The organism is Jatrophihabitans sp. YIM 134969 (assembly GCF_054456675.1).
On the sequence record NZ_JBTJEQ010000011.1, the window covers coordinates 1 to 107,052 of the forward strand.

108 protein-coding genes are annotated in these 107,052 nt (G+C 72.8%); 55 read left to right on the plus strand and 53 right to left on the minus strand.

Annotated elements, in window-relative coordinates:
• Both ACXR2U_RS07930 and ACXR2U_RS07935 read left to right on the plus strand, forming a co-directional pair.
• Positions 1–526, plus strand: a 526-nt coding sequence (locus ACXR2U_RS07930; protein ID WP_458824428.1) for a 2-phosphosulfolactate phosphatase, incomplete at its 5' end; no start/stop codon positions are given.
• Positions 527–566: 40 nt separating this feature from the next.
• The gene (locus ACXR2U_RS07935; RefSeq protein ID WP_458824429.1) at positions 567–1,175 is read left to right on the plus strand and encodes an N-acetyltransferase family protein; all 609 of its coding nucleotides are present in this window, start codon (positions 567–569) and stop codon (positions 1,173–1,175) included.
• Between the two features lie 6 nt (positions 1,176–1,181).
• On the opposite strand, the gene ACXR2U_RS07940 is transcribed toward ACXR2U_RS07935, so the two are convergent.
• Genes ACXR2U_RS07940 through ACXR2U_RS07960 form a run of 5 tightly spaced genes read right to left on the minus strand, consistent with a single transcriptional unit; the run spans position 1,182 to position 4,067 of the window.
• Positions 1,182–1,613 carry a PRC-barrel domain-containing protein gene (locus ACXR2U_RS07940; RefSeq protein ID WP_458824430.1) on the minus strand — a complete coding sequence of 144 codons (432 nt, stop codon included), beginning with the start codon at positions 1,611–1,613 and terminating at the stop codon, positions 1,182–1,184.
• Positions 1,610–2,194: a PRC-barrel domain-containing protein gene (locus ACXR2U_RS07945; protein ID WP_458824431.1), complete on the minus strand. Its 585-nt coding sequence runs from the start codon at positions 2,192–2,194 to the stop codon at positions 1,610–1,612. The genes ACXR2U_RS07940 and ACXR2U_RS07945 overlap by 4 nt, the downstream gene beginning before the upstream one ends.
• Positions 2,191–2,325: a hypothetical protein gene (locus ACXR2U_RS07950; RefSeq protein WP_458824432.1), complete on the minus strand. Its 135-nt coding sequence runs from the start codon at positions 2,323–2,325 to the stop codon at positions 2,191–2,193. Before ACXR2U_RS07950 ends, ACXR2U_RS07945 begins: the two co-directional genes overlap by 4 nt.
• 52 nt (positions 2,326–2,377) lie before the next feature.
• Entirely contained in the window at positions 2,378–2,845 is a 468-nt protein-coding gene (locus ACXR2U_RS07955) for an N-acetyltransferase family protein (protein WP_458824433.1), read from the minus strand.
• 22 nt (positions 2,846–2,867) lie between these two features.
• The gene (locus tag ACXR2U_RS07960; protein ID WP_458824434.1) at positions 2,868–4,067 is read right to left on the minus strand and encodes a multidrug effflux MFS transporter; all 1,200 of its coding nucleotides are present in this window, start codon (positions 4,065–4,067) and stop codon (positions 2,868–2,870) included.
• A gap of 111 nt (positions 4,068–4,178) precedes the next feature.
• Between ACXR2U_RS07960 and ACXR2U_RS07965 the strand changes: the two genes are divergently transcribed.
• Both ACXR2U_RS07965 and ACXR2U_RS07970 read left to right on the plus strand, forming a co-directional pair.
• Positions 4,179–5,732: an AMP-binding protein gene (locus tag ACXR2U_RS07965; protein WP_458824532.1), complete on the plus strand. Its 1,554-nt coding sequence runs from the start codon at positions 4,179–4,181 to the stop codon at positions 5,730–5,732.
• Positions 5,732–6,010, plus strand: coding sequence for a hypothetical protein (locus ACXR2U_RS07970; RefSeq protein ID WP_458824435.1), 279 nt, complete (start codon positions 5,732–5,734; stop codon positions 6,008–6,010). The genes ACXR2U_RS07965 and ACXR2U_RS07970 overlap by 1 nt, the downstream gene beginning before the upstream one ends.
• A gap of 46 nt (positions 6,011–6,056) precedes the next feature.
• On the opposite strand, the gene ACXR2U_RS07975 is transcribed toward ACXR2U_RS07970, so the two are convergent.
• Positions 6,057–6,716, minus strand: coding sequence for a Type 1 glutamine amidotransferase-like domain-containing protein (locus ACXR2U_RS07975; protein ID WP_458824436.1), 660 nt, complete (start codon positions 6,714–6,716; stop codon positions 6,057–6,059).
• 97 nt (positions 6,717–6,813) lie between these two features.
• On the opposite strand from ACXR2U_RS07975, the gene ACXR2U_RS07980 reads away from it, so the two are divergent.
• On the plus strand, positions 6,814–7,332 hold the full coding sequence (locus ACXR2U_RS07980) for a GNAT family N-acetyltransferase (protein ID WP_458824437.1): 519 nt from the start codon (positions 6,814–6,816) through the stop codon (positions 7,330–7,332).
• 17 nt (positions 7,333–7,349) lie between these two features.
• On the opposite strand, the gene ACXR2U_RS07985 is transcribed toward ACXR2U_RS07980, so the two are convergent.
• From ACXR2U_RS07985 to ACXR2U_RS08005, 5 genes are all read right to left on the minus strand, one after another.
• A complete protein-coding gene (locus tag ACXR2U_RS07985) occupies positions 7,350–7,577 on the minus strand; it encodes a hypothetical protein (RefSeq protein WP_458824438.1) in 228 nt (75 codons plus the stop codon).
• A gap of 165 nt (positions 7,578–7,742) precedes the next feature.
• Positions 7,743–8,510 carry a hypothetical protein gene (locus ACXR2U_RS07990; RefSeq protein WP_458824439.1) on the minus strand — a complete coding sequence of 256 codons (768 nt, stop codon included), beginning with the start codon at positions 8,508–8,510 and terminating at the stop codon, positions 7,743–7,745.
• Between the two features lie 67 nt (positions 8,511–8,577).
• Positions 8,578–9,990 carry an adenylate/guanylate cyclase domain-containing protein gene (locus ACXR2U_RS07995; protein ID WP_458824440.1) on the minus strand — a complete coding sequence of 471 codons (1,413 nt, stop codon included), beginning with the start codon at positions 9,988–9,990 and terminating at the stop codon, positions 8,578–8,580.
• Between the two features lie 95 nt (positions 9,991–10,085).
• Positions 10,086–11,006 carry an AurF N-oxygenase family protein gene (locus ACXR2U_RS08000; protein WP_458824441.1) on the minus strand — a complete coding sequence of 307 codons (921 nt, stop codon included), beginning with the start codon at positions 11,004–11,006 and terminating at the stop codon, positions 10,086–10,088.
• A 93-nt stretch (positions 11,007–11,099) separates the two neighbouring features.
• On the minus strand, positions 11,100–11,792 hold the full coding sequence (locus tag ACXR2U_RS08005; protein ID WP_458824442.1) for an SIMPL domain-containing protein: 693 nt from the start codon (positions 11,790–11,792) through the stop codon (positions 11,100–11,102).
• 36 nt (positions 11,793–11,828) lie between these two features.
• On the opposite strand from ACXR2U_RS08005, the gene ACXR2U_RS08010 reads away from it, so the two are divergent.
• From ACXR2U_RS08010 to ACXR2U_RS08030, 5 genes are read left to right on the plus strand one after another with little or no spacing between them, the layout of a single operon-like run.
• Positions 11,829–12,530: a TetR/AcrR family transcriptional regulator gene (locus tag ACXR2U_RS08010; protein ID WP_458824443.1), complete on the plus strand. Its 702-nt coding sequence runs from the start codon at positions 11,829–11,831 to the stop codon at positions 12,528–12,530.
• Positions 12,531–12,532: 2 nt separating this feature from the next.
• Positions 12,533–12,877 (plus strand): DUF4873 domain-containing protein, encoded by a 345-nt coding sequence (locus tag ACXR2U_RS08015; RefSeq protein ID WP_458824444.1) that lies wholly within the window; start codon positions 12,533–12,535, stop codon positions 12,875–12,877.
• On the plus strand, positions 12,874–13,503 hold the full coding sequence (locus ACXR2U_RS08020) for a class I SAM-dependent DNA methyltransferase (protein WP_458824445.1): 630 nt from the start codon (positions 12,874–12,876) through the stop codon (positions 13,501–13,503). The genes ACXR2U_RS08015 and ACXR2U_RS08020 overlap by 4 nt, the downstream gene beginning before the upstream one ends.
• A gap of 33 nt (positions 13,504–13,536) precedes the next feature.
• Complete coding sequence (locus tag ACXR2U_RS08025) at positions 13,537–14,961, plus strand: NAD(P)/FAD-dependent oxidoreductase (RefSeq protein WP_458824446.1); 1,425 nt, start codon at positions 13,537–13,539, stop codon at positions 14,959–14,961.
• Positions 14,962–14,979: 18 nt separating this feature from the next.
• The gene (locus ACXR2U_RS08030; RefSeq protein ID WP_458824447.1) at positions 14,980–15,387 is read left to right on the plus strand and encodes an ester cyclase; all 408 of its coding nucleotides are present in this window, start codon (positions 14,980–14,982) and stop codon (positions 15,385–15,387) included.
• Between the two features lie 12 nt (positions 15,388–15,399).
• Here ACXR2U_RS08030 and ACXR2U_RS08035 read toward each other — a convergent pair whose 3' ends face one another.
• From ACXR2U_RS08035 to ACXR2U_RS08045, 3 genes are all read right to left on the minus strand, one after another.
• Positions 15,400–16,146 (minus strand): dienelactone hydrolase family protein, encoded by a 747-nt coding sequence (locus ACXR2U_RS08035; protein ID WP_458824448.1) that lies wholly within the window; start codon positions 16,144–16,146, stop codon positions 15,400–15,402.
• An 88-nt stretch (positions 16,147–16,234) separates the two neighbouring features.
• A complete protein-coding gene (locus ACXR2U_RS08040; protein ID WP_458824449.1) occupies positions 16,235–17,380 on the minus strand; it encodes a glycosyltransferase in 1,146 nt (381 codons plus the stop codon).
• A 23-nt stretch (positions 17,381–17,403) separates the two neighbouring features.
• Positions 17,404–18,204: an SGNH/GDSL hydrolase family protein gene (locus tag ACXR2U_RS08045; RefSeq protein ID WP_458824450.1), complete on the minus strand. Its 801-nt coding sequence runs from the start codon at positions 18,202–18,204 to the stop codon at positions 17,404–17,406.
• Between the two features lie 203 nt (positions 18,205–18,407).
• Here ACXR2U_RS08045 and nhaA point away from each other — a divergent pair, with 203 nt between their 5' ends.
• Together nhaA and ACXR2U_RS08055 are read left to right on the plus strand one after the other, a co-directional pair.
• Positions 18,408–19,709: a Na+/H+ antiporter NhaA gene (nhaA, locus tag ACXR2U_RS08050; RefSeq protein WP_458824451.1), complete on the plus strand. Its 1,302-nt coding sequence runs from the start codon at positions 18,408–18,410 to the stop codon at positions 19,707–19,709.
• A gap of 47 nt (positions 19,710–19,756) precedes the next feature.
• Positions 19,757–20,296 (plus strand): DUF1203 domain-containing protein, encoded by a 540-nt coding sequence (locus ACXR2U_RS08055; RefSeq protein WP_458824452.1) that lies wholly within the window; start codon positions 19,757–19,759, stop codon positions 20,294–20,296.
• A gap of 37 nt (positions 20,297–20,333) precedes the next feature.
• On the opposite strand, the gene ACXR2U_RS08060 is transcribed toward ACXR2U_RS08055, so the two are convergent.
• Positions 20,334–20,942, minus strand: coding sequence for a TetR/AcrR family transcriptional regulator (locus ACXR2U_RS08060; RefSeq protein WP_458824453.1), 609 nt, complete (start codon positions 20,940–20,942; stop codon positions 20,334–20,336).
• A 56-nt stretch (positions 20,943–20,998) separates the two neighbouring features.
• On the opposite strand from ACXR2U_RS08060, the gene ACXR2U_RS08065 reads away from it, so the two are divergent.
• Together ACXR2U_RS08065 and ACXR2U_RS08070 are read left to right on the plus strand one after the other, a co-directional pair.
• Entirely contained in the window at positions 20,999–22,177 is a 1,179-nt protein-coding gene (locus tag ACXR2U_RS08065; protein WP_458824454.1) for an acyl-CoA dehydrogenase family protein, read from the plus strand.
• A 90-nt stretch (positions 22,178–22,267) separates the two neighbouring features.
• Positions 22,268–23,527, plus strand: coding sequence for a hypothetical protein (locus tag ACXR2U_RS08070; protein ID WP_458824455.1), 1,260 nt, complete (start codon positions 22,268–22,270; stop codon positions 23,525–23,527).
• A gap of 12 nt (positions 23,528–23,539) precedes the next feature.
• On the opposite strand, the gene ACXR2U_RS08075 is transcribed toward ACXR2U_RS08070, so the two are convergent.
• Positions 23,540–25,207 (minus strand): glycoside hydrolase family 13 protein, encoded by a 1,668-nt coding sequence (locus ACXR2U_RS08075; RefSeq protein WP_458824456.1) that lies wholly within the window; start codon positions 25,205–25,207, stop codon positions 23,540–23,542.
• A 33-nt stretch (positions 25,208–25,240) separates the two neighbouring features.
• Between ACXR2U_RS08075 and ACXR2U_RS08080 the strand changes: the two genes are divergently transcribed.
• Positions 25,241–26,200, plus strand: a complete 960-nt coding sequence (locus tag ACXR2U_RS08080) for a small ribosomal subunit Rsm22 family protein (protein ID WP_458824457.1) — start codon at positions 25,241–25,243, stop codon at positions 26,198–26,200.
• 1 nt (position 26,201) lies between these two features.
• Here ACXR2U_RS08080 and ACXR2U_RS08085 read toward each other — a convergent pair whose 3' ends face one another.
• The gene (locus ACXR2U_RS08085) at positions 26,202–26,654 is read right to left on the minus strand and encodes a winged helix-turn-helix transcriptional regulator (RefSeq protein WP_458824458.1); all 453 of its coding nucleotides are present in this window, start codon (positions 26,652–26,654) and stop codon (positions 26,202–26,204) included.
• Positions 26,655–26,746: 92 nt separating this feature from the next.
• Between ACXR2U_RS08085 and ACXR2U_RS08090 the strand changes: the two genes are divergently transcribed.
• From ACXR2U_RS08090 to ACXR2U_RS08115, 6 genes are all read left to right on the plus strand, one after another.
• Entirely contained in the window at positions 26,747–27,340 is a 594-nt protein-coding gene (locus ACXR2U_RS08090; protein WP_458824459.1) for a dihydrofolate reductase family protein, read from the plus strand.
• Complete coding sequence (locus ACXR2U_RS08095; RefSeq protein WP_458824460.1) at positions 27,337–27,723, plus strand: TIGR03618 family F420-dependent PPOX class oxidoreductase; 387 nt, start codon at positions 27,337–27,339, stop codon at positions 27,721–27,723. Before ACXR2U_RS08090 ends, ACXR2U_RS08095 begins: the two co-directional genes overlap by 4 nt.
• A 52-nt stretch (positions 27,724–27,775) precedes the next feature.
• On the plus strand, positions 27,776–28,615 hold the full coding sequence (locus ACXR2U_RS08100) for a PhzF family phenazine biosynthesis protein (RefSeq protein ID WP_458824461.1): 840 nt from the start codon (positions 27,776–27,778) through the stop codon (positions 28,613–28,615).
• 9 nt (positions 28,616–28,624) lie between these two features.
• Complete coding sequence (locus tag ACXR2U_RS08105) at positions 28,625–29,149, plus strand: VOC family protein (protein WP_458824462.1); 525 nt, start codon at positions 28,625–28,627, stop codon at positions 29,147–29,149.
• On the plus strand, positions 29,149–30,105 hold the full coding sequence (locus ACXR2U_RS08110) for a pirin family protein (protein ID WP_458824463.1): 957 nt from the start codon (positions 29,149–29,151) through the stop codon (positions 30,103–30,105). Before ACXR2U_RS08105 ends, ACXR2U_RS08110 begins: the two co-directional genes overlap by 1 nt.
• A 64-nt stretch (positions 30,106–30,169) precedes the next feature.
• Complete coding sequence (locus tag ACXR2U_RS08115) at positions 30,170–30,838, plus strand: phosphotransferase (protein WP_458824464.1); 669 nt, start codon at positions 30,170–30,172, stop codon at positions 30,836–30,838.
• A 1-nt stretch (position 30,839) separates the two neighbouring features.
• On the opposite strand, the gene ACXR2U_RS08120 is transcribed toward ACXR2U_RS08115, so the two are convergent.
• Entirely contained in the window at positions 30,840–31,637 is a 798-nt protein-coding gene (locus ACXR2U_RS08120) for a thioesterase family protein (RefSeq protein ID WP_458824465.1), read from the minus strand.
• Between the two features lie 54 nt (positions 31,638–31,691).
• Here ACXR2U_RS08120 and ACXR2U_RS08125 point away from each other — a divergent pair, with 54 nt between their 5' ends.
• Both ACXR2U_RS08125 and ACXR2U_RS08130 read left to right on the plus strand, forming a co-directional pair.
• Positions 31,692–32,390 (plus strand): protein kinase family protein, encoded by a 699-nt coding sequence (locus tag ACXR2U_RS08125; protein WP_458824466.1) that lies wholly within the window; start codon positions 31,692–31,694, stop codon positions 32,388–32,390.
• Positions 32,383–33,018 carry a VOC family protein gene (locus tag ACXR2U_RS08130; RefSeq protein ID WP_458824467.1) on the plus strand — a complete coding sequence of 212 codons (636 nt, stop codon included), beginning with the start codon at positions 32,383–32,385 and terminating at the stop codon, positions 33,016–33,018. Before ACXR2U_RS08125 ends, ACXR2U_RS08130 begins: the two co-directional genes overlap by 8 nt.
• Here ACXR2U_RS08130 and ACXR2U_RS08135 read toward each other — a convergent pair.
• Positions 33,015–34,388, minus strand: coding sequence for an HNH endonuclease signature motif containing protein (locus ACXR2U_RS08135; RefSeq protein ID WP_458824468.1), 1,374 nt, complete (start codon positions 34,386–34,388; stop codon positions 33,015–33,017). The two genes, ACXR2U_RS08130 and ACXR2U_RS08135, sit on opposite strands and share 4 nt — an antisense overlap.
• Before the next feature lie 479 nt (positions 34,389–34,867).
• Here ACXR2U_RS08135 and ACXR2U_RS08140 point away from each other — a divergent pair, with 479 nt between their 5' ends.
• Positions 34,868–35,626, plus strand: a complete 759-nt coding sequence (locus ACXR2U_RS08140) for an enoyl-CoA hydratase-related protein (RefSeq protein WP_458824533.1) — start codon at positions 34,868–34,870, stop codon at positions 35,624–35,626.
• On the plus strand, positions 35,623–37,410 hold the full coding sequence (locus tag ACXR2U_RS08145; RefSeq protein ID WP_458824469.1) for a gamma-glutamyltransferase family protein: 1,788 nt from the start codon (positions 35,623–35,625) through the stop codon (positions 37,408–37,410). The genes ACXR2U_RS08140 and ACXR2U_RS08145 overlap by 4 nt, the downstream gene beginning before the upstream one ends.
• 7 nt (positions 37,411–37,417) lie before the next feature.
• Here the strand turns inward: ACXR2U_RS08145 and moeA are convergent, their stop codons facing one another.
• The 3 genes from moeA to ACXR2U_RS08160 form a co-directional block, all read right to left on the minus strand.
• Entirely contained in the window at positions 37,418–38,620 is a 1,203-nt protein-coding gene (moeA, locus tag ACXR2U_RS08150; RefSeq protein ID WP_458824470.1) for a molybdopterin molybdotransferase MoeA, read from the minus strand.
• Positions 38,621–38,669: 49 nt separating this feature from the next.
• On the minus strand, positions 38,670–38,906 hold the full coding sequence (locus tag ACXR2U_RS08155; RefSeq protein WP_458824471.1) for a hypothetical protein: 237 nt from the start codon (positions 38,904–38,906) through the stop codon (positions 38,670–38,672).
• A gap of 93 nt (positions 38,907–38,999) precedes the next feature.
• Positions 39,000–40,274 (minus strand): class I adenylate-forming enzyme family protein, encoded by a 1,275-nt coding sequence (locus ACXR2U_RS08160; RefSeq protein ID WP_458824472.1) that lies wholly within the window; start codon positions 40,272–40,274, stop codon positions 39,000–39,002.
• 24 nt (positions 40,275–40,298) lie between these two features.
• Between ACXR2U_RS08160 and ACXR2U_RS08165 the strand changes: the two genes are divergently transcribed.
• The 7 genes from ACXR2U_RS08165 (at position 40,299) to ACXR2U_RS08195 (ending at position 47,028) form a co-directional block, all read left to right on the plus strand.
• Entirely contained in the window at positions 40,299–40,703 is a 405-nt protein-coding gene (locus tag ACXR2U_RS08165; RefSeq protein ID WP_458824473.1) for a PaaI family thioesterase, read from the plus strand.
• The gene (locus ACXR2U_RS08170) at positions 40,700–41,899 is read left to right on the plus strand and encodes a CaiB/BaiF CoA transferase family protein (RefSeq protein ID WP_458824474.1); all 1,200 of its coding nucleotides are present in this window, start codon (positions 40,700–40,702) and stop codon (positions 41,897–41,899) included. Before ACXR2U_RS08165 ends, ACXR2U_RS08170 begins: the two co-directional genes overlap by 4 nt.
• Before the next feature lie 92 nt (positions 41,900–41,991).
• On the plus strand, positions 41,992–42,828 hold the full coding sequence (locus ACXR2U_RS08175) for an alpha/beta fold hydrolase (protein WP_458824475.1): 837 nt from the start codon (positions 41,992–41,994) through the stop codon (positions 42,826–42,828).
• 22 nt (positions 42,829–42,850) lie between these two features.
• Positions 42,851–43,384 (plus strand): TetR/AcrR family transcriptional regulator, encoded by a 534-nt coding sequence (locus ACXR2U_RS08180; RefSeq protein ID WP_458824534.1) that lies wholly within the window; start codon positions 42,851–42,853, stop codon positions 43,382–43,384.
• A gap of 35 nt (positions 43,385–43,419) precedes the next feature.
• Positions 43,420–44,241: an exodeoxyribonuclease III gene (locus ACXR2U_RS08185; RefSeq protein WP_458824477.1), complete on the plus strand. Its 822-nt coding sequence runs from the start codon at positions 43,420–43,422 to the stop codon at positions 44,239–44,241.
• Positions 44,242–44,373: 132 nt separating this feature from the next.
• Positions 44,374–46,581 (plus strand): SpoIIE family protein phosphatase, encoded by a 2,208-nt coding sequence (locus ACXR2U_RS08190; protein ID WP_458824478.1) that lies wholly within the window; start codon positions 44,374–44,376, stop codon positions 46,579–46,581.
• Between the two features lie 9 nt (positions 46,582–46,590).
• Positions 46,591–47,028 (plus strand): hypothetical protein, encoded by a 438-nt coding sequence (locus ACXR2U_RS08195; protein ID WP_458824479.1) that lies wholly within the window; start codon positions 46,591–46,593, stop codon positions 47,026–47,028.
• A 12-nt stretch (positions 47,029–47,040) separates the two neighbouring features.
• On the opposite strand, the gene mgrA is transcribed toward ACXR2U_RS08195, so the two are convergent.
• The 3 genes from mgrA to ACXR2U_RS08210 all read right to left on the minus strand — a co-directional run bounded on the left by mgrA (position 47,041) and on the right by ACXR2U_RS08210 (position 49,498).
• Positions 47,041–48,081, minus strand: coding sequence for an L-glyceraldehyde 3-phosphate reductase (mgrA, locus tag ACXR2U_RS08200; RefSeq protein ID WP_458824480.1), 1,041 nt, complete (start codon positions 48,079–48,081; stop codon positions 47,041–47,043).
• A gap of 73 nt (positions 48,082–48,154) precedes the next feature.
• Positions 48,155–48,535: a nitroreductase family deazaflavin-dependent oxidoreductase gene (locus ACXR2U_RS08205; RefSeq protein WP_458824481.1), complete on the minus strand. Its 381-nt coding sequence runs from the start codon at positions 48,533–48,535 to the stop codon at positions 48,155–48,157.
• A gap of 21 nt (positions 48,536–48,556) precedes the next feature.
• Positions 48,557–49,498 carry an acyl-ACP desaturase gene (locus ACXR2U_RS08210; protein ID WP_458824482.1) on the minus strand — a complete coding sequence of 314 codons (942 nt, stop codon included), beginning with the start codon at positions 49,496–49,498 and terminating at the stop codon, positions 48,557–48,559.
• A 61-nt stretch (positions 49,499–49,559) separates the two neighbouring features.
• Between ACXR2U_RS08210 and ACXR2U_RS08215 the strand changes: the two genes are divergently transcribed.
• Genes ACXR2U_RS08215 through ACXR2U_RS08225 form a run of 3 tightly spaced genes read left to right on the plus strand, consistent with a single transcriptional unit; the run spans position 49,560 to position 52,131 of the window.
• Complete coding sequence (locus ACXR2U_RS08215) at positions 49,560–50,411, plus strand: NAD-dependent epimerase/dehydratase family protein (protein WP_458824483.1); 852 nt, start codon at positions 49,560–49,562, stop codon at positions 50,409–50,411.
• Positions 50,408–51,367, plus strand: a complete 960-nt coding sequence (locus ACXR2U_RS08220) for an NAD-dependent epimerase/dehydratase family protein (RefSeq protein ID WP_458824484.1) — start codon at positions 50,408–50,410, stop codon at positions 51,365–51,367. The genes ACXR2U_RS08215 and ACXR2U_RS08220 overlap by 4 nt, the downstream gene beginning before the upstream one ends.
• Positions 51,364–52,131: an SDR family NAD(P)-dependent oxidoreductase gene (locus tag ACXR2U_RS08225; protein WP_458824485.1), complete on the plus strand. Its 768-nt coding sequence runs from the start codon at positions 51,364–51,366 to the stop codon at positions 52,129–52,131. Before ACXR2U_RS08220 ends, ACXR2U_RS08225 begins: the two co-directional genes overlap by 4 nt.
• On the opposite strand, the gene ACXR2U_RS08230 is transcribed toward ACXR2U_RS08225, so the two are convergent.
• The 9 genes from ACXR2U_RS08230 to ACXR2U_RS08270 form a co-directional block, all read right to left on the minus strand.
• Complete coding sequence (locus ACXR2U_RS08230; protein ID WP_458824486.1) at positions 52,120–53,019, minus strand: NAD-dependent epimerase/dehydratase family protein; 900 nt, start codon at positions 53,017–53,019, stop codon at positions 52,120–52,122. The genes ACXR2U_RS08225 and ACXR2U_RS08230 overlap by 12 nt on opposite strands.
• Positions 53,020–53,031: 12 nt before the next feature.
• Positions 53,032–53,460 carry a DUF1810 domain-containing protein gene (locus tag ACXR2U_RS08235; RefSeq protein ID WP_458824487.1) on the minus strand — a complete coding sequence of 143 codons (429 nt, stop codon included), beginning with the start codon at positions 53,458–53,460 and terminating at the stop codon, positions 53,032–53,034.
• Between the two features lie 11 nt (positions 53,461–53,471).
• Entirely contained in the window at positions 53,472–56,024 is a 2,553-nt protein-coding gene (locus ACXR2U_RS08240; RefSeq protein ID WP_458824488.1) for a glycosyl hydrolase, read from the minus strand.
• 118 nt (positions 56,025–56,142) lie between these two features.
• Positions 56,143–56,757 (minus strand): TetR/AcrR family transcriptional regulator, encoded by a 615-nt coding sequence (locus ACXR2U_RS08245; RefSeq protein WP_458824489.1) that lies wholly within the window; start codon positions 56,755–56,757, stop codon positions 56,143–56,145.
• A gap of 34 nt (positions 56,758–56,791) precedes the next feature.
• Complete coding sequence (locus ACXR2U_RS08250; RefSeq protein ID WP_458824490.1) at positions 56,792–57,178, minus strand: hypothetical protein; 387 nt, start codon at positions 57,176–57,178, stop codon at positions 56,792–56,794.
• Positions 57,179–57,263: 85 nt separating this feature from the next.
• Positions 57,264–58,136, minus strand: a complete 873-nt coding sequence (locus ACXR2U_RS08255; RefSeq protein WP_458824491.1) for an endo alpha-1,4 polygalactosaminidase — start codon at positions 58,134–58,136, stop codon at positions 57,264–57,266.
• On the minus strand, positions 58,133–60,055 hold the full coding sequence (locus ACXR2U_RS08260; RefSeq protein ID WP_458824492.1) for an alpha-amylase family protein: 1,923 nt from the start codon (positions 60,053–60,055) through the stop codon (positions 58,133–58,135). The genes ACXR2U_RS08255 and ACXR2U_RS08260 overlap by 4 nt, the downstream gene beginning before the upstream one ends.
• A complete protein-coding gene (locus ACXR2U_RS08265; RefSeq protein WP_458824493.1) occupies positions 60,052–60,864 on the minus strand; it encodes a hypothetical protein in 813 nt (270 codons plus the stop codon). Before ACXR2U_RS08265 ends, ACXR2U_RS08260 begins: the two co-directional genes overlap by 4 nt.
• A gap of 4 nt (positions 60,865–60,868) precedes the next feature.
• Positions 60,869–61,375, minus strand: a complete 507-nt coding sequence (locus ACXR2U_RS08270; RefSeq protein WP_458824494.1) for a DUF6328 family protein — start codon at positions 61,373–61,375, stop codon at positions 60,869–60,871.
• Positions 61,376–61,416: 41 nt separating this feature from the next.
• Here ACXR2U_RS08270 and ligD point away from each other — a divergent pair, with 41 nt between their 5' ends.
• Positions 61,417–62,832, plus strand: coding sequence for a non-homologous end-joining DNA ligase (gene ligD / locus ACXR2U_RS08275; RefSeq protein ID WP_458824495.1), 1,416 nt, complete (start codon positions 61,417–61,419; stop codon positions 62,830–62,832).
• Here ligD and ACXR2U_RS08280 read toward each other — a convergent pair.
• Positions 62,819–66,019 (minus strand): BTAD domain-containing putative transcriptional regulator, encoded by a 3,201-nt coding sequence (locus ACXR2U_RS08280; protein ID WP_458824496.1) that lies wholly within the window; start codon positions 66,017–66,019, stop codon positions 62,819–62,821. The two genes, ligD and ACXR2U_RS08280, sit on opposite strands and share 14 nt — an antisense overlap.
• 55 nt (positions 66,020–66,074) lie before the next feature.
• Positions 66,075–67,259 carry a sensor histidine kinase gene (locus tag ACXR2U_RS08285; RefSeq protein WP_458824497.1) on the minus strand — a complete coding sequence of 395 codons (1,185 nt, stop codon included), beginning with the start codon at positions 67,257–67,259 and terminating at the stop codon, positions 66,075–66,077.
• A gap of 147 nt (positions 67,260–67,406) precedes the next feature.
• On the opposite strand from ACXR2U_RS08285, the gene ACXR2U_RS08290 reads away from it, so the two are divergent.
• On the plus strand, positions 67,407–69,584 hold the full coding sequence (locus ACXR2U_RS08290) for an MMPL family transporter (protein ID WP_458824498.1): 2,178 nt from the start codon (positions 67,407–67,409) through the stop codon (positions 69,582–69,584).
• A gap of 7 nt (positions 69,585–69,591) precedes the next feature.
• On the opposite strand, the gene ACXR2U_RS08295 is transcribed toward ACXR2U_RS08290, so the two are convergent.
• The gene (locus ACXR2U_RS08295) at positions 69,592–70,236 is read right to left on the minus strand and encodes a response regulator transcription factor (protein ID WP_458824499.1); all 645 of its coding nucleotides are present in this window, start codon (positions 70,234–70,236) and stop codon (positions 69,592–69,594) included.
• 111 nt (positions 70,237–70,347) lie between these two features.
• Between ACXR2U_RS08295 and ACXR2U_RS08300 the strand changes: the two genes are divergently transcribed.
• From ACXR2U_RS08300 to ACXR2U_RS08310, 3 genes are all read left to right on the plus strand, one after another.
• Positions 70,348–71,904 carry a Re/Si-specific NAD(P)(+) transhydrogenase subunit alpha gene (locus tag ACXR2U_RS08300; protein WP_458824500.1) on the plus strand — a complete coding sequence of 519 codons (1,557 nt, stop codon included), beginning with the start codon at positions 70,348–70,350 and terminating at the stop codon, positions 71,902–71,904.
• Positions 71,901–73,304: a Re/Si-specific NAD(P)(+) transhydrogenase subunit beta gene (pntB, locus tag ACXR2U_RS08305; protein ID WP_458824501.1), complete on the plus strand. Its 1,404-nt coding sequence runs from the start codon at positions 71,901–71,903 to the stop codon at positions 73,302–73,304. Before ACXR2U_RS08300 ends, pntB begins: the two co-directional genes overlap by 4 nt.
• A gap of 800 nt (positions 73,305–74,104) precedes the next feature.
• A complete protein-coding gene (locus ACXR2U_RS08310) occupies positions 74,105–75,454 on the plus strand; it encodes an HNH endonuclease signature motif containing protein (protein WP_458824502.1) in 1,350 nt (449 codons plus the stop codon).
• Between the two features lie 318 nt (positions 75,455–75,772).
• On the opposite strand, the gene ACXR2U_RS08315 is transcribed toward ACXR2U_RS08310, so the two are convergent.
• Positions 75,773–77,866 carry a SpoIIE family protein phosphatase gene (locus ACXR2U_RS08315; RefSeq protein ID WP_458824503.1) on the minus strand — a complete coding sequence of 698 codons (2,094 nt, stop codon included), beginning with the start codon at positions 77,864–77,866 and terminating at the stop codon, positions 75,773–75,775.
• A 144-nt stretch (positions 77,867–78,010) separates the two neighbouring features.
• Here ACXR2U_RS08315 and ACXR2U_RS08320 point away from each other — a divergent pair, with 144 nt between their 5' ends.
• The 6 genes from ACXR2U_RS08320 to folP are packed head-to-tail and all read left to right on the plus strand — an operon-like array spanning position 78,011 to position 83,843.
• Entirely contained in the window at positions 78,011–79,417 is a 1,407-nt protein-coding gene (locus tag ACXR2U_RS08320; protein ID WP_458824504.1) for an APC family permease, read from the plus strand.
• Between the two features lie 29 nt (positions 79,418–79,446).
• On the plus strand, positions 79,447–80,055 hold the full coding sequence (gene mftR / locus ACXR2U_RS08325) for a mycofactocin system transcriptional regulator (protein ID WP_458824505.1): 609 nt from the start codon (positions 79,447–79,449) through the stop codon (positions 80,053–80,055).
• The gene (locus ACXR2U_RS08330) at positions 80,052–80,861 is read left to right on the plus strand and encodes an SDR family oxidoreductase (RefSeq protein WP_458824506.1); all 810 of its coding nucleotides are present in this window, start codon (positions 80,052–80,054) and stop codon (positions 80,859–80,861) included. The genes mftR and ACXR2U_RS08330 overlap by 4 nt, the downstream gene beginning before the upstream one ends.
• Positions 80,858–82,288 (plus strand): mycofactocin biosynthesis glycosyltransferase MftF, encoded by a 1,431-nt coding sequence (mftF, locus tag ACXR2U_RS08335; RefSeq protein ID WP_458824507.1) that lies wholly within the window; start codon positions 80,858–80,860, stop codon positions 82,286–82,288. The genes ACXR2U_RS08330 and mftF overlap by 4 nt, the downstream gene beginning before the upstream one ends.
• The gene (mftE, locus tag ACXR2U_RS08340) at positions 82,285–82,980 is read left to right on the plus strand and encodes a mycofactocin biosynthesis peptidyl-dipeptidase MftE (protein WP_458824508.1); all 696 of its coding nucleotides are present in this window, start codon (positions 82,285–82,287) and stop codon (positions 82,978–82,980) included. The genes mftF and mftE overlap by 4 nt, the downstream gene beginning before the upstream one ends.
• A gap of 50 nt (positions 82,981–83,030) precedes the next feature.
• Positions 83,031–83,843, plus strand: coding sequence for a dihydropteroate synthase (gene folP, locus ACXR2U_RS08345; RefSeq protein WP_458824535.1), 813 nt, complete (start codon positions 83,031–83,033; stop codon positions 83,841–83,843).
• A gap of 60 nt (positions 83,844–83,903) precedes the next feature.
• On the opposite strand, the gene fgd is transcribed toward folP, so the two are convergent.
• From fgd to ACXR2U_RS08365, 4 genes are read right to left on the minus strand one after another with little or no spacing between them, the layout of a single operon-like run.
• Positions 83,904–84,929 (minus strand): glucose-6-phosphate dehydrogenase (coenzyme-F420), encoded by a 1,026-nt coding sequence (gene fgd / locus ACXR2U_RS08350; RefSeq protein ID WP_458824509.1) that lies wholly within the window; start codon positions 84,927–84,929, stop codon positions 83,904–83,906.
• Positions 84,930–84,938: 9 nt separating this feature from the next.
• Positions 84,939–85,418 carry an SRPBCC family protein gene (locus tag ACXR2U_RS08355; RefSeq protein WP_458824510.1) on the minus strand — a complete coding sequence of 160 codons (480 nt, stop codon included), beginning with the start codon at positions 85,416–85,418 and terminating at the stop codon, positions 84,939–84,941.
• The gene (locus ACXR2U_RS08360) at positions 85,415–85,771 is read right to left on the minus strand and encodes an ArsR/SmtB family transcription factor (protein WP_458824511.1); all 357 of its coding nucleotides are present in this window, start codon (positions 85,769–85,771) and stop codon (positions 85,415–85,417) included. The genes ACXR2U_RS08355 and ACXR2U_RS08360 overlap by 4 nt, the downstream gene beginning before the upstream one ends.
• A gap of 50 nt (positions 85,772–85,821) precedes the next feature.
• Complete coding sequence (locus ACXR2U_RS08365; RefSeq protein ID WP_458824512.1) at positions 85,822–86,775, minus strand: Dyp-type peroxidase; 954 nt, start codon at positions 86,773–86,775, stop codon at positions 85,822–85,824.
• Between the two features lie 205 nt (positions 86,776–86,980).
• Here ACXR2U_RS08365 and ACXR2U_RS08370 point away from each other — a divergent pair, with 205 nt between their 5' ends.
• On the plus strand, positions 86,981–87,514 hold the full coding sequence (locus ACXR2U_RS08370; RefSeq protein ID WP_458824513.1) for a mycothiol transferase: 534 nt from the start codon (positions 86,981–86,983) through the stop codon (positions 87,512–87,514).
• A gap of 12 nt (positions 87,515–87,526) precedes the next feature.
• On the opposite strand, the gene ACXR2U_RS08375 is transcribed toward ACXR2U_RS08370, so the two are convergent.
• From ACXR2U_RS08375 to ACXR2U_RS08395, 5 genes are all read right to left on the minus strand, one after another.
• Positions 87,527–88,375 carry a glycosyltransferase family 8 protein gene (locus ACXR2U_RS08375; RefSeq protein WP_458824514.1) on the minus strand — a complete coding sequence of 283 codons (849 nt, stop codon included), beginning with the start codon at positions 88,373–88,375 and terminating at the stop codon, positions 87,527–87,529.
• A complete protein-coding gene (locus ACXR2U_RS08380; RefSeq protein WP_458824515.1) occupies positions 88,372–89,775 on the minus strand; it encodes a D-arabinono-1,4-lactone oxidase in 1,404 nt (467 codons plus the stop codon). The genes ACXR2U_RS08375 and ACXR2U_RS08380 overlap by 4 nt, the downstream gene beginning before the upstream one ends.
• A 141-nt stretch (positions 89,776–89,916) precedes the next feature.
• On the minus strand, positions 89,917–90,285 hold the full coding sequence (locus ACXR2U_RS08385) for a nuclear transport factor 2 family protein (protein WP_458824516.1): 369 nt from the start codon (positions 90,283–90,285) through the stop codon (positions 89,917–89,919).
• 66 nt (positions 90,286–90,351) lie between these two features.
• On the minus strand, positions 90,352–91,767 hold the full coding sequence (locus tag ACXR2U_RS08390; RefSeq protein WP_458824517.1) for an FAD-binding oxidoreductase: 1,416 nt from the start codon (positions 91,765–91,767) through the stop codon (positions 90,352–90,354).
• Positions 91,764–92,270, minus strand: a complete 507-nt coding sequence (locus tag ACXR2U_RS08395; protein ID WP_458824518.1) for a DinB family protein — start codon at positions 92,268–92,270, stop codon at positions 91,764–91,766. Before ACXR2U_RS08395 ends, ACXR2U_RS08390 begins: the two co-directional genes overlap by 4 nt.
• Positions 92,271–92,296: 26 nt before the next feature.
• Here ACXR2U_RS08395 and ACXR2U_RS08400 point away from each other — a divergent pair, with 26 nt between their 5' ends.
• The 4 genes from ACXR2U_RS08400 to ACXR2U_RS08415 all read left to right on the plus strand — a co-directional run bounded on the left by ACXR2U_RS08400 (position 92,297) and on the right by ACXR2U_RS08415 (position 97,162).
• Positions 92,297–95,392, plus strand: coding sequence for a glycoside hydrolase family 31 protein (locus tag ACXR2U_RS08400; RefSeq protein WP_458824519.1), 3,096 nt, complete (start codon positions 92,297–92,299; stop codon positions 95,390–95,392).
• 41 nt (positions 95,393–95,433) lie between these two features.
• Entirely contained in the window at positions 95,434–95,613 is a 180-nt protein-coding gene (locus tag ACXR2U_RS08405) for a hypothetical protein (RefSeq protein ID WP_458824520.1), read from the plus strand.
• A gap of 74 nt (positions 95,614–95,687) precedes the next feature.
• The gene (locus ACXR2U_RS08410) at positions 95,688–96,344 is read left to right on the plus strand and encodes an alpha/beta hydrolase (RefSeq protein WP_458824521.1); all 657 of its coding nucleotides are present in this window, start codon (positions 95,688–95,690) and stop codon (positions 96,342–96,344) included.
• A complete protein-coding gene (locus tag ACXR2U_RS08415) occupies positions 96,341–97,162 on the plus strand; it encodes a formate/nitrite transporter family protein (RefSeq protein WP_458824522.1) in 822 nt (273 codons plus the stop codon). The genes ACXR2U_RS08410 and ACXR2U_RS08415 overlap by 4 nt, the downstream gene beginning before the upstream one ends.
• Positions 97,163–97,168: 6 nt before the next feature.
• Here the strand turns inward: ACXR2U_RS08415 and paaE are convergent, their stop codons facing one another.
• Genes paaE through paaZ form a run of 6 tightly spaced genes read right to left on the minus strand, consistent with a single transcriptional unit; the run spans position 97,169 to position 103,072 of the window.
• Positions 97,169–98,239 (minus strand): 1,2-phenylacetyl-CoA epoxidase subunit PaaE, encoded by a 1,071-nt coding sequence (paaE, locus tag ACXR2U_RS08420; protein ID WP_458824523.1) that lies wholly within the window; start codon positions 98,237–98,239, stop codon positions 97,169–97,171.
• Complete coding sequence (gene paaD / locus ACXR2U_RS08425) at positions 98,239–98,745, minus strand: 1,2-phenylacetyl-CoA epoxidase subunit PaaD (protein ID WP_458824524.1); 507 nt, start codon at positions 98,743–98,745, stop codon at positions 98,239–98,241. The genes paaE and paaD overlap by 1 nt, the downstream gene beginning before the upstream one ends.
• Positions 98,739–99,635, minus strand: coding sequence for a 1,2-phenylacetyl-CoA epoxidase subunit PaaC (paaC, locus tag ACXR2U_RS08430; protein WP_458824525.1), 897 nt, complete (start codon positions 99,633–99,635; stop codon positions 98,739–98,741). Before paaC ends, paaD begins: the two co-directional genes overlap by 7 nt.
• Before the next feature lie 7 nt (positions 99,636–99,642).
• Entirely contained in the window at positions 99,643–100,029 is a 387-nt protein-coding gene (gene paaB / locus ACXR2U_RS08435; protein WP_458824526.1) for a 1,2-phenylacetyl-CoA epoxidase subunit PaaB, read from the minus strand.
• A complete protein-coding gene (gene paaA / locus ACXR2U_RS08440; protein ID WP_458824527.1) occupies positions 100,026–101,003 on the minus strand; it encodes a 1,2-phenylacetyl-CoA epoxidase subunit PaaA in 978 nt (325 codons plus the stop codon). The genes paaB and paaA overlap by 4 nt, the downstream gene beginning before the upstream one ends.
• Positions 101,000–103,072 (minus strand): phenylacetic acid degradation bifunctional protein PaaZ, encoded by a 2,073-nt coding sequence (gene paaZ / locus ACXR2U_RS08445; protein ID WP_458824528.1) that lies wholly within the window; start codon positions 103,070–103,072, stop codon positions 101,000–101,002. The genes paaA and paaZ overlap by 4 nt, the downstream gene beginning before the upstream one ends.
• Positions 103,073–103,169: 97 nt before the next feature.
• On the opposite strand from paaZ, the gene paaI reads away from it, so the two are divergent.
• From paaI to ACXR2U_RS08465, 4 genes are all read left to right on the plus strand, one after another.
• A complete protein-coding gene (gene paaI / locus ACXR2U_RS08450; RefSeq protein WP_458824536.1) occupies positions 103,170–103,550 on the plus strand; it encodes a hydroxyphenylacetyl-CoA thioesterase PaaI in 381 nt (126 codons plus the stop codon).
• A complete protein-coding gene (locus tag ACXR2U_RS08455) occupies positions 103,547–104,155 on the plus strand; it encodes a TetR/AcrR family transcriptional regulator (protein ID WP_458824529.1) in 609 nt (202 codons plus the stop codon). Before paaI ends, ACXR2U_RS08455 begins: the two co-directional genes overlap by 4 nt.
• On the plus strand, positions 104,152–105,837 hold the full coding sequence (locus ACXR2U_RS08460) for a RecQ family ATP-dependent DNA helicase (RefSeq protein WP_458824530.1): 1,686 nt from the start codon (positions 104,152–104,154) through the stop codon (positions 105,835–105,837). The genes ACXR2U_RS08455 and ACXR2U_RS08460 overlap by 4 nt, the downstream gene beginning before the upstream one ends.
• Before the next feature lie 247 nt (positions 105,838–106,084).
• The gene (locus tag ACXR2U_RS08465; protein ID WP_458824531.1) at positions 106,085–106,906 is read left to right on the plus strand and encodes a hypothetical protein; all 822 of its coding nucleotides are present in this window, start codon (positions 106,085–106,087) and stop codon (positions 106,904–106,906) included.
• The last annotated feature ends 146 nt before the right edge of the window (positions 106,907–107,052 follow it).

A 107,052-nucleotide genomic window follows, 5' to 3' on the forward strand; every position in this document is an offset into this window, starting at 1 on the left:
CGGCGCCGGCGCCGGCGCCGGCGCCGGCGCCGGCGACATCAGCCTGTCGCCGGCCACGGTGCTCCGCGCCGCGGCGGCGGGAACGCTGCCGCAGCGCCTCGTCCTGCCGTCCCCGAACGGCGCCACGGTCGCCCACGGCCTGGCCACCACCGGGGTCACGGTGGTGGCGGCGTCGCTGCGCAACGCGGCGGCGGTCGGCCGCTGGTTGCGGGACCGCCCGGGCGCGGTCGCGGTGGTCGCGGCCGGCGAACGCTGGCCGGACGGCTCGTTGCGCCCCGCGGCGGAGGACCTGTGGGGCGCCGGCGCGGTCCTGGCCGAGCTGGTCGGCGACCTGTCTCCCGAGGCCGAGCTGGCCGTGGCCGCCCACCGCGCGCTCGAGGGACGGGCGGGCGTGGCGCTGGCCGCGACGGCGAGCGGTCGGGAGCTGATCGCCGCGGGCTACGGCACGGACGTCCACGTCGCCGGACAGCTCGACGCCGACGACGTCGTGCCCGTGCTCACCGACGGCGCGTTCCGGCCGGCCTGAGCACGCCGCCGTTGTCGGCGGCCTCGGCGACACTGCGGCGATGGTGACCGACGACCTGCGGGTGGTACCGGCGAACCGCGTGCCGTGCGAGGACCTCGACGCCGTGTTCGGGGTCCGCGGCCCCGCCGCCCGGTGCCGCTGCCAGCGCTACCGGCTGGCTCCCCTCGAGGCGTTCTCGAAGCAACCGGTCGAGGAGCGCGTCCACCGTCTGCACGAGCAGACGGCCTGTGGTGACCCCGACGCGCCCGACACCACCGGCCTGGTCGCGTACGCAGGCGATGTCGCGGTCGGCTGGTGCGCGGTGGCACCGCGCGCCGGGCACGCCGGGCTGGTGCGGGTGCACCGCACACCGTGGGACGGCCGCGCGGAAGACCGCGGCGATCCCTCGGTGTGGGCGCTGACCTGCGTCCTGGCCCGGGCCGGGCACCGCCGCGCCGGGGTCAGCCGCGTGCTGGTCGAGGCAGCAGTGCCCCACGCCCGTGCACACGGCGTGGCCGCGCTGGAGGCCTACCCGATGATCACGGCCGAGGGGGCGTTGGCCGAGGAACTGCACGTCGGCCTGCTGTCGACGTTCCTCGCCGCCGGCTTCACCGAGGTCCACCGACCCTCGAAGCGTCGAGCGGTCGTGCGGGTGCAGTTCGCCCGCTGACGGCGCTCAGGCCTGGACGACCACCGCGTACGACCCGACGCCGGTCAACGCGCTCCCGTGAATCTCGTGGCCCTTGAGCGTCAGCATCGTCAGCGCGCCGGTCTGGGCGTCGAAGTCGACGTCCTTGACCTTGCCGAGGTCGACCCCGGTGACGGTCAGGACCCGCTTGCCCTTGAGCTCGTGGTCCTTGCCCTGCAACGCGTCGATCTCCGGCGGGGCGTCGATGATCGCTCCGGCGTCGGCGACGGTCACGGCGTCCTCGCCGAAGCCCGCGATGTCGCGCCACAGCAGGACGTCGCCGGACTCCGCCTTCTTGATCTCGAGCGCGACCACCGAGCGGGTCACGGGGTCGACGACGAAGCCGTCGACCTTGCCGACGGTTTCCGCGCTGCTGGTGCTGACGACCTTGCGGCCGTTCGCGTCGGAGAAGCTGGTCACTGCCGACCGCCCTTCAGCTGGGTGCGGAACGCGTCGACCGAAGCGCCGAAACCGGCGAGGTCGTGGCTGACGAAGTCCTGCGCCGTCGCGGGGACGACCAGGTGCTCGCCCGAGGCCGAGATGGTGTCGGGCAGCGGGATCAGGACCTTCTGGCCCTTCGTGCCCATCGCCTCCGACGACTCGATCTCGTACCCGACGACCTCGCAGGTGCGGGCGTCGGTCTCGACGATCACGTCGGTGACGGTGCCGAGCGACGTCCCGGCGTCGGTGAGCACCTCGGAACCGAGGACGTCGCCGCCGTTGCCACCGGTCCGGCTCGCCTCGTCCAGCAGGTCCTGGCGCGGCTCGAGCGCGGTGGCGTCGCGCACCATGACGGCGTCCGGCCCCAGCGCGGCGACCGATGCCCAAGGCAACGATTCCTTGAGCGGTCCGCTGAACAACCCGCGACCGGCGAGGGTGAAGCCCAGGATCTGACCGCCGTCGCCGCCGTAGACGATGTCCTTGATCTGGGCGATGTCGTCGCCCGCGAACGTCACGACCGGGCGCTTGGTGATCTCGCTGGCCCGCAGGAGCGTCGTCACTTCCGGCTCCCCCGACGCTTGCCACCGACGATGACCCCGCCGCTCCGCCGCCGGGCCTGCAGCGCGAGGAACCCGACGAACAGCACCACGATCACCGCCAGGACCAGGATGACCCAACCCCACCACTGCATGTGCCACACCTCTCGTCGTCCTCGACCGGAACCGGCCTCGGCCCCGCGTTACCTACCCAGCTTCCCAGTGGTTGCCCCGGACGTAGCGCACATCCGGAGCACCTTCTTCGTTGTCGCCGTCGGTGGTGCGCACCGCCCGCCACCCGCGCCGCTCGTAGAACGCCCGCGCCGGGGTGTTCGAGGCGAAGACCCAGAGCGCCAGGCCGTCCGGGCGCAGCTGCTCGGCGTGGGCCAGCAACGCCGTCCCGACCCCCTGCCCCTGGGCCTCGGGGACGACCCACAACCAGTCCAGGTCGTCGCCGTCGAGCACGAGCACCCCGAGCGCCTCGCCCGTGGGTCCACACGCGAGCCACGCCTCGCGCCTCGGCACGACGACGGTCGCCACGAAGTCACGGACCTCGTGGTCGGGGTGCACACCCGGCGGGATGGCGTCACCCGCGCCGGCCCGGGAGCGCAGGTAGACGTCGGCGACCGTGTCGGCGTCGGCTGGCCCCGCCCGTCGGATCGTCGGACCGTCCACGGGGTGCAGCCTGCCCGCCCCGTCAACCCGGGTCGCGGGTGAGCCACCGGCACAGCACCAGGCTGACGACGGCCACCACCGCCATGGTCAGGGCCATCGGGACGGCCGAACCGGTGCCCCCGACGCCGCCCAGCGGCGAGATCAGCCCGGCGAACAGGAACTGGGAGGCCCCGACGAGCGCACTGGCCGAGCCGGCGACGTCGGGGTGCGGGGCGAGCGCCAGGGCGGTGGAGTGCGGGCTGACCAGTCCGACGCACGCGACGACGACGAACAGAGGGACGAGCAGCGGCACCAGGGCGCGGGTCCCGGAGAGCGCGACGACCAGCAGCGTCACCGTCCCCGCCGCCTGCGCGACCTGACCGACGGTCAGCAGCCGGCCCGACCCGACCCGGCGCACCAGCCGTCCCCCGACCTGCCCCGCGACGACGATGCCGACGGAGTTGGTGGCGAACACGACGCTGAACACCGTGGTGGAGACCCCGTAGCCGGTCTGCAGCACGAACGGCGACGCCGCGATGTAGGTCAGCAGGCACGCCGTACCGAACCCCGCCGCCAGCGCGTACCCGACGAACGCCCGCGACCGGGCCAGATCCGCACCCACGGAGAGGGTCTGACGCAGGCCGTCGGACCGGCGTCGCTCCGCCGGCAGGCTCTCCCGCAACGTCAGCGCGCCCAGCGCCAGCAGCACCCCGATACCGGCGAGGACCACGAACAACCCCCGCCACGAGGTGACCCGCAGCAGCTGCGCGCCGAGCAGCGGCGCGACGATCGGCGCGAGGCCACTGACGATCGTGAGCTCGGCGAACACCCGCCCGGAGTCGACCGGTCCCCAGAGGTCCCGCACGATCGCCCGGGCGATCACGAGGCCGGCCGCGCCGCAGCCGCCCTGCAGCAACCGCGCCAGGATCAGCAGCCACACGTTCGGCGCGACCACGCACACCAGCGAGAGCACGACGAACCCCACCAGCCCGACGAGCAGGGGCCGCTTGCGGCCGAGGTTGTCCGAGAGCGGCCCGGCGACGAGCTGACCGAGGGCGAGACCGACCAGCGACGACGAGATCGTCAGTTGGACGACGCCTTGCCCGGCGCCCAGGTCGCGGCCGACCTCGGGCAGGGCGGGGAGGTACAGGTCGGTGGCCAGCGGACCGAACGCCGAGAGTCCGCCGAGGACGACGAACGTCAGTGCGCGGCGTCGTCCGGACGTCGACGACGCGATGGGCACGAGCGGTCACCCTGCCCGACCGTTGTCCAGGTCTCGGACACCGGGATGACGGCGCTCGCGGCGGCGGGGCAGGATCAGGGCGTCACCGCCGTCGACGCCGGAGGTCCGCCCGTGTACTACCCGCTGGTCGTGTCCGACTTCCTCGACCGTGCCGAGACCGTCTACCCCGACCGGGTCGGGGTGGTGGACGAGCCGCAGCAGCCGGCGCCGAGTTGGGGCGAGGTCACCTACCGCGAGATCGCGCAGCGGGCCCGGCACCAGGCCGCGTGGCTCGACTCGCTCGGTGTCGCCCGCGGCGGCCGGGTCGCGATCGTCAGCCACAACAGCGCCCGCATGCTGACCTCGTTCTACGGCGTCTCCGGGTTCGGGCGGGCGTACGTCCCGATCAACTTCCGGCTCTCGGCGGCGGAGGTCCGCTACATCGTCGAGCACTCCGGTTCCGAGGTGCTGCTCGTCGACCCCGAGTTGAAGCAGACCCTGCTCGACGACGGCGGGGTGACCGCGAAGACCGTCCGTGTCATCGGCGAGGACGACGAGGAGATCTGGGGCGTCGGCGGCACCGGCGACGCCACGCCGGAACCGTGGACCGAGGCCGACGAGCTGGCGACGGCCACCATCAACTACACGTCGGGCACCACCGCCCGACCCAAGGGCGTGCAGCAGACCCACCGCGCGACCTGGCTGAACGCCACCGTCTTCGCGCTGCACGCGGGGCTCACCGACCGTGACGTCTACCTCCACACCCTGCCGATGTTCCACGCGAACGGGTGGGGAATGCCCTTCGGGACGACGGGTGTCGGGGTGCGGCAGGTGGTCATCCGCAAGATCGACGGCGCCGAGATCCTGCGCCGGGTGCAGCAGTTCGGCGTCACGGTCATGTGCGCGGCTCCGGCCGTCGTCAACGCCGCCCTCGACGCCGCGAGCTCCTGGGAGGGCGACATCCCGGGCCGCGACCGCACCCGGGTCATCGTCGCCGGTGCCCCACCGCCGACCCGCACCATCGAGCGGGTCCGCGCCGAACTGGGCTGGGAGTTCATCCAGATCTACGGGCTCACGGAGACCTCGCCGCTGCTGACCGTCAACCGCCTCCGCGACGAGTGGGACGACCTCGGGCCGACCGAGCAGGCCCGGCTGCTGGGTCGCGCCGGGGCACCGGCGATCGGCGTGCGCATCGCGGTCTCCGAGGGCGGCGAGGTGCTGGCGCAGAGCAACCACAACCTCGACTCCTACTGGGACAACCCCGAGGCGACGGCCGAGGCGCAGGAGGGCAACTGGTTCCACACCGGCGACGGCGGGACCTTCGAGGACGGCTACCTCACGATCTCCGACCGCAAGAAGGACGTCATCATCACCGGCGGTGAGAACGTCAGCTCGATCGAGGTCGAGGACGCCCTCACCTCGCACGAGGCGGTGCGCGAGGTCGCGGTGATCGGCATCCCCGACGACAAGTGGGGCGAGCTGGTCACCGCGCTCGTGGTGAAGGACCCCGGGTCCGACGTCGACGAAGCCGCCCTGATCGCCCACTGCCGCACCCTGCTCGCGGGCTACAAGTGCCCGAAGAAGGTCGTGTTCGTCGACGAACTCGCCCGCACCGCCACGGGCAAGCTGCAGAAGTTCAAGCTCCGCGCGCCGTACTGGGCGGGCCAGACCAGGCAGGTGAACTGATGACCATCCCCCAGCGCGGCGCGGCCGGCGGGCACCCCTCGCCGTTGCCGGTGATGACCATCCTGCTGGTCGCGGCGCTGCTGGCCGCCCTCGGCATCATCGTGGTCGCCCGCAGTGCGGTGCCCGCCCTGGGGTGGGTGTTCCTCGCCGTCGGCGTGGTCGGCGCGGTCTACGGCGTGCTGCTGGCGCTGAAGAACGTGCAGACCTCGCGACGCATCCAGGCCCGGGAGGTCGCAGCCGAGCGCCGGGCCCGCGCCGACGACGACACCACCGACTGACAGCGAACCGGTCGACCACGCCCGGGGGCCGAGGCGGGCGGCGCCGTCACGACAGCTGGTGCCACTGCCCCTCGGACACGACCTCGACCCGGCCGTCGACGACCGCGATCGCGGACTCGTCGTCGAGGGCGTAGGTCGGACCGTCGAAGCCGGCCGCCCACCGCCTCGCCTCGGCCAGGGTGTTGTCCGGGAACACGTCCAGGTGCGGGAAGATCGAGAAGTCGACCACCCCGAGCGTGCGGTCGTCGGGAGCGCCCGACCACTCGACGAAGTCCGCGCCGATGCGCGGGGTCATCACCATGCTGCCGGCGCTCACGCCCACCCAGACGGTGTCGGGCAGCGACGGCAGCAGGTCGGCCAGCCCGGACTCCCACATCCAGTGGGCCAGGTAGGTCGCGTCCCCGCCGTCGACCAGCAGCACGTCGGCGGCGCGGACCCACGGCTCCCACCGGTCGGCCCCGATCGTGGGCAGGGCGGTCAGCTCGAGCAGCCCGATCGACTTCCACGGCAGGGCGGTCATCCCGCCGTGCGGTGGGGTGCCGCTGACGGAGTTGCGGGCCGACACCGGCCCGCACATCGGGTGCCCCCACTGCGCGGTGGGGATGCAGAGCGCGTCGGCCTCGGCCACCGGTTTGCCCAGGTGGTCGAGCAACGCGCGCTCGATGCCGGGGTTCCTGACTCCCCCGGACGTGAGCAGCAGCTTCACCCTTGCCTCCCGACCTCGCGCTGCGAACCGCTTCGGCGCCGACCGTAGCGGCCGGGTCGGACGTCAGCAGGCTCCTCGACGCTGCGACCATCGTCCGGTGGTCACGCCCGAGCTCCGCACCGCGCGGCTGCTCCTGCGGCCCCGGGTCGCCGAGGACGCCGTGGTCGTGCGACGACTCTGGTCGGAACGGGACCCGCGGGTACCCGCCCACCGGCGCCTCGACGCCGAGGGGCATCCGACGGTCGGCGAGCTCGCGACGGGGTTCGCATCCGAGCCCGGCTGGTTCTGGACGGTCGTCCAGGTCGCCGGCGGTGTGGCGATCGGGTACTGCGCGCTCGTCCCGCGCGGGCGGGGCACGCCCGAGGAACCGGAACTGGCCTACGAGTTCCTGCGCTCCCACCACGGACAGGGCTACGCGACCGAGTCCGCGCGGGCTGTGGTCGCCTGGGCGGCGGGGGCCGGCCACCGGCGACTCTTCGCCGGTATCAGCGACTGGAACGTTGCATCGAGCAACGTCGTGCGCAAGCTGGGGTTCGCCGACACGGGTCGACGCGAACCCGGGGCGAACGGCGAGAGCCTGGTGTACGCGCTGACGATCCACGCGCCGACGGTCTGAGCCGATCGGACCCGGGGTCAGCCGAAGAGGGCGACGAACCCGACGGTCAGGCCGATCAGGACCACGCCGGCCACGAAGCCTATGGCGATGACGGCACTGCGCATCTCGTGCTTGTCGTAGAGCGGCGAACGCGGGTCCAGTTCGAGCGGGACGTGCACGCGGCTCTCGCGCCGCACCTCGGAGGCGAAAGCCTTGATCTCGTCGCGGGTGGGAACTCGGAAACGCTGCTGATCGGTGGTGCTCACGACGAAGAAGACCTCACTGTCGAACTGCTGGGTGGTGGACGGACCTCGCCGTCCACTCCCACTGTGCCCGACCGCGCCCCGCGACCCACCATCGACCGGCCGAGCTCACAGCGCGTCCAGATCAACCCCCAGCGGCCGCTCACCGCCGGCGACCCTCCCGGCCGGTCAGCGCCGGCTGGGCGCCCGCTTGGAGGTGTCGACCGGGTGACCGACGATCTCGACCACCCGGGCGGGGAAGTCGTGCGGCGGCGGGCCGAACAGCTTGCGGCTGGCCGCGATCGCTCCCTTGGCGACGGCGTAGTTGCCCGCACCACCGATCACCGCGCCAATCCCGAAGGGTGCGGCCCGGCCGACGATCAGCGCGCTCTGCTTCGCGGCGAACCGGCCGAGGAAGTGCTTGAGGAGCGAGGAGTTGATCGACGACATGGACTGCTTGGGCACGCCCTCGCGCAGCGCCCCCAGCCAGGACGTCCCGGCCGCGGCGCCCGCCTCGCGCTGCAGGGCCTGCACCCCGCTCTCGCCCAGCAGCACCGCCAGCACCAGGGCCCGACGCGTGGCGGCGTCGGTCACGGTGATGCCCTGCACCTCGGCGCGGGCCAGGGTGAAGACGGCGGTGGCCTCGGCGAACGCGCCGATCTCGACGACGCTGGTGGCGAGCCCCGCGGCCGTGCCGAGGCCGGGAGCGGCGGCCGCGCCGCCGGAGACCGCGCCGATACCGATCACCGAGGAGCGGTAGCGCTTCTCGAGACGCTCGACGAGCTGGAAGGGCGTCATCGCCGGGTCCTTGTCCTGGGCCCGGGCGATGTACCTGACCACCGCGGAGTGCTGGACCGAGACCGCCTTGTCCAGTGCGTCCTCGACCGCCGTGGCCACGTTGTCGGGCACGGGCACCCGTTTCGCCACGGCCTTGCCCACACGTCCACCGATCGCCATGCGCACGTCCTACCCACCTGGGACCGTCCGCCGGACTGTGAGTCGCCGATCCGACAGCGCGCTGGCGCTACGCGGCCACGGTGAACACCGTCGTGGCCGCCGAGCGGCCCCGCAGCACCGTCGTCTCGCCCTCGTCCCACCGGGCGCGTTCGGCCTCCGACGCCGCCCCGACCGCGTCCCCGCTCGCGAGCACGCGTCCCGGGACGGCCTTGGCGCGCTCGGTCAGCCGGGCCGCCTCGTTCACGGCGTCGCCGATCACGGTGTACTCCAGGCGGCTGGTGGCACCGACCTGCCCGGCGACGACCCGGCCGTAGGCCACACCGAGACCGAGGTCGACCTCCCCCGCGGACCGCACGGCGGTGGCGATGTCCCGCGCGGCGGCGAGGGCGGATCCCGCGGCGTCGTCGAGGCCGACGGGCACGCCGAACACGCAGAGCGCGGCGTCGCCCTCGAACTTGTTGACGAAGCCACCGTGACGCTCCACGGCGTCGACCACGACCTGGAAGAACCGGTTCAGGATCGCGACGGTCTCCCCCGGCCCGCGCTCGACGGCGAGCGCCGTCGACCCGGCGATGTCGACGAACAGGGCGGCCGCGGTGCGTTCCTCACCACCGAGCGAGACCCCGGTGGCGAGCGCGCGGCGGGCGACGTCGGCGCCGACGTGGCGGCCGAACAGGTCGGCCAGCCGTTCCCGCTCGGCGAGGCCCTCGGTCATCGCGTTGACCCGGTCCTGGAGCAGGCCGATCTCGCCGGCGTCGTCGACCCGCACCCGGACGTCGTAGTCACCGTCACCGACCCGCTCGACCATCTCCCGCAGCTGCCGCAGCGGTTGGCCGACCGACCGGGCCGCGAGCAGCATCCCCAGACCTCCGACCACGAGCGAGGTCGTGACCAGCAGCACGACAGCCGCGGGCGTGGGGCCGCCCAGGTTGCTCGGATCGGCGTAGAGCAGCAGCACGCCGAGCGCGGGCACGCCGCTCGCGAGCAGCCAGCTCAGCATCAGCCGGGGTGTCACCCCGAGCACCAACCGCCGCCGGTCCGGGTGCGCGGCCAGCGCCATGGCGGTGACCGGACGCGCCACCCGGCCGGCCAGCAGGTACGAGACGAGCGAGGTGACCAGGCCGCCCAGCACGATGGTCAGCACGACCCGCAGGGCGATCCGTGAGTCGCTGGCCAGCGACGCCGTGACGATGCCGACCACCACCGCGCCGACCAGCCAGAGCACCGCGGAGATGACCGCGACGTCGACGGGCAGCCGGAGCGCGTGGTTCGCCTGGTCGCGGGTGGGGTCGGCACCGACCACGAGCCACTGCAGGGTGCGGCGGTTGCGGACCACGCCGACCACCACCCCGACCACGCAGGCCAGCACGAGGTAGCCACCCGCGGTGGCCAGCACGGCGACGCGCGCCGCCACCGTCTCGCTCACCGGCAGCGGGACGAAGAACGCCAGCAGCACGGCGACGACGGCGGCGCCCACCACGCTTGAGCCGACGGTGAAGGTGGCGATGCCGGAGACGACCCGGCCCGCGAGACCGACGCGGCCGGCGCGCGAGCGACCGCCGTCCGCGGCGGCGTTCAGAGCAGGTGGGCGCGTCGGTAGATCCGCCGAGCGGCCGGCGTCACCATTCCTGCGTCGTCGAGGAACGGCATGATCTTCTCGCCCATCCACCGGATGGTGTCATGCCAGACAGGGTTGCGCCGTGCAACGTTCACAGCCTCGTCGGGGTCCAGACCGGCCGCGGCGTAGACCTCGGGGTGGACCAGGCTGTCGACGATGTGCTTCGCGGCCAGCGCCGCGAGGACCGCGTGGGCCTGCAGGACCGGCTTCGGGGTCTCCGGGACGACCCGCAGGAGCTCCTCGCGGGCGAACCGGACGTGCCGGGCCTCCTCGATGACGTGGATGCGGGCGATCATCCGCGACGGCGGCTGCAGGGACTCGTCGTTCATCCCCTCGCGCTGCAACCGGTCCAGGAGTTCCTCGGCGACGAGCGTGCCCGCCCACATGGCCGGGCCGGTCGGGGCGACCGCGCGGAAGAACTTGCCGAGCTCGTGGACGTGGCGCGCCGGGCGGTACTGCTCGCCGCCGTGCCGGTGGGCGAAGCGGGCGAACATGACGCTGTGGCGGGTCTCGTCGCCGACCTCGGTGAGCGCGTACTGCGTGTGCAGCGCGGCCGGGTCGAGGTTGTAGGCGTGGTTCGTGAGCATCCCCATGAGCAGCACCTCGAACCAGAGGCCGACCCGCGCGGTGCTCACCATCTGGTGGGTCGAGAGCGCGAGCCGCTGCTCCTCGGTCATCCGGTCCCAGAGCTCGGTGCCGTACAGCGTGGTGCGGTGCAGCTGCATGTGCGGCACGCCGGGGAGGTCCGGGGCGTCCCAGTCGATGTCGAGCTCGGGGTCGAAGGAGTTCTTCGACGACGAAGCGAGCAGCCGCGCGGCGGTCTTCTCGCGGTCGGCGACGGGCTTGCTCGGTGTCGCGGGGGCGCTGAGCAGGGTCACCGGTACCTCCGGGTGGGTGTGACGGTCTGTCACAGACAGGTTGACGACACTCGTGTACCCGTGTCAAGCGGTAACAGCAACATCGGGTAACAGCTACGTGGCAGAGGCGGAGGCGACGAAGCGCGCGTCCACGCTCGCGGCGACGGTGACGTCCTCCGGCTGCAGGTCGAGCGACTCCGCGTCCCCGCCGGCCTTGGGCGACGCCGCGCGGGCGAAGGCCACCGCGCCCGGCCCACCGTGCGGCGCGCTCTGGTCGCCGAGCATGCCGGCGTCGGCCAGCGCCACGGGCACGACCGACCCCAGACCCGCCGCGGTGGCGTAGTCCTGAGCACGTCCGGTCGCGTCGACCACGGCCCGGCGGCGGGCGTCGCGCTCCAGCTCGCGGCGCCGGGCCTCGGTGAGCGCCCACTCGATGCCGTCGACGGCCACGCCCGGCCGGGTGCCGACGTCGTCGACGAAGCGGGCGAGCGCGTCGAAGTCGCGGAACTTGACCTGGATGCTCGCTGCGGCGTGGAACACCGGCGGCAACTGCTTCCCGTCCTGGTTCCAGGGCCGGTGCGACCAGGTGCGCAACCGCTCGCTCGCCCACCAGGTGGCGGGGCCGCGCTCGGGGTCGACCAGCGACCGCGCGAGCCCCGCGACCACGTTCGCCGCCTCGACGGTGCGGCCGTACACCTGGCCCTTGTCGGGCCCCTCGAACCCGACGGTGAGGCTGACGGTCGCGCGTTCGGGCGCGATCTTGGACTCGAAGGCGCCTCGCACGGTCACGACGGTCTCGTTCGGCATGCCGGCAGCCTCCCGCACCGCCGATACGATCGCGACGTGGCGGTGGAGGTGGACGACTCGGGTGGTGTCGTCGACGGCCGTCGCGAGCGCTGGGTGCAGCACCGCGCGAACCGCCGGGCGGCCCTCGTCGCCGCGACCATCGACGCGATCGACGCCACGGCCAGCGGCAGCCCGACCTTCGACGACGTCGCGGCGCACGCCGGGGTGAGCCGCACCGTCCTCTACCGGTACTTCGCCGACCTCGACGACCTGCAGCAGGCGGCGGCGGCCCAACTCGCCGACGACCTCATCGCCCGCGTGCTCGGCCCGCTGGGCGAGGGTCGCACCGCCCGCGACATCATCACCAGCGTCCTCGACGGCATCGCGGGCTGGGTCGAGCAGCACCCCCGTCGGTACGGCTTCCTGCGCCAGTTCGCCGCGGGCGCCGAGGTCGCGGCCGGGGTGTCGGGCCAACTCGAACGCGTCGAGGACACCGTCGCCGCGCGCCTCGCCGCCCTGCTCACGCTGTTCATGACCACGTTCGGCATGCCCGCCCACACCGCGGAACTCGGCGCTCGCGCCCTCATCGGCCTGGTCGAGTCCAGCATGGTCTGGTGGGGTCGCCAGCCGGTCGAGACCCGTCAGACCCGCGCCGAGATCGTCGCCGCCGTCAGCCTCTACGTGTGGGCGGCCATCGACGCCGAACTGCGTGAGAACGGCGTCGTGCTCGGCCTCGACGACCCGCTTCCCGAGGAGTGACGATGAACGAGGAACCCCCCGGCGAGGACGGTTTCGACCACGACGGATACGACGGGTCCGCGAGCCTGCGCCACGGCGAGACCGTCGTGCCGGTCGAGGTGACGCTCCGGGGCCAGGTCGACACCATCTCCGGCCGGTACCACTGGTACGGGCGACTCGCGGCCGACCCGGCCGTCACCACCCTCGCCGAGACCGTCGGCACCCGCGGCACCGTCGTGCTGCGAACGCCCCGGGGCGAGGCCGAGACCACGCTCGGCGATCCCGACCCGTGGGGCCGGTACCGGGTGGAGGGCCGCGGACACGCCCCGTTCGACGTGCTCACCGACGTCCCCCACGCCGACGCGTGACCCGCTGGGACGGCCTCGCCGACGCCCCGCGCGGTGCGGCGTACGCGCGGCACTGGGACCGACTGGCCGCCACCGGGGCCGACGTCCACGGCGAGGCGGCGTTCGTCGACTCCCTGCTCGCACCGGGGTCGAGCGTGCTCGACGCGGGGTGTGGCACCGGCCGGGTCGCGATCCGGCTGGCCGAACTGGGGCACGTCTGCACCGGGGTCGACGCCGACCCGACGATGCTCGAGCACGCCCGCCGGTCGGGGCCGGACGTCACGTGGGCGCTGGCCGACCTCGCCGGGAACGAGGTCCCCGCCGGTCCGTTCGACCTCGTGGTCGCCGCCGGCAACGTCATGATCCTGCTGACGCCGGGCACCGAGGCGGGGGTGGTCGCCGCCCTGGCGGCGCGGACCGGCGTGCTCGTCGCGGGGTTCGGCCTCGCCGCGCCCCACCTGCCCGTCCCCGAGGCCCCGTTCGACCTCGACACCTACGACGCCTGGTGCGCGGCCGCGGGCTTGCAGCTGACGGAGCGCTGGTCGACCTGGGCGCGCGACCCGTGGGACCGTGGGTCCGGGTACGCGGTGTCGGTCCACGTCACAGCCGGTGAGGGACTGGCCGGGGAACGGGAACCGTTGCACTGAGTGAACGCACCACCGATGACAGGAGGCCTGCTGATGGCCAGGAACGAAGTGTCCCGACGTCACCGCGTGGTGATCATCGGATCGGGGTTCGGCGGGCTGTTCGCCGCGAAGGAGCTGGCGGGCGCCGACGTCGACGTCACCATGATCAGCCGTACCACCCACCACCTGTTCCAGCCGCTGCTGTACCAGGTCGCCACCGGCATCCTCTCCGAGGGCGAGATCGCCCCGGCCACGCGCGAGATCCTGCGCAAGCAGAAGAACCTGCAGATCCTGCTGGGCGACGTCTACGCCATCGACCTCGAGGCCCAGACCGTCACCTCGCAGGTCCTCGACATCACGACCGTGACCTCGTACGACAGCCTCATCGTCGCGGCGGGCGCGAGCACCTCGTACTTCGGCAACGACCAGTACGCCCTCGACGCCCCCGGGTTGAAATCGATCGACGACGCCCTCGAACTGCGTGGGCGGATCTTCGGCGCGTTCGAGCTGGCCAACCTCGAGACCGATCCGCAGCGGCAGCAGGAACTGCTGACCTTCGTCGTCGTGGGAGCCGGAGCCACCGGCGTCGAGATGGCCGGGCAGATCTCCGAGCTCGCCCACAAGACGTTGCCCAGCGACTACGACAACGTCGACACCCGCACGGCCCGCATCCTGCTCGTCGACGCGCTGCCGGGCGTGCTCACCACCTACGGGCCGAAGGTGTCGGCCCACGCGGCCGAGCGGCTCAAGAGCCTGGGCATCGAGCTGTGGCTCAACAACCGGGTCACCGGCGTCGACGACGCCGGGCTCGACGTCACCGACGACCACGGCGCGAAGAGCCGGATCGACGCCCGCACCGTGATCTGGGCGGCGGGCGTCCGGGCCTCCACGCTCGGCGCCAAGATCGCGGCACAGGCGGGCCTCGAGGTCGACCGCGCCGGCCGCGTGCCGGTGAAGCCGGACGTGACCGTCGAGGGTCACCCCGAGGTGTTCGTCATCGGCGACATGATGAGCCTGGACAAGCTGCCCGGTGTCTCGCAGGTGGCGATGCAGCAGGGCAAGTACGCGTCGAAGACGATCCTGCGCCGCCTGAAGGGCAAGGCGCCGCTGCCGCCGTTCCACTACTTCGACAAGGGCTCGATGGCGACGATCTCGCGCTTCTCCGCGGTCGGCGACATCGGTCCGCTGCGGTTCGGCGGGGTGAAGTTCGCGGGGTTCGTGGCCTGGCTGCTGTGGCTCGGCGTCCACGTGTTCTACCTGGTCGGCTTCAAGAACCAGGTGACGACGATCCTGCACTGGGCGATCACGTTCATCGGTGGCAAGCGCTCGCAGCGGACGGTCACGCACCAGCAGCTGGTCGCCCGCGCCGCCCTGCACCACATGGACGTGCCGCACCTCGGCGCGCCCCCGCGGCGCAGCGAGGACCCCGAGGCCGGGCACGTCGCGCCGACCACCGCGGCCCGTCGCGCCACCCGCTGACCCGACGCGCGTCGTCCGGTGAGTGAGGACGCCGCCCCGGTGCGGGCGTTGTACGACCGCTACGTCGCGGCCCTCAACGCCCACGACGCCGAGGCGGCGTTCGCGTGTGTCGCGCCGGAGCTGACCCACAACGGCGTCCACATGACGGCCCAGCAGTGGTGGGACGACCACGTCGGGGGCAACATCGCGAAGCTCCCCGACTACCGCTGGAACCCCGACGAGGTCGTCGTCACGGGCGACCGGGTCCTCGTGCGCTACACCGACACCGGCACGCTCGCGGCGCCGTGGGTCGGCATCGAGGCCGTCGGCGAGAGGATCGAGTTCCGCGAGTACGTCTTCTACACCGTCCGTGACGACCGCATCGTCGAGGTGTGGAGCGTCTTCGACCACTGGAGCCTGGTGCAACGGTTCGGCCGGACCTCCTGATCCTCCCGTCGTTCAGGTCCGCAGCGCGCGGCGGAAGAAGCCGGTGTCGATGCGCGCGCCCGGCACGGTGCGGTGCGAGCCGGGGAACGCCAGCAACAGCTTGTCCTCCGAGCCGAACGCGTCGAACAGTGCGAGGCCGGACTCGCGGTCGATCTCGGGGTCGTCCCACGGCAGCAGGTACTGCACCGGCACGGTGATCGACCGGGCGGTGCCGAGCAACGTGGGCGAGGCGAACGCGCCGCCGAGCACGGCGGCCCCGATGCGGGGTTCGGCGGCGACCAGCGGGATCCCGATCATCGCGGCCAGGGTGGTGCCGGCGTAGCCGATGGGCGCGGCCGGGTCGATCTCCGGCAGCGTGTGCAGGGCGTCGATGGTCGCGCGCCACTCCGGGACGTGGCGCTCGGCGAGCGAGGCGTTGAACGCGACGACGACCGGCGCGAGCGACCGGCCGGCCCGGCGGGCCCGGCCGAGTTCCGCGACCCAGGCGGCGTCGCGGTCGGACCGCGGCCGTCCGCCGTGGCCTGGGGCGTTGACCGCCGCGACGTGGAAACCGTCGCGGCGCACGGCGGCGACGGCCCGCGCGACGACGCCCGGCGCGTGCACGTGCAGCCCGCCGCCGTGTCCGGTGAGCAGGAGGGGGGCACCGTCGACCGGGACGGCCGGCGACCAGAGGACGCCGGGGACGTCCCCGACGGTGAACGCGCGCTCGACGACGCCGTCGGCCGGGGTGGTGGGGTCAGTGCTGAGGTGGAAGTCCACGGGAGGAGCCCTTCGGGAACGGACGGACGGGAACCGGCACGGGGCTCACCTCCTCAAGGACTGGTCGCAGGATGCGACGTCGGTGACGCTATCCCGCCCGCCCAGCGAATTCGTCCAGGTGCGTGAGCACGTCCGGGGCCGTGCGCATCGCACGACCGATCTCCCCGGCGCGCGACCGGAACCCGGGATCGCCGAGCACCCGCTCGACCGCGGCGCGCAGCGCGGCGACCTCCGTCGCGGCGAGGGTGGTCGCCGATGCCGCCGAGGTCGACGGCCGGGTCAGGGCGAGGCCCGCACCGGCCGACAACACGCGGGTCGCGTTGACCGACTGATCGGCGAACAGCGGGACGGCCACCACGGGGACTCCGTGTGCGAGAGCACCGAGCACCGTGCCCGAGCCGCCGTGACAGACCACCAGTGCGGCCTCGGCGAGGACGACGTCCTGGTCGACCCACTCCTCGACCGTCACACCGGCCTCCACCTCGCCGAGGTCCGGGCGGTGGCCGCGACCGGTGGTGACCAGGACCCGGACGTGGAGGCCGGTCAGGGCCGACAAGGCCGCGCGGTGGAGGGTGCCCCGCTCGTCGACGGCCGACGCCACCGTGCCGAACGTGACGTACACCAGGGGCGGACCGCCCTCGGTGGGGCGCGCGGTCGGTTCCCGTACCGCGGCGCGGTAGCGGCGGGTCACCGGATACGGCGAGACGTCCAACGCCGCGGGGAACCGCGTCAGGTACGGGGAACCTGTGATCGCGTGCGATGTTCCCGGCGCGATGTGGTCGAGCTCAACCGCTGCATGACGCAACGATCCCGCCTCGGCGTCCGCGAAGGAGATCGCCACCTGGACGTACGGCACACCCTCTTCGACCGCGGCGATGACTCCGGCGTAGTGGGCGGCCTCGTGCACGACGAGGTCGGGACGCCGGTCGGCGACGACCCGGCGCACTGCCGGCAGCGCTGCGAGTGTGTCCAGCCGGCCGAAGATCTCGCCGTTGGCGATGCGGCTGGCCACCGCGGGTGCGGCGGTTCGGAGCCGCGCCCAGGCGTCGGCCAGTTCGTCGGCCGGCGGATCCGGTGCGACGACCAGTTCGGCGCCGGCCCGCTGCGCGGCGCCGGCCGCCGCCTGCGGCACCACGGCCACCACCTCGTCACCACGCCGCCGGAGCGCCGCGACGATCGGCACCAGCGGCCCGATGTGGCCCGCGCCGCCACTCGACGTCACGACGATGCGCACCAGGTGAGGCTACGTCGGTCCGCTCAGCCGGCGAGGGCGCTGAACACTGGGTAGTAACCGCCGGACTGGCCGTCGGCGAACGGGTGGTAGCTCACGCCGACGTCCACGAAGTTCAGCGAGTGCAGCCAGGGGTCGTCGTCGCAGATCTGGTGGCCGCGGAACGCGCTCGTCGGGTCGCCGTAGGCGAAACCGTGGGCCGCGGCGGTGTCGGCGATGATGCTGTCGGCCAGCGCGATGCCCTCGTCGATCTTGGCGCGCGAGGCGGCGGAGAGGCCCACACACCCGGTCTGGGAGAGGTCGTAGAACACCGGGTACCCGAGGACCACGACCCGCGCGGCGGGTGCGGCCGCGGAGATGGCGGAGTAGGTCGAGTCGAGCCAGCCGGCGAGGTTCGCGCGGGCCGTGGCCTCGGCGTCGTCCACGGCCGCGATGCAGTCGTCCTCGCCGTACAGCACGCAGGTGGTCATGATGTCGGCGAACCCGACGTCGTTGCCGCCGACCGTGATGGACACGAGCGTGGTCGACACCGAGAGGGCCTGGATCTGCGTCGCGTTGACCGACGCGGTCGTGGCACCGCTGCAGGCCACCGACACGTAGGACGCCGGCCCGACCGTGTCGGCGTACAGCTGCGAGTACGCGTTCGTGCTGCGGTCGCAGTCGCCGGAGTCGTCGGTGTAGTCGCCCGCTCCCACGCCCGACGAGTACGAGTCGCCGAGGGCGACGTAGTGGTCCGCGGCGGACGCGGCGGCGGGTGACGCGAGCGCGACGGCGAGGACGGCGATGAGCGCGAACGCTCCGGACACGAGGGGGACGGAGCGACGCACGGGGGCCTCCACGGCGTGGACGGTTCGGGGTGGGACCAGTGCAGCACTCCGGCAATGGGGGCGAAAGGGGCAAAAATGCCGTGCCGGTGCCCGGCGGAACGGCGTGGGTAGGCTCGTGACCGGAGCGCCGGGAAGTCTGGTCGGCACACCGGATCACCGGATCCGGTGGCGGAATCCAGTCGACGACCCGAGGAGATCCGCCCGTGAGCACGCCTCCCACCCGGCTGCGGGTGCTCGCCCGCGGTTCCCGGACCGAGGTCAGCCGGATCGCCGAGGTGCTGCGGCAGGAGACCATCGGCGGCGTCCTCCTGCTCGCCGCCACCGTCGCCGCCCTGGTGTGGGCCAACACGCCGCTCGCCGACAGCTACGCGCACGTGCGGGAGTTCGTCCTCGGCCCGAGCGTCCTGCACCTCGACCTGTCGCTCGCGACCTGGGCCGCCGACGGTCTGCTCGCGATCTTCTTCTTCGTGGCCGGCCTGGAACTCAAACGCGAGTTCGTCGCGGGCGATCTGCGTGACCCGTCGCGCGCGGCCGTTCCGGTCGCCGCCGCCCTGGGTGGCGTCGTCGTCCCCGCCGTCCTGTGCACCGTGGTCGTTGCGCTAGGCAACGGTTCGTCGTTGCGCGGGTGGGCCGTCCCCACCGCCACCGACATCGCGTTCGCGCTCGCGGCGCTGGCCGTCATCGGCACCCACCTGCCGTCGGCCCTGCGCACGTTCCTGCTGACCCTCGCGGTGGTCGACGACCTGGTGGCCATCGTCATCATCGCGGTCTTCTACACCGCGGACTTCGTGCTCTGGCCGCTGGCACTGGCGGTCGTGCCACTCGGTCTGTTCACCCTGCTGGTGCAACGGCGCGTGCGTTCCTGGTGGCTGCTGCTCCCGCTCGCCGTGATCACCTGGGCGCTGGTGCACGCATCGGGGGTGCACGCGACCGTCGCGGGCGTGCTGCTCGGCTTCGCCGTGCCGGTCATCCGCAGCCGCGCGGCCGGCGGACCCGACGCCGGCCCCGGCCTCGCCGAACACTTCGAGCACCGCTTCCGCCCGTTGTCCGCGGGCGTCGCCGTGCCGCTGTTCGCGCTGTTCTCGGCCGGGGTGACGGTCGGCGGCTTCGGCGGCCTGCGTGACGCCGTCAGCGACCCGATCGCCCTCGGCGTGGTCGTCGGTCTGGTGGTCGGCAAACCCGTCGGTGTCCTCGCCGCGACCTGGCTGGTGGCCCGGTTCACCCGCGCCGAACTCGCACCGGAACTGTCGTGGACCGACGTCGCCGGCCTCGCGATGCTCTGCGGGATCGGCTTCACGGTGTCGCTGCTCATCGGCGAACTCGCCTTCGGCGACGGCACCGCCACCGACGACCAGGTCAAGATCGGCGTGCTCGTCGGGTCGCTGGTGGCGGGACTGCTCGCGGCCGTCGTCCTGCGACTGCGCAACCGGACCTACGCGCGTCTGTGCGCCGAGGAGGACAGCGACGACGCCGACGGCGGCATCCCGAGAGTCGACCCGCGCTGACCGGAGCCCGCACCTCACAGGACGGCGACCCGGACCGTGGACCCGACGTGACCACCACACCGACCGGCACGCTCACCGTCCACGCCATCGACCCCGCCCGTCTGCAGCGCGTCCGTGAGAGAGGCACGGACGGGTACGACAACGACCTGGTGGCGTTCGCAGCGACCGGCGAGGGTGAACCGCTGCGCTGCTGCCTGCGCTACGCCGTCGCCGGCGAGACCGTCGCGCTGATCTCCCACGCGCCGTTCGACCACCCGTCCGTCTGGACGGAGGTCGGCCCGGTCTACGTCCACGTGGCGACGTGCGACGGTCCGGCTGCCACCGACCGCCTGCCGCCCCCGTTGATGCGCGGGCCGAGAGTCCTGCGGACCTACGACGCCGACGACGGCATGGACTACGAGCACAACACCGTGGTCCTCGAGGACGTCGACCTGACGCCGGTCGCCTCGGCCTGCTGTGGGACTCGGGCGTCAGCACCGTGCACGTCAGGACCCTCGGCCCCGGGTGCTTCCTCTACGCCGTCACCCGGTGACGCATGCTGGCTGATCGTCCCCCGGCGTCGTGGTCGTGCGACACGCCGACGGTAGCGACCACACCTCCTTGATCAACTCGTCAGAGGCGTGCTCAGGCCGTCCGCACGGCGGCGAGCACGAGCGCGGCCAGTTGCGCGTACGCCTCGGCGTGCGTGAGGCCGGTGCGGGAGGTGACACCGCCACGCTCGATGGCGTCCATGCCCGCCGCGACGACCTCGCCGAGGAACACCGGGTCGACGGCGCGGAAGTCGCCGCTCTCGACCCCGGCGGCCACCAGCGCGCGGATGCGGTCGGCGGCGATGGCGGTGTGCCGCTCGTAGCTGCCCCGGGTCAACGCGTTGGCCGCGACGTCGGCGAGGAACGTCGGGCTCGCGGCGGAGAGTTCGCCGGCGACGGCGAGCAGGTACTCGCGGACCCGGGCCGCGGGGCTGCGCCGCCGCGCGACCTGGGTCTCGACCCGGCGCGCGGCCCGGCGGAAGAAGTACTCGACGACCCGGGCCGCCAGCTGCTCCTTGCTCGGCGCCAGCGCGTAGAGCGTCGACTTCGAGCACGACAGCTCGGTGGCGAGGTCCTCGAGCGTGAACCCGCGGATGCCCCGCGCGAGGAACAGGTCGGTGAGCTGGTCCAGCAGCGCACCCCGTCGGCCGGTCAGCGCGGCGGGATCGTCGTCGTGCATCGGCGGGACGGTCACGGAGTGCATCACATCACCAGGTCGACGAGTAGTACCAGGGGACGTCCCACAGTACAGTTCCGCGTATGGCCGTCGATCGTCTGCTGCCCGCCCCCGAGCACGTCGAACTGCTCGACACCGTGCGGCGGTTGACCGCCGAGGAACTCGCGCCGATCGCGGCGAAGTACGAGGCGGCGGAAGAGTTCCCCCGCGCCCAGTTCCGCCAGCTCGGCCAACTCGGCCTGCTGGCACTGCCCTACCCGGAGCAGTTCGGCGGGGCGGACCTGCCGTACGAGGTGTACCTGCAGGTGCTCGAGGAGATCGCCGCCACCTGGGCGTCGGTGGCCGTCGGCGTCAGCGTGCACGTCATGTCCTGCTACCCGGTCAGCCGCTTCGGCAGCGACGCCCAGCGCGCGGCGTTGCTGCCGGCGATGCTCGGCGGCGACCTGCTCGGCGCGTACTGCCTGTCCGAACCGCACGCGGGCTCCGACCCCGCCGCGATGCGCACGAAGGCCACGCGGCGCGACGACGGCTCGTGGGTGCTGAACGGCACGAAGGCGTGGGTGACACACGGCGGGGTCGCCGACTACTACCTGGTCTTCGCCCGCACCGGCGACGCCGAGAGCGGCGCGCGCGGGATCTCGTGCTTCCACGTCGCGGCCTCGAGCGCCGGTCTCTCGTTCGGGCGCCCCGAGCACAAGATGGGCATGACCTCCTCCCCCACGGCCAACGTCATCTTCGACGACGTCGTGGTGCCGGCCGACGCGTTGATCGGCGGGGAGGGCCAGGGCCTGACCATCGCGCTGTCGGCCCTCGACTCCGGGCGACTCGGCATCGCGGCGTGCGCCGTCGGTCTCTCGCAGGGCGCGCTCGACGCCGCCGTCGCGTACGCCAAGGAACGCGAGACCTTCGGCAAGACGATCATCGACCACCAGGGCCTGGGTTTCCTGCTCGCCGACATGGCGGCGGCGGTCGACTCGGCGCGCGCCACCATGCTCGACGCCGCCCGCCGCCGCGACGCCGACCGCCCCTTCGGCCGGGCCGCGTCCATCGCCAAGCTGGTGGCCACCGACAACGCCATGAAGGTGACCACCGACGCCGTGCAGGTCTTCGGCGGCTACGGCTACACCCGCGAGGTCCCGGTCGAGCGGTACATGCGCGACGCCAAGATCATGCAGATCTTCGAGGGCACCAACCAGATCCAACGCCTGGTCATCAGCCGCTTCCTCGCGCGCTCACCCCTGCCGCGGACGTCGACCCCGTGACGGGGTGACGCCCGTCGGCGGGCGTCACCGGCCGAGCTTCTGCTCCCGGAACCGTGTCCGCGATGACATCTTCCGTGGTAAGAACTGCACATGTCCGTGACCGGTCGCGTCGCCCGCGTCCTCGCTCCGCTCGTCCTCGTGGGGGCCGCGCTCACCGCGGCGCCGCTCGGAGCACCGGCCGCCGCGGCGGCTCCCCACCCCGACGGCGTCGGCCGCTACGTGGCGCTCACCCCGTTCCGGGTCCTCGACACCCGCGGCGGCGGCGCCGTCGCGCAGGGCGGGACGGCCGTGGTCGACTTCTCCGGTCGGCTGCCCGACCGCGTGGTCTCGGCCGTCGTCGTCAACGTGACCGTCGTCAACGCCACCAAGGCCGGCTACATCACCGCCTACCCGGCCGGCGCGACCCGACCCCTGGCCTCCAGCCTCAGCCACCGGGCCGGCGAGACCCGCGCCAACTCGGTCACGGTCGCCCTGCCGGCGAGCGCCTCGAACCAGAAGGTTGCTCTGTACAACAGTGCGGGTTCCACCGATCTGATCGTCGACCTCTACGGCTACTACGTCGGTGACGCCGCCGACCCGGCCACGGCGTCGAGCTACTACCCGCTGAGCAACCCGGTGCGGGTGCTCGACAGCCGGTCGCTTGGAGCTGGTGGCGCGCTCGGACCGGGGGCCGTGCGTACGGTGCAGCGCGCGTTCGTTCGACCCGGCGGCGGGAACTACGCCGGCGTGCGCGCGGTCGCCGTCACGATCACGGCCGTCAACCCCCGCGGCTCGGGCTACCTACGCGCCTGGGACGGCGATCCGGACAACGTCCCGACCGTCTCGACCCTCAACTTCGCCCGCGGCCAGACCATCCCCAACTTCGCCATCGTGCCGACGCGGTGCGTCAACCCGCCGACCTGCAGCACGTTCTCCTTCGCGGTGAGCAACAACGTCTCACCGGCCACGGACGTGCTCGTCGACATCGTGGGGATCTACGGCCCGAACGGCCAACCGGGCGGGCTGTACTTCACGCCGATCACCCCGCGTCGCGTCGTGGACACCCGCATCCCGCAGGGCTTCGGTCGCCTCGGCCCCGGCGCGACGGGCGCCGCCGCGGTCACGGGCTTCTCGTCCCCGCAGGTGGCGAACGTCAACCTGACCTCGGTCAGCCCGACCGTCGCGACCTACCTGACCATTTACGCCGACGGCAAGCCGCGGCCGACGGCCAGCAACCTCAACCCCATCGCCAGCGAGACCGCGGCCGACGCCGCCCAACCGCTGCTGACGTCAGGCCGGTTCCGGGTCTACAACGCCAACGGATCCACGCAGGTGATCGTCGACGTCACCGGCGCCTTCCAGCTGGACTAGGACGCCCGAGGCTCACCGCCGCCAGACCGTGGCCTCCCAGCCGCGCAGCGTGGTGGGCTGTTCGGGCGGCTGGGGGTGGTTGCCCAGGACGTAGGTGGCGTCGGCCCAGCCGTCGAGGTCGATCTCGAGGTCGTCGCGGGTGAAGTTGGCGAGGACCAGCAGTTCGGTGCCCTCGTGGGCGCGGACGTAGCCGAACACCCGCTCGTCGTCGGGGAGCACGAGGGTGAAGTCGCCCTGTGCGACGACGGGCTCGGTGTGCCGGAGCTCGATCAGTCGACGGAAGTGCGAGAAGACCGAGGCGGGGTCGCCGACCTGCGCCTCGGCGTTGATCTCGTCGTGGTTCGGGTTCACCGCGATCCACGGCTCGCCCTCGGTGAACCCCGCCTGCGGGCCGGCGGTCCACTGCACCGGCGTGCGGGCGTTGTCGCGGGACTTGATCCGCAGCGAGCGCAGGACGTCCTCAGGATCGTTGCCCGCTGCAACGGCGGCGGCGTAGTGGTTCAGTGACTCGATGTCGCGGAAGTCGTCGATGGAGCCGAACGGCACGTTGGTCATGCCGAGTTCCTCGCCCTGGTAGACGTACGGGGTGCCCCGCTGCAGGTGCAGCACCGTCGCCAACGCCGTGGCGGAACGCTCGCGCCAGACGGGGGAATCGTCGCCGAAGCGGGACACCGCCCGGGGTTGGTCGTGGTTGTCGAGGTACAGGCTGTTCCAGCCGACGTCCCCGAGCGCCTCCTGCCACTTCGCCAGGTTGCGCTTGAGGTCGATCATGCGCATCGGCCGCAGGTCGTACTTGCCTCCCGGACCGGCGTCGAGCGCGACGTGCTCGAACTGGAACACCATGTCGACCTCGGCCCGCGCCGGGTCGGTGTACAGCCGCGCCTCCTCGGTGGTGACGCCGGGCGTCTCCCCGACGGTGAGGAACGCCCCCTCCCGGCCGCCGAACACCTGCTCGTGCATCTCGTGCAGGTACTCGTGCACGCGGGGACCGTTGAGGTAGTGCTCACCGCCGGTGTGGCCCTCGAAGCTGCCGCCGGTGCCGTCGGGTAGGCCGTCGGTCTTGCTGATCATGTTGATGACGTCCATGCGGAAGCCGTCGACCCCGCGGTCGAGCCACCACCGCATCATCGCGTACACGGCCTCGCGGACCTCGGGGTTCTCCCAGTTCAGGTCCGGCTGCTTGCGGCTGAACAGGTGCAGGTAGCACTGGTCGGTCAGCTCGTCGGGTTCCCAGGCGGGCCCGCCGAAGTAGGAGGACCAGTTGTTGGGCAACGAGCCGTCCTCGCGGCGGTCGCGCCAGAAGTACCAGTCCCGCTTGGGGTTGTCGAGGCTGCTGCGCGACTCGACGAACCACGCGTGCTCGTCGGAGGTGTGGTTGACGACCAGGTCCATGACGACCCTGATGCCGCGCTCGTGCAACGCCGCGAGGACCTCGTCGAACTGCTCGAGGGTCCCGAACGACGGGTCGATGTCCTGGTAGTCGCTGATGTCGTAGCCGTTGTCGTCCATTGGCGAGCGGTACAGCGGGGAGAACCAGACCACGTCGACCCCCAGGGTGGCCAGGTGGTCGACGTGCTGCAACACGCCGGCGAGGTCACCGATGCCGTCGCCGTCGCCGTCGGCGAAGCTGCGGGGGTAGATCTGGTACACGACGGCCGAGCGCCACCACGAGTCGTCCATGGCACCCAACCTGCCACACGTCATGATGGCCGCGTGCGCGCCGTCGACCTCCCCGCCCCGGTGTCCGCCGCGCTCGCGACCGTCGGCCGCGGGGGCAACCCCGCCGCGGCGCGGGCGCTCTCGGAGCGCTACCGGGCCCGCACCTCGTCGGCCTCCGGGCCGGTGCTCCGCTCCGGTGCCGAACTCGCCGCGTACGCGACGGTCCGGTTCCCGGCGACGTACGCGGCAGCGGTCGCCGCGTGTCGGGCGGTGGCGTCCAACGCCCCGGACCTGGCCCCCACCTCGCTGCTCGACGTCGGCTCGGGCCTGGGCGCCACGGCCTGCGCGGCGGTCGCGGTGTGGCCCTCGCTCACGACCCTCACCCTCGTCGAACCCGACGAACGTGCCGTCGCGGCCGGCCGGACGGTGCTCGCGGCGGCCGCACCCGACGCACGCGTCACGTGGGTGACCGGCGACTGGACCGCCGCCTCGGGGCCGGCCGACCTCGTGACCGCGGGCTACGTCGGCAACGAACTGGCTGATCCCGTCGGGTTCGCCCGGCGGTTGTGGGACGCCACCTCCGACGTCCTGCTGCTGCTCGAACCCGGTCGCCGCGAGGCGTACGCGGCGCTCCTGGACTCCCGCGACGCGCTGCTCGAGGCCGGTGCCCACACGCTCGCACCCTGCCCCCACGACGAACGTTGCCCACTGCCACGGTCTGACTGGTGCCACTTCGGGCAGCGACTGCCCCGCTCGTCCGCCCACCGGCACCTCAAGGGCGCCGAGGAGAACTACGAGGACGAGAAGTACTCGTACGTCGCGCTGGGTCGGCGCGCCGCCGCCCGACGACCGGACCGGGTGCTCCGGCGCCCGACCCGCCGCAAGGGCCTGGTCGAGCTCCAGGTCTGTGCCGCCGACGGCACCACCGGGCCGGTCCGGGTCGCCAAGTCCTCGTCGTCCTACCGCGAGGCCAAGGACGTCGAGTGGGGCGACACCTGGCCGACGTCCGGCTGAGTCAGGCCGCAGCGCCCGGGCCGGGCAGCACGTCGATGGTGTCGCCGTGCATCGGTTCGCCGCAGTGGGCGCACCGCAGCTCGGCCCGGCTGATCTGCCCGCACGTGTGGTGGCGGTAGAGCACGGGTGGGCCCGCCCCGCCCGCGAGCCACCGGTCACCCCACCCGACCATCACCATGAGCACGTCGAACAACTGCATGCCCTTCTCGGTCAACACGTACTCGTACCGCGGGCGCGCGTCGTACGGCCGCCGCTCCAGCACGCCGTGGTCGACGAGGTGGTGCAGGCGTTCGGTGAGGACCTTCCGGGAGATGCCGAGATCGGCCTGCAGCTGCTCGAAGCGGGTGAAGCCGACGTAGACGTCGCGCAGGATCAACGGCGACCACGGCTCGCCGATGACGTCGAGGGTCCGGGCGATCGAGCAGGCCATGTCACCGAAGTTCGTCCGCTGCACGACACGATCCTACGCTTCGGGGTTCCTTGAAGGAACTCAAGCTGCTACGGTCACGGCGTCTCTTGAAGGAACTCACCCACCAGGGGGAAGCGATGAGCAAGGTCTTCAGCGCCCACGCCGTCTCGGTCGACGGCTACCTGACCGGGCGTGACCCCGGCGCCGGTCGCGGGCTCGGCGACGCCACGATGCTGTTCGACTGGTACTTCGACGGCGACACACCCAGCTCCGTGTTCGACGGCTTCCACCTGAGCCCCGCCAGCGCCGAGGTGTTCGACGCCGAGGCGGGCCGCGTGGGCGCCACCCTCGCCGGCCGCACCACCTACGACGACTCGGGGTGGTCGACCGGCGGCGCTCCCCACCCGACCGCGCCGCTGGTCGTCCTCAGTCACCGGCCCGCGCCGCAGGTCCACCCCCGCCAGACCTTCGTGGCCACCGGGATCGCCGACGCGGTCGCCGTCGCCCGGGAGCAGGCGGGCAGCGGCGACGTCTCACTGATGGGAGGCGGCGTGACGACCGCCGCGCTCGCGGCCGGCCTCGTGGACGAGGTGGTCCTGCACCAGGTGCCGGTCCTGCTCGGCGGCGGTCGCCCGGTGTTCCAGGCGCTGCCGTCCCACGTCCACCTGAACCTGGTCGAGTCGGTGCCGGCACCGGGCGTCACCCACCTGCGCTACGAGGTCGCGCGATGAGCCTCGACCCCGGCGTGCGCCGCGCGGCCGAGAGCACCGCGCTCGCCCACCTCGCCACCGTCCTGCCCGACGGCGCTCCCCACTCGGTCCCGGTGTGGATCGACACCCTCGGCGACCGCCTCGCGTTCCTCACCGGCCCGGACTCGCAGAAGGCCCGCAACCTGCGCCGCGACCCCCGCGTCGCACTCTCACTGACCCCGCCCGACAACCCGTTCGAACCGGTCGTCGTCCGCGGCCGCGTCGTCGAGTGGCTCGACGGTGACGAGGCCTGGGAGGTCGCCGACCGGATCTCGACGGCCTACACCGGAGCCCCCTACCCGCGCGGACAGGCGCGGATCGTCGGCGTCATCGAGCCGGAACGGCAGCGGGTCGGCATCGGGTGACGCCCGGCCACCGCCGCCGGGTCGGTTCCACCCGCCCGGCACGATGGTGACCGTGGACCTCCCGCTGTTCCAACTCGACGCCTTCACCGACGGCCCGTTCACCGGCAACCCCGCCGCGGTGGTGCTGCTGCCCGCCGGCGACCCGTGGCCGTCCGACGCCCTCGCACAGGCGATCGCCGAGGAGAACAACCTCTCGGAGACCGCGTTCCTGCACCCCGTGGTGCCGGACGACGCGGGCCGGGCGCCGGTCGACGGTCCGGCCTACCACCTGCGCTGGTGGACCCCCGAGATCGAGGTCGACCTGTGCGGACACGCGACCCTCGCCTCGGCCGGGTTGCTGTTCGACGACGTCCACCCGGAGGCGTCGACCCTCGCGTTCTGGACCCGGTCGGGGTGGCTCGCCGCGCGCCGAGCGGGTGACGACGCCGTGACGCTCGACTTCCCCGCGGCACAGTTGCAGGAGGCAACAGTTCCGCAGGCGCTGGTCGACGCCGTCGGCGTCGAGCCGGTCGCCACCTATCGCGCGACCGACGTCGTCCTGGTGCTCGCCGACGAAGCGGAGGTCCGGGAAGCCGATCCCGACCTGTCGGCGCTGCGTGCGTTCGACGTGCGCGGCGTGGTCGTCACCGCGCCCGGCAGCGGCGCGGTGGACGTGGTCTCCCGGTTCTTCGGCGCGGGCGCCGGGGTCGGTGAGGACCCGGTCACCGGCTCGGCGCACTCGCAGTTCGCGCGGTACTGGTGCGAACGGCTGGGACGGACCTCGTTCCTCGCCCGCCAGCTGTCCGCGCGGGGCGGCACGGTCGCGGTCGTGCTCGACGGCGACCGCGCGTTGTTGACCGGCCGCTACCGCCGCTACCTGCAGGGGATCGCGACCGTGCCCGACACGTTCTAACCTCGTCCCATGCCGCAGCCCGAAGGTGCCGAACTGGAAGCCGTGCGCGCCCGTCGCGCCGAACTGCGCGAGAAGTACCTGCGCCCCGGCTCCGAGCGCCCCCGCACCCCCACGCGGGGCGTCCACCACGTGGCCTTCGTGTGCCGCGACGTCGAGGAGACGATCCGCTTCCACCAGGACACGCTGGGGTTCCCGCTCGTGGAACTGGTCGAGAACCGCGACTACGCCGGATCCAGTCACTTCTTCTTCGACCTCGGCCACGGAAACCTGTTGGGCTTCTTCGACTTCCCCGGCCACGAGCACCAGCCGTTCGAGGAGACCATCGGGGCGTTGCAGCACCTGGCGTTGTCGACCCCGGCCGAGGACTTCGCGAGGCTCAAGGACCGCTTCGACGCCAGCGGCAGCGAGTACCTCGGGCCCGACCGCGGGGTCGAGGACAGCCTCTACATCCAGGACCCGAACGGCCTGCGGATCGAGTTCTACCGCGAGGAACTGGGCCAGTTCGAGGGCACGCACCTGGTCGACCGCGACTGATGTCGAACCTCGAGCGTGCGCCGCGCGAGGTCGAACGCGGGGGTCGGACCGAGACGCCGACCGGTCCGGTCCTCGACCTGGTCGCCGGCCGCAAGGCCCCGCTGGGCGACGGCACCGACGTGCGCCGGGTCCTGCCGACCCTCGGGCGGCGGATGGTCGGCGCGTGGTGCTTCTTCGACCACTACGGCCCGGACGACATCTCCGCCTCGCCCGGCATGCAGGTCCCGCCGCACCCCCACACGGGGTTGCAGACGGTGTCGTGGCTGCTCGAGGGCACCGTGCACCACCGCGACAGCCTCGGCCACGACGTCGTCGTGACGCCGGGCCAGCTCGGTCTCATGACCGCGGGCCACGGCATCTCCCACAGCGAGCAGTCCCCCGTCCCGCACCCGGCGCTGCTGCACGGCGCGCAGCTGTGGGTGGCCCTGCCCGACCACGCCCGTGACACCGCCCCGGCGTTCGAGCACCACAGCGGGCTGCCCACGGTCAGCGTCGACGACGCCGAGGTCCGGGTCGTGCTCGGCGGTTTCGGCGGGGTCGCCTCGCCCGGGACGGTCCACTCCCCGCTGGTCGGCCTCGACGTCGTGCTCGGCGGGGCCGCGGTGCTCCCGCTCGAACCGGACTTCGAGTACGCCGCCGTGGCGGTCGACGCCGGGGTCACGGTCGACGGTGTCGACCTCCCCATCGGCTCGCTGCTCTACCTCGGGACCGGTCGGTCGACGCTGCGGATCGAGGGCACCGGACGGCTCATGCTGCTCGGCGGCGAGCCGTTCGCCGAACGGATCGTCATGTGGTGGAACCTCCTGGGCCGATCGCACGACGAGATCGCGGACTTCCGCGGCGAGTGGCAGGACGCCGACCGCCGCTTCGGCACCGTGCCGGGTTGGCACGGGGAACGCACGGCTGCGCCGCCACTGCCGGGCGGACGGCTGCGTCCCCGCGGCGCCACGGGGTGAGCCGACTGGCGGACGACCCGGTCGCGGCGGCGGGCGATGCGTTGCTGTGTGCAACGGAGCGACCGTGACCGGACCGGTCGCCGCCGGGCGCACCGCGGACGTGTACGCCGACGCCCCGGGCCGGATCCGCCGGGTCTACCGCGACGGGCGGGACGCCACCGCCGAGGCCGAACTCATGCGGCACGTCCGCGCGCACGGCTACCCGGCGCCGGAGGTGTTCGACGCCGAGGGCCCGACGATCGTCATGGCGGCAGTCGCGGGCCCGTCGCTCGGTGCCGACGCCCTCGAGCACCCCGAACGTCTGCCCGCCGCCACCCGTCTGCTGCGCGACCTGCTGGACCGGCTCGCCGACGTGCCCGCCCCGCCCGACCTGCCGCTGGCGTTCGGCGAGGGCGACGCGCTGCTCCACCTCGACCTGCACCCGTTCAACGTCCTGCTCGGCCCGGACGGTCCGGTGGTCATCGACTGGTGCACCGCGCGCCGCGGCCCGGGCGTGGCCGACCGCGCCTACGCGTACGTCGTGCTGCGCACCGCGGTCAAGCCGGACCCGGAGCTCTCCGATCAGGGGTTCCTCCGTGCCCGGCGGGCTTTCTGCGCCGCACTGCTCGACGACGGCAGCGACCCTGCCCGCGGCTGGGTGGCCGCCGCAGCGCGACGACGCCTGGACGACCCGTTCGTGCTGCCGGCCGAACGCCCGATGCTGACGCTGTTGGGCCGCACCGCGATCGCCTGAGTCAGCGGGCCGCGACCAGCAGCGGCTGACCGACCTCGCCGAACCACCCGGTGGCGTCGGCGAGATCGGCGCGGGCGAACCCCAGGCCGTCCGGGGAGAAGCGGGTCGAGCCCGCGAGGTTGACCCACTCCCCCTCGGGGTGACGCAGCAGCGTGGTCGACATGGTCGGCGGGATCGAGAACCACTGCGCCAGCGGCAGTTCCGCCGAGAGGCCGTTCGCCGAGTCCGCCACGATGAGGGCGCGGTGCAGACCGCGCAGCGGCTGGCCGTCGACCAGCGGCACCCGGACGCGGGTCCACACGTCGGCCGGGCCGAGGCTGTCGAAGTCGCCGGTGACGAACCGCCACTCCGTCGCCTGGCCGTAGCCCCAGTCGTCCTGCCCCGCGAAGTAACGCTGCTCGGCGGCCGGCGGCAACGCCGCGGTCTCCGGTGGCGTCGCACCGGGCACCGGGGGCTGCGGACCGGTCGCGATGTGCCAGGCCCGGGCCAGCACGACGGGGCGACCGTCGACGAGCATCCGCGCGTCGGTCAGGTGCACACGTCGTCCCGGCTTGACCGGGCTGACCTCGACCTCGGCCTCGCGCCGCGGGATGGGACCGAGGAAGTCCAGCGAGATACGGGCGAGGCGCAGGGTGCCGTCCGCCGCGCCGGGGACCGACGCGTCGATCGCCTCGGCGAGCAGCGCCGAGGGCGGCCCGCCGTGCTGCGCGGCGTGGTCCCACGGGCTCTCGGTGGCCCGCGTCGGCTCGTACCGGCCGGAGCCGCGGGGGAGGTAGAACGCGGGGGCGACGTCGCTCACGGGGTCATCCCTACACGACGTTCGTTCGAGGGGCGTACGGGGAACGATGCGCCCGTGACGCGACACGTGGCGGCGGCGGGTTTCACCCTGGCCGACCGGCTCGCGCACCCGGCCCCGATGACCCCGGTCGAGGTCGCGCTCGTCGGCACCCAGGTCGCCTCCGAACTCGACGCGTGGCACCGGGCGGGCAGCTGCCACCTCGCCCTCGACCCCGGACACGTCGAGATCCGGACCGCCCCGGACACCCGCCTGCTGGCACGGCTGCGGCCGACCGGAACGCCCGCCACGGCGGCCGACGACCGTTACCGCGCACCCGAGCAGACCTCCAGCCGCCCGGTCGGCCCCGCGGCCGACGTCTACGCACTCGGCGTCGTGCTCCTCGACTCCCTGCTCGGCCACCGCACCGCACCGCCTGCCGTCCCGACTGAGCTGGGCGCGGCCTGGCGCTACCTGCTCACCGGGATGATCGCCGCGTCGGCCGCCGACCGGCCGACGGCCGCGAACGTCGCCCACACCCTCGGCCAGGTGCCCGGGGTCGCGGTGGTCGTCGCCACCCCGCAGCCGTCGAGCAAGGACCCGGCCCCGCGACCTGCGGCCGATCCCGCGCCGCGTTCGAAGCTGCTGCCCGGCGGCGCGCACGTCGAGCCCACCCCGATCGACCTGCCCCGCCCGAGCCGGCTGGGTCGGCTGCCGATCCCCGGCCGCCGCCGCCCGCCGGAGCCCGACGTGCGCCACCACCCCGACGGTGGGTGACCCCGCCGTGCGCGGGCTCGACCACCTCGACCACCTCGTGCTCGCCACCCCCGACATCGCCGCGGCAGCTGCGACGTTCGCCGCGGACTCCGGCATCACCCCCGCCCGCGGTGGCAGCCACACCGGCCTCGGCACCGCCAACGTCCTCGTGGGCCTCGGCGGGTCGGCATACCTCGAGATCGTCGGCCCCGACCCCGCCCAGCCTGACCCGCCGCAGCCGCGGCCCTTCGGCATCGACGACCTCGACCACACCCGGCTGGTCACCTGGGCGGTCCACCCACCCGACGTCGACGCCGTGGTCGCCGCCGCCCGTGCCGCCGGGCACGATCCCGGCGACCCGTTCGCCATGTCCCGCCGCACCCCCGACGGCGACGAGCTGCGGTGGCGGCTCACACCCGCCCGCGGAGTGGTCCCGTTCCTCATCGACTGGGGCGACACCCCGCACCCGACCACCCGCGACCTGCCCACGGTCGAACTGCTGTCGCTGCGGTGTCGCCACCCGGATCCCGCCGCGGTGCGCGACGCGTTCGCTGCTCTCGGCATCGACCTCCCGGTCGAGCACGCAGCGGTGCCCGGGCTCGAGGCCGAGCTGCGCACACCACGCGGCACGGTGGTGCTGGGCGACTAGAACGGCGGGTCGCTGATCGCGGGTTCCGGGATCGGGAGTTTCGCCGCGGGTTTGCGGTGTTCCTTCCCGGCGGGGTCGGTCCAGATGCTCGAGTTGTCTTCGGGATCGCGTTCGTGCGACCAGCCGCCTTCGTGTTTGAGGCGGTGGTGACGTCGACACAGGGCGTCGAGGCACTGCTCGCGGGTCTGGCAGCCGTTGTTCCAGTCGTGCCGGTGGTCCAGGTCGCAGGTGACGGCGGGGCGGTCGCAGGTGGGGAAGCGGCAGTACTGGTCGCGGGCGATGACGAAGTCCTCGAGGTTCCGCGGTGGGCTGTACGTCTCACGGCCGTAGTCCAGCAGCTGACCTGATGCCGGGTCGGTGAGGATCCGACGCCAGGTCGCGCACTCGTCGTAGGCGATGCGGCGGACGGTGGCGGCGTCGATAACGCCGTGGCCGTGCAGGAACCCGGGGAGGTCGTCGAGGCCCATCAGGGTGGTCCAGCCGACGACCACCTGGATCTCCGGACGCTGCCCGTGCATCCGCGGTGCCAAGCCCAGAGCGGTGCTGAGTTCGGTGCTGGGTTCGGTGCTGGGTTCGGTGCTGGGTTCGGTGCTGGGTTCGGTGCTGGAGGCGACGGTGGTGGGGTGCAGCGGCCGCAGCACCAGTGCGGCCAGGGCGTCGGCACGCAGGTTGGCCAACGTCCGGTCATCACCGGTTGTGTTGCGGGCCTTCGACGACCGGGCGTGAGCGTCGATGGTCTTCGCGACCGCCTGGCCCTGCTCGGCGGGGAGCAGCGCCCACAGGCTGCACATGCCGTCGGCTTCGGCTCGTACCCGGACGTCGCGTTCCCGCCGACGGGCCCGGTTGCGGGCCTTCGCCCCTTCAGGGTCGTGCTTGATGATCGCGGCCTGCAACGCCCGCTCCAACTGCGACGGAGTCCGCCAGCCCGGGTCGTCGACGACCTCACGCTCCACGGTGCGACCCACCCCGGGTTCGACCACCCGCAACGCGTTCGCCGCGACGCGAGCGTGATGCACCCCGATCGCCCCGATCCGCAGCTGCGCCGAGATGGCCGGGGCTACCTCGACCAGGGTGACCGCCTGCATCATCCGGTGGTAGGCCGACGTGCCCGCAACACCCAGGGCCAGGCCGAGTTGCTCGGCCCACCATTTGCCGGCGTCACCGTCGGGCTCGCCACCGTCGGCGGGGGCGGCGTGGTCACGGTACGCGGCCACCATCACGTCGTTCTGGTGGGCGGTGCAGAACGCGATCATCCGTTCCCACCCGGCTACCGATGCGACCCGTTCCTCGTCGTCCAGACCAGTGGGATCCAAGGCCAGCAGAGCGCGCAGCAGGTCGGGTGACGGAACCATCTCGTCGACCGCGACCATGGTTCGATTCTATATCGAACGACCAGCTGTCGCAAGAGAATCAATCGACAAACTCGAATGATTCTCGGTAGGGCACCGGCGACAACCGACGCCCGCAAACGGAAGCCGGCCCGGACGGGACGGCACGCGCTTCTCCTAGGAGCCAGTTCTTGTCGAGGCGAAACCGCCGCCCGCGAGCGCAACCCACCCCGGACGGCGACGGCACGCGCTTCTCCTAGGAGCCAGTTCTTGTCGAGGGCAACCGCAGCCCGCGAGCGCAACCCACCCCGAACAGCAACCCGTCGCGCATCCCGTAGGTGACCGCCCTTGCACAGCAACAACCGTCACCCGCAATCGAAACCAGCGCGCGACGAGAACCCACCAGGCACCCAGGAAGAAGCCTGCCCCCACCAAGCGCAACCACAACCCGCAAGCGCACCCAGCTCGTCGAGCAGCGCGGCGGCATCGAGCACCACCCCCGCGTCAGCCATGATGAGCCCGTGAGCGGCGACGTGCGGGTGAGAACTGAAGACCGAGTAGCGGTGGTCGAGGTGTCCAACCCGGCCACACGCAACGCGATGGACCTCGCCATCTCCCGACGCCTCGTCGAGGTGCTCGACGACCTGAACGACACCAGCGAGATCGGTGCGGTGGTGGTGACCGGCGAGGCGCCGAGCTTCTGCGCCGGGGCCAACCTCGAAGAGCTCAAGACCAGCAGCGAACGCGACCTGCGTGAGGTGTACGCGGGTTTCCTCGCGGTGGCCCGGTGTCCGTTGCCGACACTGGCGGCGGTGAACGGCCCGGCCGTCGGCGCGGGACTCAACCTGGCGCTGGCGTGCGACGTCCGCCTGGCCGGGCCGACCGCGTTGTTCGACGCCCGCTTCATGCAACTGGGTCTGCACCCCGGCGGCGGCTACACGTGGATGGCCCACCGCGCGATGGGTCCCCAAGCCACTGCCGCCGTCACGCTGTTCGGCGAATCCCTCGACGCCGTCGAGGCGGAGCGGGTCGGTCTGGTGTGGCGTCGGTACGAATCCGACGAAGCGTTGCTGGCTGCAACGATGAAGCTGGCGGGCCGCGCGGCCGCGGCGCCGCGCGAGGTGGTCGCCCGCACCAAGGCGAGCATGAGGTTGACGGCCGGAGCCGTCTCGCACGCCGACGCCGTCGAGATCGAGGTGCGCGCACAAGCGGAAACCGTGCGCTCGGGGGCGTTCCGGGAGCGCGTCGAAGCGCTGCAGGCGAGGATCCGCCGCGCGTGACGCCCTTCACGATCCGCCCGGAACTCTCGGGGACGTTCGGTGTGGTCGCCTCGACCCACTGGCTCGCGAGCCAGTCGGGGATGGCGGTGCTCGAGGCGGGCGGCAACGCGTTCGATGCCGCCGTGGCCGCCGGGTTCGTGCTCCAGGTCGTCGAACCGCACCTCAACGGCCCCGGCGGCGAGGTGCCGGTCCTGTTCGCCCGCGCCGGCGACGACACGGCGACGGTGCTGTGCGGACAGGGCGTCGCACCCGCCGCCGCCGACGTCGACGCGTTCACCTCGCTCGGCCTGGATCTCGTGCCGGGCACCGGTCTGCTGGCGGCGACCGTCCCCGGAGCCGTCGGCGCCTGGCTGACCCTGTTGCGCGACCACGGCACGTTGCCGCTCGAGACCGTGCTCCGCTACGCGATCGGCTACGCCCGTGACGGCCACCCGCTCGGCGAGGGCGCCGCCCGCACGGTGGGGTCGGTCGCAGAGCACTTCCGCGCTCACTGGCCGTCGTCGGCCGCGACCTGGCTGGCCGGCGGCCAGAACCCTCGACCGGGACGGCTGTTCCGCAACCCGACCCTCGCGACGACCTTCCAGTCCCTGGTCGACGCCGGACACGGCCGGTCCCGGGATCAGGGGATCGACGCCGCCCTCGACGCCTGGTACCGCGGACCCGTCGCCGACGCCGTCGACGCCTGGTGCCGCACGCCGGTGCGCGACGACTCCGGTCGTGACCACGCCGGCCTGCTCACCGGCCAGGACCTCGCCACCTGGGCGCCGACCTACGAGCAACCGGTCACCACCGACTGGCGGGGGTGGACGGTCGCCAAGGCGGGCGCCTGGTCGCAGGGGCCCGCCCTGCTGCAGACACTGCGCCTGCTCGACGGCGACCTCGCGGCCCGGGAGGACGGACCCGCCGCCGCCACCGTGCACGCCGCCGTCGAGGCCGTGAAGCTCGCCATGGCCGACCGCGAGGCCTGGTACGGCGACGCCGCCGACGTACCGCTGGAGACCCTGCTCTCCGAGGGCTACGCCCGTGAACGACGCCCGCTGATCGGCGAGCACGCCAGCCTCGACCTGCGCCCCGGCCGCCCGGACGGCCGGACGCCGCGCCTCCCGCGCCACGTCACCGACCCCACCGTGCGCACCACCGGCGCCGCGGCGGCCGGCGTGGGCGAGCCGACCGTCGCGAGCAGTGGCACCACGCGTGGCGACACCTGCCACCTCGACGTCGCCGACCGTTTCGGCAACATCGTGTCCGCCACCCCGTCCGGCGGGTGGCTGCAGAGCTCCCCCGTGATCCCGGAACTGGGCTTCGCGCTGGGCACGCGGGCGCAGATGTTCTGGCTCGACCGCGACCTGCCGAACACCGTCGCGCCCGGCAAACGGCCGCGCACCACGCTCACGCCCTCGCTCGCCCGCCACCGGGACACCGGACGCTGGCTGGCGTTCGGCACCCCCGGCGGCGACCAGCAGGAGCAGTGGCAACTGTGCTTCCTGCTCGCCCACACCGTGCGGGGCCTGGACCTGCAGGCGGCGATCGACGCGCCCGCCTGGCACACCACGTCGTTCCCGTCGTCGTTCCACCCCCGCGAGACGCACGCGGGCCAGGTGGTGGTCGAGTCGCGCGTCGGCGACGCGGTGGTCGACGACCTGAGGCGGCGCGGCCACCAGGTCGTCGTCGCCGACGCCTGGTCGCTGGGCCGGCTGTCCGCCGTCGCCACCGACCCGGACACCGGCATCCTGCGCGCCGCCGCGAACCCCCGCGGCATGCAGGGCTACGCCGTCGGACGCTGACCGAACTTCAGGCCATCGGCCAGACGTCGACCTCGTCGCCGGCAGCGAGCGCATCGACCTCGGCGGGCACGTCGAGCAGGGCGTTCGAGGCGGCGAGCCAGCGCAGGTAGTGCGACGCCGGCGGGCCGATCGGCCGCACCGTTGCGCCCTGCAACGACACCTCGAGCAACCCCCGACGGAACTGGCGTTTTCCCGCGGGCGAGGTCAACGGCTCGGTGAGCGTCGCGCGCAACACCGGTCGGTGGGTGTCGGTGTACCCCATCGCGGCGCGGATGGCGGGTCGCACGAAGACCTCGAACGACACCAGCGAGCTCACCGGGTTGCCCGGCAGCGTCACCACCGGCACCCCCGCGAACCGGCCGGCGCCCTGCGGCATCCCGGGCTGCATCGCCACCTTGGCGAACTCGACCCCCTGACCGGTGAGGGCGTCCTTGACCACCTCGTACGCCCCGGCCGACACCCCACCGGAGGTCAGCAGCAGGTCGGCGTCCGCGAGGTGTGGGGCCAGGGTGGCGTGGAACTCGTCGACGTCGTCGGCCACCGCGTGCAGCTGGGTGGCGATCCCGCCCGCCTCGCGGACGGCCGCGGCGAGCATCAGCCCGTTCGACTCGTGGATCTGGCCCGGCAACAACTCCTGCCCGGGCGGGACCAGCTCGGTGCCGGTCGAGAGCACCAGCACCCGCAGCGGAGCCCGGACCGCGACCTCCGGCAGACCGAGGGCGGACAGCAGCCCCAGCTGCGCCGGACCGAGTGCGGTGCCCGCGATCAGCACCGTCTCCCCCGCGGCGACGTCCTCGCCCGCCCGGCGGACGTGCACGCCGGCCGCGCGCGGTTCGTGGATCGTCACCTCCGACACCCCGCCGTCGGTCGCCTCGACCTGCACGACGGCATCGGCTCCCACGGGCATCGGCGCGCCGGTCATGATCCGGGCCACCGTCCCCGGCTCCAGCGCGGGCACGTCGATCCGCCCGGCCGGGATGTCGGACGCGACCGGCAAGGTCACCGGCGTGTCGACGGACGCCGAGGCGACCTCCCCCGCGCGCACGGCGTAGCCGTCCATCGCGGAGTTGTCGAAGGCCGGCAGCGGGCGCGGCGCGACGAGGTCGGCCGCGAGCGGACGCCCGAGGGTGTCGGCGAGCGGGAGGACGACCGCGGGCGTGGCCGCGATCAGGTCGGCGACGACCTGCTGGTGTTCGGGGACGGAGCGCACCGCCCGATCATGCCGCCTGGGTCGGAGGGCCGAGACCCGACCGCCGGGATCAGGCCGCGGCGGCGTCGACCTCGACCTCGACCCACTCGCCGCGCGGCGACGGGCTCAGCAGGAACAGCTCGAAGTCGCGGTTCGCGGCGTGCTCGCCGATGTACCCGCACACGCGGGTCACGCCCGCGACGTGGCGCGCAACCGCCCAGGAACCGTCGGTGCGCACCAGCAGCGACAACGCGTCCTCGCCCCGCTCGGCGCGGCGCACGACTTCGTCCAACTCGTCGATCGTCATGAGCAACCCCTTCGTCGAGGTCGAGGATGCCCGCTTCGCCACCGTTCCACGCGCAGGACATCTGTCCGTAACCAGGAGCGTGTCGGGAACAGGTCAACCGAGCCGCTGCGCCGCCCGCCGATCGGGCTTGCCGCTGTGGGTCCGCGGCAGGGCCGCGACGACCGTCACACGCTTGGGTCGCTTCGGTGCCGCGAGCCGCTCGACCGCCCAGGCGCCGACCGCTTCAGGCGTCACGGAGCCCTCGACGACCGCCCGGACCTGCTCGCCCCAGCGCTCGTCGGGGACCCCGAAGACCACGACCGCCTCGACACCCGGGAGTTCGGCGAGCGCCCGCTCGACCTCCGCGGGGTAGACGTTGACGCCGCCGGTGATGACCAGGTCGCCGTCGCGCCCACGCAGGAACAGCCGTCCGTCGTCGTCGAGGTCGCCGAGGTCGCCCGCGGTGAACCAGTCGTCGTCCCACGCCGCCGCGGTCTTGGCGGGCGCGTCGAAGTAGGTGAACCGGGCGTGGGCGGGCAGCCGCACCCACACCCGCCCGTCGCGCACGCGCAGCTCACGCCCGGGGCGGGCGCGGCCGACCGTGCCGGGGTGCGCCAGCCACTCCTCCGGCGGACACACGGTGAACTGCGCCTCGGTCGAGCCGTAGAACTCGGTCACCACGCCCGGGGGGAACGTGGCGAGCGCCGCCCGCTTCACCCGCTCCGGGCACGGCGAACCGGCGTGCGCCACCAGCCGGAAGCTGTTGGTGTCCAGGTCCGGCACGTCGAGCAACCGTTGCAGGTGGGCGGGCGCGGCGAACGTCGTGGTCGGGCGGTACCGGGCGATCGCCGCCGCCGCGGTGGCGGCGTCGAACTTCGGCAGCACGACGACCGATCCGCCCGCCAGCACGGTGTTGAGGGCGAACCGCAGCGGTGCGGAGTGCGAGAGCGGCGCCAGCACCAGGTGGACGTCGTCCGCGCTCAGCCCCCAGACCTCCCGCTCCTCGGCGTGCAGCGCGCTCGCGGCGTCGGCGTCGAGCCATCCGCTCCAGACCGCCTTCGGTGAACCGGTCGTGCCGGAGGTGACGTGCACGGGCCGGGCGCGGTGGAACGGGCCGAGGTCGGCCGGCGGGCCGGGGGTGAGGTCGCCGACGACCCGGACCGGCAGGTCCGTGAGGAGCTCGTCCCGCTCGTGGGCGGTGAGGCCCGGGCTGAGGACGACCGGTGCGATCCCCGCGAGCAGACAGCCGTGGATTGCGGCGAGCAGGTCGACGCTGCCGGGCTCGAGGAAGGCCACCCAGTCACCGGGCCGGACGCCGCGGGCGAGCAACCCGCCGACCTGCCGCCGGGCCCGTTCGGTGACCTCGCCCGCCGTCGCCTGCTCGGTCATCCGGCGACGGTAGCGTCCGCTTCCGTGACCTCCGACCGCACTCTGGCCGACTTCGACCCGGCGGATCCCTCGAGCACACCGACGGGCGCCTACCTCGCCGCGTTCGGCATGACGGTGGTCGAGGCGTCGGGTGACGCCGCGGCCGTGCGGTGGGACGGGCCCGTCGGTGAGACCGCCGCCTACACCGCCGCGGTCGAGACGACCTGCAGCGTCGGCGCGGCGGTCTGGTGGGGCACCGAGGCGGGTGGTCGCGCGGTCGGGATGTCCAACCACACCACGGTCTTCGACCTCGACACCGTCGGTCCGTTCACCGCCCGGGCGACACCGGTCGATCGTGGCAGAGTGCAACAGTTGTGGCGGTGCGAGATCACCGACGGCGCCGGGCGGCTCTGCGCGTCCGGCGAGGTGCTCATGGCGAACCTGTCGTGAGTGGCCCGGCTGCGAGCGGACCGCTCGCCGGAATCCGCGTCGTGGAACTCGCGGGCCTCGGGCCGGGCCCGTGGGCCTGCATGGTGCTCGCCGACATGGGCGCCGAGGTGGTCCGCATCGACCGCGGCGGTGACGGCCTCTACCCGGGCGGCACCCGTGACGTCGTCGCCCGCGGCCGCCGCTCGATCGGGGTCGATCTCAAGCAGACCGAGGGCCTCGCCGTGGTCATGGACCTCGTCGAGCGGGCCGACGTGCTGCTCGAGGGGTTCCGCCCGGGCGTCACCGAGCGGCTGGGCCTCGGACCCGAGGCGTGCCTGGAACGCAACCCGCGGCTGGTGTACTGCCGGATGACCGGGTGGGGCCAGGACGGCCCGCTGGCCACGACCGCGGGCCACGACATCACCTACCTCGCCCGCTCGGGGAACCTCGCCCGCTTCCGCCGGGCCGGTGAGAAGCCCGTGCCGCCGACGAACCTGCTGGGCGACTTCGGCGGCGGCTCGATGCCCGCCCTGGCCGGCATCCTCGCCGCCCTGGTGGCCCGGGCGACCACCGGCCGTGGACAGGTCGTCGACGCCGCGATCGTCGACGGCGTCGGCTACCTCGCCACGTTCCTCACCGGCCTGGAACGCATGGGCACGTGGGGAGCGCCGCCCGGCGCGAACCTGCTCGACACCGGCGCGCCGTTCTACGAGGTCTACGCCTGCGCCGACGACGACCCGTCGGCCCCCACCGGGCGGTGGGTGGCGGTGGGTGCGCTGGAGGAGAAGTTCTACGCCGAGCTCCTCCGCCTCACCGACGCCCGCGCGTTCGTCGACGACACCGAGTGGGACCTGATCTCCCCCGAGCGTCGGTTCGACCCCGCCGGCTGGCCCGCCGGCAAGGCCGTCTGGGCCAGGGTCTTCGCCTCCCGCACCCGGGACGAGTGGGCGGCGGCGTTCAAGGGGTCCGACGCCTGCGTCGAGCCGGTGCTGTCCCCCGACGAGGCGGCGGCCGACCCCGCCGCGCTCGCCCGCGGGACGACCGTGGCCACCGACGACGGGCCGGTCCCGACGCCCGCCCCCCGGCTGTCCGACACCCCGCTCACCGTCGCCGGACCGTCGCCGGCACCCGGCGCGGACACCGATGCCGTGCTGCGCGACCTCGGCCGCACCGGGGACCAGGTCGCCGCCCTCCGGGCCCGAGGGGCGGTGCGCTGACCGGCCCGACAGATCCGTGAAGGCCGGGGCTTGACGCGCCCGGCTAATGGTCGTAGCTTTTGGCTAACACCATTAGCCAACTGGAGGACGTCATGACCGAACACCTCGCCGTCGACGGCGGCACCCTCGCGTACGAGGTGACCGGCAGCGGTCCGCTCGTCGTGCTCGCCCACGGGATGGGTGACAGCCGCGCGGCCTACCGCCGGGTCGTCCCCGGGCTGGTCGCCGCGGGCTACCGGGTCGCCGCGGTCGACCTGCGCGGCTGCGGCGAGTCGAGCGTCGACTGGCCGGAGTGGACCCGGACGGCGATCGCCGGCGACCTGCTCGCGGTCATCCGCCACCTCGGCGGCCCGGCCGTCGTGGTCGGCCACTCGATCGCGGGCGGCGCCGCCACCATCGCCGCGGCCACCGAACCGTCGCTGGTCACCGCTGTGGTCGAACTGGCCCCGTTCACCCGCGACGCGTCGATCGCCCTGGGCGACCTGCGCACCCGGCGGGTCCGCCAGGGCGCGTGGCGCCTGCTCTGCGCCGCCGGCCTCGGCAGCGTGGGCGCCTGGCGCCGCTACCTCGAGATCGCCACCCCGGGCGCGCGCCCGGCCGACTGGAGCGCCCGCCTCGACGGCATCACCGCGATGCTGCGCGAGCCCGGCCGCATGAAGGCGCTGAAGAAGATGGGCACCGGCTCGGCGAAGGACGCCGGCAGCCGGTTGGCGGACGTCAACTGCCCCGTCCTGGTCGTCATGGGCGACCTCGACCCTGACTGGGCCGACCCCCGCGGCGAGGGCACGAAGATCCTCGACGCCCTCCCGGACGGCCGCGGGCAGCTCGAGGTCGTCGCCGGCGCCGGCCACTACCCGCACGACCAGTTCCCCGAGCAGGTGACCGACCTCGTCGTGACGTTCTTGCGCTCCGAGGCCGTCGGTGCCTAGGGCGGGCCTGGACCGGGCGGGCCTGGTCACGGCCGGCGCCGCCCTCGCCGACGAGGTCGGCCTGCCCGCACTGACGATGGGCTTGCTGGCCGAGCGCGTCGGCGTCCGCGCCCCCTCGCTGTACAAGCACGTCACCGGCCTCGACGACCTGGTCCGCGGGATCGCCGCGCTCGCGGCCGAGCAGGCGGCGGACGCGGTCGGCGCCGCGATCCAGGGGTACGCGGGGGCGGACGCGCTCGCGGCGGCCGCGCAGGCGTTCCGGGCGTTCGTGGTCGGGCACCCGGGCCGGTACGCCGCCACCGTCGGGCTCGTCCCGACCGGCGCGGACGATCCGTTCCTGGTGGCGAGCGCCCGGCTGATGGACGTGTTCACCGCCGTCCTGCGCGGCTACGACATCGCGCCGTCCGACACCGACCACGCCCTGCGGCTGCTGCGCAGCCTGCTGCACGGCTTCGCCACCCTGCAGGCCGACGGCGGGTTCCAGTGGGCGGCCGACGTCGACGAGAGCTTCGCCTGGCTGGTGGCGTTCACCGACCGGGGACTGCGCGCCCGCTGATCCCGCCCCGTGCGGCGTGCGGGACGATCGGGGCCGTGCGGATCGCGACCTGGAACCTCAACTCGGTGAAGGCCCGGCTCCCCCGGTTGCTGGAGTGGCTCGGCGACCGCCGGCCCGACGTCCTGCTGATGCAGGAGACCAAGGCGACGCAGGAGTCCTGGCCCGCCGCCGAACTCGAGGCGCTCGGCTACGCCAGCGAACACCTGGGCGACGGCCGGTGGAACGGCGTCGCGATCGCCTCGCAGGTCGGCCTCGACGACGTCACCCGGGGGCTGGTCGACCAGCCGCAGTTCGAGGGCGTCACCGAACCGCGCGCGATCGGCGCCACCTGCGGCGGGGTGCGGCTCTGGTCGCTGTACGTCCCCAACGGCCGGACCGTCGGCAGCCCGCACTTCGCGTACAAGCTGGACTTCCTCACCGCCGTCGCCCACCAGGCCCGCCTCGAGCGTGAGGCCCTCGGTGCCGACGCCCCGTACGCCCTGCTCGGCGACTGGAACGTCGCCCCGCACGACGACGACGTCTGGGACATCGCCGCGTTCGACGGCCACACCCACGTCACCCCAGAGGAGCGCGCGGCGCTCACGCGGGTGCGGCACGCGTCCGGCGCCGACGACGACCTGGTCGACCTCGTGCCGCGCGCCTCGGCCGACCCCGACGACGCCCGGCCGCCCTACACGTTCTGGGAGATGCGGATGCTCGGGTTCCAGAAGGGCCGCGGCATGCGCATCGACCTCGCGCTCGCCGACGCCGCGTTCGCCGCGGGCGTCACCGACGTGTGGGTCGACCGCGACGCCCGCAAGGGTCAGGGGCCGTCGGACCACGCCCCGCTCGTGGTGGACGTCGACCTCGGCGGTTGAGACACGGTCCGGCACCCGGTCACGTCCCGGGACGCCGTCGACCCGGCACGGGCCCGCCGTCCGTGGAATGCTGACGCCCGCCGGACACCGGAGGCCCGTGTCAGCACCGCACGGACGGGGGGAGGTGGACGGGTGACGACCGACGCGCGCGGTCCCGACCCGGCCGACTCCCTGCTCGAGACGATGGCGGTGGGCTACGTCCGGCTCGACCCCGACTGGACGATGACCCACGTCAACCTCGCCGGCGAACGGGTCCTCGGACGCCGCGCCGAGGAGCTGGTCGGGCGCAACATGTGGGACGAGTTCCCCGGCGCCCGCGAGCTGGAGTTCGGTCAGGTCTACGGCTCGGTCATGGAGACCCGGGTCGCCCAGAGCATGGAGGCGTTCTACCCCGGCCTCGACAGTTGGTTCGAACTGCGGGTGGAGCCGGTCGCCGGCGGCGGGATCGCCCTGTACTTCCTCGACGTCACGGCCCGCCGCCGAGCGGCCGACCGGCTGGCGGTCCTCGCCCGCCACCGCGAGATCGCGGCCGGGGTGGCGGGGGCGTTGAGCGCCGAACTGGACGTCACCGCGAACGTCGGCACGCTCGCCCGCCTGGTGCTACCGGAACTGGGCACGTGGAGCGTGGTGTCGCTCGTCGAGGACGGCGCGCTGGTCGACGCCGGCACCTGGCACGTCGAACCCGGTCGACGGGACACCGTCGCCCGCTTCGCCGTCGCCCGCCTCGGGGCGGCCCCGTTCGCCCACACGCTGGCCGGTCGCGCGGCCGCCTCCCACGAGGTCGTGGTGGTCGACGACGTCCCTCGGACGGTCCGGGAGCAGATGCCCGCCGGGGAGGCGAGCGACCTGCTCACCGACCTCGCACCGACGGCCTCGCTGCAGGTGCCGATGGTCGCGCGCGGCCGCACGGTCGGGGTGCTCGGCATCTACGGCGACTCCCCGTACACCGCCGAGCAGATCGCCCTGGCGCGCGAGGTCGCCGGCCACGCGGCGTCGGCCCTGGACAACTCGGCGAGCTACGCGAGGGCCCGGGCCGCCCGGGCGGACGCCGAGGCGGCCGGCCGGCGGCTCACGCTGCTCGTGCAGGCCAGCGAGATGCTCGCCTCCGGCGACGACATCGAGGCCGCGGTGGGCCGGCTCGCCCACCTGGTGGTGCCCCAGCTCGCCGACTGGAGCATCGTCACGCTCGTCGACGCCGAGGGTCGCGTCCACGACCCGGGGTTCGCCCACCGCGACGCCGCCGCCGCGCCCGACGTCGGTGCCTACGCCGCCCGCCGGTCCGGCGCGATGACACCGAACTCCCCGCTCGCCACGGTGCTGCGGACCGGCGAGCCGGTGGTCATCACCGACATCGACGCGGACTTCGTCGCCCGCGCGGTCGGCGACGCCGAGGTCGCGGCGCTCACCGAGGTGCTCACCCCCCACGCGGCGGTCGTCGCCCCGCTGACCTCGCACGGCCGGGTGTTCGGTGCGCTCACCCTGGTGACCACGCCGGCCCGCGGGCCGCACACCCCCGCCGAGGTGCAGACGGCCCTGGAGGTCGCAGCCCGTGCCGGGGCGGTGCTCGACGCGGCGTGGTCGGCGGCCCGCATCCGGACCCTGGCGGAGTCGGTCCAACGGAGCATGCTCACCGTCGCCCCGCCGGGCGAGGGCGTGCAGGTCGCCACGCTCTACCGGCCGGCCGATGTCGACCGACAGGTCGGCGGCGACTGGTACGACACCTTCCAGCGGGCCGACGGCGCCACGGTGGTCACCATCGGCGACGTCATGGGCCACGACGTCGCGGCCATCTCGTCCATGGCGCAGCTGCGCACGATCATGCGGGCCACCGCCTGGTCGGTCGACCACTCCCCCGCCGAGGTCCTCGCCACCACCGACGAGATCAGCGCCCACCTCGGCCCGGGCACCTACGCCACCGTGGTCACCGCCCACCTGCACCCCTCGGCCGACGGCACGGTGACGATGCGGTGGGCGAACGCGGGCCACCTCCCGCCGGCCGTGCTCGACCCGGACGGCGTGGTGACGCTGCTGCGCCCGGACGTCGTCGACCCACCGCTCGGGGTCGTCCCCGGGACGGGTCGTGCCACGTACGAGACGGTCGTGACGGAGGGGTCGACGCTGCTGCTCTACACCGACGGCCTCATCGAGCGCCGCGGGGAGGACCTCGAGGCCCGGCTGCTCGAGCTCGCCCGCGTGCTGCGCGATCTCGGCGCGGAGTCCCTCGACACGCTGCTCGACAAGGTGGTCACCGACCTCGCCGCGGTCGGTCAGCGCGACGACGTCGCGCTGCTGGCCGTCCGGGTCGGCGGCGACCGCCCCGCCGGCGAGGAGCGTCACTAGGCTCCGGGCGTGCCCGAATCGCCGCCGCCGTCGACGGTGGTGTGGTTGCGACGCCTGGTGGTCGCGCAGATCGTCATCGCGGTGCTGGCGATCGTGGCCGCCGTGGTGCTCGCCGCGATCGGGTCCAGCCGTGACGAGGAGGTCGTCGGCGGGCTGTCGGTGTTCCTCGCGGTCGGGTTCTCGCTGGTGGCGCTGTTCTTCGTCGCCGTTCTCGCCGTGCCGTTGGTGCTGATCCGCGAGGGCGGGCCGCGCCCGCGCACGCAACGGTTGCTGTGGCTGTCGATCGCGCAGATCGCCGCGGCCGTGCCGGCGTTCCTGTTCGGCGTGACCCTGCTGTTCACCGCGTCGGCCGCCGGGATCGTGCCGCTGGTCGAGGTCGCGGTCGCAGCCGTCGTCGTCGCCCTGGCCACCCGACCCGCGTCCCTGGAGTGGGCGCGGCTCGGGTGACCCGGCGCGGACTCAGGCGGTGCTGGGACCGGCCCAGAGGTTGATGCCGCCGTCGACCGCGTGGACGTCGATGGCGGCGAGCTCCTCGTCGGTGACGGGCGGGCCCGCGACGGCCGCCAGGCTGTCCTCGAGCTGCTGCACCGAGGACGCGCCGATCAACGCCGAGGTCACCCGCTCGTCGCGCAGCACCCAGCTGATCGCGAGCTGCGCGAGGGTCTGACCGCGCCCGGTCGCGATGTCGTTGAGGGCTCGGATGTGACCGAGGTTCTCCTCGCTGAGCAGGTCGGTGTCGAGCGACTTGTTCTCCGACGCGCGTGAGCCCTCGGGGATGCCGTGGAGGTAGCGGTTGGTCAACATCCCTTGTGCGAGCGGGGAGAACGCGATGCAGCCGATCCCCTCCTCGCCGAGGACGTCGAGCAGGCCCTCCTCGACCCACCGGTTCAACATCGAGTACGACGGCTGGTGGATGAGCAGCGGCGTGCCGAGCTCACGCAGGATCGCCACGGCCTGACGCGTCCGTTCCGCCGAGTACGAGGAGATGCCGACGTAGCGGGCCTTGCCGCTGCGGACGGCGAAGTCCAGCGCGCCCATCGTCTCCTCGAGCGGGGTGTCGGGGTCGAAGCGGTGGCTGTAGAAGATGTCGACGTGGTCGAGCCCCATCCGCTCCAGCGACTGGTCGAGGGAGTCGAGCATGTACTTCCGCGAGCCGAACTCGCCGTACGGCCCGGGCCACATGTCCCACCCGGCCTTGGTGGAGATCACCAGTTCGGCGCGGTGCCGGGCGAAGTCCTCCCGGAAGATGCGGCCGAAGTTGATCTCGGCCGTGCCATAGGGCGGGCCGTAGTTGTTGGCGAGGTCGAAGTGGGTGACGCCGAGGTCGAACGCCCGGCGCAGGATGGCCCGCTGGGTCTCGATCGGCTTGTCGTCACCGAAGTTGTGCCAGAGGCCGAGGGAGACGGCGGGCAGCTTCAGCCCGCTGCGTCCGGTCCGGCGGTAGGGCATACGGCCGTCGTAACGGTCGGGGTCGGCGGTGTAGAGGTCGAGCATCGGCATGCCGCCGAGTCTGCCGCCCGTCCCGTCGTGATCCGCACGCAGGGGACCTCGTCCGATCGCCGAGGCCCCGGGTTCAGGACCTCTCGCGGAAGTCGACGAACTGGTTCACGTGGATGCGGCGCAGCACGAGCTTCGCGGGGCCTGAGATCCCGGCCAGGGTGTCGTCGGTGACGAGCCGGGGGTCGGAGAGCTGCCGAGTGCGGCCACGGATGACGACGCTCGCCCCGCCGGCGGCGAGAACGTTCTTGACCCAGTCACTGTCGGCGCCGTAGGTGAGCGCGATGCGCCAACCCTCACCGTGCCGGAAGACGTTGACCGGCGTGCGGAACTCCCGGCCGGACTTGCGGCCCCGGTGCACCAGCAGGCCGAACCCCGGCGCGTGGGGCACGACGTGTCGGGTCAGTCGGTTGAGACCGACCCGGTTCGCGCGCGCGACGGCGCGGGGGATGGGCACGCCTGGACCGTGACTGCGGGGTCAACCCGCGGCGCCGACCTTCGCCGCGGCCTTGGCCCGCTGGGCCTCACGGCGGTCGACGAACTTCGTGGCCTGGGCGTCGAGGTCGGTCATGAACGTGGCCAACTCCTCGCGCGCCTTCTCGCCCTCGGGTCCGAGGTCGGTGCGGTCGAACACCCGCCAGAACTTCAGCACCGGCATGACGACCTCGTCGTGGTGCAGGCGCAGGTCGTAGATGCCGGCCTTGGCGATCGTCGCGGAGTTGCGCAGGAAGTCGGTCATGCCGGCCCCGGGCATCGCGAAGCCGACGACCTCGTCGCGGACGGCCTGCATGGTCTCGTCGGGCGCGACGTCGAACGCCGCGGCGGCGAGGTTGCGGTAGAAGACCATGTGGAGGTTCTCGTCGGTGGCGACGCGGGCGAGCAACCGCTCGATGAGCGGGTCACCCGCGGCGCGGCCGGTGTTGCGGTGGCTCACGCGCGTCGCGAGTTCCTGGAACGAGACGTAGGCGACGGCCTGCAGGATGGTCTTGTCGCCGGAGTCGTAACCGTGGGTCATGTGCTCCATGCGCAGCCGCTCGAGACCGACCGGGTCGACCCCGCGCGTGACCACGAGGTAGTCACGCAGCGCGATGGCGTGCCGGCCCTCCTCGGCCGTCCACTGCCCCACCCACGTGCCCCAGGCACCGTCGCGACCGAAGCGGGTCGCGATCTCCCGGTGGTAGCTGGGCAGGTTGTCCTCGGTGAGCAGGTTGACCACCAGCGCGGTCTTGGCCACCGGGTCCAGGGCGGAGTCCTCGGGCCGCCAGTCCTCGCCCCCCAGGAAGGCGAAGTCCTTGCCCCGGCTCCACGGCACGTAGTCGTGCGGGTGCCACTCCTTGGCCAGGCGCAGGTGGCGGTCGAGGTTCTCGGCCACGACCGGTTCGAGTTCGGTCAGGAGCTTGTCCTGCAGCGACGCGGTCATGCGTCCATCATCCCCGCCCCCACGAGGAGCGAACACCGACCCGGTGGGCAGACTCCTCACCATGCGCATCCTCGTCACCGGAGCCTCCGGCAAGGCCGGCAAGTGGGTGGTCCGGGAACTCGTCGACGCGGGCCACGACGTGCTCGCCACCGACCTCGCCCCGGCTCTGCCGGACTGCCCCGCCCCGTTCACCCGGGCCGACCTCACCGACCACGGTCAGGCCCTGGAACTGCTGGACGGGATGGACGCCGTCGCGCACCTCGCCAACATCCCGGCGCCGCGCCTGTTCGCCTCGGCGCACACGCTCGAGACCAACAACGCCATGAACGGCAACGTCTTCCTCGCCGCGGCCGACCGCAAGCTGCAGAAGGTCGTGTGGGCGAGCAGTGAGACGACCCTCGGGCTGGACTTCGGACCGGACAACCTCCCGGAGTACGCCCCGATCGACGAGGGTCACTTCCCGCACCCCACCACGACGTACTCGCTGTCGAAGGTGGTCGGGGAGACCATGGCGACCCACGTGTCGGAGTGGTCGGGCATCCCGTTCGCCGGGTTGCGGCTGTCGAACGTGATGGACCCGGAGGACTACCGGCTGTTCCCGAGCTACCAGGACGACGCCACGAAGCGCATGTGGAACCTCTGGGGCTACATCGACGGTCGTGACTCCGCCGCCGCCTTCCGCGCGGCGCTGGAGAGCGACCTTCCCGAGGGGGCGTGCGCGGCGATCGTCGCGAACGACGACACCGTCATGGAGCGCCCGTCCGCCGAGCTGCTGGCCGAGGTGTTCCCCTCGGTCCGGCTCACCCGCGAGGTCGGTGAGCACGAGACGCTCCTGGCCAACAGCCGGGCCAGGGAACTGTTCGGCTGGACGCCCACGCACTCCTGGCGCGACGAGGTCGGACGGCGAGTGTGAGCCGGGTCCTCGTCGTCGGTGCGACCGGGCACGTCGGCAGCTGGTTGGTGCCGGACCTGGTCCGCGCGGGCCACGAGGTCGTCGCGTTCGCGCGCGGAACCCGCGAGCCGTACCGCGCCGACGACGCCTGGTCGCAGGTCGAGCGGGTCGTGGTCGACCGTGACGCCCTCGACGCCGACGGCACGTTCGCGGCCACGGTGCTCGAGTACTCCCCCGACGTCGTGGTCGACATGGTGTGCTTCACGCCGGAGTCGGCCACGGCGCTGGTCGAAGGCCTGGCCGGGCGGGTGCAACGCCTGGTCAGCTGCGGCACAGTGTGGGTGCACGGTGCAACGGTCGTCGCGCCGATCCGTGAGTCGGACCCGCGCCGGCCCTACGGCGACTACGGCGTGCAGAAGGCCGCGGTCGAACAGATCGTCCTCGACGCGTCCGACCGCCTGCCCGCCACCGTCCTGCACCCCGGCCACATCAGCGGACCCGGCTGGCACGTGGTCAACCCGGTCGGCAACCTCGACCCGACCGTCTGGCGCACGCTGGCCGCGGGCGAGCCCCTCGCGGTGCCGCTCGACGGCGTCGCGACCATGGTGCACGTGCACGCGGCCGACGTCGCGAGTGCGTTCCTCGCCGCCGTCGACGCTCCGGGTGCGGTCGGTCGGTCGTTCCACGTCGTCGCGGAACGCGCCGCGTCGACGCGCGGCCTGGCCGAAGCCGCCGCCGGCTGGTTCGGTCACGAGGCGGAGCTGCGGCCGGTGACCTGGGAACAGTTCGAGGCGACCACGACGCCGGAGTTCGCCCAGGCGAGCCGCGAACACCTGCAGAGGAGTCACGTCATGAGCATCGAGGCCGCCCGCGAACACCTGGGCTGGTCCCCGCGTTACACCTCGGCCGAGACCCTGCACGACGCTGTGCGCTGGTTGTCCGAGCACGGCGAACTCGAAGGAGTGCACTTCGCATGACCGATGCATCACGCAACGATCGCGGCACGGCCGTCGTCACCGGGGCCAGCAGCGGCATCGGCGAGGCCACCGCACGGCGGCTCGCGGCCGAGGGCTACGACGTCGTCGCCGCGGCGCGCCGGCGCGACCGGCTCGACGCCCTGGCGACCGAGGTGCCGAACATCCGGGCCGTCACCCTCGACGTCACGTCCGACGAGTCCGTGGCGGCCCTCGCGGCTGAACTCGGCGACGTCGCGGTGCTCGTGAACAACGCCGGCGGCGCCCTCGGCCTCGACAAGGTCGAGGACGCCGACCTCGACGAGTGGGAGCGCATGTACGCCACGAACGTCCTCGGCGTCGTACGCGTGACCAAGGCCCTGCTGCCCGCCCTCGAGGCGGGTGCGGGCGGCCACGTGGTCGTGATCGGGTCCACCGCGGGTCACGCCACCTACGAGGGCGGCGCGGGGTACGTCACGGCCAAGCACGGGGCGGCGATCGTGGTGCAGAACCTCCGGTTGGAGCTCAACGGCCGTCCGGTGCGGGTCACCGAGATCGCACCGGGCATGGTCAAGACCGAGGAGTTCTCCCTCAACCGCCTGCACGGCGACACCGACGCGGCCGAGAAGGTCTACGCCGGCGTGGAGCACCCGCTGTCCGCCGACGACGTCGCCGACTGTGTCGCCTTCGCCGTCACCCGCCCGGCTCACGTCGACATCGACCTGCTGGTCGTGCGTCCGATCGCCCAGGCCAGCAACCAGAAGGTCGCCCGCGGGTCAGGCCTGTAGGTCGTACTCCAGGCCTGTCTCGAGTTCGGCCAGCGCCTCGGGCAGCCCGATGCGCGGGGTCCAGCCCCACCCGCGGGCCCGATCGGCGAGCAGGGCCGCGGTCCACGCCGGTTCGTCGTCCCACACCGGGTCGACGCCGACAGCACGGGTGACCGCCTCGAGGTAGTCGCGGATCCGGTCGGACCCCGCGACGACGTTGACTGCGGTGCACGCGCCCTCGGCCGGGCCGTCCGCGCCGAGGGCGAGGTCGGCCGCGAAGATCGCGAGGTCGCCGACGTGCACCCACGCGAAGGTCTTGTCCGGCACGCCGTGCCGGGCCCGCTCGTCGTCGCGCGCGGCGGCCGGGCGCAGGGTGTTCCACACCGAGGTCGGGCCGGGGCCGAGGATCGCGGGCGGGCGCAGCAGCACCCGCGTGAGACCGTCGACGGCCGCGATGGCCGCGTCGGTGTCACGCTTGGTGACGCCGTAGTCGTCGGCGTCGTCGGGCACCAGGGCCGAGTCCTCGTCGACGTCGCCGACGCCCGGCGACCGGTCGTAGACCGCGGCGGTCGACACGTGCACGTGCCGCCCGACCCCGGCCTCGGAGGCGAGCTGGGCGACCTGACCGTTGCCCTCGACACCGATGCGCTCCTGGGTCGCGCGGTCGCTTCCCATCGGGTGCACCGTCGTGACCACGGCGTCGGCGCCCGCAAGGACGCCGGCCGTGAACGCGGCGTCGGTGAACTCGCCGACGTGTTCCTCGAGCCCGGGCAGCTCCGGCGCCGTGCCGGCCCGCCGGACCACGGCCCGGATCTGCGCCCCGCGCTCCGCGAGTTCGGTGCACACCCGGGCGCCGACCAGGCCGTTGGCACCGATGACGACGACGGACGGAGCGGCGGAGGAGGTCACCACCTCACCCTGTCACGCGCCCCGGAGCAGCTCGTCGGTGGCGGGGTCGGCGACCCCGGCGAAGAACCGGTCGAGCACGGCGGCGTACACCGGCTCGTCCGGCACCGCGCGGGCGAACAACGTCATCGACGACCGCAGCTTGACCGCGTCGATCCCGCCGAACACCTCCTCGGCCGTCGTGGTCGCGGGCAGCTCGAGCAGGACCGTTGCACACTGCCGCAATCGGGCACCGAGCACCGGGTGGGCGGCGTACGCGACCGCCTCGTCGAGCGAGGCGATCGCGAACCGCTGGGCGGTGGCGCTGCGGCCGAGGCCCGCGAGCTGCGGGAACACGAACCACATCCAGTGCGAGGTCTTGCGGCCGGCGCGCAGTTCGGCCAGGGCGCGCTCGTGCACGCCGCCGTCCTGGGCGTCGAGGAACCGTTGCAGGGCGTCGGCCACGGCACCGGACGCTACTTGAGCGTGACCTCCCACATCCCGCGGCCGTGGGTCGCGGCGAGCACCGTGGTGGTGCTGCCGGGCATCGTCCGCACGTTGTCGACGACGACGTTGGGCAGGCCCGCGACCCTGGACCACCGGGTCGGCTTGGCCAAGCTGGCCACGAACGCGCCGACGTCGGTGCCGAGCACCAACGAGCCGCCGACCACGGCGAGCCCGTCTCCCGGGGCGTCGGGCAGGTTGCCGCTGATGTTGCGCCAGGTCGAGCCGCCGTCGCGGGACTCGAACACCGTGCCGAGCCCGCCACCCCGGATCCACCGCCGCGAGTAGCCGTTGTAGACCGCGTACACGTGCGCCGGGTTCGAGGGGTCGACCGTCAGGCCGCTGACGTAACGGTTGGGCAGCACCGGGCTCGCGATGCGGTGCCACGTGCCGCCGTAGTTCGTGTCGATGCCGCTGGCGAACGACGGCGACGGGTTCGCGCCCGAGTCGACCCACGACGCGTACGTCGTCACGCCGCTCACGGCCACCGCCGTGCCGACGTCCAGCCCGCCCGCAGCGTCCTTCCCGAACGCGTGCACCGGCGTCCAGTCGCACCGGGTCGAGTCGCACACGGTCGAGAAGCCGGCCCGGCTGTCCCACACCTCCGACCCCGCCGCGACCCAGTGGCTGGTGTCGTGGAGGTCGGCACCGAACGGCGCGGTGAACCGGGCCGACGGGTCGCAGTCGCTCGCAGGGTTGTAGCCGCACATCGGACTGATGGTCGTGAAGCTGTGTCCGCCGTCGGAGGTCCGGTAGACCGCGAGGTTGGTGTACTCCATCGCGGCCTGGTTCGCGTTGGTCGGGTCCACCAGCACCTCGCCACCGTCACCACCGGCGGGCTCGCTCATCTGCGAGGCACCGGAGCGCAGGTAGGAGTTGCCGTTGTCCTGCAGCCCACCCCAGTACCCGACCCCGTTGCGGAGCGCGCCGGCCTGGGCGTCGTAGTACTGCAGGGTGTGCAGCGTGGCGTTGAGGTCGTTCCAGTGGCCGGACCCCGTGAGCGACGCGGACCGGCTGTAGACCCCGCCGTCGTTGCCGATGACGACCCGGCCGTCGGACGACAGCGCGAGGGCGTGCTGGTCGGGGTGGGTGGTCTTCGGGCAGGTGTCGCCGCACGCCAGGCCGTAGTTCCAGTACGGGCTCGCGGTCGTGAACGTCGTGCCGCCGTCGGTGCTGGTGAAGACCTCCTCGAGGCTCACGAACACGTGCAGCGGGTTCCTCGGGTCGACGGCGAGCGCCTGGTTGTACCAGGACTGGATGCCGACGTGGTAGCCGTCGAGGTCCGCGAGCGCCGAGCCGGACGCCCCGAGCTTGTCCGAGTCCGCGATCAACGTCCACGGCCCCGCGGGGTCGCCGTTCGCGGAGACGTACACGCCCTGCAGGTTGGTGTCGTCTCCGCCGAGCAGCTTCTCGGGCGACTGCACGATGGCGTAGAGCCGACTGCCGTCTGCCGCGTACGCGAAGGTCGTGCGGCCGATGTCGGTCGCGTCGACCGCGCCGGAGAGCGTGAGCTTCGACCACGACCCGGCGCCACCACCCAGGGTCGACTCGTAGAAACCGTTGTACGACGACCCGTTGCGCCACCCGAGGGCGGCGACGACGGTGCGACCGCCCGTTCCCGGCTTCACCGCGACGTCGGTGATGAACGAGGTGAGGTAGGGCGAACCGGTCGGGTTGGGGTCGGGCTTCAGCACGAGCGTCCACGCCCCGCTCGAGGAGCCCTCGCTGTGACGCCACAGCCCGGCGTTGGTGGCGTCGTAGACGTGGCCCGCGCCGTCGTCGAGCAGCCGGAAGCTCGTGTGGTCGACCAGTTCCTTGCCACCTACGCGGGCGAACGTCCGCCCACCGTCGGTCGAGCGGTAGACGCCGGTGCCGAGGTAGGAGTCGGAGCTCGTGTTGGCCTCGCCGGTGCCGACCCACAGGTCACCGGTCGGGCCGATCGCGAGCGATCCGATCGACAGCGTCGGCTGACCGTCCCAGATCGAGCGCCACGTCGCGCCGGCGTCGACCGACTTCCACACGCCGCCGTCGGCCGTCCCGGCGTAGTAGGTGGTGCCACGGGTTGCCACGGCGGTGGTGCGGCCGGAGACCAGGCCGAACCCGGCGCCGGCGTTCGACTCGACCGGGTCCTCGTATCCCTTCGGTTCGGCGTCGTACGGCACGTCGGTGATCTCGGACGTCCTCGCCGCCGCCTGCGGCACCGCCGCCGCCTGCGCCCGTGCGGCGAGCAGCGCGGCGGCGGACACGGAGTCGGCCGGTGCACTGCGCTCGTTCGCGTACTGCTCGGCCTGGTCCGCGACCTCGAGCGGGTCACCCTCGCCCTCCTCGCCCCCGCCGTCGGCCGGGCTCACACCCGCCACCGCCCCGGCACGCTTCGCCGGGTCGGCGTGCTGGGCGGCCTGCCGCGCGGCGACGCCGGTGAGCGGAGCGGTGGGCGTCGGGGTCGCGAGGGCGGGCAAGCCGGCGGCGGCGAGGACGAGACCGGTCATCCCGGCGACGAGCCAGGACGTACGGGAGCGGGGCACGGCGTCTCCTGCGGTGGACGACACAGGGGCCCGCGAGGTGTCACGAACCGGACGGATCATCACGCCGCGACGGGTCCGGCCGCGCCGCGCAGACGGGTCGGATCCGGTCAGCGTCGGGTCAGGACCGGACGCCCGCGAGCAGCACGTCGGCGACGGTGTCGGCGTGACTCGTGGCGTCGGCGTCGGGGTGCGCGTCGAGGTAGCCCAACATGCCGTCGACCGCGCCCTGGTACGTCACCGCGAGGACGAGCGGATCGAGGTCCGGCCGGATGTCGCCCTCGGCCTGCCCGCGCCGGAAGATGGCGGCTTGTGCGGCGTAGGCGTCGTCGAAGTCGGTGACGCCGAGACGCAGCGAGCCGTCCTCGCGACGCAGGTTGAGGATGATCTCGTTCATGGCGCGCCGCTCCGCGCCGTGGGTGAGCCGGAGCCCCGCCGCGCCGTGGACGGCGGCGCGGATGACCTCGGGCGCCGGCGCCGTCAGGTCGATCGCGGCGCCGACCGCCTCGAGCAGGGTCTTCAACGTCCGGCGGGCCGTCTGCTCGAACAGGTCGTCGCGGTCCTCGAAGTAGTGCCAGAGCAGACCTTTCGAGATGCCGGCCCGCCGCGCGATGGCGTCGGCGGACGCGCCCCCGAAGCCGTGCTCGGCGAGGACCTCCACGGCGGCGGCGAACAACTGCTCACGCCGTTCGGCGGCGGACAGGCGTTGCCGCGGCCGTGCGGTCGTCCCCGTCATCGCACCCCCGTCGCTCCGCCCACCGCCGCCCTGGTCACCGTCGTACCCGCACCACCCGCGCCACCACCACGCCCATCAGCACCGCGATGCCCAGGCACTCGACCCGCATCCACCCCGGGAACAGCCCCGGCAGCACCGCCTCGACCACGTTGGCGACGACCAGGACGGCACCGATGACGCCGACCGCCCGCCACGCGTCGCGACTGCCCCGGCGGGCAGCTCGCAACCGCAACGGCAGGAGCACCGCGAAGAACGCGACGATCGCGGCGTGGACCCACGCATCCGACGTCGCCTGGCTGGAGCCCGCCGCGGCCAGCAGCGCCAGCGCGACGAGCGTTGCCACGACCACCACCACGTACAGCCCGACCAGCGCGCTGACACGCCGGGTGTCGATCTCCCGCACCTGCATCGTGTTGACCATGCGGTCAACAATATTGACCGACAAGTCAACAAGCAAGGCGGGATGCGGAACGCATCGCGCCAGGACGGTGTCAGCAGGCCCGGGGTCAGCAGGCCCGGTAGACGTAGCCCGGGTCGCCGCGCGGGACCAGGTCGCGGTCGCGCAGGATCACCGAGATCCGCTCGCCGTGGTCGGCGCACGCGGCGGGGAACGCCTCCTCGCCGTTGTCGGTGTACTCGATCTCGAAGACCTCGTCGCCGTACACGTCGGTGTAGTCGCCGCACTCCTCGTAGACCTGGCACTCCTCGGCCACGGCGAAGTCGAAGCCCACATCGCGTCCCCGGGTGCCGAGGTCGGCGCTGTTCTTCTGGCCGATCGGCAGCCCCGCGCGGTGGGCCCGGGCCGTGAGCAGGGCGGCGAACGCCAGCGCCTGGTCGACCCCGTAACCACCCCGCGACCGCGTGTACGCGTCGAGGTTGTCGGCCTCGACCGCACGGAACCCGTCGGCCTCGCAGCCGTCGATCCACCCGCCGACGATGTCCGCGACCGCGCTGCGCTTGGCCGCCGTGGTGAGGTCGAAGAGGAACTCGTCGGGGTAACCGGGGTCGGAGACCGGCTTGCCGTCCCGGCGCAGGATCAGGTCGGGGTGGTCGTCGAACCAGAAGCTCTTCTCGTCCGGCTGGCTCTGGAACCCGTTGACGTAGCAGATGGTGAACACGCCCGGCGCGGGTGACGCCGTCCGGTCGCGGGCCACCAGGGTCACGCCCGCGGGCGGCTCGTACGCCCCGCCGAGCTGGTAGTCGAACTGGGCGTTCGCGGGCGGCAACGCCACGCCCTCGGGCAGCCGCGGCGCCGTCACGGAACCTGACGTGTCGCCCCCCGACGTCGGGCCGTCGTCGCTGCCTCCGCGGTCCGACCCGCACCCCGCCACCAGCGCGACGACCGCGAGCCCGGCGACGATCGCACCCCACCGCCTCACGGCCGCACCAGCCACATCGCGGCGTACGGCGGGAGCCACACGTCGCCGTCGGCACCGGGGTGGACCGGGCCGTCGGCGAGCACGTCGTGCCAGCCGGCGACGTCGAGGCCGAGGTACCGGGTCGGGAACGGCCGCCAGCTGTCGGTGACGTTGAACAGCTCGATCAGGTCGCCGACCGGGTGCGACCGCACCACGGTGAGCACGCCGGGGTTCGCGGGGTCGACGACCCGGGACGCCGCCGAGGCGTGCAGGTGCGGCAGCGCGGCGCGGGCCCGAGCGAGACCCTGCAGCCCGGTGAACAGCCGCTCGGCCACGGTGTCGGCGTCGTGGCGGGCGGCCTGCCGGGCCGGTGACATCCGCGGCCGGTGCACCCACCGGTTGTCCGCCTCGTGACCGGGTTCGGACGCCCAGTCCGGGTCGCCGGGCTGGCCGATCTCGTCGCCCATCCAGAGCACCGGGACGCCGCCCCACCCCATCACGATCGCGTGCGCGATCAGGATCCGGCGGACCGCGAGGTCGACCGCCACCGGGTCGCCCTCGGCGACCGCGAGGTCGAGGCCGGCGAGCGCGGTCGACATCCCGCTGATGCGGCGGTCCCCGGTGGCCGGGTTGGCCTGGAACACCAGCCCGCGCGCGAAGCTGCCCGGGAACTCCCCGGCGTAGAAGTCGGACAGGAAGCGGCGGTGCCCGTAGCCCGAGAGCCCGACCGCGGCGGCGTCGGCGTCGTCGACCGCCCAGCCGATGTCGTCGTGACACCGCAGGTACGTGATCCAGGCGGTGCTCGACGGCACCACCGGCAGCTCCCGCAGCGCGTGCACCGCGAGGCCGACGTCGCGGCTCGCGAGCATCGACCAGATCTGCACCATCAACGTGTTGTGATACGCGAGGTCGCTGACCTTGCCGTGGTGCCGGCCGCGCCCGAGGTACTGCACGAGGTCGTCGGGAGCGACGATCGCCTCGGCCTTGAGGACGACGGCGGGGCACGCGATCCGGACCAGGGCGCGCAGGGCGCGGGTGAGGGCGTGGACCTCCGGCTGGTTCTGGCAGTTCGTGCCGAGCCGCTTCCAGAGGAACGCGATGGCGTCGAGCCGCAGCACCGACACCCCGAGGTTGGCCAGGAAGAAGACGATGTCGGCGTACTCGGCGAACACGTCGGGGTTGGACCAGTCGACGTCCCACTGGAAGGCGTTGAAGGTCGTCCACACCCAGGCGTCGAGGTCGTCGTCCCAGGTGAAGTTCCCCGGCGCGAAGTCCGGGAAGACCTCGGGCAGCGTGCGTTCGTAGGCGTCGGGCGCGGTGCGGTCGGGGAACACCCGGAAGTAACGGCGGTACCGCTCGTCCCCGGCCCGCGCGGCGACGGCCCAGGCGTGCTCCCGGGCGACGTGGTTGAGCACCAGGTCGAGCACCAGGCTGATGCCGACCGAGCGGAGTTCGCGCGCCAGGGTGCGCAGGTCCTCGACCGTGCCGAGGTCGGAGCGGACGGTGCGGTAGTCGGCCACCGCGTACCCGCCGTCACTGTCGCCCACGCGCGGTTGCAACAGCGGCATGAGGTGCAGGTAGGTCACGCCGAGTTCGCGCAGGTACGGGACCTGGTCGGTGACCCCGGCGAGCGTCCCGTCGGGTGAGAAACGCTCGGCGTAGGCGGCGTACCCGAGCATCGACGGCTCCTGGAACCAGTCCGGCGCCAGGGTGCGTTCCAGGTCGAGCCGGTGCAGGTCGGGATCGCGTTCGGCGTACGCGGTGGCGGCGAGGCGCAGCAGCCGGGCCGCGAGGCCGTCCCGCGTGACGGGGTCGTACACCTCGGCGAGCCCGGCCTCGACGTCCGGCCACCACCGCCGCACCCGCGCCTCGAACGTCTCCCGACGCTCCGGCGACACGGCGGCGAGCAGCGGGACGACGTCGTCCGAGAGAGCTGTCACGAGGTCGCATCCTCCTCGGCGACGGCCGCCGGAACCGGATCGGGGGTGCCGCCGACGAGGTCCTTCAGCCGGTTCCACCGGGCGACGTACGCCGGACCGAACCGGCGTTTCGACCGGCGCCGCCGGCGGGAGTCCGCCGGGTAGCGGCGACGCGTCCACCACGAGTCCGGCTTGGCGACGCGCACCGCCCCGATCCACCCGACGACCGGCACGAACACCCCGAGCACCCCGGTCAGCACCTTGCCCTTCAACAGGCACACCACCGAGCACGCGAGTGCGACCAGCAGCCAGGCGACCGAGATCCACCACGTCGCACTCCCCGGCCGCCCGGAGAGGAAATCCACGCCGCCGATGAGCGCGCCGGTCGCGGCCAGCACGCAGAAGATGGCGTCGATCGACTGCTGACCCTGCTGCTGCCAGTAGACGTCCTTGAGGTTCAGCCACAGCGCGAACTCGTCGAAGGTCAGCGAGACCCCGACCCCGAACACGATCGCGGCGGCGTTGAGGGCGTCGCCGACCGGCGTCGTGGCGATCATCGCGACGCCCGACCCGAGCATGAGGAAGATCCCGATGACGGTGTGGTGGATGTGCACGCCCCCGACGACGATGTCGTGGATCGGACCGGAGGTCGTGCGGGCGACGACGTCGGCGTGCACCGCCTTCTCGGACCGGCTGCGGATGTGCCGGGTGATCGTGCGCGTGACCACGAAGGTCACGAGGATCGCGATGAACAGCCACATCACCGGACGGGTGACGACGAAGTGGGTGTCCTGCGGAGCGGACTCGATCGCGAGCAGCGTCGGGGACACGGTGTCAGAGGTCCTCGTCCGGCAGGTCGTGACGCAGCCGCAGGGGCAGCACCACCCAGAGCCCGAGCAGCACGAGCGCGGCCACGCCGGCGGCGGTCCACCCCGCGACGTTGCCCGCGATCGCCGCGAACACGATCTCGACCACCCCGACCACGGCGAGGGCGAGCAGCGCGAGACCGGTCAGCGCGGCCCGGTGCGCGACCCGGACCATCTCCCCGCGCGCGTGCCGGCGGAACAACACCCGGTGCAGGCTGACCGGCATCACCAGGAAGCCGGTCGCGGCCACCGAGGCCGACACCGTCACGAGGTACACCGTGCGCTCGATCGTCGAGAGGTCGGCGAACCGCGACTGGAACGGCAGGGTCAGCAGGAAGCCGGTGAGGAACTGCACGCCCGTCTGGGTGACCCGCAGTTCCTGCAGCAGATCGCCCCAGTTGCGGTCGAGACGTTCGGTGGGGGTCTCGTTGCGGGCCTTCGCGTTCCACGAGTCGTCGGCGGCTGGTCCGGGCACGCCGACAGCCTGCCACCGCCCGGCGTGCGAGGCTCGACGTCGTGGACCACGAGACCGTGCCGCCCACCGCGCCGCGGGGCGAGGACGACGTGTTCGTCGTGCACGAGCACCACGCCACCGCCCTGCACTGGGACCTGCGGCTCGAGCACGACGGCGTCATGGTGTCGTGGGCCGTGCCGAAAGGTCTGCCGGCCGACCCGCGACGCAACCACCTGGCGGTGCACGTCGAGGACCACACGCTGGAGTACGCGACCTACGAGGGCCACATCGGTGAGGGGCAGTACGGCGCGGGCCAGGTGACGATCTGGGACTCCGGCACCTACGAGACCGAGAAGTGGACCAACCGCGAGGTCAAGTTCGTGCTGCACGGGCACCGCACCCAGGGCCGCTTCGTGCTGTTCCGGACCGACGGCAAGGGCAAGCGGTACGGCGGCGGGACCAAGGACAACTGGATGATCCACCGCATGGACGCCCCGGCCCGGCCGGACTGGCAACCGTTGCCCGATGCACCGACGCCCATGCTCGCCACCCCCGGCGACCTCCCCCGCTCCGACGACGGCTGGGCGTACGAGCTGAAGTGGGACGGCGTCCGGGCGCTGGTGACGATCGAGGGCGGCCGGGTCGCCATCCGGTCGCGCGCCGGCAACGACGTCACCCGCAGCTACCCCGAACTGCGTCACCTCGGCGGCGAGGTCGGCACCACCCAACTGCTCCTCGACGGCGAGATCGTCGCGTTCGACGACACCGGCCGGCCGTCGTTCTCCCGCCTGCAGAACCGGATGCACGTCACCGGCGCCGCCCGCGCCCGCACGCTCTCGCAGCAGGAACCGGTCACGCTGGTGGTGTTCGACGTGCTGCACCTGGAGGGGAACTCCTTGCTGGGACTGCCCTACTCGGCCCGGCGGGAACTGCTGGAGTCCCTCGAACTCGACGGCCCCCACTGGCAGACCCCGCCGCGCATCGAGGGTTCCGGTGCCGACGCCCTCGCCGCCAGCCGCGACCTGCTGCTCGAGGGTGTCGTGGCGAAACGACTGGACTCGACGTACGCGTTCGGGCGCCGGTCACCGGCGTGGGTGAAGGTGAAGAACGTCCGCACGCAGGACGTCGTCATCGGCGGGTGGAAGCCGGGCAGGAACTCGCGGGCCGGACGGCTCGGTGCGCTGATGATGGGCATCCCGGACGGCGACGGCCTGCGGTACGTCGGCAGCGTGGGCAGTGGCATCGCCGGCGGGGTGCTCGCCGACCTCGAGCAGCGTCTGGCCACGATCGTCCGGGACGAGTCCCCGTTCGACCCCGCGGTCCCCCGCGCCGACGCCCGCGACGCGCACTGGGTCGAGCCGGTGCTGGTGGCCGAGGTCGCGTACGGCGAGTGGACGCCCGACGACCGGCTGCGGCACCCCCGCTGGCGCGGGTTCCGACCGGAGACCGATCCGGGCGACGTCGTCAGGGAGCCGTGACCGACAGGTACGGGCGCGGGTCCAGCGCCTCCGCGGCCGCGTCGCGTGGCAGCTGCCGCCCCGTCTCGAACGCCGCGGCGAAACCGTCGTCACCGAGGTCCGCGCGCAGCAGCCCGATGAGCTCCTGCACGCGCGGGTCGGTGGCGTCGAGCCGGCCGTGCAGCACCTCCGACGCCCCGAGCGCGGTGGCCGCCGGGACCGGCTGGCCCGTGTGCTGCAGCCAGACGGCGACGGCTCGCCCGACCCCGGCGAGCACGGGCATGTCCTTCGTCCCGACCCCGGCGACGTAGGCGTCGGCGACCAACGCCGTCGCGGCGTCGTCCTCGCCCAACCAGAGATCCAGGCTGATGACCGACGACAGCGTCATGGCGGTCATGTGGCCGTTGAGGGGGTGCAGCGGCCCCAGCGCCTGGACGTGGTCCAGCATCCGGTCGCGGGCCGTGCGCACCCCGTCGACGTCGCCGTCGATCCGGAGGATCGCCGCGAGGACGTTGTCGGCGAGCAGCCGTTCCGGCCGCGAGGTCGCCACCTCCGAGATCCGGCGCCACTCCCGCCGCGCGGCCTCGGTGTCCCCCCGGCGCAGGTACAGCTCCGCGACCCGCGCCCGGGCGAACACGAGGTCGCCGACCGCACCGAACTCGGCCAGGTGACGTTCGGCTCGCTCGTACTGGGCGATCGCCGCGTCGAACCGGCCGTCAAGGGTGTTCAGCTGCGCCCAGGACGTGAGGGCCGAAGCCATCCCCCACCGCTCACCCAGCCGCTCGAACCGCTCGTACGCCGCCTCGGTGTCGCGGCGCATGCCCTCGATGTCGCCCTCGTTCTCGGCGAGGTTGCCGCGGAACATGATGATCGCGGCCGCCGTCCAGTCGTCGGCGAGTTGCAGCGAAGCGTCCATCAGCACCCGCATCTGCTCGGCCCGTCCGGTGAAGAACTCGAGCATCGGGCGCATCAGCACGAGCTCCTGGTGGTCGCGGTCCAGGCCGTACGCGTCGATGCGACGGCCGAGCTCCACCAGCGCGTCCGGCCCCACCGCGACGTCGTCCTCGGGGCTCACCCCGACGCCGCCGGCGAACGCGTTGACCGCGATCAGGCACTCGCACAGCAGCCGGTCGGCGGCGTCGCCACCGGGAGCGCCGAGCGACGCCCGGACCCACGTGCTCGACTCCGTGTGCTGCCCGACCAGGAGCCAGTAGAGGGCGAGTCGGGACACGAGCGCGACCGCGGTGTCACCGTCGTCGGTCGCGACGAGGTGCTGCAGCGCGGCGAGGACGTTGTCCATGTCGGCCTCGAGCCGCCCGATCCACGGCAACTGGTCGGCCGTGTGCAGGTGGGGGCTCGCCTCGTGGACGAGCGCGGCGAAGTGCAACGCGTGGGCGCGCCGGACCTCGTCGACCACGCCCGCCGCGACGAGCCGCTCGACGCCGTACTCCCGGATCGTCTCGAGCATGAGGTAACGCAGGCCGTCCGCGGTCTCGACGCGCAGCAGCGACTTGTCGACCAGGGCGTCGAGCAGGTCGGCCACCTCGACCTCGTCGAGTCCCGCCGTGGCGCCCACCGCGGCCGCGGACGACACCGTCGCCCCGCCCGGGAACACCGCCAGCCGCTCGGCCAGGGCCCGTTCGTCGGGTGAGAGCAGGTCCCAGCTCCACTCGACGACCGCGCGCAGCGTGCGGTGCCGCGGCATGGCGGTCCGGCTGCCGCCGGTCAGGAGCCGGAACCGGTCGCTCAGACGCTCGGCGACGGCGGTCACCGGGAGCACCCGCAGCCGGGCGGCCGCGAGTTCGATCGCGAGCGGGAGGCCGTCGAGGCGTCGGACGATGTCGACGACGTCGTGCACCGTGCCGGCGTCGACCGTGAAGGACGCGTCGACCGCGCGGGCCCGGTCGGCGAACAACGCCACCGAGGCGTGACGCAGCGCGGTCGCGGGATCGGCGTTCGGCCGGGGCAGGAGCAGTGGCGGGAGCAGGCACAACGCCTCGCCGTCGATGCCGAGCGGCTCGCGGCTGGTCGCGAGCACCCGGAGACCGGGGCACTCGGCGAGCAACTCGTCGACCAGGTCGGCGACGGCCCCGATGAGGTGTTCGCAGTTGTCGACCACGAGCAGGCACGTCGCCTCGGCCAGGGTGTCGGTGAGCCGGTCGCGGGAACCGAGCGCCGGCCGCTCGGCACGCCGTTCCAGGACGTCGCGGACCTGGACGCCGAGGCTGCCGAGGAAGGCCTGCGGCAGGGCGGCGGCGTCGGTGACGGGCGCGAGCTCGACGAACCAGACGCCGTCGGCCATGCGGTCGACCCACCCCGCGGCGACGACGCCCGCCAGGCGGGTCTTGCCGGCTCCGCCGGGGCCGACCACGGTGGCGAGCCGGCCTTGTTCGAGCAGGGTGTCGACCCGTTTGGCCTCGTCGTCGCGGCCGATGAAACTGGTCAGGCTCGCGCGGAGGTTGGTGCGCCGGGCCCGTCGCGGTGCGGGAGCGGGTGCATCCTGCAACAGTTCGAGGTGCAGCGCCTGGAGCTCGGTCGAGGGGTCGGTGCCGAGCTCCTCCGCCAGTCGACGCCGGAGCTGGTCGTAGATCCCGAGCGCGTCGGGGGTGCGCCCCTGCCGCTGCAGGGCCCGCATGAGCAGCGCCGTCAGGTGTTCGTGCAGCGGGTGGGCACGGGTCAGGTCACCCGCCCGGCGGACCAGGTCGGCCGGATCGGCGTCGGGATCGGCGAGGTCGAGTGCGAGTCGCTGTTCGTGGGCGGCGAGGACGAGTTCCCCCAGCCGCACCTCGTGGGAGGAGTCGAGTTCCGGCACCGCCGGACCGCGCGCCAGCTCCGTTGCCTGCTGCAGCAGTGCGTCGCGGGTGGCCGAGTCGTGGCAGCGTGCGACCTCCGCCAGCAGATCGGTGAGGCGCAGCGCGTCGACGTCGGAACGTGACAGCGCCAGGCGGTAGCCGCCGGCTTCCTGCACGACGAGGCCGCCGTCGCCGAGCATGCGCCGCAACCGGGAGACCAGGCTCTGCAGGGCGTTGGCCGGCTCGGCGGGCGGCACGCTCCCCCACACCTCGTCGACGAGGACGTGGGTGGGCACGACCCGGCCGGCGTCGAGCGCGAGGCGGGCCAGCAGCGCACGCACCCGGCCGCCGGGCACCGCCCGGGCGACGCCGTCCGCGTCCCACACCTCGAGCTCCCCGAGGATCGCCACGCGCACGGGTCCAGTGTCCCGCACGGGCGGCGCACAGGTCGGACGGGCGGGCGCCGGGTGCTCAGCCGGTCGTGAGCTCCGGACGCGCGGCGCCGGTCAACGCCCGGGCGGCCCCGCTGGGCACCACGGCGCTCGCCGCGGGCACCGCCGGCAGCGCGATCTCGAGCCGGGTCGGGCCACCCACCGGACTCACGACGGCGAGCGAGCCGTCGAACGCGCTCAGTCGGCGCTGGATCCCTCGCAACCCACTGCCCCGCGAGGGGTCCGCGCCTCCCCGGCCGTCGTCCTCGACCACGATGCGCAACTGCTCGTCGCGGTGCACGACGCTGACCCGGACCCGGCGGGCGCCACTGTGCTTCACGGCGTTCGTCAGCGCCTCGGCCGTCGCGAAGTAGGCCGCGGACTCGACCGGTGCGGGCAGCCGGGCGGGCACGTCGACCTCGGCCGAGACGTCGCCCGGCAAGGTGAGTGCCAACGCCTGCACCGCACCCGCGAGCCCACGGTCGGCGAGCACCGGCGGGTGGATGCCCCGCACGAGGTCGCTGAGTTCGGCGACGGCGGTCCGGCTGGCTTCCAACGCCTCGCCGATGAGCGCGCGGGCGGTCGGCGGGTCGTCGTCGAACCGGGCCTGGGCGAGCGCGAGGCTCATGCCGAGGGAGATCAGCCGGGCCTGGGCCCCGTCGTGGAGGTCGCGCTCGATCCGCCGCAGTTCGGCGGCCTGGACGTCGACGGTCTCGGCACGGGACTGAGCCAGTTCGTCGACACGGACGGCGAGGCGGGCGGTCTCCGTCGGCCCGAGCAGCAGCGCGCCGAGACCGGCGGACAGCCGCAGCGACAGACCGGCCGGCAGGAACCAGAACAGCAGGTCGAGCAGCGCCTCGACCACCGCGAGCACCGCCAACGTGAGACCCACCGTGGCGTCGAGGACCAGCCAGGCGAGGTCGCGCCAGGTCGCCGGGTCACGCAAGGTCGTGCGGAGGGCGGCCACCACGCCCTCCCCGCCGGGGCGCAGGTACGGCACCGGCAGGTCGTAGCCGTACCGGGCCGCGAGCACCTGCCGGGTCACGCCCGTCAGCCGACGGGTGGCCCACACGCACCCGGCGAACAACGGCAGGCCGACCCAGACTCCGAACAGCGGCAGGGCGACCACCGTCGCGGTGCCGAGGACGAAGCTCAGCACGGACGACACGAGCGCGGCGAGGGCCGCGACCAGGAGCCGCACACGGCGGACGAACTCGTGCTTCACCCCCTCATCGTGACCGACGGACTCCCCCGCCGCGGTGGAGGAAAGTCCACCCTCCGCGGCGAGCTGACTCTCCTGTGCCGCCGCGGCCGGGCCGGGAGGGTCGGAAGGGCCCCGACCTGAGCAGGACCCGACCGCAGGAGACGCCGCATGCACCCCGAACGCACCACCCCGGCCCGCCGGACCGTTCCCGTCCGCCTCGCGCGGTGGAGCGCGACCCACCGCCTCCGCGCGATCGCCCTCTGGCTGGTCTTCGTGGCCGCCTGCGTCACCGTGGGCCAGGTCGCGGGCCTGCACGAGGCCACCGAGGTCGACACCTCGGTCGGCCAGTCCGGGCAGGCCCTGCGCTGGCTGCACGACGCCGGCCTCACCGCGCCCGACACCGAGGACGTGCTCGTCACGGCCCGGTCCGGCGACCTCGACGCCGCCACCGCCGCGGGCGTCGCCCGTCAGGTCCGCACCGCGATGACGGCGACACCGGGGGTCGCGGCGGTGTCACCGCCGGTGACCTCACCCGACGGGTCGGCCGTGGTCGTCGGGGTCACGCTGCGCACCGGCGCCGACGTCGCCGCGCTGCAGGCCGTGACCACGACGGTGCAGCGCGACCACCCGGAGCTGCGGATCGAGCAGGCCGGGAGCGAGTCGGTGAACGCCGCGGTCGAGGACCAGGTCGCGAGCGACCTGTCCTCGGCGGGCGTGATCAGCCTGCCGGTGACGCTGCTGATCCTGCTGGTGGCGTTCGGCGCGGTCGTTGCCGCCGGCGTGCCCGTGCTCCTGGCGTTGTCGGCGGTCGGTGCCGGCACCGGCCTCTCGGCGCTCGCCTCCCACGTCGTCCCGGACTCGGGCTCGACCTCGAGCGTCATCCTGCTGATGGGGATGGCCGTCGGCGTCGACTACTCGCTGTTCTACGTCAAGCGGGTCCGGGCCGAACGCCGAGCCGGGCGCAGCACGCTCGACGCCGTCGACATCGCCGCGGAGACGTCGGGCCACAGCGTGCTGGTGTCGGGCTTCGCCGTCGTCATCGCGATGCTCGGCCTGTACGTCAGCGGCAACCTGGTGTTCGCGTCGCTCGCCACCGGCGCGGTGATCGTCGTCGCCGTTGCGGTGCTCGGGTCGCTCACCGTCCTGCCGGCGCTGCTCGTCGTCCTGGGCCGCGCGATCGACCGGCCGCGGGTGCCCGTCCTGTGGCGGTTGACCGCGACCCGGCGCGAACCCGTGCTTTGGAACCGTGTCCTGCGTCCGTCGCTCGCCCACCCCGGCCGCACGCTGGCCGTGTCCGCGGGCGCGCTCGCGCTGGTCGCGCTGCCGGCGTTGGGGATGAGGTTGTCGTCCGGGAGCGTGCAGTCGCTGCCGGACTCGATCGCGCAGAAGCACACCCTCGAGCGCCTCACCACGGCGTTCCCCGACCGCAACAGCGGCGTCGACGTCGTCGTCCGGGCGCCCGCTGGAGCGCGGGACGAGGTCCGCGAGGCGCTGCTCGCGGTCGGCGCCACCGCCGGTCGCGACCCGCACTTCGTCGCCGGGGGCACGCCGACCGTCGCGGTGTCGACGAGCGGCACGACGCAGTACCTGCAGCTGGTCATGCCGTTCGACGAGGAATCGCCCGACGCGGCCGCGGGGATCGACCTGCTGCGGTCGACCCTGGTCCCGGACGCCGTGCACGACGTTCCCGGTGCACGGTTCGCTGTCGGCGGGGACGCGGCGTCGGCCGTCGACGCGGACCACCAGCTCAGCAGCCGGCTGCCGTGGGTGATCGCGACCGTCGTCGTCCTCACCGTCCTGCTCACGGCCTTCGTGTTCCGCTCACTGGTCCTCGCGTTGTGCACCGCCGGGATGAACCTGCTCTCGGCAGGCGCCGCGTTCGGCCTGCTGACGCTGGTGTTCCAACATCACTGGGCGGACGGCCTGTTCGGCTACGAGTCGACCGGCGCGCTCGTCAACTGGATCCCGCTGTTCACGTTCACGGTGCTGTTCGGGCTGTCGATGGACTACCACGTGTTCGTCGTGAACAGCATCCGCGAGGAGACGGCGCGGGGGCGGTCGGTGCGCGAGGCGGTACGGGTCGGCGTGGGCCGGTCGGCCGGGACGGTGACCGCCGCCGCGGTCGTCATGGTGTCGGTGTTCGCGATCTTCGCGGGCCTGCACATGGTCGAGATGAAGCAGCTCGGCGTCGGACTCGCGGCCGCCGTGCTGTTGGACGCCGTCGTCGTGCGGGCGGTGGTGCTGCCGTCGCTGCTGGTCCTGCTCGGCGACCGGATCCGCTGGCCCGGACGGACCATCCCGGTCGCGGCGGCACCCGAGCCGCGCGAGCTGGCCGCCGCCCGGTGAGCGGGGGTCAGTTCTCGAGGTAGGCGAGGACGGCCAACACCCGGCGGTTGTCGTCCTCGGACTGCGGGAGACCGAGGCGGACGAAGATCGAGTTGGTGTGCTTGCTGACGGCCTTCTCGCTGATGCCGAGGGCATTCGCGATGGCCGCGTTCGAGCGGCCCTCGGCCATCAGACCGACGACGTCACGCTCGCGCGGGGTGAGCGTCGCGATGGGCCGGTCCGAGCCGTGGCGCGAGAGCAGCCGGGCCACGACCTCCGGGTCCATCGCGGTGCCGCCCCGCGCGACCTGGCGGACGGCGTCGACGAACTGCACCAGGTCGAACACCCGGTGCTTGAGCAGGTAACCGACACCGCCGGAGCCGTCGGCGAGCAACTCCCGGGCGTACAGGGGCTCGACGTACTGGGAGAGCACCAGCACCGGGAGACCGGGGATCTCGGCCCGGGCGGCGATCGCCGCGCGCAGGCCCTCGTCGGTGAACGTCGGTGGGAGCCGGACGTCGACCACCGCGACGTCGGGGCGGTGCTCGAGCAGGGCCCGCAGCAACCGTGGGCCCTGCTCGACCGCCTCGACGACCTCGAAGCCGTTGGCCTCCAGCAGGCGGCTCACGCCGTCGCGGAGCAGGGCCAGGTCTTCGGCGAGCACGACACGCACCTGGGAACGGTATCGGCCCGCGGTGACCCGCCACACAGCCAGCGCTGCGCGGCTGGGGCATGATCCGGCCCACGTCCGCTCGACGCCGAGCGGACACCGGAGGGAGCACGTGTGCTGATCGGGGTCGTGTCCGAGGTCGCCGCCGGGGAGACGCGGGTCGCTGCCACGCCCACGACGGTGGGCCGCCTGCTGAAGCTGGGCTACGAGGTCGTGGTCGAACCCGGGGCGGGCGTGGCGTCGAGCTTCACCGACGAGGCGTACGTCGAGGCCGGCGCGACCCTGGGTGACCCGTTCGCGGCCGACGTCGTGTTCAAGGTCAACGCGCCGTCGTCCGACCAGATCGCCCGGCTGCGCGACGGCGCGATCGTCGTCGGGCTGCTGGCGCCGGCGTTGAACCCCGACCTGGTCGACGCGCTCGCGGCCCGGCCGGTCACGGCACTGGCGATGGACGCGGTCCCCCGCATCTCGCGCGCGCAGTCGTTGGACGTGCTGAGCTCGATGGCCAACATCGCGGGCTACCGGGCGGTGGTGGAGGCGGCCCATGTCTTCGGACGGTTCTTCACGGGGCAGGTCACCGCCGCGGGCAAGGTGCCCCCGGCGAAGGTGTTGGTCGCCGGGGCCGGTGTCGCGGGCCTGGCGGCGATCGGCGCGGCGTCCTCGTTGGGCGCGATCGTGCGGGCCACCGACCCTCGACCCGAGGTGGCCGACCAGGTGCGTTCGCTCGGTGGTGAGTTCCTCGCCGTCGAGGTCGAGGCGCTGCCGGTGTCGACCGACGGCTACGCCAAGGCGACCTCGGAGGCGTACGACCGCCGGGCGGCGGAGATCTACTCCGAGCAGGCGGCGGACGTCGACATCGTCGTCACCACCGCGCTCATCCCCGGTCGGCCCGCGCCGAAGCTGCTCAGCGCCGAGCAGGTCGCGCTCATGAAGCCCGGCTCGGTGGTCGTCGACATGGCAGCGGCGCAGGGCGGCAACGTCGCCGGCACGGTCCCCGGTGAGGTCGTCCACACCGCGAACGGCGTGACGATCATCGGCTACACCGACCTGGCCGGGCGCCTGCCCGCGCAGGCCTCGCAGCTGTACGGCACCAACCTGGTCAACCTCATGGCGCTGCTGACACCGGGCAAGGACGGGCAGGTGGTGCTCGACCTCGACGACGTCGTGCAGCGCGGCATCACCGTGGTCCGCGACGGCGAGAAGCTCTGGCCACCACCGCCGGTCCAGGTGTCCGCCGCACCGAAGGCCGCCGCGCCCGCCGCCGCACCGGTCGTCGCGGCGAAGGCGGAACGCCCGGCGTGGGTCAAGCTCGCCGTGGTCGGGGTCGGCGTGGTGCTGCTGTGGCTGCTGACGGCCTTCGCTCCGCAACCGATCCCCGAACACGTCACCGTGCTGGTGCTCGCGGTGGTCATCGGCTACTACGTGATCGGCAAGGTCCACCACGCGCTGCACACGCCGTTGATGTCGGTGACCAACGCGATCTCCGGGATCATCGTGGTCGGCGCGTTGCTGCAGATCGGCGAGAACCACGACAGCGGTCAGACGGCCATCCGCATCATGTCGTTCGTCGCGATCCTGCTGGCGTCGATCAACATCGTCGGCGGGTTCGCCGTGACCCGCCGCATGCTGGCGATGTTCTCCCGTGACCCGATCAGTCGAGGTGGCCGGTGAGCGCCGCCGCGATCGCCGAGGCCGCGTACATCGTCGCGGCCCTGCTGTTCATCCTGTCGCTCGCGGGGTTGTCCAAGCACGAGACCGCACGGCAGGGCGTGGTGTTCGGCATCGCCGGCATGGTGATCGCCCTCGCCGCGACCATCGGCCTCGCCACCCGCGACGCCGAGGCCGTCGCCGTCGTGCTGCTCGTCGTCGCCGTGGCCATCGGGGCCGCGATCGGGTTGTGGCGGGCCAGGGTCGTCGAGATGACCGGCATGCCCGAGCTCATCGCGTTGCTGCACAGCTTCGTCGGGCTCGCGGCCGTGCTCGTGGGCTGGGACGGCTACTTCGCGGTCGAGGACAACCCGACCCAGACCGAGGTGGCCGGTTCGCTGCTGCGGATCCACCACGCCGAGGTGTTCATCGGGATCTTCATCGGGGCCGTCACCTTCACCGGTTCCATCGTGGCCTACCTGAAGTTGTCGGGGCGGGTGAAGTCCTCGCCGCTCATGCTGCCGGGCAAGAACCTGCTGAACATCGGCGCCCTGGTCGCGTTCGTGGTGCTGACGGCGTTCTTCGTGCACTCGCCGAACCTGCCGCTGCTGGTCGCCGTCACCGCGGTGGCGCTGGCGCTGGGCTGGCACCTGGTGGCCTCGATCGGCGGCGGTGACATGCCGGTCGTGGTGTCGATGCTCAACAGCTACTCCGGCTGGGCCGCCGCGGCCTCGGGTTTCCTGCTGAACAACGACCTGCTCATCGTGACCGGCGCCCTGGTCGGGTCTTCCGGTGCGTACCTGTCGTACATCATGTGCCAGGCGATGAACCGGTCGTTCATCTCGGTCATCGCCGGCGGGTTCGGCATCGAGGCCGGCCCCGCCGCCGACACCGACTACGGCGAGCACCGGGAGATCGACGCCCCGGGCGCCGCAGAACTGTTGCGGGATGCAACATCGGTCGTCATCACCCCCGGCTACGGCATGGCCGTCGCGCAGGCGCAGTACCCGGTCGCCGACCTCGTCCGCCGGCTGCGCGAACGCGGTGTCGACGTCCGCTTCGGCATCCACCCGGTCGCCGGGCGCCTGCCCGGCCACATGAACGTGCTGCTCGCCGAGGCGAAGGTCCCGTACGACATCGTGCTCGAGATGGACGAGATCAACGACGACCTCGCCGCCACCGACGTCGTCCTGGTGATCGGTGCCAACGACACCGTCAACCCGTCCGCCGCGGAGGACCCCACCTCCCCCATCGCCGGCATGCCGGTGTTGCGGGTGTGGGAGGCGAAGAACGTCATCGTGTTCAAGCGGTCGATGGCGTCCGGTTACGCAGGCGTGCAGAATCCGCTGTTCTTCCGCGACAACACCGAGATGCTCTTCGGCGATGCGAAAGCGCGCGTGGACGACATCCTCAAGGCGTTGTGAGGCCCGTCGGCCCCGCGGCGTCGGTCGCTGGGCCGGGGCCGCCGTCGAGAAGGCGCTTACCGGAAACGGCGAACGGGGCAGGGTCGGGACCCGGATCGGGCTCGTTGCTGCCGTCGACCCCGCAGCCGGCCAGCAGGAGCGGGGCGAGGAACACGACGACCAGCGGCTCGGCGCATGATGCGATCCTGGCCCCCGCGCGCGGTCACGGCAGCGTTCGTGGACTTGGACCCAGAGCCGTTCCTGCCTCCGTCGCATCAGCGCTGGCTCCGACGGGATCCGCGGTGAGTTTCGCTCGGTGTTGACCGCGCTTGTGGGTGGCGGTTCTGCTTTCGCGCCAAGAACGCGCGCCTGGGAAAATACCGTGGGTCTCGCGAGGTGTTCGTCCGCGTCGCGGCTAGCAGTTCTCGTTTCGGAAGGACGGGCTCCTACGGGAAGCGCGTGGCCACCCGCCCGTGCTGGTTCCCGCTCGCGTGTGGCGGTTCCCGTTTCGCAACGGCGGCTCCTACGAAAGCGCGTGGACTTCCGCCGGTGCTGACCCGCGCTCGCGGGTGGCGGTTCTCGCTTCGAAAGTGCCGGCTACCTACGAGGTGCGCGGCGGGTCTTCGCTCGGCCTGGGTTCTGCGGGTGGGCGGCGGTTCTCCTTTCGCAAGGACAGGCTCCTACAAGAAGCGCGAGGGGTTGCCTCGGGATCGTTTGCCACTCGCTGGTGGCGGTAATGTCTCGTGCGCCGCGACCAGAATTGCTCGATTTCATCGACTGATTCTCTTGCAACGCGTGGTCGTTCGATATAGAATCGAACCATGGTCGCGGTCGACGAGATGGTTCCCTCGCCCGACCTGTTGCGCGCGCTTCTCGCTCTGGATCCCCTTGGGTTCGACGACGAGGAACGGGTCGCGTCGGTGGCCGGGTGGGAACGGATGATCGCGTTCTGCACCGCCCACCAGAACGACGTCATGGCCGCCGCCTACCGCGACCACGCCGCCCCCGCCGACGGTGGCGAGCCCGACGGTGACGCCGGGAAATGGTGGGCGGAACAACTCGGCCTGGCTCTCGGTGTGGCGGGCACGTCGGCGTATCACCGGATGATGCAGGCGGTCACCTTGGTCGAGGTCGCCCCGGCGATCTCGGCGCAGCTGCGGATCGGTGCCATCGGGGTGCACCACGCCCGGGTTGCGGCGAACGCGTTGCGGGTCGTCGAACCCGAGGTGGGTCGCACCGTGGAGCGTGAGGTCGTCGACGACCCGGGGTGGCGGACTCCGTCGCAGTTGGAGCGGGCGTTGCAGGCCGCGATCATCAAGCACGACCCGGAAGGGGCGAAGGCCCGTAACCGGGCCCGGCGTCGGGAACGCGACGTGCGGATCCGGGCCGAAGCCGACGGCATGTGCAGCCTGTGGGCGTTGCTGCCGGCCGAGCAGGGTCAGGCGGTCGCGAAGACCATCGACGCGCACGCCCGTTCGTCGAAGGCCCGCAACGCCCCCGGCGACGACCGCACCCTCGCCAACTGTCGCGCCGACGCCCTGGCCGCACTCCTGCTGCGGCCGCTGCACCCCACCACCGTCGACACCAGCGCCGAACCCAGCAACGAGCCCAGCACTGAACCCGGCACTGACCTCGCGACCGCGCCGCGGATGCACGGGCAGCGTCCGGAGATCCAGGTGGTCGTCGGCTGGACCACCCTGATGGGCCTCGATGACCTCCCCGGGTTCCTGCACGGTCACGGCGTGATCGACGCCGCCACCGTCCGCCGGATCGCCTACGACTCCTGCGCTACCTGGCGACGGATCCTCACCGACCCCGCCAGCGGCCAACTGCTCGACTACGGCCGCAAGACGTACAGCCCGCCGCGGAACCTCGAAGACTTCGTCATCGCCCGCGACCAGTACTGCCGGTTCCCCACCTGCGACCGACCGGCCGTGACCTGCGACCTCGACCACCGCCACGACTGGGACAAGGGCTGCCAGACCCGGGAGAAGTGCCTCGACGCCCTGTGTCGGCGTCACCACCGCCTCAAACACGAAGGCGGCTGGTCGCACGAACGCGACCCCGACGACAACTCCAGCATCTGGACCGATCCCGCCGGCGGGCAGCACCGCAAACCCGCGGCGAAACTCCCGATCCCCGAACCCGAGCCCGGCGACCCACCCTTCTAGTGGTGCCCGTTGCCGATCGCCAGGCGCTCGGGTGTGCGCGGCGGAACTGGTCGTGCCGGCTCGTGCTGCTCACGCTCTGGTTCCGTGTGACGGCGACGCCGATGAGTTGGGGGATGGCTGCGGTCGTCGCCGATCGGGGCTGGTCGCTACCGCAAGGTCACCAAGCGATGCCAACCGCGGCACCTCCACCTCGGTCAGGACGTCATCGCAGCATCCAGACCTCTCATCGACAGGCCGGAACTACCGCCCCACCCTTCGTCCGGACCACCAAACTCACACCGTCAGCAGGCACGCCACGTCGAGAACGAGACTGGGACGTCAGGCGCCGCCCGCCGCCCCGGGTGGGCAGCGCACGGCCAGCATCGCCACGTCGTCGTCCGCCCGGTGGCCGGCGAGCGTGGCGAGGACGCTGCCGAGCAGCGACTCGGGGTCCGGGCCGGCGGCCTCGGCGGCGAGGCGCAGGCGCTCGATGCCCACGTCGATGTCCTCGTCCCGGCGCTCGATGAGTCCGTCGGTGTAGCCGAGCAGGGTCTCGCCGCACTGCAGGGAGAACTGCACCGAGCGGCGCGTGCCGGCGCGCACACCGATCGGCGGGTCGGTGACCACCGACGCGGTGCGGGTGCCGTCCGGGCCGCCGACCAGCACGGGCGGCGGGTGCCCGGCGACCGACATCTCGACGTCGACGGTGCCGTCTGCCTTCGACCTCAGGTGCGCCACGATCGCCGTGGCTGAACCCGGCAGCGCGTAGCGCGTCATGGCCTCGTCGGCGAGCTCCAACGCCCGCGCGGGCGACGGCGAGCCGGCGACGTAGACCCCACGCAGCAGCGAACGCAGCTGCCCCATCCGCGCGGCGGCCGACGAGTCGTGGCCCATGACGTCGCCGACCGTGACGACCAGCGAGCCGTCGGGCAGCGGGAACGCGTCGTACCAGTCGCCGCCGACCTGCAGGTCGTCGACCGAGGCGACGTACCGAACGGCGATCTCCCACGGCCGCCCGACCGCGGGGGCGGTGAGCAGACTGCGCTGCAAGGCCTCGGCGATCCGGCGTTGCCGACCGAACGAACGGGCCGCGTCGAGCGCGACGGCGGCCCGCGCGGCCACCTCGGCCGCGACCTGCTGGTCGGTGGCGCCGAACGGGCCGGTGTCGAGGTCGTTGAACAGGGTGACGACCCCGAGCACCTGGTCGCGGATGCGCAGCGGCACGCAGATCACGAAGGCCGGGCCGAGTTCGGTGAGCGCGGCCCGCGCGACCGGATCACCCAACGCCGGCAGCAGGTTCTCCCACGACGGGTACGGGACCACGGTGATGCGGCCGGTCGACGCCGCACGCAGGACCCACGACGACGGCGCCAACGACCGCAGCCGGTGCTCGGCGTACTGCCCGAGCAGCAGGTCGCGGTCGCGGCTCGGGTGGTGGCTGCCGACGTCGCGCAGCTTCCCGTCCTCCCCGACCAGCGACACGATGCAGTAGTCCGCGAGCCGCGGCACCAGGACCGAGGCCAGCCTGCTGACGGCCCGCTCGGGGTTGCGGTGGTCGCCCAGCGCCGAGCTCACCGCCGCGAGCAGGCTGAGTCGGTCCCGGGTGCGTTGCACCATGCTCCTGGCCTGGTGGGCCTCGGTGACGTCGAACGCCACACCGAGCATCCGCACCGGACGCCCGTCGACGTCGCGGATGACCTGACCCCGCGCCGCCGCCCACCGCACGGTGCCGTCGGGCCGGACGACGCGGTACTCGGCCCGGTAGCGACCACTGACGGCGATGGCCTCGGCGATGATCGCCTCGGTCGGCGGGACGTCCTCGGGGTGCAGCCGCGCCGTGAAGCTGTCGATGTGCGGGACGAAGTCGTCGGCGTCGTAGCCGAACAGCTCCATGAGCCGGTCGTCCCAGTCGAGGCGGTTGGTGACCAGGTCCCAGTCGAAACTGCCGATCCCGCCGGCGGACACGGCGAGCTCCCACCGCTGTCGGTCGCCCTCGAGTTCGTCGTAGTGCTCGAGGCTGTCGAGGCCGGTGGCGAGCAGCGCCGCGAACCGTTGCAGGCGGGCGATGGCGTCCGGGGGCAGCACCCGCGGGTGCGGGCCGTGGACCTCGAGCACCGCGCGCACCGCACCTCTCGGCCCGATGACCGGCACGCCGACGTACGCACCGACGTCACCGGACGTCACCGCCGGCAGGTCGGCGGTCGACGGGTCGGCGGTGGTGTCGGCGACGACGAGCGGGTCGGAGCCGGTCGGGTGGGGGAGGCCGAGCGCGTCGGTGGTGCCGGTGACGGCGACACCGTCCGTGCGGACGATCCGGGCGTGGGTGAGACCGACCGACCCGGCGGCGAGCGCGGCGAGTTCCTGCAAAGAGGACTCGACCTCGCCGAGGCGCGCCGGAAGCACCGGCGGCACGAGTGCCTGCCCCTGCTCCACGCCTGCCTCCGACCGCCGCCCGGCACGGGGGGACGAACCCCGGGCGGAGGGGACTCTAGTTGTCCGGTGGCCCTCTCGCGCTGCAGTCACATTCCCAGGTGACGCACAGCCAAACGGCACATATGTACGGGAAACGTAAACCGCATGTCGACGCCCGTGACCACCACGCAGTCCGACGCGAGTTCCCGCGAGCCCGAGCTCCAACGGGTCCTCGGTCCGGGCCTGCTGTTGCTGTTCATCGTCGGCGACATCCTCGGCACCGGCATCTACGCCCTCACCGGGACGGTCGCGGGCGAGGTCGGCGGCGCGGTCTGGATCCCGTTCGGCTGCGCGTTCCTCGTCGCACTGCTCACCGCGTGCAGCTACCTCGAACTGGTGACCAAGTACCCGCAGGCGGCCGGAGCCGCGCTCTACACCCACAAGGCGTTCGGCATCCACTTCGTCACCTTCATGGTGGCGTTCACGGTGCTGTCGAGCGGGATCACCTCGGCGTCGACCGCCGCCCGCGCGTTCGCCACCAACCTCGCGGACGGCTTCGGCCTGACGCTGGAGGACGGCATCGGGCTGACCCTGGCCGCACTCGGGTTCCTCGTGGTGGTCGCGTTGATCAACTTCCGCGGCGTGGGCGAGAGCGTGAAGACCAACGTCGTGCTGACCCTCATCGAGTTGTCCGGGCTGGTGTTCATCCTGGTCATCGGCGCCATCGCGCTCGGCAGCGGCGACGGTGACTGGTCGGCCGTCACGAAGTTCGAGACCCCCGACGGCGCCGGGGTCTTCACGGCGGTCGGCAGCGCGACGGCGCTGGCGTTCTTCGCCCTCGTCGGCTTCGAGGACTCGGTCAACATGGCCGAGGAGACCCGCAACCCCGGGAAGATCTTCCCGAAGATGATGCTGGCCGGCCTCGCGATCACCGGCACCATCTACATCCTGGTCGGCATCATCGCGGTGGCGCTGGTCCCGCTCGACCAGCTCTCGGAGGGGTCGACCCCGCTGCTGCAGGTCGTCGAGGCCGGCGCGTCCTGGTTCCCGTTGTGGATCTTCGCGTTCGTCACGATGTTCGCCGTCTCCAACACCGCGCTCATCAACATGCTCATGGCCAGTCGGCTGGTGTACGGCCTGTCGAACGAACGCGTCGTACCGAAGGTCCTCGGCCGCGTGCACCCCGGCCGTCGCACGCCGTGGGTCGCGATCGTGTTCACGACGCTGCTCGGCTTCGGCCTGGTCTCGTTCATCACGGGAGTGCCGGCGCTGTCGGGGACGACCTCGCTGCTGCTGCTGGCGGTGTTCACCGTGGTCAACGTGGCCGTGTTGGTCCTGCGCCGCGACCACGTCGAGCACCCGCACTTCAAGGCCCCGACCTTCATCCCGGTGCTGGGCGCGCTGGTGTGCCTGTACCTGGTCTCGCCGCTGGTCGAGCGTGACGTCGCGCAGTACAAGACCGCCGGCGTGCTGCTCGGGATCGGCGTCCTGCTGTGGGTCGTGACCGCGGTCCACCGGCACAGCGGCGACGGCAACGCCGCGCGGATCGAGGACCCGGCCAACCTCAGCTGACAGCGGCGGCCGTCTGCGAGACTCGCGGGGTGACGGCCGACGCGCTCGACACCCGCGCGCGGGTGGGACGACGCCCGTCGACCTCCCGGGCCGAGCTCGAGCAGGTGGCGTTCGCCCTGTTCGCCGAACGCGGCTTCGACGACACCGCCGTCGACGACATCGCGTCGGCCGCGGGCATCGCCCGGCGGACGTTCTTCCGGTACTACGCGTCGAAGACCGACCTGGTCTGGGGTGACTTCGACGCCGAACTCGACCGGTTCCGTGCCTGGTTCGACGCCGTCCCTCCCGGCGACCCCGTCCTGCAGGCGGTGCGGCGCGCCGTCGTCGACTTCAACTTCCTGCCGTCGGAGCAGGTCCCCGCACACCGTGAGCGGATGAGCCTGATCCTGCAGGTGCCCACGCTGTTCGCCAGCTCGACGCTGCGCTTCGTGCAGTGGCGCGAGGTCATCGCCTCGTTCGTCGCGGCGCGCACGGGTGCGGCCGCCGCGGACCTGCTCCCGGTCACCGTCGGACACACCGCCCTCGGCGCCACGCTGGCGGCGTACGAGCAGTGGCTGCTGCACCCGGACGCCGAGCTCGCGGCCATGCTCGACGACGCGTTGGGGCAACTCGCCGACGGCTTCCCGGGGCTGACGTGACGGCGGCGTCGCTCGACCGGCCGCTCGCCGTCGTCACCGGCGCGGCCCGGGGCATCGGCGCGGCGGTCGCGGTCGAACTCGCGCTCGCCGGGTGGGACCTCGTGCTCGGCGACGTGCCGTTCACCGACACCGTGCCGGGCCTGCGCTACCGCCTGGCCGACGGCGGGGCGCTCGACCGCAGCGCCGCCCGGTGCCGGGACATCGGCGCCGAGGTCGCGGCCGTCACGTGCGACGTGCGTGACGCGGCCTCGGTCGCCGCACTCGTCGACGCCGCCGGCGACCGGCCGTTGCGGGCGGCGGTCGCGGTGGCCGGACTCATGGCGGGGCAGGGACCGGCGTGGGAGCAGGACCCGGACGACTTCGAGCTCGACCTCGCCGTCAACCTGCACGGCGTGGTCAACCTGGCCCGCGCCGCCGTGCCGCGCCTGCTGGCCGCGCCCGAGCCCCGCCGGGGCCGCTTCGTCGCCGTCGTGTCGTCGGCCGGTACCCGCGGGTTGCCGTTGCTCGCCTCGTACGTCGCCAGCAAGCACGCCGCGCTCGGCTACATCCGCGCGCTGGCCGCCGACCTCGCGCCGCACGGGGTGACAGCCAACGCGGTGATGCCGGGCAGCACCCGCACCGACCTGCTGCAGCGCACCGCAGAGGTCTACGGCCTGGACTCGGTCGAGGACTTCGCCGTGCACCAACGTCTCGGGCGGTTGCTCGACCCGACCGAGATCGCCGCCGCCGTCGGCTATCTCTGCTCCGACGCCGCCAGCGCGGTGACCGGGACGGCGGTGGCGGTCGACGGCGGCTTCACCGGATGACCGAGGCCACCCGCGCCCGTTCGTCCGGCCGGCCGTGGTCGCTCGCCCCGGGCGTGCTGCGGTTGCGCGACGACCGACTGGCCGGCGGTGCCCCGTTCCGGGTCGTACGGCTGTCGCCCGAGGGCGCGCGCGGGCTCGCCGACCTGCTCGGGACGACCGCACCCCCGCCACCCGGCCTCACGATCCTGACCGACCGGCTGGTGCGCTACGGCCTGCTCCTGCCACCGCCGCCCGACGTCGACGACACCGCGGTCGACGACGTCACGGTCGTCATCCCCGCCCTCTCGGCCCCCGGGCCGGTCGCCGCCGTGCTGGCTGCCGTCCCCGACGGCGTACCGGTCGTCGTCGTCGACGACGGCTCACCGGAACCGTTGCAGGATGCACTGCTCGCGGACGGGGCGGTGGCGTGCCGTAACGGGTTCGTCGTGCTGCGGAACCCGACGCCCACCGGCCCGGCCGCGGCCCGCAACGCCGGCGCCGCCCGGGCGACGACGACGTGGGTCGCCTTCGTCGACGCCGACGTCGATCCCGAACCCGGCTGGCTGGGCCAGCTGCTGGCCGCGGCCCGGGCCGATCCGGCGGTCGTCGCCGTGGGTCCGCGCGTCCGGAGCCGGGCGTCACGAGGTCTCGGCGGCCAGGTCGAACGGTTCGCGGGCGGTCTCGACCTCGGACCGGTGCCGGCGGACGTCGTGCCCGGGGGCCCGGTCGGCTACCTGCCGACCGCGGTGTTGCTGGTCGACCGGTCGGCCTTCGAACGGATCGGCGGGTTCGACGCGGCCATGCCGGTGGCCGAGGACGTCGACCTGGTGTGGCGGCTGCGCGAGGAAGGCGTGGTGCGGTACGTGCCCTCGGTGGCGGTGTGGCACGCACCGCGACCGTCGCTGCGCGCCGTGCTGCAGCGCCGTCGCTTCTACGGCAGCGGCGCGGCCCTGCTCGACGCGCGTCACCCCGGCGTGGTCCGTCACGCCGACGTCTCGGTCTTCTCGATCGTCCCGTGGCTGCTGGGGATCGCCGTCCGGCCGTGGCTGGCGGTCGCCGGCGCCGCCGCCTCGGTCGCGGTGGCGCCGCGCACGCTGCGGTCCCTGCCCGCCGCGGACGCCCTGCGCCTCGCGGCATACGGCCAGGGCATCGCCGCGGTGTCCTTTGGGCGCTTCGCCCTGCGGCCGTGGTGGCCGTTGACCGTTGCACTGTGCATCATCTCGCCGAAACGGCGGCGGGTGTTGGCGCTGGTCGCCGCGACCGGCCTGCTCGACATCGTCCGTCGGGCCCGGCGCGACGAGAGCCTCGGTACGCGCGACCTGCCGGCTGTCGTGGTGAGCCGGCTGCTCGACGATCTGGCGTACTCGGTCGGCGTACTGGAGGGTGCGGCCCGTGCCCGGCGGATCGCGCCGTTGCTGCCGCGCGTGCGCGGAAGGACCCGCGCGTGAGGCCGCTGCGCCGCGCCACCTGGCCGGAGGTGGCCGGGTCGGAGCGTCGGGTGCTGCTCGTCCCGACCGGGTCGCTCGAGCAACACGGCCCGCACCTGCCGCTCGCCACCGACACCTTCGTGGCCGAGGGCGTGGCCTCCCGCGTCCACGCCGCCCGGCCCGCCGTCGGCCTGGCACCCGCGGTCCCGTTCGGAGCGAGCGGGGAGCACGAGGGCTTCCCCGGCACGGTGTCGATCGGGACCGGAGCGCTGTGCACCGTGGTGGTGGAACTGGTCCGGTACGCGTCGGCCGACTGGGACGCCGTGGTCGTCGTCAACGGGCACGGCGGCAACGCCGACGCGTTGCGGCAGGCCGCCGAGCGGTGCCGCTACGAGGGTCGGCGCCTCGAGGTCGTGCACCTCGGGCTGGCCGGGATGGACGCCCACGCCGGGCGGGCGGAGACCTCGATGCTGCTGCACCTGCACCCCGAACTGGTCCGCACCGACCAGGCGGAGGCGGGGGTCACCACGCCCGTCGCGGACCTGCTGCCCGCCCTGCGCGAGGGTGGGGTGCGCGCGGTGAGCCCCAACGGCGTGCTCGGCGATCCGACCGGCGCGAGTGAGCGGGAGGGCGCCGACTGGATCGCCCGGCTGGAGGCGAAGGTGCTGGCCGTCGTCGACCCCCTGATCGCCCCACCTACGGTGGACGCGTGACCGACCTGCGCTGGGGTGCGCGGACGTTCGGCGCCACCGACCGGGTGGTGATGGCGATCGTCAACCGCACGACCGACTCGTTCTACGACCAGGGCGCGACGTTCGCCGCCGACGCCGCGCTGGCGCGGGTGCGGACCGTCGTGGCCGAGGGCGCCGACATGATCGACATCGGGGCGATCAAGGCCGCGCCGGGCGAGGAGATCCCCGTCGCCGAGGAGATCGAGCGCACCGCGGGCTTCGTCGCGCTCGTCCGGGCCGAGTTCCCCGATCTGGTCATCAGCGTCGACACCTGGCGGGCCGACGTCGGCCGGGCCGCGGCGGAAGCCGGCGCCGACGTCTTCAACGACGCCTGGGGCGGCTGGGACCCGGAGCTCGCTGTGGTCGCGGCCGAACTCGACAAGGGCCTGGTCTGCACCCACGCCGGCGGCGTCGCGCCGCGCACGCGGCCGCACCGCGTGCAGTACCCCGACGTCGTCGCCGACGTCCTCACCGGACTCACCGGCCTCGCCGACCACGCGGTCGGGGTCGGGGTGGACCCGAGCCGGATCGTCATCGACCCGGGCCACGACTTCGCCAAGAACACCTATCACTCGCTGGCCGTGACCCGCGCCGTCCCCGAACTCGTCGCGACCGGCTGGCCCGTGCTGATGTCGCTGTCGAACAAGGACTTCGTCGGCGAGACGCTCGACCTGCCCGTCGACCAGCGCCTCACCGGCACCCTGGCCGTGACGTCGTTGACCTCGGCCTGGGGCGCCCGGGTGTTCCGCGCCCACAACGTGCGGGAGACCCGTCAGACACTCGACATGGTCGGCGTCGTCCTCGGCCACCGCCCCCCGCTACGCGCCGTCCGCGGCCTGGCTTGAACCGGATTCTGTGTCTTCTTGCAGCCTGGGGCCGCAGGAGTACACAGGATTCGGCAGTTCCTAGAGGGCCCGGAGGGCGGGGAGGACGTCCTCGCTGAACTGCTGCAGGAAGCGCGACTGGTCGTGACCGGGGCCGTGGAAGACCAGGTGGCGCAGGCCGGCGTCGACGTAGGGCTGGATCTGGGCCATGGCCTCGTCGGGGGTCGACGCGACGATCCACCGCTTCGCGACCTGCTCGATGGGCAGTTCGTCGGCGAGGCGTTCCATCTCGGCCGGCGAGTCGACCGAGTGCTTCTGCTCCTGGGTCAGCGACAGCGGCGCCCAGAAGCGGCAGTTCTCCAGCGCCTGCTGGTGGTCGCGGTCGTAGCTGATCTTGATCTCGATGGTGGTGTCGATCGAGGCCGGGTCGCGCTCGGCGGCCTCGGCACCCTCGGCGACGGCCGGCAGCAGCTTGTCGGTGTAGAGCTCCATGCCCTTGCCGGAGGTGCAGATGAAGCCGTCACCCGCGCGGCCGGCGTACTTGGCCACCACCGGGCCGCCGGCCGCGATGTAGACCGGCACCGGCTTCGACGGCTTGTCGTAGACCGTTGCACCGTGCACCTTGTAGAACTCGCCGTCGAAGTCGACGTTGTCCTCGGTCCAGAGCTGCCGCATCAGGCGGACGGCCTCACGCAGCCGCGCGAAGCGGCCCTTGAAGTCCGGCCACTCGACGCCGGTCACCGAGGTCTCGTTGAGCGCCTCGCCGGTTCCCAGGCCGAGGATCATCCGCTCGGGGTAGAGGCAGTCGAGGGTCGCGAACGCCTGGGCGATGACGGCCGGGTTGTAGCGGAACGTGGCGGTCAGCACCGACGTCCCGAGCAGCACCCGCTCGGTCCGCTCCCCCACGGCGGCGAGCCACGACAGCGAGAACGGAGCGTGACCACCTTCGTGGCGCCACGGCTGGTAGTGGTCGCTCACCCACACCGAGTCCAGCCCGACCCGCTCCGCCTCGACGGCGAACTCGACCAGTGCGCGCGGGGCGAACTGCTCGGCGGAGGCCTTGTAGCCGAAGCGGAGAGGCGACTGGTTCCCGGGCGTCTGCGTCACCCTTCTTGTCTACACCGCGGCGGTCAGGGCCTCGAGACGCTGGAGGTAGAGCGGCCAGCCGTTCTCGGAGCCGAGCGCTCCCGGCAGCGAGTCCCAGCCGGGTCCGTGCCGCTCGAGGTGGCGCTGCTCGAGCACGACCTGCGTGCGGCCACCCCCGACGTCGGTGAACGTGACCTCGACCTCGCTGGCGTTCGCGTCGTCGACGACCAGCCTCCAGTCCGGGCCGATCCGCCAGCTGAACACCAGCCGGTGCGGCGGGTCGAAGGCGAGGATGCGGGCCCAGCGGCACTCGCTGCCGTCGGTGCCGCGGTCGACGATCCACCCGCCGACGTGCGGTTCGAGCGTGGTCGAGGCGAGCGGCGCGTCGAGCAGCGTGTGGTCGGGCGGCTTGACCTCGTCGAAGCGCGCGGTGAACAGCTGGAAGGCCTCCGCGGGCGTGGTCGCGACGGTGACCTCGCGGCGGACGGAGGTGGTCTCGGTGGTGGTCACGGGTGCTGCTCCTCGGGTTCGGCGGGATCGTCGGTCTCGATCGGGTCGGCGGCGTCGGCCAGCTCGGCGAACTGGGCCAGGGCGTCGCGCCAGTAGGAGTCGAGCTGGTCGCGCATCGCGGCCACCCCGGCGGGTTGCAGCCGGTAGATCCGGCGGGTGCCGGCGGGCTGCTCGTCGACCAGCCCGGCGTCCTTGAGCACCTTGAGGTGCTGCGAGACGGCGGGCCGGCTCACCGGCAGGACGTCGGCGAGTTCCCCCACGGCGTGCGGCCGCCGGGCGAGCAGGTCGACGATCGCGCGCCGGGTGCTGTCGCCCAGGGCGTCGAAGCTGTCGCCTGCTCGGTCAGTGCTCACGAACGGTAAGCATGCACTTACACTTGCGTACCGTCAACCGGCTCGGCGGATCACTCCGAAGGCAGGGGCGGCAGGTCGTCGAAGAAGTCGGCACTGGGGCAGAAGAAGAGCCCGCCCGTGACCGCCCGGGAGAAGTCGAGGATGCGGTCGTGGTTGCCCTCGGGTACGCCGATGAACATCCGCCGCAGCATGGTCTCCGTGGTCGAGACCCGGGCCGCGTAGCTGATGAAGAAGGTCCCGTACTCGTCGTCACCGACGTGGCCGAACGGCATGTTGTCGCGGACGATCTGCAGCTGGTTGCCGTCGTCGTCCTCGATGACGTTGAGCACGAGGTGGGAGTTCGAGGCCTTGACGTCGTCGTCCTGCTCGATGTTCTCCAGCTTGCTGCGTCCGATCGCGCGTTCCTGCTCGGTCACCGGCAGCGCGTTCCACGCCGCGAGGTCGTGCAGGTACTTCTGGGCCACGGCGTAGCTCCCGCCGGCGAACGCCGGGTCCTCGTCGCCGACGATCGCAGCCCGCAGCGCGTGCCCACCCTGGGGACTCTCGGTGCCGTCGACGAACCCGAGCAGGTCACGCTCGTCGAAGTACTTGAACCCGTGGGTCTCGTCGACGACCTGCGCCGCCGGTCCGAACCGCTCCCGCAACTGCCGCGCCAACTCGAAGCACAGGTCCATGCGCTTGGCCCGCAGGTGCACGAACAGGTCGCCGGGTGTCGACGGCGCGGTGTGCGTGGCGCCCCGCAGCGGCTGGAACGGGTGCAGTTCGCGCGGCCGCGGCCCGTCGAACAACCGGCTCCACAGCGCGGACCCGATGCCCAACACGCACGCCAGCTCACCTTCCGGCACCCGGAACCCGACGGTCCTGATCGCCGCGCCGAGGTCACCCAGCACGTCGCGCACCTGGTCCTCGCCGCCGGGTGCGACGGTGAGCACCAGGAAGACGGCCGCCTCGGTGAGCGGCGTGAGCACCGGCTGGGGTTCGGGAAGCCCTGTCACGGGGCACATCCTGCCGCGCCGTCGCGTTCCTGTGAACGCATCCGCGCCGCCCAACGAGCGAACTACTGGACCCCCGGGCGGCATCACTGATCCGTTTCTCGTGCCATGACGCCTCAGACGCATCACTGATGCGCGGCGGACGAGGCGCCGGTAGCTGCCGACACGGATCTGAGCACGCGTGACGTCGTCGGTGGACTGTCCTAGCGTCGTGGCCATGGCTGACGTCGAACCACCCATCGCCGGGGACGAGCAGGCGGCCGTGGTCGGTGAGCTCGAGCGGCTGCGGTCCTACGTCGCGTGGAAGTGCGGCGGGCTCGACGCCGAGGGGATGCGCAAGACGCTCGGGCCCTCGACCATGACGCTCGGCGGCCTGCTGAAGCACCTCGCGCTCGTCGAGGACTTCCACTTCTCGCAGATGTTGTTCAACCGTCCCCCCGGCCCGCCGTGGGACACCGTCGACTTCGACGCCGACCCGGAGTGGGAGTGGCGGACGGCCGCGGACGACTCCCCCGAGGACCTCATGGCGATGTGGACCTCCGCGGTCGAGAAGTCCCGCGTCATCACCGCCGGCGCCCTGGCCGAAGGCGGCATGGACCACCTCGGCGCCTACGTGTCGGGCAGCGGGGAGTCGCCGAACATGCCGCGGATCCTCATGGATCTCGTCGAGGAGTACGCCCGGCACGTCGGGCACGCCGACCTCCTCCGCGAGAACGTCGACGGCCTGGTCGGGGAGGACCCGGAGGGCTGAGTTCGCGGGGCCTCAGCTCACGGAGAGTTCGGGCGCGGTGCCGGCCCGGAGCGCGACATCCCACCACAATGTCTCGACGTCGAAGTACTTGTCGTCCGGATCGGGGTGGTGCTGCCACGGCTTGTCGATGATGTAGTGGATGTTCTTCACCGCGTCGGCGTCCCACATCTGCGGGTGCTGGAACCGCAACGTCTTCAGGGTGTTGTAGACGTACGGCAGCGGCCGCCAGGTGTCGCGGTGGTAAGCGTCGAGGAAGTCCTGCTCGGCGAAGGGGAACGCCGAGAGGTCGTCGACCTCGGCCAGCCGGGCCAGCATGTCCTCGTACACCGCGTCGTCGGGTGTCAGCACGAGCAGGCCACCGTTGAGGTGGTTCTCCACGCCGGGTTCGGTGGTCTGTCGGGCGTCGCGGCAGTAGGTGTAGAAGCAGTTCGCCGGCACCCAGTCCGCGGGGTAGCTCGGGATGCGGTTCGGGTTGCACCGGCAGGCGTGGCACGCGGCGATGCCACCGGTCGGCAGCTCGAGGGTGAACAACTCGTCCATGCCGCGGACCACGAGCATGTCGGCGTCGAGGAAGACCACCCGGTCGTACTCGACCAGGCGCCACACCGCGAGCTTGGTCCAGACCTCGGCGAAGCGGGCGTTGGCGTAGTGGTCGGGCAGATCCGGGCGCGGGCGCACCGGCTCGACCGGCCGGACCAGGCAGCCCTCGCGCTCCAGCAGCGCGCGGCTGTCGGCGTCGATGCCGTCGGTGACCATGACGACGAGCGGCGCGGTGCTGCCGGACTCCGTCAGCGAGGCGCGCAGTGTGCGCACGCCGGCGAGGTAGTTCGGCTGGGTGAGCAGCGTGACCCAAGCGTTCACGCTCGCTCCCCGCCGTCGAACAACCCCGAGGTGAAGGCGTTGGCGAAGCGGCGGCCCGGGTCGAGCGCATCACGCACCGCGCGGAACCGGTCCCACGCGGGGTAGAGCGCCGACCAGTCGTAGAGCGACTCGTCGAAGTACTTGCCCCAGTGCGGACGTCCGCCGTGCTCGGCCAGGACCCGTTCGACGGCGCGCAGGAAGTCCTCACCCTCGCGGGAGAGCGAGCCGTCGTCGGCGTAGTAGACGACGAACCCGAAGTAGCAGGTCGCCTCCTCGTGCGAGGGGCTCAGCCAGGCCCCCGACGGCCCGGTGCAGCGCAGGATGATCGGGTAGTGCAGGTGCGGACGCGTCCGTGCGTGCCACTCCTTGATCGCTGCCACGACCTCGCCGGCGCGCGACAGCGGGACACCGATCTCCACGTTGATCTGCGGGGTGGCGATACCGCGGCAGAACACCTGGTAGATGTCGCCGGTGACGTCGGTGAAGTCGCGGAACCGTTGCACCGTGCGGTACGGCTTGCCGTCGGTGTCGACGATCCCGGTGTCGTCCCGCAGGTGTTCGAGGTGCTGGTCCACCGTCGCGTTCATGGTGTCCGTGGTACCGGCGTGCTCGAGCAACCCACTCCCCGCGGCTCGGTAGCGGGCCACCTCCTCCGCGTCCGCCTCGCGGGCCGCCCACAGCTGTACCTGGTCCTGGTCGGGGAACCACCAGGCCTTCACCAGCTCGTGGTCGCGGTTCCACGCGACGATGTCGTACTCCAGCCCGCCCGCGCCGACAGCGGTCTTGCGGCACGTGTAGACCGGTGACGGCACGGTGCGCACCGTGACCTGCGTGGTGACCCCGAGCGTGCCCAGCCCGAGCTGGACGGCCGGGAACCACGGATGGTCGCGGTCGAACACCCGCACCTCGCCGTCGGCGCTCACGACCCGGACGGCGAGCACGGAGTCGGCCACGATGCCCTGCCGCAGACCCTGACCGTGGGTGCCGGTCGAGAGGGCACCGGCGAGGGTCTGTTCGGCGATGACGCCGGGCGACGACGGCAGCATCCGTCCCCTCGCCGAGAGGACGTCGTAGACCTCCTGGAGCGGCGTCGCGCCACCGAAGGTCGCGGTGTCGGCGGTGACCTCGACCGGTCCACGCAGGTGACGCAGGTCCAGCAGGGTGCCGTTCGTCCCGCCGAGGTCGAGCAGGCGCCCCGGGGACATCCGGGTGCCGATGGCGCGGACCGGGTCGGACCCGGACGCAAGGACGTTCTGGACCTCGGCCTCGGACCACGGGGTCTGCACCCGTTCGCGCGGGGCCAGGGCGGCGTTGCGAGCCCAGTTCAGGATCTTGACGTCGTCCGCGACAGGACGGGTGTCACGGCGGGGGTAGGCGAGGTTCGCCCGCGTCGGTGGCACAGCTCGACCTCCGGTTTGGATCGATGGAGCACGCGCAGGGGTTGGAGCGGAGCCGGCAGGCCCTTCCATGGTGCCGTCGCCGCCCCGGGGCACCGCGCCGGGGTGGGATTCGTCACGCGCGGGGGCGTGAGAACGCGCGGATCAGCGAGCGACGTGTTCGACCAGGTGCGCCCGGCCGGGCGGCGGTTCGTACGGATCGGGCCAGAACTCGGTGAAACCGGTGATGCGACCGGTGTGGTCGAGATCGAAGAACGTTGCACCCTGAACCGTTTCACCGTCGACCGTGAAGTCGATCAAGGTGGCCGCCCCCGATGCGTCAGCGTGTTCGCGCTCGACCCGCAGGTGCCAGTCGCCCGGGAACTCGGCCATGAACCGCACCAGTGCGTCGCGACCGCGCACTCGCTCGCGCGACTGCGGCCACCACGCCACGACGTCGTCGGTCACGGTGGCGCCGAACGCCGGCCAGTCGCGGGCCTCCAGTGCCTCCCAGAACGTGCGGGCGATGCTCATGGTCGCGGACGCTAGCCGCCGCCCCCGACAACGGCGCTCCGCACCGGCTCGGCCGACGACGCGGGCTCACGCGTCCCCCACGACCTTGCCCGGGTTGAACAGGTCGAGCGGGTCCAGCGCCGCCTTGACCGCCCGCTGCATCGCCAGTGCACCCGCATCGAGTTCGTCCTGCATGCCACGGCGTTTCAGCAACCCGATGCCGTGCTCGCCGCTCACCGTCCCGCCCATCCCGATCGCCGCGGCGAGGATGTCCTCGAAGGCCGCCTCGGCCGCGGCCCGCGCAGTGTCGTCGTCCGGCGGGGTGATGAGCAGCGGGTGCAGGTTGCCGTCGCCGGCGTGGGCGATCGTCGCCAACTGCACCCCGTGACGACGGCCGATCTCCTCCGTCGCGGCGAGCATCGCGGGCACCTTCGAACGGGGGACGCACACGTCCTCCGTCAGCACCGGCCCCAGCCGTTCCAACGCGGGGTAGGCGAGCCGACGCGCCGCGAACAACGCCTCGGCCTCGGCGGCGTCGGTCGACTGCTCCACCCACGCTGCGCCGGACCGTCGGAACACGTCGGCCGTCGCGGCTGCCTCCTGCTCACCCCACGCCCCCGGCGAGTCGATGCGGGCGAGCAGCAGCGCCGCCGCGCTGGCCTCGAGCCCCAGGTGCTTCCACTCCTCGACGGCGGTGAGGCACGCGCGGTCGAGCAGTTCGAGTGCTGCAGGCTGCAACCGTTCCCTGGTCGCCAGGGCCACGGCGTTGCCGGCGTCGACCAACGAGTCGAAGGCACCGATCACGGTGCGGGGCGCGTCGAGCGGCGCCGGTCGCAGTTTCAGCGTCACCTGGGTGACCACGCCGAACGTGCCCTCGGAGCCGACGAACAGACCCGTGAGGTCGTAACCCGCCACGCCCTTGGCGGTGCGCCGGCCCAGCCGCACGCGGGTGCCGTACTCCCCCGCGGGCCCGCCCACCACGGCCTCCAACCCGAGGACGTACTCGCGGGTGACGCCGTACTTCACGCAGCACAGGCCGCCGGCGTTGGTCGCGACGTTGCCGCCGATCGTCGACCACGGCGCGCTCGCGGGGTCGGGCGGGTACCAGAGCCCGTGCTCGGCCACCGCGGCCTTGAGGTCGTCGTTGACCACGCCGGGCTCGACGACCGCGACCAGGTCGTCGGTGTCGATCTCCAGCACCCGGTCCATCCGTGACACGTCGAGCACCAGGCAGCCGTCGACCGCGTTCGCACCGCCCGAGAGTCCCGTGCCGGCCCCGCGCGTCACGACCGGGATCCGCGCCTGCGCACACGCACGCACCGCCGCCTGCACCTCGGCCGTCGACCGGGCGCGCAGCGCGGCCGCCGGACGCCCGACCGGCGCCCACTCCGCGTCGTCGTGCGCCAACGAGGCCAGCACGTCGGCGTCGGTCACGAACGTGCTGTCCGGCAGGGCCTGCTGCAGCGCGGCCGCGTGGTCGGGACCCGCCGACGTCGTCGTCACCCCCGCGAGGATAAGACGCGTTCGCGCAGCAGGTCGGCGTGGCCGTTGTGCTGCGCGTACTCCCCGATGAGGTGGACGTGGAGCATCCGCACCGACATCGTGTCGCCCTTCGAGTCGAACTCGTCGTCGAGGTCGTGGCGGGCGGCCACGGCGTCGGCCGCGGCCCACTCGGCGTGCAGCACGTCGAACTCGAACGGCGCGCGGGCGGGGTCGAGGAGGTCGAAGTCGTCATCGGTGCCCGGCGGGAAGAGCGGGGCCACGTCCTCGCCCGCCAGCCGGATCCGCCACCACGTCCGCTCCACCTTGGCGAGGTGCCGGACCAACCCGAGCAGCGTGAGGGTCGAGGGCGGGCACGAGGCCGTGGCCAGCTGCTCACCGGTGAGCCCGGCGCAGGCGTGCAGCAGCTTCGCCCGTTGCCACGCGAGGTACCCCGCCAGCAGGGGGCGCTCCGGCCCGGTCGTCGGGCCCTCGACCTCGGGTCCCCCCGGCGCGGTCCACGTCACCCGCCCATCGTGACAGGCTGCAACCCATGGCCGACGACACGCTGGACCGGATCCGCTTCCGCGGTGAGCCGGTCGCCGACCCCGCCGCCGTGGTGACGGCCGGACCCGCCCGCTTCACCGTGCTCACCTCCCGGCTGATCCGCCTGGAGTGGACGGGCGGGCAGCCGTTCGAGGACCGGGCCAGCTACGCGTTCCCGGTCCGGCGCGGCCCCGTGCCGGAGTTCACCGCGGCCACCGACGGCGCCACCACGACCGTCGACACCGGCGACCTGCTGCTGCGGTACACCGACGACGGCCGTCCGTTCCACGCCGGCAACCTCTCGGTCGAGCTCCGCGGCGACGTCGCCACCACCTGGCACCCCGGCGTCGTCGACCACGCGAACCTCGGCGGCGCCCGGCGCACGGTCGACGACTGCCGCGGCGACGCCGTGCTCGAACCCGGTCTGGTCAGTCGCAGTGGGTGGGCGCTGCACGACGACAGCGACCTGGCGGTGTTCGACTCGACCGGCTGGCCGACCGAGCGCGAGACGGGCGTCCTGGACTGGTACTTCTTCGGCTACGGCCACGCCTACGGCGACGCGGTGGCCGACTACACCCGCTTCGGTGGCCGGCCGGCGATGATCCCCCGCTTCGTCCTCGGGGCGTGGTGGTCGCGGTACCACGCGTACACCGAGCCCGAACTGCGTGCGTTGGTCGAGGAGTTCGCGGCGCGGGACTTCCCGCTCGACGTCGTCGTCATCGACATGGACTGGCACCTGCCCGACGGCTGGACCGGCTACACCTGGAACCGGGACCTGTTCCCCGACCCGCCGGAGTTCCTCGCCTGGCTGCACTCCCGCGGCCTGAAGACCACGCTCAACCTGCACCCTGCACAGGGCGTGCAGAGCTTCGAGACGGCCTACCCCGAGTTCGCCGAGCGCATGGACATCAACCCCGAGACCGGCGATCCGGTGCCCTTCGACATCACCGACCGCGAGTTCGTCCGCAACTACCTGGAGTTGCTCCACCACCCGCTCGAGGACGACGGTGTCGACTTCTGGTGGATGGACTGGCAGCAGGGCCGCACCACCGGCGTCCGCGGGATGGACCCCCTCACGTGGCTGAACCACCTCCACTTCGAGGACATGCACCGCCGCGCCGGACGACGCCCGGTCGACTTCAGCCGGTGGGGCGGACTCGGTAGCCACCGGTATCCCGTGGGTTTCTCGGGTGATTCGTTCGCCCTGTGGGGTGCGCTCGCGTTTCAGCCCCGCTACACCGCCGCGGGCGCGAACGTCGCCTACGGCTGGTGGAGCCACGACATCGGCGGCCACAGCGGCCCCGACGACCCGGAGCTCTACGTGCGGTGGGTCCAGTTCGGCGCCGTGAGCCCGGTGCTGCGGCTGCACAGCAACAACCAGGAGGAGTCCGACCGTCGGCCCTGGGCGTTCGGCGAGGAGGTCGAGGACCTCACGCGTGAGGCGTTCCGCTTGCGGTACGAGCTGCTGCCCTACCTCTACACGGCGGCGCGGACGTCCGTCGACACCGGCGCGTCGCTCGTGCGCCCCACGGCGTGGATCGACCCCGAGCACGACGGCTCCTACCTCGCCCGCTCGCAGTACCTGCTCGGGCCGGACCTGCTGGTCGCCCCGGTCGTGCGGCCGATGGACACCACCACCGGGCTCGCCGACGCCGACGTGTGGTTGCCCGAGGGTGTCTGGATCGAGCGCGGGACCGGTGAATCGTTCACCGGCCCGCGGTGGGTGCGGCTCGGTGTGCCGCTGGACCGGATCCCGCAGTTCGTGCGCCCCGGGACGATCCTCCCGCTCGCACGGGTGACGCCGACGACGCAGACCCCGGAACACCTGACGCTGGAGGTTTTCCTCGGCGCGGGCGCCCACGACGGCACCGCCCGGGTCTACGACGACGACGGCGAGTCCACCGACGCCGAGACCGGACGGTGGACCGACCTCACGCTCGCGATGCCCGACCCCTCGCGAGCTGTGCTGACCGTTGCACCCGGCATCGAACGCTCGTACACGATCCGGCTGCCGTTCGTCGTCGAACCCGCCGCCGTCGTCCTCGACGACGCGCCGGCCGCGGGGTGGACCTGGGAGGACACCGTGCTGACCGTGCCCGTGCCGCGCACCGCCGACGCCTTCACCGTCGACGTGTCCTGCCGCTCCGATCTCTCGCTGGTCGGCTCCGACCACGACTCCCAGGTGCGGGCGGCCGAGCTCGCCGTGGTGACCGGTAGTGACTCCGACCCGGTGGCCGCCGTGCTCGACCTGCCGCTCGACTCCCCCGCGCGGGCCCTCGGGGTGGCGCGCCTCGGCGGCCCGGCCGTGCAGGTGCTGGAGTACACGACACCGGACGAGGCGGTGGTGACCCTCGGCCGCGTCGTGGTCGCCGCACCCGAGCACGGCCCCCTCGCCGAGGTCGACGCCCGTTGGACCCTCGAGCGCGACGGCCGGGTCGAGACCGTGGAGGTCCCGCGCACCGACGTGGCCGGGACCGAGCTCGTCCTCGACGCCCCGTTCCCGTGGGACGGGACGCTGCACCCGGCGCGCTGGTCGGTGGAGGTCACGGTGCGGTGGGGCGAGTTCGAGGTCGCCCGCCGCCACGTCAGCGCGGTCCTCGACCCGGCGCTGCCGTCGTGGTGGGTGCGGGTCGACAACGCAGCCGGCGAGGTGACCGGCTGGACCAGCTGGGCGATCGACCCGACCGACATCGACTTCGGCAGCCTGGCCCAGCGGGTCAACGTCCGCTTCCGGGTCTGGGACAACGCCCCGCTCGACGTGTCGACGGTCGGCACCGCCCTGACCACGATCACGCTCACCGACGACCGGGAGGTCGCGTTCGCGTACGTCGCGGGCGGCGAGGTCGCGATCGCGGTCGACGGCGACCCCGTGCCCGACGCCGACGTCACCGGCAACCCGCCGATCAAGTACTTCACGCTCGACCCGCCGGTGCGGCGCAGTGCCCCGGTCACGCTGCGCCGGGGCACCCACACCGTCACGTTCCGGTGCTCGCCGCCGGCCAATCTCGCCGATGTCGACTGGTACCTGTCGACCTGGGTCACCGACCCGAACGGCACCCCGCTGCTCGACGTCGTCGCCGACGCCGGTCCGCGCCCGTCCTGAGCCACCCGGCGGTCAGCGCCGCCGGAGCGCACACTGGAGGGGTGGTGCTCTGGATCGGCATGGCCGTCGGCTTCGTGGTCGTCGTCGTCCTCATGCGCGCCTACGCCCGGCACGCCGACCGCGTGGAGGACGACAGCAGCTACGTGCGGGAGGAACAGCAGTTCACCCCGTACGGCCAGAAGTACCTCGACATCCTGCTGTTCCGACGACAGGACGACTGAGGGCGCGGCCACGCGTCGCGCCGGTGTCGGATGGGCATGTCCACCAGGTGAACTACTCCCCGCGGTTGGTCGACGTGAAGGTCCCCCGGGACCCGGTCGGCGTCGTCCTGGTCCTGCACGGCGGCGGCAACCGCGGCGGCCAGGTCATGGTGAGCCCGACCCAGCTGTCGGTGCTGCGCATGGTGCCGATCGCCCGGCGGATCGCCCGGGCGGGCAAGGGCCGGCTGGCGGTGTTCCGCCTGCTCAACAGCGTCCGCGGGTGGGACAGCCGCCACACACCGGTGGCCGACGTGCGCTGGGCGCTCGGCGAGGTGCAGGCGCGTCTCGGTGAGCTCCCGGTCGGGCTCGTCGGGCACTCCCTCGGCGGCCGGGCGGCGCTGCTGTCCGGCGACTCCGGTCCGGTGCGGTCGGTGGTCGCGCTCGCCCCGTGGCTCTACGACACCGACGTCCAGACCGGTGGCCTCGAGGGCCGTCGCGTCCTCATCGTGCACGGCGACCGCGACCGGATCGCCAGCCCGCAGGCGTCGTTGGCGGTGGCGGAGCGTCTGGAGTCGACGACCGACGTCACCTACGTGCGGGTCGAGGGCGGCAAGCACGCCATGTTGCGCCACGGTCGCACCTTCACCAGCCTGGCCTCCGACTTCACCGTCGACGTCCTCACCGGCACCGGGCCGACCGGCCGCCTGGCCGCGGTGCTCGACGCCCCGTTCCCCGCGGTCGTGTCCCGGTGAGCGACAACTCCGCGGGCTCGGGCAGCCTCGCCCCGGATCCGGGTGACCGCACCGACGACGAGGTCGAGCTCGCGTTCGAGCGCCTGGTCACGGAGGGGCAGGAACGCCTGGACCGGCCCCTGCTGCCCCTGGTCGCGACGGGCTTCCTCGGTGGCGTCGACGTCGGCGTCGGGATCCTCGCCTACCTGGTCGTGGAGCACGAGACCGGCAGCTCCCTGCTGGGGGCGCTGGCGTTCACCGTCGGGTTCGTGGCGCTGCTGATGGCCCGCAGCGAGCTGTTCACCGAGAACTTCCTCGTGCCCGTGACGGCCGTGGTCGCACGGCACGGCAGCGTCCTGCAGCTGATCCGGCTGTGGGTCGTGACGCTCGTGACCAACCTCGCGGGCGGGATCATCATGGTCGGCCTGGTCGTGGCGGGCGTGCCCTCGATCCGTCCGACCGTGCGCGAGTCCGGAACGCACTACGCGGACCTCGGCGTCTCGTTCGAGAGCTTCGCGCTCGCGGTCCTCGCCGGGGTCGTCATCACGCTGCTGACCCGGATGCAGCACGCGACCGACCAGCTCGGCGTGCAGATCGTGCCGGCCGTCCTCATGTCGTTCGTCCTGGTCGGGGCGCAGCTGTTCCACGCCGTCCTCGACACCATCCTCATGACCGGCGGGCTGTTCGCGGGCCAGGTGGACTACACCGTGCTCGACACGCTCGGCGCGCTCGCGTGGTCGTCGTTCGGCAACATCGTCGGCGGCCTGGTGCTGGTCACGTCGATCCGGTTGCTGCGGGTCCCTCACCGCGTGCGCGAGGAAGCCACCCGCGACAGGTGATCCTGGTCAGCTGTCGTAGTCGACGGTCACCCGGTCGCTGACCGGCAGGGCCTGGCAGGTCAGCACGTAGCCCTGTTCGACCTCACTCGCCTCGAGCGCGTAGTTGCGGCGCATTCGCACCTCGCCCTCGGTGACCAACGCCCGGCAGGTTCCGCACACCCCGCCCTTGCAGGCGAACGGCAGGTCCGGGCGCACCTTCTGGGCGGCGTCGAGCACGGACACGTCGCCGGGGACGGTGACCGAGGAGGACCGGCCGTCGAGCACCACGGTGACCTCGGCACCCTCGAGCGCCGGGCCGTCGTCGTGGACGACCTGCTCGGGCGGGTCGTCGCCGACGTAGAACAACTCGCGGTGGATCCGGCGGTCGTCGACCCCCGCGGCGGTGAGCACCCCGACGGCGTCGGTGACCATGCCGAACGGGCCGCACAACCACCAGTGGTCGACGGCGTCGGCCTCCACCGTTGCTGGCAGCAACGATCGCAGCTTGTCGGCGTCGAGGCGACCCGTGTAGAGATCGACCTCCTGCGCCTCGCGGGAGAGCACGTGCACCAGCCGCATCCGCGCCGGGTGGGCGTCCTTGAGGTCGGCGACCTCGTCGGCGAACATGACCGAGTCGCTGCGCCGGTTGCCGTAGAGCAGGGTGACCGTGCTGTCGGGGTCGCCCTCCAGCACCGAGGCCGCGAGCGAGAGGACGGGCGTGATGCCCGAGCCCGCCGCGAGCATGACGTGGTCGCCCGCGACGGTGACGTCGGTGGTGAAGGACCCGGTCGGCGCCTGCACCTCGAGCGTGTCGCCGGCCCGGACCTCGTGGATCAACCAGCCGGACACCGCCCCGCCGGGCACCTCCCGCACCCCGATGCGGGGCGGGCGCCCGGCCGGGGCGCAGATCGAGTACGACCGGCGTTCCTCGCCCCGTCTGACCGTGAGCGACTGGCCGGGCGCGAACGCGAACAGGTCGGCGAGCTCGGCGGGGACGCTGAACGTGACGGCCACGGCGTCGTCGGTGAGCGCCTCCACGGCTGCGACCCGCAGGGGGTGGAAGGCGCGGCGCACGGCGGGGTCGTGGGTGGTCGTCATCAGATCTCTTTCACGTACTCGAACGGCTCGGCGCAGGAACCGCAGCGGTGGAGGGCCTTGCAGGCGGTCGCGCTGAAGCGGGAGGTCTCGGTGGTGTCGACCGAACCGCACCGTGGGCAGGCCACGGCGTGGCGCACCGGGGTGAGGGTCAACGGCACCGGGCCGGTGCGAGCGGGGGCGGCCGAGGGCGGCGCGATGCCGGCCGCGGCGAGCTTGGCCCGGCCGCCGGCGGTGATCCAGTCGGTGGTCCACGCGGGCGCGAGCCGGTGGCGGACGTCGACGTCCCCGTAGCCCGCCTCGACCAGCCGGTGCCGCAGGTCGTGGGCGATCTCGCGCATGGCGGGGCAGCCCGAGTAGGTCGGGGTGATGGTGACAACCACGTGCCCGTCGGCGGATTCCTCGACGTCGCGCAGGATCCCGAGGTCGGCCAGGGTGACCATGGGCAGTTCGGGATCGGGAACGGCCGCGGCGACCTCCCACGCCCGGGTGGCCGTGGCGGTCACCACGTCGCGTCCGGGTGGGCGCGAGCCACGCTCTGCAGCTCGGCCAGCACGTAGCCCAGGGCTTCGGTGTGCACGCCGTCGCGGCCGTTGCGGCCCCGCACCATGGCCATGGGGGCGGCCTGCGGACGGTCGAGACCGGCGGTGGCGAAGACGGTGTCGAGCACGATGTCGGTCTCGGCCCGCAGCGCGGTGACGTCGACCGCCACCTCGGGCAGGGACTCCTCCACCGGGTGCGCCACGAACAGCTCGTCGACGAGCGGCCACACGACGTCGAGCCCCGCCTGCACGCGGCGGTGCGACTCCTCGGTGCCGTCGCCGAGGCGCACGACCCACTGGGCGGCGTAGTCGCGGTGGTACGTCAGCTCCTTGACACCCTTGGCCGCGATCGCCGCGAGCACCGGGTCGGCGGAGTGCTGCAGCCCGTCGAACAGGGCGAGCCGGTGGGTGGAGAAGACGAGCAGCCGCGCCACGAGCTCACCGAAGTCGACGTCGAGGCGTTCGACCAGGCGGCTGTTGCGGAACACGTTCTCCTCGCGCCGGAAGGCGAAGTCGTCCTCGCTGCGGTCGGTGCCGTCCGCGCGGCCCGCGCGGGCCAGCAGCATCCGGGCCTGGCCGAGCAGGTCGAGGGCGATGTTGGCGATCGCCGTCTCCTCCTCCAGCTCGGGCATCCGGGTGACCCACTGCTGGAGGCGGTGGCTGTAGATCAGGGCGTCGTCACCGAGCATGAGGCAGTAGGCCGCGAGCGCGTCGCCGTCGACGCCTGCCGGCACGGTGGTGTCGATGCCTTCGAGGGCGTCGACGAAACCGGTGCCGAACGCCCACCGGTGGTCGTCGGAGTCCTCGCCCAGCGCGTGGTACGCGCCGAACTCGTCCTCGTCGTCTGCGTGGGTCATGGGTGTCCTACATGTGGGGGACGTCGGAGGGGACGTCGTAGAAGGTGGGGTGGCGGTAGACCTTGTCACCGGCCGGCGCGAAGAACGGGTCCTTCTCGTCCGGGCTGCTGGCGGTGATGTCGGCGGCGCGCACCACCCAGATGCTCACGCCTTCGTTGCGGCGGGTGTAGAGGTCACGCGCGTGGTGCAGGGCCATCTGGGCGTCCGCCGCGTGCAGCGAACCGACGTGCACGTGGTTGAGACCCCGCTTGCCGCGCAGGAACACCTCGTACAGCGGCCACCGCGAGCGCGCCGGGTGCGGCTGCTCGGCGGGGACGCCGGTGGTCGGCACGGCCCCGTGGCCACCTTCGGCGGTGAACCCGTCCGCCTCCCCGCGCTCCACACGTGTTGTCACGCCCCCGCTCCATCCGTCTGCGCCGCTGCTGCCATCGCCTCGCGCTGCTTCATCGCGTGCGCTGTGGCAGCGTCACGTACCCACTGCCCCTCCTCGTGAGCTGCGCGGCGGTGCGACACCCGCTGGGTGTTGCACGGACCGTTGCCCTTGACAACGCTCATGAACTCGTCCCAGTCGATGGCGCCGAAGTCGTGGTGGCCACGCTCCTCGTTCCACCTCAGGTCGGGGTCGGGCAGGGTGACGCCGAGACGCTCGGCCTGCGGCACCGCCATGTCGATGAAGCGCTGGCGCAGTTCGTCGTTCGTGTGGCGCTTGATGCCCCACGCCATCGACTGCTCGGTGTTGGGCGACTGGTCGTCGGGCGGGCCGAACATCATCAGCGACGGCCACCAGAACCGGTTGGTGGCGTCCTGGACCATCGCACGCTGCGCCTCGGTGCCGCGCATCATCGTCAGCAGCAGCTCGTAACCCTGCCGCTGGTGGAACGACTCCTCCTTGCAGATGCGGACCATGGCCCGCGCGTACGGCCCGTAGGAGGAGCGGCACAGCGGCACCTGGTTGCAGATCGCGGCGCCGTCGACCAGCCAGCCGATGACGCCGACGTCGGCGTAGGTCAACGTGGGGTAGTTGAAGATCGAGGAGTACTTCTGCCGGCCGTTCACGAGCATCTCGGTGAGGTCGGCCCGGTCGACCCCGAGGGTCTCCGCGGCGCTGTACAGGTACATGCCGTGACCGGCTTCGTCCTGGACCTTGGCGAGCAGGACGGCCTTGCGCCGCAGCGACGGCGCCCGGGTGATCCAGTTGCCCTCGGGCTGCATGCCGATGATCTCGGAGTGCGCGTGCTGCGCGATCTGTCGGACCATGGTCTTGCGGTAACCCTCGGGCATCCAGTCCCGCGGCTCGACGCGGTGCTGGTGCTCGATGGTGGTGTCGAACTGCTGCTGCAGCTGCGGGTCGTCGGCGACGGCGGTCATGCCCCGCTCCCTTCCGTGGCCGGCGGCCACTGCTTGGCGACCATGGTCAGGACGTCGTACTTGGCGACGGACTCGCCCTTGCCGTTGACGACGTCGGTGTCCCAGCGGACCTCGCCGTAGTCGCCCGCGCGCGGCGAGATCTCCTTGCACGTGAGGGTCACGGTCAGGTCGTCACCGGGGTAGGTCGGCGTGAGGAACCGGAGGTTGTCCAGGCCGTAGTTGGCGAGCACCGGACCGGGGTCCGGGTCGACGAACAGGCCCGCGGCGAAGCTCAACACCAGGTAGCCGTGGGCGACCTTGCCGTCGAAGAACGGGTTGGCGGCCGCGGCGTCGGCGTCGGTGTGGGCGTAGAAGGTGTCGCCGGTGAACCCGGCGAAGTGGGCGACGTCGTCCTCGGTCACGGTCCGGGGACCGGCCGTCACGGTGTCGCCGATCCGCAGCTCGGCGAGCGACTTGCGGAACGGGTGCACGGAGTCGTCCCCACGCGGGGCTCCCGCGACCCACTGGCCGGTGATCGCGGCGAGCACCGCGGGCGAGCCCTGCACCGCGGTGCGCTGCATGTGGTGCAGGACGCCGCGCACTCCACCGAGCTCTTCGCCGCCACCGGCGCGACCGGGTCCGCCGTGCACCAGCAGCGGCAACGGGGAGCCGTGGCCCGTCGACTCACCGGCGTCGTCGCGGTCGAGGACGAGCAGGCGTCCGTGCCACGGGGCGATGCCCAGCACGACCTCGCGCACGAAGTCGGGATCGTGGCTCACCACGGAGCCCGCGAGCGAACCGCGGCCGCGCCGGGCGAGGTCGACCACCGAGGCGACGTCGGTGTACGGGATGAGCGTGCAGGCCGGGCCGAAGGCCTCGACCTCGTGCAGTTCGGCGCGGATCGGGTCGGTGGCGCGCAGCAGCACCGGGGAGACGAACGCACCCGTGGCGGCATCGGCACCGACGACCTCGACGTGCTCCGGATCGCCGAAGACCACCGACGCCACCGAGGTCAACGCCTTGAGCGAGCGGCGGAACTCCTCGCGCTGCTCGAGGCTCGCCAACGCCCCCATGCGCACACCGTCGGCGCCGGGCGCCCCGACCGTGACCGCGGTGAGCTCGGCGGCCACGGCGCGCGCGACGTCGTCCACAAGGGGTTCCGGCACGAACGCGCGACGGATCGCGGTGCACTTCTGCCCGGCCTTCACGGTCATCTCGGTGACGACGCCGTCGACGTAGAGGTCGAACTCCGGCGTGCCCGGGACGGCGTCGGGACCGAGGATCGAGCAGTTGAGCGAGTCGGCCTCGGCCGTCACGCGCACGGCGTGGGCCACGACGTTCGGGTGGGTCCGGATCTTGGCCGCGGTGCTGGCCGATCCGGTGAAGCCGAGCACGTCCTGCTCGGTGAGGTGGTCGAGCAGGTCACCCGGTCCGCCGGTGAGCAGCTGCAGCGATCCCTCCGGCAGCAGGTTCGACTCGATCATCAACTCGACGAGCCGGTGCGTGACGTACGCGGTCTGCTCGGCGGGTTTGACCACGCTCGGCATCCCGGCGAGGAAGGCGGGCGCGAACTTCTCCAGCGGACCCCACACCGGGAAGTTGAAGGCGTTGATCTGGACCGCCGCACCCTGCAACGGCAGCCAGACGTGACGGGCGACGAACGTGCCGCCCTTGCCGAGGGGTTCGACCGGGCCGTCGACCAGGACACCCTCGGGCGCGAGTTCACGCTTGCCCTTGCTGGCGTAGGTGAGCAGCACCCCGATGCCGCCGTCGACGTCGAAGCGGCTGTCGTACCGGGTGGCGCCCGATCGTGCGGACAGCGCGTAGAGCTCGTCGCGGTGCTCGCGCAGGTACGAGCCCATCGCCTTGAGCAGGGCGGCGCGGTTGGCGAGCGACAGCTGACGCAGGGCCGGTCCGCCGACCTCGCGGGCGTGGGCGAGGGCCGCGCCCAGGTCGATGCCCTCGGTGGAGACCCGGCCGATGAGCTCGCCGGTGACGGCGTCGTGCACCGCCGTGCCCGACTCGGGCGACGCCGGGGTGGGCGCCTGCCAGCTGCCCTGCACGTAGCTGGTGAAGTACCTGTCCGACACGGGCCGAGCCTCCCGGGATCGACGTGCGCCACAATTACCGACCGATCGGTCGGTACGTTATGCTACCGCCGTGGACGTCGACGATCCAGTCCTCCGCATGATGGCCGCCGACCGGGCATCGGCCGCGCTCGGGATCACCCTCGTCGACCACGGCGACGGCGCGGCCCGCACCCGGATGACCGTGCGCGACGACATGGTCAACGGCCACGAGATCGCCCACGGCGGTCTGGTGTTCACCCTCGCCGACACCGCCTTCGCCTGCGCGTGCAACAGCCGTGGCCCGGTCACCGTCGCCGCCGGCGGCGACATCTCCTTCCTGCGTCCGGCCCGTCGCGGCGACGTCCTCGAGGCCACGGCCACCGAACGCACCCGGTTCGGCCGCCAGGGGGTCTACGACGTCACGGTCCGCCGTGGCGAGGAGGTCATCGCCGAGTTCCGCGGGCGCAGCACCGCGCTGCGCGAACCGGGCACGCCGTGACCGCCGCGTCCGCCTCCGCCCCGGCGAGGCGTCGGGGCCGCCCCGGACACGACCTGGACTCCGTGCGCGCCGCCGCCGTCGCCCTGTTCATCGAGCAGGGCTTCGACGGCACCAGCATCGACGATCTCGCCCGCCGGTTGGGCATCAGCAAGTCGGCCGTCTACCACCACATCACCGGCAAGGACGCCCTGCTCGCCGACGTCCTCGACCGCGCGCTCACCGGCATCGAGCAGGTCGTCGCCGAGGTGCGCGCGCTCGACGGTCCGGCCGTCGACCGGTTGGTGGCGTTGGTGCGGGGCAGTGTCGTGGTGCTCGTGGAACGTCTGCCCTACGTCACCGTGCTGCTGCGGGTCCGCGGCAACAGCGACGTCGAACGTGACGCCCTGACCCGGCGGCGCCGGTTGGACCGGCTCGCCGCCGACCTGGTGCGGCAGGCCATCGCCGACGGCGACCTGCGACCGGACGTCGACCCGGCCGTCACCGCCCGCCTGCTCTTCGGGACGGTCAACTCCCTCACCGAGTGGCTCAAACCCGGCGTGGACCACGACGCCGACGCCCTGGCCACCGCGCTCGTGACCACCGTGTTCGACGGGCTGCGGGCATGATCCCCGAGCCGGACCTCGACGCCCTGGCCCGGGAGCTGCTCGGTCTGACCGCCCTCCGGCCGGCGCAGCGCAAGGCGATCGAGGCCGTCGTCGCCGGGCGCGACGTGCTCGCGGTGCTGCCCACCGGCAGCGGCAAGAGCGCGATCTACCAGGTGGCCGGGCTGGCACGGGGCGGGACCACGGTCGTCGTCTCGCCGCTCGTGGCCCTGCAACACGACCAGGTGCGCTCGTTGACCGGCCGTCGCAAGCCCGACGGCCGACTGTTGCAGGTGGCAGCGGTCAACGCTTCGACCAGTGCCGGCGACCACCGCGAGGCCGTGCGCCGGTGGCGCGACGGCGAGCTCGACGTCGTGTTGGTCGGCCCCGAACAGTTGGAGAACCCGACCACGCGCGAGGCCCTGCGCACGAGCTCACGGCCGGTCACGCTGCTCGCCGTCGACGAGGCGCACCTGGTGAGCGAGTGGGGCCACGAGTTCCGACCCGACTACCTTCACCTCGGCGGCGTCATCGACGACCTGGGCGGACCGCCGGTCCTCGCCCTCACCGCCACCGCGGCGCCGCCCGTGCGCGCCGACATCGTCCGCGAACTGCGGATGACCGACCCCGAGCTCGTGGTGTCGGGCTTCGACCGTCCGAACATCGAGCTGAGCGTGCACGTCGTCCACCCGCGTGGAAACGTTGCAGAGGTCAACGAAGCCGTCGAGGACGCCGCCGTCACCGCCACGCTCGCGCTCTCCACGCCGGCGCTGGTGTACGCGTCCAGCCACGCCGCGTGCGAGCGTCTGGCGGCCCGGTTGCGGCAAAGCGCGCTGGCGGCACAGCCGTACCACGCCGGGTTGCCAGTGGCCGAGCGGACGTCGACCCAGGACGCTTTCCTGGCGGGACGGCTCGACGTCGTGGTCGCCACCAGTGCGTTCGGCATGGGCATCGACAAGCCCGACGTCCGCGTCGTCGTCCACGCGGGCCCGCCCGGCAGCCTGGACGAGTACTACCAGGAGATCGGACGCGCCGGCCGGGACGGCGCACCGGCCCACGCGCTGCTGGTGTTCGCCGAGCGCGCGCTGCAACTGCCGAAGCTCTTCGCCACGCGCTCGCGTCTCGGTGACGCCGACGTGCGGCGCGTCGTCGACGCCCTCCTGGCGGTCAGCGGCGCGGTCGAACCGGGCGCGCTCGCGCAGAGCAGTGGCGTCGCCCGGCACACCACCGAACGGATCGTGGACGAGTTGGCCGAGGCGGCACTCGTGCGGGTCTCACCCGACGGTGTCGTGGTCCCGCCCGACGCGCGGTCGTTGCTCGCGGCCGAGGGTGTCGAGGACGTCGAGACCGCCGTCCACCGCCGCGAGCAGGTCGCCGACAGCCGCATCGACGCCGTGCGCCACTACGCCGAGACCACCCACTGCCGTCGAGTCGAACTGCTCGGCTACTTCGGCGAGGAGTTCGCCGGACCGTGCGGGAACTGCGACAACGACGCCCACCCGCACCCCGCCACCCCGCCGGTCCCCGCCGTGGTCTCGAAGGACTCGTTCCAGGTCCACGCCGGAACCCTCGTGCGGCACCCGTCGTGGGGCGTCGGCACCGTGATGTCGGTCGACGACCACGAGCTGGTCGTGGCCTTCGACAGCGTCGGCTACAAGACCCTCACGACCGTTGTCCTGCGCAACGGTCTGCTCCGCCCCGCCTGACCCCCGCCGGTTGTCGGCGCCTCGCGCACGACCCTCGCCCCCCGGATCTGGCGAGTGGTCACTTTCCCCTTCGAGTGGGCACCTTTTGCTGACCACTCACCGGGATTTTTCACCACTCGTCAGATCGGGTCTGGGGTGGGCGGGGCTGGTGGGACGCGTGAGGTCGGTCGTCCACAGAGCGGCGTGTCGTCCACAGACGGGCGGGATGGTCTGGCTAGCCACCTCGTCGCTCCCGAAGCTCCGGGACGTGACCGCAACGCGCATCGCCTGGGGCATCCACCGCGACGCATCGACCGACGGCCTGGTGGCGACCCTGCGCCGGGTGGCCCTGGCGCTGCCGCCCCACTGTGTGTTCGTCGAGCACACCGCGGCGGCGGTCGAGGGGCTGTGGGTACCGCCGTCGGATTCCGTGCCGATCCACGTCGCCTACACGGCAGCTGGACGGGGTCGACAGATGAGTCGGACCCGACGTCCGGAGCTGGGCGGACGACGTCGCGAGCTGCCGGCCCACGACGTGATCGAGATCGACGGCGTCCGCGTGACCACCCCAGCCCGCACCTGGCGCGATCTGGCCGTGCGGCTGCGCCCGGTCGAGTTGGTCGCGCTCGGCGACAGTGTGCTGCGGGCAGGAACGAGTGCGACGGAACTGTCGGACCTGGTGGCGAGGACTCGTGGCCAACGGGGCGTTGTCGCCGCCCGGGCCGCGCTCCCGCTCCTCGACGCACGGAGCCGATCCCGGCCCGAGAGCCACATGCGGTACGAGCTCATCGTGCCGGGCTGGCCGACGTTCGAGCCGAACACCGTGGTGCGTGACGCGCACGGCGGCTGGGTCGCCGAACCCGATCTGCACAACGCCCGCTTCCGGATCGCACTGGAGTACCAGGGCGAACTCCACGCCGGCCTCGACCGGATGCGACGGGACCTGACCCGCGCCACGGACGTCACAGGTCACCGCTGGCAGATCCTCGGGGTCGGACCGTCCGAGGTCTTCACCCACCCCGATCGGCTCCGGCTCGCCGTGCGACAGATGCTGCTGCTCGCCGGGTGGACGCCCGGCCACCCCCGGTGAGTGGGCACCTCACCCGCCGAGTGGGCGGAAATTCTGGGTCTACTGACTGATGTGTGGGTGCCGTCGGGGTAGTTGGGGTCGGTGGCCGCCGAGGTGGAGCATGGCCAGGGCGATCAGTGGTGTTGCGGTGTGGAACCCGAAGGCGG

What these genes read in the sequence shown, in the direction of transcription:
- paaE (WP_458824523.1), bottom strand. Translation starts at nt 98,239, where the DNA reads ATGACGACCACCCACGACCCCGCCGTGCGCCGCGCCTTCCACCCCCTG.
- ACXR2U_RS08155 (WP_458824471.1), bottom strand. Translation starts at nt 38,906, where the DNA reads ATGACGATCGACGAGTTGGACGAAGTCGTGCGCCGCGCCGAGCGGGGC.
- ACXR2U_RS08110 (WP_458824463.1), top strand. Translation starts at nt 29,149, where the DNA reads ATGTCGAACCTCGAGCGTGCGCCGCGCGAGGTCGAACGCGGGGGTCGG.
- ACXR2U_RS08400 (WP_458824519.1), top strand. Translation starts at nt 92,297, where the DNA reads ATGGCCGACGACACGCTGGACCGGATCCGCTTCCGCGGTGAGCCGGTC.
- mgrA (WP_458824480.1), bottom strand. Translation starts at nt 48,081, where the DNA reads ATGCCGATGCTCGACCTCTACACCGCCGACCCCGACCGTTACGACGGC.
- ACXR2U_RS08365 (WP_458824512.1), bottom strand. Translation starts at nt 86,775, where the DNA reads ATGTGCCCCGTGACAGGGCTTCCCGAACCCCAGCCGGTGCTCACGCCG.
- ACXR2U_RS08210 (WP_458824482.1), bottom strand. Translation starts at nt 49,498, where the DNA reads ATGACCGCGTCGCTGCAGGACAAGCTCCTGACCGAACTCGAACCGGTC.
- paaA (WP_458824527.1), bottom strand. Translation starts at nt 101,003, where the DNA reads ATGACCGCCGTCGCCGACGACCCGCAGCTGCAGCAGCAGTTCGACACC.
- ACXR2U_RS08215 (WP_458824483.1), top strand. Translation starts at nt 49,560, where the DNA reads ATGCGCATCCTCGTCACCGGAGCCTCCGGCAAGGCCGGCAAGTGGGTG.
- ACXR2U_RS08250 (WP_458824490.1), bottom strand. Translation starts at nt 57,178, where the DNA reads ATGGTCAACACGATGCAGGTGCGGGAGATCGACACCCGGCGTGTCAGC.
- ACXR2U_RS08135 (WP_458824468.1), bottom strand. Translation starts at nt 34,388, where the DNA reads ATGGTCGCGGTCGACGAGATGGTTCCGTCACCCGACCTGCTGCGCGCT.
- ACXR2U_RS07950 (WP_458824432.1), bottom strand. Translation starts at nt 2,325, where the DNA reads ATGCAGTGGTGGGGTTGGGTCATCCTGGTCCTGGCGGTGATCGTGGTG.
- ACXR2U_RS08095 (WP_458824460.1), top strand. Translation starts at nt 27,337, where the DNA reads ATGAGCCTCGACCCCGGCGTGCGCCGCGCGGCCGAGAGCACCGCGCTC.
- ACXR2U_RS08320 (WP_458824504.1), top strand. Translation starts at nt 78,011, where the DNA reads ATGTCGACGCCCGTGACCACCACGCAGTCCGACGCGAGTTCCCGCGAG.
- ACXR2U_RS08060 (WP_458824453.1), bottom strand. Translation starts at nt 20,942, where the DNA reads ATGCACTCCGTGACCGTCCCGCCGATGCACGACGACGATCCCGCCGCG.
- folP (WP_458824535.1), top strand. Translation starts at nt 83,031, where the DNA reads ATGGCGATCGTCAACCGCACGACCGACTCGTTCTACGACCAGGGCGCG.
- ACXR2U_RS08225 (WP_458824485.1), top strand. Translation starts at nt 51,364, where the DNA reads ATGACCGATGCATCACGCAACGATCGCGGCACGGCCGTCGTCACCGGG.
- ACXR2U_RS08105 (WP_458824462.1), top strand. Translation starts at nt 28,625, where the DNA reads ATGCCGCAGCCCGAAGGTGCCGAACTGGAAGCCGTGCGCGCCCGTCGC.
- ACXR2U_RS08075 (WP_458824456.1), bottom strand. Translation starts at nt 25,207, where the DNA reads ATGGACGACTCGTGGTGGCGCTCGGCCGTCGTGTACCAGATCTACCCC.
- ACXR2U_RS07935 (WP_458824429.1), top strand. Translation starts at nt 567, where the DNA reads ATGGTGACCGACGACCTGCGGGTGGTACCGGCGAACCGCGTGCCGTGC.
- paaI (WP_458824536.1), top strand. Translation starts at nt 103,170, where the DNA reads ATGATGGCCGCCGACCGGGCATCGGCCGCGCTCGGGATCACCCTCGTC.
- ACXR2U_RS07990 (WP_458824439.1), bottom strand. Translation starts at nt 8,510, where the DNA reads ATGGCGATCGGTGGACGTGTGGGCAAGGCCGTGGCGAAACGGGTGCCC.
- ACXR2U_RS08090 (WP_458824459.1), top strand. Translation starts at nt 26,747, where the DNA reads ATGAGCAAGGTCTTCAGCGCCCACGCCGTCTCGGTCGACGGCTACCTG.
- ACXR2U_RS08175 (WP_458824475.1), top strand. Translation starts at nt 41,992, where the DNA reads ATGACCGAACACCTCGCCGTCGACGGCGGCACCCTCGCGTACGAGGTG.
- ACXR2U_RS08245 (WP_458824489.1), bottom strand. Translation starts at nt 56,757, where the DNA reads ATGACGGGGACGACCGCACGGCCGCGGCAACGCCTGTCCGCCGCCGAA.
- ACXR2U_RS08005 (WP_458824442.1), bottom strand. Translation starts at nt 11,792, where the DNA reads ATGCCGAACGAGACCGTCGTGACCGTGCGAGGCGCCTTCGAGTCCAAG.
- ACXR2U_RS08070 (WP_458824455.1), top strand. Translation starts at nt 22,268, where the DNA reads ATGTCCGTGACCGGTCGCGTCGCCCGCGTCCTCGCTCCGCTCGTCCTC.
- ACXR2U_RS08025 (WP_458824446.1), top strand. Translation starts at nt 13,537, where the DNA reads ATGGCCAGGAACGAAGTGTCCCGACGTCACCGCGTGGTGATCATCGGA.
- ACXR2U_RS08310 (WP_458824502.1), top strand. Translation starts at nt 74,105, where the DNA reads ATGGTCGCGGTCGACGAGATGGTTCCCTCGCCCGACCTGTTGCGCGCG.
- ACXR2U_RS08460 (WP_458824530.1), top strand. Translation starts at nt 104,152, where the DNA reads ATGATCCCCGAGCCGGACCTCGACGCCCTGGCCCGGGAGCTGCTCGGT.
- ACXR2U_RS08160 (WP_458824472.1), bottom strand. Translation starts at nt 40,274, where the DNA reads ATGACCGAGCAGGCGACGGCGGGCGAGGTCACCGAACGGGCCCGGCGG.
- ACXR2U_RS07970 (WP_458824435.1), top strand. Translation starts at nt 5,732, where the DNA reads ATGACCATCCCCCAGCGCGGCGCGGCCGGCGGGCACCCCTCGCCGTTG.
- paaC (WP_458824525.1), bottom strand. Translation starts at nt 99,635, where the DNA reads ATGACCCACGCAGACGACGAGGACGAGTTCGGCGCGTACCACGCGCTG.
- mftF (WP_458824507.1), top strand. Translation starts at nt 80,858, where the DNA reads ATGACCGAGGCCACCCGCGCCCGTTCGTCCGGCCGGCCGTGGTCGCTC.
- ACXR2U_RS08370 (WP_458824513.1), top strand. Translation starts at nt 86,981, where the DNA reads ATGGCTGACGTCGAACCACCCATCGCCGGGGACGAGCAGGCGGCCGTG.
- ACXR2U_RS08065 (WP_458824454.1), top strand. Translation starts at nt 20,999, where the DNA reads ATGGCCGTCGATCGTCTGCTGCCCGCCCCCGAGCACGTCGAACTGCTC.
- ACXR2U_RS08290 (WP_458824498.1), top strand. Translation starts at nt 67,407, where the DNA reads ATGCACCCCGAACGCACCACCCCGGCCCGCCGGACCGTTCCCGTCCGC.
- ACXR2U_RS08385 (WP_458824516.1), bottom strand. Translation starts at nt 90,285, where the DNA reads ATGAGCATCGCCCGCACGTTCTGGGAGGCACTGGAGGCCCGCGACTGG.
- ACXR2U_RS08015 (WP_458824444.1), top strand. Translation starts at nt 12,533, where the DNA reads ATGAACGAGGAACCCCCCGGCGAGGACGGTTTCGACCACGACGGATAC.